Annotated in this window: 82 protein-coding genes; 33 read left to right on the top strand and 49 right to left on the bottom strand. The window is 68.7% G+C overall.

The features are described from left to right. Positions 1 to 57 precede the first annotated feature (57 nt). The 3 genes from ACEU5R_RS09380 to ACEU5R_RS09370 are packed head-to-tail and all read right to left on the bottom strand — an operon-like array spanning position 58 to position 2,986. Positions 58 to 1,098 carry a TRAP transporter substrate-binding protein gene (locus ACEU5R_RS09380; protein WP_392409944.1) on the bottom strand — a complete coding sequence of 347 codons (1,041 nt, stop codon included), beginning with the start codon at positions 1,096 to 1,098 and terminating at the stop codon, positions 58 to 60. 34 nt (positions 1,099 to 1,132) lie between these two features. Further along, positions 1,133 to 2,413 (bottom strand): TRAP transporter large permease, encoded by a 1,281-nt coding sequence (locus ACEU5R_RS09375; RefSeq protein WP_392409943.1) that lies wholly within the window; start codon positions 2,411 to 2,413, stop codon positions 1,133 to 1,135. A 30-nt stretch (positions 2,414 to 2,443) separates the two neighbouring features. Beyond that, complete coding sequence (locus tag ACEU5R_RS09370) at positions 2,444 to 2,986, bottom strand: TRAP transporter small permease (RefSeq protein ID WP_392409942.1); 543 nt, start codon at positions 2,984 to 2,986, stop codon at positions 2,444 to 2,446. A 156-nt stretch (positions 2,987 to 3,142) separates the two neighbouring features. On the opposite strand from ACEU5R_RS09370, the gene ACEU5R_RS09365 reads away from it, so the two are divergent. After that, complete coding sequence (locus tag ACEU5R_RS09365) at positions 3,143 to 4,168, top strand: LacI family DNA-binding transcriptional regulator (RefSeq protein WP_392409941.1); 1,026 nt, start codon at positions 3,143 to 3,145, stop codon at positions 4,166 to 4,168. Between the two features lie 36 nt (positions 4,169 to 4,204). On the opposite strand, the gene ACEU5R_RS09360 is transcribed toward ACEU5R_RS09365, so the two are convergent. From ACEU5R_RS09360 to ACEU5R_RS09305, 12 genes are all read right to left on the bottom strand, one after another. Beyond that, entirely contained in the window at positions 4,205 to 5,104 is a 900-nt protein-coding gene (locus ACEU5R_RS09360) for a DMT family transporter (protein WP_103275248.1), read from the bottom strand. An 8-nt stretch (positions 5,105 to 5,112) separates the two neighbouring features. Next, complete coding sequence (locus tag ACEU5R_RS09355; RefSeq protein WP_392409940.1) at positions 5,113 to 6,171, bottom strand: histone deacetylase family protein; 1,059 nt, start codon at positions 6,169 to 6,171, stop codon at positions 5,113 to 5,115. A gap of 10 nt (positions 6,172 to 6,181) precedes the next feature. Next, the gene (locus ACEU5R_RS09350) at positions 6,182 to 6,478 is read right to left on the bottom strand and encodes a cupin domain-containing protein (protein ID WP_392409939.1); all 297 of its coding nucleotides are present in this window, start codon (positions 6,476 to 6,478) and stop codon (positions 6,182 to 6,184) included. 31 nt (positions 6,479 to 6,509) lie between these two features. After that, the gene (locus tag ACEU5R_RS09345; protein ID WP_233772490.1) at positions 6,510 to 8,180 is read right to left on the bottom strand and encodes an ABC transporter ATP-binding protein; all 1,671 of its coding nucleotides are present in this window, start codon (positions 8,178 to 8,180) and stop codon (positions 6,510 to 6,512) included. A gap of 10 nt (positions 8,181 to 8,190) precedes the next feature. After that, the gene (locus tag ACEU5R_RS09340; protein ID WP_103275244.1) at positions 8,191 to 9,030 is read right to left on the bottom strand and encodes an ABC transporter permease; all 840 of its coding nucleotides are present in this window, start codon (positions 9,028 to 9,030) and stop codon (positions 8,191 to 8,193) included. Continuing rightward, entirely contained in the window at positions 9,027 to 10,034 is a 1,008-nt protein-coding gene (locus ACEU5R_RS09335; RefSeq protein ID WP_392409938.1) for an ABC transporter permease, read from the bottom strand. Before ACEU5R_RS09335 ends, ACEU5R_RS09340 begins: the two co-directional genes overlap by 4 nt. 88 nt (positions 10,035 to 10,122) lie before the next feature. After that, positions 10,123 to 11,706 (bottom strand): ABC transporter substrate-binding protein, encoded by a 1,584-nt coding sequence (locus tag ACEU5R_RS09330; RefSeq protein WP_392409937.1) that lies wholly within the window; start codon positions 11,704 to 11,706, stop codon positions 10,123 to 10,125. Positions 11,707 to 11,945: 239 nt separating this feature from the next. Next, the gene (locus tag ACEU5R_RS09325; RefSeq protein ID WP_392409936.1) at positions 11,946 to 13,265 is read right to left on the bottom strand and encodes an ArgE/DapE family deacylase; all 1,320 of its coding nucleotides are present in this window, start codon (positions 13,263 to 13,265) and stop codon (positions 11,946 to 11,948) included. 34 nt (positions 13,266 to 13,299) lie between these two features. After that, positions 13,300 to 14,799 (bottom strand): aldehyde dehydrogenase, encoded by a 1,500-nt coding sequence (locus ACEU5R_RS09320; RefSeq protein WP_103275240.1) that lies wholly within the window; start codon positions 14,797 to 14,799, stop codon positions 13,300 to 13,302. A gap of 5 nt (positions 14,800 to 14,804) precedes the next feature. Further along, on the bottom strand, positions 14,805 to 16,052 hold the full coding sequence (locus tag ACEU5R_RS09315) for a Zn-dependent hydrolase (protein WP_392409935.1): 1,248 nt from the start codon (positions 16,050 to 16,052) through the stop codon (positions 14,805 to 14,807). A 16-nt stretch (positions 16,053 to 16,068) separates the two neighbouring features. Next, complete coding sequence (locus ACEU5R_RS09310) at positions 16,069 to 17,784, bottom strand: thiamine pyrophosphate-binding protein (RefSeq protein ID WP_392409934.1); 1,716 nt, start codon at positions 17,782 to 17,784, stop codon at positions 16,069 to 16,071. 90 nt (positions 17,785 to 17,874) lie between these two features. Beyond that, positions 17,875 to 18,603, bottom strand: a complete 729-nt coding sequence (locus ACEU5R_RS09305; RefSeq protein ID WP_103275237.1) for a FadR/GntR family transcriptional regulator — start codon at positions 18,601 to 18,603, stop codon at positions 17,875 to 17,877. 323 nt (positions 18,604 to 18,926) lie between these two features. On the opposite strand from ACEU5R_RS09305, the gene ACEU5R_RS09300 reads away from it, so the two are divergent. Beyond that, on the top strand, positions 18,927 to 20,417 hold the full coding sequence (locus tag ACEU5R_RS09300) for a glycosyltransferase family 39 protein (RefSeq protein WP_233772489.1): 1,491 nt from the start codon (positions 18,927 to 18,929) through the stop codon (positions 20,415 to 20,417). A gap of 64 nt (positions 20,418 to 20,481) precedes the next feature. Here ACEU5R_RS09300 and ACEU5R_RS09295 read toward each other — a convergent pair whose 3' ends face one another. Next, positions 20,482 to 20,748 carry a hypothetical protein gene (locus ACEU5R_RS09295; protein ID WP_392409947.1) on the bottom strand — a complete coding sequence of 89 codons (267 nt, stop codon included), beginning with the start codon at positions 20,746 to 20,748 and terminating at the stop codon, positions 20,482 to 20,484. A 154-nt stretch (positions 20,749 to 20,902) separates the two neighbouring features. Here ACEU5R_RS09295 and hemN point away from each other — a divergent pair, with 154 nt between their 5' ends. Next, entirely contained in the window at positions 20,903 to 22,333 is a 1,431-nt protein-coding gene (hemN, locus tag ACEU5R_RS09290) for an oxygen-independent coproporphyrinogen III oxidase (protein ID WP_392409933.1), read from the top strand. A gap of 25 nt (positions 22,334 to 22,358) precedes the next feature. Here the strand turns inward: hemN and ACEU5R_RS09285 are convergent, their stop codons facing one another. Continuing rightward, complete coding sequence (locus ACEU5R_RS09285) at positions 22,359 to 23,102, bottom strand: response regulator transcription factor (protein ID WP_103275234.1); 744 nt, start codon at positions 23,100 to 23,102, stop codon at positions 22,359 to 22,361. Positions 23,103 to 23,392: 290 nt separating this feature from the next. Between ACEU5R_RS09285 and rfbD the strand changes: the two genes are divergently transcribed. From rfbD to ACEU5R_RS09270, 3 genes are all read left to right on the top strand, one after another. Continuing rightward, a complete protein-coding gene (gene rfbD, locus ACEU5R_RS09280) occupies positions 23,393 to 24,301 on the top strand; it encodes a dTDP-4-dehydrorhamnose reductase (protein WP_392409932.1) in 909 nt (302 codons plus the stop codon). Positions 24,302 to 24,564: 263 nt separating this feature from the next. Then, positions 24,565 to 24,900 carry a hypothetical protein gene (locus ACEU5R_RS09275; protein ID WP_103275232.1) on the top strand — a complete coding sequence of 112 codons (336 nt, stop codon included), beginning with the start codon at positions 24,565 to 24,567 and terminating at the stop codon, positions 24,898 to 24,900. A gap of 121 nt (positions 24,901 to 25,021) precedes the next feature. After that, entirely contained in the window at positions 25,022 to 26,275 is a 1,254-nt protein-coding gene (locus tag ACEU5R_RS09270) for an Hsp70 family protein (protein ID WP_392409931.1), read from the top strand. 77 nt (positions 26,276 to 26,352) lie between these two features. On the opposite strand, the gene ACEU5R_RS09265 is transcribed toward ACEU5R_RS09270, so the two are convergent. Beyond that, on the bottom strand, positions 26,353 to 27,273 hold the full coding sequence (locus ACEU5R_RS09265) for a LysR family transcriptional regulator (protein WP_103275230.1): 921 nt from the start codon (positions 27,271 to 27,273) through the stop codon (positions 26,353 to 26,355). A 142-nt stretch (positions 27,274 to 27,415) separates the two neighbouring features. On the opposite strand from ACEU5R_RS09265, the gene ACEU5R_RS09260 reads away from it, so the two are divergent. The 3 genes from ACEU5R_RS09260 (at position 27,416) to ACEU5R_RS09250 (ending at position 29,496) form a co-directional block, all read left to right on the top strand. Further along, on the top strand, positions 27,416 to 28,435 hold the full coding sequence (locus tag ACEU5R_RS09260) for an NAD(P)-dependent alcohol dehydrogenase (RefSeq protein ID WP_392409930.1): 1,020 nt from the start codon (positions 27,416 to 27,418) through the stop codon (positions 28,433 to 28,435). A gap of 116 nt (positions 28,436 to 28,551) precedes the next feature. Further along, positions 28,552 to 29,142 (top strand): NUDIX domain-containing protein, encoded by a 591-nt coding sequence (locus ACEU5R_RS09255; protein ID WP_103275228.1) that lies wholly within the window; start codon positions 28,552 to 28,554, stop codon positions 29,140 to 29,142. Positions 29,143 to 29,160: 18 nt separating this feature from the next. Next, a complete protein-coding gene (locus tag ACEU5R_RS09250) occupies positions 29,161 to 29,496 on the top strand; it encodes a 2Fe-2S iron-sulfur cluster-binding protein (protein ID WP_392409929.1) in 336 nt (111 codons plus the stop codon). An 86-nt stretch (positions 29,497 to 29,582) separates the two neighbouring features. Here ACEU5R_RS09250 and ACEU5R_RS09245 read toward each other — a convergent pair whose 3' ends face one another. The 4 genes from ACEU5R_RS09245 to ACEU5R_RS09230 all read right to left on the bottom strand — a co-directional run bounded on the left by ACEU5R_RS09245 (position 29,583) and on the right by ACEU5R_RS09230 (position 33,515). After that, on the bottom strand, positions 29,583 to 30,884 hold the full coding sequence (locus ACEU5R_RS09245) for an MFS transporter (protein WP_103275226.1): 1,302 nt from the start codon (positions 30,882 to 30,884) through the stop codon (positions 29,583 to 29,585). A 169-nt stretch (positions 30,885 to 31,053) separates the two neighbouring features. After that, on the bottom strand, positions 31,054 to 32,208 hold the full coding sequence (locus tag ACEU5R_RS09240) for a hypothetical protein (protein WP_392409928.1): 1,155 nt from the start codon (positions 32,206 to 32,208) through the stop codon (positions 31,054 to 31,056). A gap of 8 nt (positions 32,209 to 32,216) precedes the next feature. Further along, positions 32,217 to 32,945, bottom strand: a complete 729-nt coding sequence (gene fnr, locus ACEU5R_RS09235; protein ID WP_392409927.1) for a fumarate/nitrate reduction transcriptional regulator Fnr — start codon at positions 32,943 to 32,945, stop codon at positions 32,217 to 32,219. A gap of 96 nt (positions 32,946 to 33,041) precedes the next feature. Next, the gene (locus tag ACEU5R_RS09230; protein ID WP_103275224.1) at positions 33,042 to 33,515 is read right to left on the bottom strand and encodes a gamma-glutamylcyclotransferase; all 474 of its coding nucleotides are present in this window, start codon (positions 33,513 to 33,515) and stop codon (positions 33,042 to 33,044) included. 139 nt (positions 33,516 to 33,654) lie between these two features. Between ACEU5R_RS09230 and clpB the strand changes: the two genes are divergently transcribed. Beyond that, positions 33,655 to 36,261: an ATP-dependent chaperone ClpB gene (gene clpB / locus ACEU5R_RS09225; RefSeq protein ID WP_392409926.1), complete on the top strand. Its 2,607-nt coding sequence runs from the start codon at positions 33,655 to 33,657 to the stop codon at positions 36,259 to 36,261. 154 nt (positions 36,262 to 36,415) lie between these two features. On the opposite strand, the gene ACEU5R_RS09220 is transcribed toward clpB, so the two are convergent. The 8 genes from ACEU5R_RS09220 to ACEU5R_RS09185 all read right to left on the bottom strand — a co-directional run bounded on the left by ACEU5R_RS09220 (position 36,416) and on the right by ACEU5R_RS09185 (position 45,118). Continuing rightward, positions 36,416 to 36,850, bottom strand: coding sequence for a DUF1641 domain-containing protein (locus tag ACEU5R_RS09220; protein WP_103275222.1), 435 nt, complete (start codon positions 36,848 to 36,850; stop codon positions 36,416 to 36,418). Then, positions 36,847 to 38,037, bottom strand: coding sequence for an FAD/NAD(P)-binding oxidoreductase (locus ACEU5R_RS09215; RefSeq protein ID WP_392409925.1), 1,191 nt, complete (start codon positions 38,035 to 38,037; stop codon positions 36,847 to 36,849). Before ACEU5R_RS09215 ends, ACEU5R_RS09220 begins: the two co-directional genes overlap by 4 nt. 154 nt (positions 38,038 to 38,191) lie before the next feature. Next, complete coding sequence (locus ACEU5R_RS09210; RefSeq protein ID WP_392409924.1) at positions 38,192 to 39,163, bottom strand: 2-hydroxyacid dehydrogenase; 972 nt, start codon at positions 39,161 to 39,163, stop codon at positions 38,192 to 38,194. Continuing rightward, entirely contained in the window at positions 39,160 to 40,839 is a 1,680-nt protein-coding gene (locus ACEU5R_RS09205) for an ABC transporter ATP-binding protein (protein ID WP_392409923.1), read from the bottom strand. Before ACEU5R_RS09205 ends, ACEU5R_RS09210 begins: the two co-directional genes overlap by 4 nt. Next, entirely contained in the window at positions 40,836 to 41,681 is an 846-nt protein-coding gene (locus ACEU5R_RS09200) for an ABC transporter permease (protein WP_103275218.1), read from the bottom strand. The genes ACEU5R_RS09205 and ACEU5R_RS09200 overlap by 4 nt, the downstream gene beginning before the upstream one ends. After that, positions 41,678 to 42,652 (bottom strand): ABC transporter permease, encoded by a 975-nt coding sequence (locus ACEU5R_RS09195; RefSeq protein WP_103275217.1) that lies wholly within the window; start codon positions 42,650 to 42,652, stop codon positions 41,678 to 41,680. The genes ACEU5R_RS09200 and ACEU5R_RS09195 overlap by 4 nt, the downstream gene beginning before the upstream one ends. Before the next feature lie 32 nt (positions 42,653 to 42,684). Then, positions 42,685 to 44,250: an ABC transporter substrate-binding protein gene (locus tag ACEU5R_RS09190; protein ID WP_392409922.1), complete on the bottom strand. Its 1,566-nt coding sequence runs from the start codon at positions 44,248 to 44,250 to the stop codon at positions 42,685 to 42,687. Positions 44,251 to 44,305: 55 nt separating this feature from the next. Beyond that, entirely contained in the window at positions 44,306 to 45,118 is an 813-nt protein-coding gene (locus tag ACEU5R_RS09185) for a class II aldolase/adducin family protein (protein ID WP_103275215.1), read from the bottom strand. Between the two features lie 186 nt (positions 45,119 to 45,304). Between ACEU5R_RS09185 and ACEU5R_RS09180 the strand changes: the two genes are divergently transcribed. The 4 genes from ACEU5R_RS09180 to ACEU5R_RS09165 are packed head-to-tail and all read left to right on the top strand — an operon-like array spanning position 45,305 to position 49,439. Next, on the top strand, positions 45,305 to 46,030 hold the full coding sequence (locus tag ACEU5R_RS09180; protein ID WP_392409921.1) for a GntR family transcriptional regulator: 726 nt from the start codon (positions 45,305 to 45,307) through the stop codon (positions 46,028 to 46,030). Next, complete coding sequence (locus ACEU5R_RS09175) at positions 46,027 to 47,055, top strand: histone deacetylase family protein (protein WP_392409920.1); 1,029 nt, start codon at positions 46,027 to 46,029, stop codon at positions 47,053 to 47,055. The genes ACEU5R_RS09180 and ACEU5R_RS09175 overlap by 4 nt, the downstream gene beginning before the upstream one ends. Before the next feature lie 10 nt (positions 47,056 to 47,065). Further along, positions 47,066 to 48,118, top strand: a complete 1,053-nt coding sequence (locus ACEU5R_RS09170) for a phosphotransferase (RefSeq protein WP_392409919.1) — start codon at positions 47,066 to 47,068, stop codon at positions 48,116 to 48,118. 10 nt (positions 48,119 to 48,128) lie between these two features. Continuing rightward, positions 48,129 to 49,439, top strand: a complete 1,311-nt coding sequence (locus ACEU5R_RS09165; RefSeq protein WP_392409918.1) for an aspartate aminotransferase family protein — start codon at positions 48,129 to 48,131, stop codon at positions 49,437 to 49,439. A 15-nt stretch (positions 49,440 to 49,454) separates the two neighbouring features. Here the strand turns inward: ACEU5R_RS09165 and ACEU5R_RS09160 are convergent, their stop codons facing one another. Then, positions 49,455 to 51,110, bottom strand: coding sequence for an S-layer protein (locus tag ACEU5R_RS09160; protein WP_392409917.1), 1,656 nt, complete (start codon positions 51,108 to 51,110; stop codon positions 49,455 to 49,457). A gap of 158 nt (positions 51,111 to 51,268) precedes the next feature. Next, positions 51,269 to 51,970 carry a TetR/AcrR family transcriptional regulator gene (locus ACEU5R_RS09155; protein WP_392409946.1) on the bottom strand — a complete coding sequence of 234 codons (702 nt, stop codon included), beginning with the start codon at positions 51,968 to 51,970 and terminating at the stop codon, positions 51,269 to 51,271. A 155-nt stretch (positions 51,971 to 52,125) separates the two neighbouring features. Here ACEU5R_RS09155 and ACEU5R_RS09150 point away from each other — a divergent pair, with 155 nt between their 5' ends. The 3 genes from ACEU5R_RS09150 to ACEU5R_RS09140 all read left to right on the top strand — a co-directional run bounded on the left by ACEU5R_RS09150 (position 52,126) and on the right by ACEU5R_RS09140 (position 54,719). Next, positions 52,126 to 53,340 (top strand): Tm-1-like ATP-binding domain-containing protein, encoded by a 1,215-nt coding sequence (locus tag ACEU5R_RS09150; RefSeq protein ID WP_392409916.1) that lies wholly within the window; start codon positions 52,126 to 52,128, stop codon positions 53,338 to 53,340. Positions 53,341 to 53,351: 11 nt separating this feature from the next. Next, a complete protein-coding gene (locus ACEU5R_RS09145; RefSeq protein WP_392409915.1) occupies positions 53,352 to 54,182 on the top strand; it encodes a phosphoenolpyruvate hydrolase family protein in 831 nt (276 codons plus the stop codon). A 93-nt stretch (positions 54,183 to 54,275) separates the two neighbouring features. Continuing rightward, entirely contained in the window at positions 54,276 to 54,719 is a 444-nt protein-coding gene (locus ACEU5R_RS09140; RefSeq protein ID WP_392409914.1) for an SRPBCC family protein, read from the top strand. A gap of 4 nt (positions 54,720 to 54,723) precedes the next feature. Here ACEU5R_RS09140 and ACEU5R_RS09135 read toward each other — a convergent pair whose 3' ends face one another. Next, entirely contained in the window at positions 54,724 to 55,698 is a 975-nt protein-coding gene (locus tag ACEU5R_RS09135) for a LysR family transcriptional regulator (RefSeq protein ID WP_392409913.1), read from the bottom strand. A 91-nt stretch (positions 55,699 to 55,789) separates the two neighbouring features. On the opposite strand from ACEU5R_RS09135, the gene ACEU5R_RS09130 reads away from it, so the two are divergent. Both ACEU5R_RS09130 and ACEU5R_RS09125 read left to right on the top strand, forming a co-directional pair. After that, positions 55,790 to 57,241 (top strand): amidohydrolase family protein, encoded by a 1,452-nt coding sequence (locus ACEU5R_RS09130; RefSeq protein WP_392409912.1) that lies wholly within the window; start codon positions 55,790 to 55,792, stop codon positions 57,239 to 57,241. A 25-nt stretch (positions 57,242 to 57,266) separates the two neighbouring features. Next, positions 57,267 to 58,226, top strand: a complete 960-nt coding sequence (locus ACEU5R_RS09125) for a tripartite tricarboxylate transporter substrate binding protein BugE (RefSeq protein WP_392409911.1) — start codon at positions 57,267 to 57,269, stop codon at positions 58,224 to 58,226. 52 nt (positions 58,227 to 58,278) lie between these two features. On the opposite strand, the gene ACEU5R_RS09120 is transcribed toward ACEU5R_RS09125, so the two are convergent. From ACEU5R_RS09120 to ACEU5R_RS09100, 5 genes are read right to left on the bottom strand one after another with little or no spacing between them, the layout of a single operon-like run. Continuing rightward, complete coding sequence (locus ACEU5R_RS09120; RefSeq protein WP_392409945.1) at positions 58,279 to 59,658, bottom strand: sulfite reductase subunit alpha; 1,380 nt, start codon at positions 59,656 to 59,658, stop codon at positions 58,279 to 58,281. A gap of 5 nt (positions 59,659 to 59,663) precedes the next feature. Further along, positions 59,664 to 60,692, bottom strand: coding sequence for an FAD:protein FMN transferase (locus ACEU5R_RS09115; RefSeq protein WP_392409910.1), 1,029 nt, complete (start codon positions 60,690 to 60,692; stop codon positions 59,664 to 59,666). 23 nt (positions 60,693 to 60,715) lie between these two features. Next, a complete protein-coding gene (locus ACEU5R_RS09110) occupies positions 60,716 to 61,519 on the bottom strand; it encodes a DUF4198 domain-containing protein (RefSeq protein WP_103275201.1) in 804 nt (267 codons plus the stop codon). A 50-nt stretch (positions 61,520 to 61,569) separates the two neighbouring features. Then, positions 61,570 to 62,085, bottom strand: a complete 516-nt coding sequence (locus ACEU5R_RS09105) for a DUF2271 domain-containing protein (protein WP_392409909.1) — start codon at positions 62,083 to 62,085, stop codon at positions 61,570 to 61,572. 26 nt (positions 62,086 to 62,111) lie between these two features. Further along, complete coding sequence (locus ACEU5R_RS09100) at positions 62,112 to 62,738, bottom strand: PepSY-associated TM helix domain-containing protein (RefSeq protein WP_392409908.1); 627 nt, start codon at positions 62,736 to 62,738, stop codon at positions 62,112 to 62,114. Positions 62,739 to 62,968: 230 nt separating this feature from the next. Between ACEU5R_RS09100 and crcB the strand changes: the two genes are divergently transcribed. Beyond that, the gene (gene crcB / locus ACEU5R_RS09095) at positions 62,969 to 63,361 is read left to right on the top strand and encodes a fluoride efflux transporter CrcB (RefSeq protein WP_103275198.1); all 393 of its coding nucleotides are present in this window, start codon (positions 62,969 to 62,971) and stop codon (positions 63,359 to 63,361) included. Between the two features lie 96 nt (positions 63,362 to 63,457). Here crcB and hpnE read toward each other — a convergent pair whose 3' ends face one another. Genes hpnE through hpnC form a run of 3 tightly spaced genes read right to left on the bottom strand, consistent with a single transcriptional unit; the run spans position 63,458 to position 66,502 of the window. After that, positions 63,458 to 64,780, bottom strand: coding sequence for a hydroxysqualene dehydroxylase HpnE (hpnE, locus tag ACEU5R_RS09090; RefSeq protein ID WP_392409907.1), 1,323 nt, complete (start codon positions 64,778 to 64,780; stop codon positions 63,458 to 63,460). Then, entirely contained in the window at positions 64,777 to 65,640 is an 864-nt protein-coding gene (hpnD, locus tag ACEU5R_RS09085) for a presqualene diphosphate synthase HpnD (protein ID WP_103275196.1), read from the bottom strand. The genes hpnE and hpnD overlap by 4 nt, the downstream gene beginning before the upstream one ends. A gap of 31 nt (positions 65,641 to 65,671) precedes the next feature. Then, a complete protein-coding gene (gene hpnC, locus ACEU5R_RS09080) occupies positions 65,672 to 66,502 on the bottom strand; it encodes a squalene synthase HpnC (RefSeq protein WP_392409906.1) in 831 nt (276 codons plus the stop codon). Positions 66,503 to 66,838: 336 nt separating this feature from the next. Here hpnC and alr point away from each other — a divergent pair, with 336 nt between their 5' ends. Next, a complete protein-coding gene (alr, locus tag ACEU5R_RS09075) occupies positions 66,839 to 67,966 on the top strand; it encodes an alanine racemase (protein WP_103275194.1) in 1,128 nt (375 codons plus the stop codon). Between the two features lie 230 nt (positions 67,967 to 68,196). Continuing rightward, a complete protein-coding gene (locus tag ACEU5R_RS09070) occupies positions 68,197 to 68,916 on the top strand; it encodes an SDR family oxidoreductase (protein WP_103275193.1) in 720 nt (239 codons plus the stop codon). A gap of 75 nt (positions 68,917 to 68,991) precedes the next feature. Here ACEU5R_RS09070 and hpaI read toward each other — a convergent pair whose 3' ends face one another. The 4 genes from hpaI to ACEU5R_RS09050 are packed head-to-tail and all read right to left on the bottom strand — an operon-like array spanning position 68,992 to position 72,440. After that, positions 68,992 to 69,792: a 4-hydroxy-2-oxoheptanedioate aldolase gene (hpaI, locus tag ACEU5R_RS09065; RefSeq protein ID WP_392409904.1), complete on the bottom strand. Its 801-nt coding sequence runs from the start codon at positions 69,790 to 69,792 to the stop codon at positions 68,992 to 68,994. 11 nt (positions 69,793 to 69,803) lie between these two features. After that, the gene (hpaH, locus tag ACEU5R_RS09060; RefSeq protein WP_392409903.1) at positions 69,804 to 70,607 is read right to left on the bottom strand and encodes a 2-oxo-hept-4-ene-1,7-dioate hydratase; all 804 of its coding nucleotides are present in this window, start codon (positions 70,605 to 70,607) and stop codon (positions 69,804 to 69,806) included. Positions 70,608 to 70,632: 25 nt separating this feature from the next. Next, positions 70,633 to 71,382 (bottom strand): fumarylacetoacetate hydrolase family protein, encoded by a 750-nt coding sequence (locus ACEU5R_RS09055; protein ID WP_103275190.1) that lies wholly within the window; start codon positions 71,380 to 71,382, stop codon positions 70,633 to 70,635. Between the two features lie 23 nt (positions 71,383 to 71,405). Beyond that, positions 71,406 to 72,440, bottom strand: coding sequence for a fumarylacetoacetate hydrolase family protein (locus ACEU5R_RS09050; RefSeq protein WP_103275189.1), 1,035 nt, complete (start codon positions 72,438 to 72,440; stop codon positions 71,406 to 71,408). A 240-nt stretch (positions 72,441 to 72,680) separates the two neighbouring features. Between ACEU5R_RS09050 and hpaE the strand changes: the two genes are divergently transcribed. Further along, entirely contained in the window at positions 72,681 to 74,147 is a 1,467-nt protein-coding gene (gene hpaE, locus ACEU5R_RS09045; protein WP_392409902.1) for a 5-carboxymethyl-2-hydroxymuconate semialdehyde dehydrogenase, read from the top strand. Positions 74,148 to 74,198: 51 nt separating this feature from the next. Then, entirely contained in the window at positions 74,199 to 75,050 is an 852-nt protein-coding gene (gene hpaD, locus ACEU5R_RS09040) for a 3,4-dihydroxyphenylacetate 2,3-dioxygenase (protein ID WP_392409900.1), read from the top strand. A 30-nt stretch (positions 75,051 to 75,080) separates the two neighbouring features. Here hpaD and hpaR read toward each other — a convergent pair whose 3' ends face one another. From hpaR to ACEU5R_RS09025, 3 genes are all read right to left on the bottom strand, one after another. Beyond that, positions 75,081 to 75,521, bottom strand: a complete 441-nt coding sequence (gene hpaR, locus ACEU5R_RS09035) for a homoprotocatechuate degradation operon regulator HpaR (protein ID WP_103275186.1) — start codon at positions 75,519 to 75,521, stop codon at positions 75,081 to 75,083. A 140-nt stretch (positions 75,522 to 75,661) separates the two neighbouring features. Beyond that, complete coding sequence (locus ACEU5R_RS09030) at positions 75,662 to 76,291, bottom strand: hypothetical protein (protein WP_103275185.1); 630 nt, start codon at positions 76,289 to 76,291, stop codon at positions 75,662 to 75,664. 87 nt (positions 76,292 to 76,378) lie between these two features. Continuing rightward, complete coding sequence (locus ACEU5R_RS09025) at positions 76,379 to 76,624, bottom strand: hypothetical protein (protein ID WP_158658451.1); 246 nt, start codon at positions 76,622 to 76,624, stop codon at positions 76,379 to 76,381. Between the two features lie 102 nt (positions 76,625 to 76,726). Between ACEU5R_RS09025 and radA the strand changes: the two genes are divergently transcribed. From radA to ACEU5R_RS09010, 3 genes are all read left to right on the top strand, one after another. Continuing rightward, positions 76,727 to 78,088 carry a DNA repair protein RadA gene (radA, locus tag ACEU5R_RS09020; protein ID WP_392409898.1) on the top strand — a complete coding sequence of 454 codons (1,362 nt, stop codon included), beginning with the start codon at positions 76,727 to 76,729 and terminating at the stop codon, positions 78,086 to 78,088. A 9-nt stretch (positions 78,089 to 78,097) separates the two neighbouring features. Next, positions 78,098 to 78,925, top strand: a complete 828-nt coding sequence (locus ACEU5R_RS09015) for a sulfite exporter TauE/SafE family protein (protein ID WP_392409897.1) — start codon at positions 78,098 to 78,100, stop codon at positions 78,923 to 78,925. Between the two features lie 165 nt (positions 78,926 to 79,090). Next, positions 79,091 to 79,357: a hypothetical protein gene (locus ACEU5R_RS09010; protein ID WP_103275182.1), complete on the top strand. Its 267-nt coding sequence runs from the start codon at positions 79,091 to 79,093 to the stop codon at positions 79,355 to 79,357. Positions 79,358 to 79,666: 309 nt separating this feature from the next. Here the strand turns inward: ACEU5R_RS09010 and ACEU5R_RS09005 are convergent, their stop codons facing one another. Further along, positions 79,667 to 80,623 (bottom strand): 2-hydroxyacid dehydrogenase, encoded by a 957-nt coding sequence (locus tag ACEU5R_RS09005; protein WP_392409896.1) that lies wholly within the window; start codon positions 80,621 to 80,623, stop codon positions 79,667 to 79,669. A gap of 376 nt (positions 80,624 to 80,999) precedes the next feature. Between ACEU5R_RS09005 and ACEU5R_RS09000 the strand changes: the two genes are divergently transcribed. The 6 genes from ACEU5R_RS09000 (at position 81,000) to ACEU5R_RS08975 (ending at position 88,052) form a co-directional block, all read left to right on the top strand. After that, positions 81,000 to 81,773, top strand: a complete 774-nt coding sequence (locus tag ACEU5R_RS09000; RefSeq protein ID WP_392409894.1) for a GntR family transcriptional regulator — start codon at positions 81,000 to 81,002, stop codon at positions 81,771 to 81,773. A 591-nt stretch (positions 81,774 to 82,364) separates the two neighbouring features. Then, positions 82,365 to 83,834: a pyruvate carboxylase subunit B gene (locus tag ACEU5R_RS08995; RefSeq protein WP_392409893.1), complete on the top strand. Its 1,470-nt coding sequence runs from the start codon at positions 82,365 to 82,367 to the stop codon at positions 83,832 to 83,834. Between the two features lie 31 nt (positions 83,835 to 83,865). Next, a complete protein-coding gene (gene accB / locus ACEU5R_RS08990; RefSeq protein WP_392409892.1) occupies positions 83,866 to 84,399 on the top strand; it encodes an acetyl-CoA carboxylase biotin carboxyl carrier protein in 534 nt (177 codons plus the stop codon). Positions 84,400 to 84,412: 13 nt separating this feature from the next. After that, positions 84,413 to 85,792: an acetyl-CoA carboxylase biotin carboxylase subunit gene (gene accC / locus ACEU5R_RS08985; RefSeq protein ID WP_103275178.1), complete on the top strand. Its 1,380-nt coding sequence runs from the start codon at positions 84,413 to 84,415 to the stop codon at positions 85,790 to 85,792. Between the two features lie 218 nt (positions 85,793 to 86,010). Beyond that, on the top strand, positions 86,011 to 86,382 hold the full coding sequence (locus ACEU5R_RS08980) for a DUF485 domain-containing protein (protein WP_392409891.1): 372 nt from the start codon (positions 86,011 to 86,013) through the stop codon (positions 86,380 to 86,382). Further along, a complete protein-coding gene (locus tag ACEU5R_RS08975; protein ID WP_103275176.1) occupies positions 86,379 to 88,052 on the top strand; it encodes a cation/acetate symporter in 1,674 nt (557 codons plus the stop codon). Before ACEU5R_RS08980 ends, ACEU5R_RS08975 begins: the two co-directional genes overlap by 4 nt. Positions 88,053 to 88,145 lie beyond the last annotated feature (93 nt).

Below are 88,145 nucleotides of genomic sequence, written 5' to 3'. Positions count from 1 at the left end.
CCGCGCCCCCCCCCCCCCCCCCCCCCCCCCCCCCCCCCCCCCCCCCCCCCCCAGGACTCAGTTGCGGGCCTTCTGTATTTCCTCGTTCAATTGCTTGATCAGTTCGGGGCCGAGTTCCTGCGTGTACTTGTCGACGACCGGCTGCACCTTCTGGCGCATGCGCGCCACTTCATCGGCCGACACGGTGTTGATCTTCATGCCGTGCTGCTCCAGCGTGCCCATGGCCTTGAGCGAGTCGGCGCGGCTGTCCTGGCGCTCGAAGTCGCGCGACGACGCGGCGGCCTGGCGGATCAGCTGCTGCTCGTCGGCCGACAGCTTGTCCCACCATTTCTTCGAGGCCAGCACCACCCAGGGCGTGTAGACGTGGCGCGTGATGGTCAGGTAGGGCTGCACTTCATAGAACTTGCTGCTCTGGATCGTGGTGATGGGGTTTTCCTGGCCGTCCACCGTGCGCGTTTCCAACGCCGTGAACAGTTCGGAGAAGGGCATGGGCACGGCGTTGGCGCCCAGCGTATTGAACACGCCCAGCGCGATCTGGTTCTGCATGACGCGCAGCTTGATGCCTTGCAGGTCCTCGGCGCGGGCGATGGGGCGCTTGGAGTTGGTCATGTTGCGAAAGCCGTTCTCCCAATAGACCAGGCCCACCAGCCCCTTGGCCTCCAGCTTCTTGAGCAGGTCCTGGCCCAGCGGGCCGTCCAGCACCGCGTCGGCTTCCTTCTCGCTGTTGAACAGGAACGGCAGGTCGAACACGCCGAATTCCTTGACCATGCCGGCCAGCGGCGCGGTCGAGCCCACCATCATTTCCTGGGCGCCGCCGGCCAGCGCGCCCTGCATCTGTTCGTCCGAGCCCAGGTTGGCCGAGCCGAAGGTCTTCATCTTCAGCTTGCCGCCGCTGATCTTCTCCAGTTCCTGCGCCAGGTGGCGCGCGGCGCGGCCCTGCACGCTTTCCTCGTTCAGGCCGTAGCCGAAGCGGATCAGGCGCGGCTTGACGTCGGCCGCCGAGGCGGCGCCGGCCACGGCGCAGGACAGGACGGCGGCCAGGACCAGGATGCGGGTCTTGAGCGGGGTCTTGATCGGGGTATGGAACAGCTTGAACATGTCTTTCCTCCTTGGCTTTTCTCTTATGGGCGCCTTAGTGCATCCAGCGCGCGGGGACGGTGATCAGTTCGGGGAAGATCACCAGCAGGACCAGCAGCAGCGTGTAGGCGACCACGTAGCGCCACACGCCCCTGCAGATGGTTTCCATGTTGATGCGGGCCACGCCGCAGACCACGTTCAGCACGGTGCCCACCGGCGGCGTGAGCAGGCCGACGCAGCCCACCATGACGAACATCACGCCGAAATAGACCGGGTCGATGCCGGCCTTGGTGATGACCGGCATCAGCACCGGGGCCAGGATCAGGATGGTGGGCGTCAGGTCCATCACCGTGCCGACCAGCGTCAGCAGCACCAGCAGCGCGAACATCAGCAGCCTGGGCTGGTCCAGCACCGGATCGAGCAGCGCGATCAGGTCCTGCGGCATGTCGGCCAGCGTGATCATGTAGGACGACACCATGGCCGCCGCCACCAGGAACATCACCACCGCGGTGGTGCGCGCGGCGTTGACGAACAGCGGCATCAGGTCGCGCGCCTTGATCTCGCGGTAGACGAACAGGCTGACCAGTAGCGCGTACACCGCCGCCACCACGGCCGCCTCGGTCGGCGTGAAGATGCCGCCGCGCAGTCCGCCGATGATGATGACGGGCAGCATCAGCGCCCAGCCCGCCTCGCGCAGCGCCCGCAGCCTCGCGCCCCAGGGCTGGCGCGGCGAGGGCTTGATGGCGCCATGCTTGCGCGCCACCCAGGTCCACACCGCCACCAGCGTCAGGCCCATCATCAGGCCCGGCGCGATGCCGGCGAAAAAGAGCTTGGTGATCGACACATTGGTGGCGACGCCGAAGATGATGAAGGAGATCGACGGCGGAATGATGGGCGCGATGATGCCGCCGGCGGCGATCAGGCCGGAGGCCTGGCCGGCGTCGTAGCCTTTTTCGCGCAGCATGGGGATCAGCAGCGAGCCGAGCGCGGCGGCGTCGGCCACCGCCGAGCCGGACAGCGCCGCCAGCAGCACGCTGGCGAAGATGGCCACATAGCCCAGGCCACCCTGGATGTGGCCGACGAACATGCTGGCCAGGTTGACGATGCGGCGCGAGATGCCGCCGGCATTCATCAGCTCGCCGGCCAGCATGAACAGCGGCACGGCCATCAGCGTGAAGCTGTTGGCGCCGGACAGCATGTTCTGCGACAGGATCTGGGTATCGAAGAAATCCAGCTGGAACATCATGGCGATCGCGCTGAGCAGCAGCGCGAAGGCGATGGGCATGCCCAGGGCGATCAGCCCCAGCAGCACGATCAGGAAGACGGTCAGGATCATCTTTCGGGTCCGGGCGGTGTGGGGAGGGGATCAGTCCAGCGGATTCTCGGCGCTGGATTCGGCCGGCAGGGGGCCGCCCGCCAGGACGCGGACCAGGTCCACCAGCGTCAGCAGGCCCATGGCCGCCGCCGCATACAGCGCCGCGGCGTTGAACACCGCCAGCGGCAGGCCGGTGACCGGCAGGCGCGTGTCCAGGCCGATCAGGGTCTGGGTCCAGCTGCCCTCGGCCATCAGCCACAGCACCCACAGCGTCAGCAGCTGGCACAGCACGTGCGTGACGCGCCGCGCGGCCGGGCCGAAACGCTCGACCAGCATGGTCACGCCGATGTGCTGGTGTTCGCGCAGCGCCAGCACCGAGCCCAGGAAGATCATCCAGACGAAGGCCAGCCGCGACAGTTCGTCGGACACGTTGATGCCGGAGTTGAACAGGTAGCGCAGCGCGACGTTGCCGAACAGCAGCACGACCATGACCGCCAGGCAGGCGACCATGAGCAGTGTTTGCAGACGGGCACAGCAGTCGGCGGCGCGGGCCAGCGCCGACGCGCCGGGCCGCCCGGGCGGGGAAGCTCGCATGGGGGGTGTCTCCTCGTTTTTTCCGTCCGGCATCGGGTTCCGGCGGGTATTTGTGTTTCGGATGTTAGCGCTAACATTTTCCGTTTGGCAAGCCCCGCGCTTTCGTTCAGACTACGCGCTTCCCTCCGCCTTCCCGGTATGTCCTGGCCCAGGCCCATGTCGATCCGCAAACCTCGAAGCACCCGCGCCGGCCGCGTCACCATGCAGGAAGTGGCGCGGCGCGCGGGCGTGAGCGCCATCACCGTGTCGCGCGCGCTGCGCACGCCGGACAAGGTGGCCGAGCCCGTGCGCCTGCGCATTGCGCAGGTCTGCCAGGAGCTGGGCTATGTGCCCAACCACGCGGCCAGCGCGCTGGCCTCGGCCCGCTCGCAGACGGTGGTGGTGCTGATCCCGTCGCTGAGCAATGTGGTGTTCGTGGACATCCTCAGCGGCATCAAGGAGGCGCTGGACGCCCAGGGCTATCTCATGCTGATCGGCGTCACCGGCTATTCGCCCGAGGCCGAGGAAAACCTGCTGCGCACCTATCTGCGGCACGCGCCCGACGGCCTGATCCTGACCGGCATCGACCACACGCCCGGCGTCTGGGACCTGTTGCGCGCCCGGCAGATTCCCACCGTCCACACCATCGAGACGCTGGACGACGGCGCGGACATGAGCGTGGGCTTTTCGCAATTCGAATCCGGCTACGCGGCCGGGCGGCATCTGCTGGATTGTGGCTACCGGCGCATCGCCATCGTGGGCGCGCAGCTCGATCCGCGCTCGCTGCGCCGCTGCGAGGGTTGCCGCCAGTCGCTGCGCGACGCCGGCGCCTACGATCCGGCGCTGGAGATCATGACGCCGGAGAAATCCTCGATCGGCCTGGGGGCGGCGCTGATGGACCGGGTGCACCGCGAGCATCCGGATTGCGACGCCGTGTTCTTCGTCAACGACGACCTGGCCCAGGGCGCGGTGTTCCAGTGCGCGCGTTTGGGGCTGGCCGTGCCGGGCCGGATCGGGCTGGTGGGTTTTCACGATCTGGCCGGTTCGGCCTGGACCACGCCGCCGTTGTCCACCATCGCCACGCCGCGCTACGAGATCGGGCTGGCCGCCGCCGGCCTGCTGATGCGCCACCTGGCCGGCGAGGCCATCGAGCGGCGTCACGTGGACCTGGGGTTCGAGCTGGTGCGCCGGCAGACGACCTGAACCGCCGGCGGCCAGGCGCTGAATGGCGCGTCGCCGTCAGCGCCGCAGCGCCAGGAACATGCCCGCCGCCATGATCAGCAGCATGCCGGCCATGGCCAGGCTGTCGGGCGGGCGTTGCAGCCAGAAGGTGCTGAAGATCACCGCCAGCAGCAGCTGGAAGTAGTTCAGCGGCGCTAGCGTGGCCGCCGGCACGCGCTGGAAGGCGGAGATCAGCAGGATCTGCGCCAGCCCGCTGCACAGGCCCAGGCCCACGATCAGCGCCAGGTCCGGCGCCGCCGGCCAGGGATCGGGCAGGAAGAACGGCGCGGGCAGCGCGGTCGCGATCAGGCAGATGAGGGCGGTGTAGGCATACTGCACCGGCCCCGGCACCGGGCCGGCGAGCTTGCGCGTCAGCACCTGGAACACCGCGTAGCTCACCGCCGACACCGCCATCAGCAGCGTGCCCAGCCAGGGCAGGTCGGCGCCGGGCCGCACGATCAGCAGCATGCCGGCGAAGCCGACGGCGACGGCGGCCCATTGCGCCGCGCGCACCCGCTCGCCCAGCAGCCAGGGCGACAGCGCCACCATGATCAGCGGCGACGTGAAATAGATGGCGGTGGCTTCGGACAGCGGCATCCAGATCAGCGCCGTCATGAAGCAGGTGCCGACGGTGGCCAGCATCAGGCCGCGCAGCACCAGCAGCCCCTTGTGTGGCGCGTCGCGCAGGCGCGGCCGTCCCGCGCGCCACAGCAGGAACAGCGCCAGTGTCGCCACGGCGACGTAGCGCACCACGTTCAGGAAGGGCGCAGGATAGTGTTCCAGCAGCCGCTTGGCGCCGGCGTCGAAGGTGGCGAAGGCGACCAGCGCGGCGAAGAACAGCAGCACGCCTGCGCGCCGCGAGGCGGCCGCGCCGGCGGCCGGCGAGGACAGGGCCTCGGAGCGGGCGGGAGGAGGCATCGCGGCGTTCAGCTCCGGCCCAGGCCTTGCAGGAAGGCGTCCAGCGCCGGCCCGATGGCCTCGACCATGTAGCCGCCTTCCTGCACCACCACGGTGGGCAGTCCCAGGGCGCCGATGCGCGCGCCGATGTCGCGGTACGCATCGATGTCCAGGCGCAGCACGCTGATGGGATCGTCCTTGTAGGTGTCGAAGCCCAGCGCCAGCACCAGTGCCTGGGGCGCGTGGCCGGCCAGCGCCGTCAGCGCCGTGTCCAGCGCGCGCAGGAAGGGATCGTTGCCGGATCCGTGCGGCAGCGGCAGGTTCAGGTTGAATCCTTCGCCTTCGCCATGGCCGCGTTCATGGGCATAGCCGCTGTAGAACGGGTAGTAGCCGGCCGGGTCGGCGTGCAGCGACACCGTCATGACGTCGGCGCGGCGGTAGAAGATCTGCTGCGTGCCGTCGCCATGGTGCGCGTCCACGTCCAGCACCGCCACGCGGGCATGCGTGCGCCGCAGCCGGGCTGCGGCGGCCGCGCTGCTGTTCAGGTAGCAGAAGCCGCCGGCGCGGTCGCGGTGGGCGTGATGGCCGGACGGGCGGCACAGCGCATAGGCCGCGCCGCCGTGCGCCGCGACGTGGTCGGCCGCCGCGACCGCGCTGTGCGTGGAGCGCAGCGCCGAGCGCCAGGTGTGCGGGCCGATGGGGCAGGACAGGTCGCTCAGGTAATAGCCGGTCTGGGCGACGATGGACGGCGAGGGGCAGGGCGGCCGGCCGTCCGCCTCGACGCGGCCGTTCAGGTAGGGCGACAGGTTGGGCAGCACTTCCGGGCCGGGATCCGCGCCGGGCCCCTTCAAGGCCTGCCAGCGGGCGTAGGCGTGTTCCAGATAGTCCAGATAATCGGCGCTGTGCACCGCCAGCAAGGGTTCACGGCCGAAATCGGGCGGCGCCTGCACCGCGATGCCTCGGGCCGCCAGCGCGGCCTGCAGGCTGCCGGCGCGCGATGGCAGATCGGTGGGCGCGCTGATGCGGCCCAGCCGCATGAACTGGCGCGGCTCGTGCAGCAGTTGTTCGTCGGAGAAAAAGGCTTGCATGGGGTTCCCGTCAGTGCGATGCCTGTTTGATCTCGACCTCGACGAAGATGAACTCGGCTTCGCCCGGGTTGATCACATTGTGTTCCACGCCAATCGAGCGATAGTACGACACGCCGGCGGTCAGCTGGCTGGTGACCGGGCCGTCGGGCGTTTCCAGCAGCAGCGGTCCGGTGGTCTGCGGCACCACCACGTAATTCATGCCGTGGCGGTGCCAGCCGGTCTCGCCGCCCGGCGGGAAGCGCCATTCGGTGACGGTGACGAATTCGTTGTCGATCTGCACGGTGGGAACGGCCTGGGGGCGTTGCATGGATGCGTCTCCTGTGTGGTGTGGGGGGGCGTCATGCCGCCTGGGCGCGGGCCTGGGTCGGATCCCAGTGCTGGCCGGGCACGGCGGCGATCAATTGCTTCGTATAGGCGTGCTGCGGGCGGTCGAAGATCTGCGATGGCGTGCCGTGTTCCACGACCTTGCCGCGATGCATGACCAGCACGGCGTCGCAGATCTGGGCGGCCACGCGCAGGTCGTGGGTGATGAAGACCAGGGCGATGCGCAGGCGCTGCTGCAGCTCGCGCAGCAGCTCCAGCACCTGGGCCTGCACCGATACGTCCAGCGCTGATACCGACTCGTCGGCCACCAGCACCTTGGGCTCCAGCGCCAGCGCGCGCGCGATGCCCACGCGCTGGCGCTGGCCGCCGGAGAACTGATTGGGGTAGCGGTCGAAGGCGGATGGCTCCAGCCCCACCAGCGCCAGCAGTTCGCGCGCCCGCGCCTCGGCCGCCGCCTGCGGCACGCCGTTGGCGCGCGGGCCATCGCTGATGATGCGGCCCACGGTGTGGCGCGGATTGAGCGAGGCGAAGGGATCCTGGAAGATCATCTGGATGTCCTTGCGCATCGGGCGGAAGCGCGATTCGGGCATGGCGGCGATGTCCTGGCCGTTGAACAGCAGCTGGCCGCCATTGATGCCGACGAGCTTCAGCAGGCATTTGCCGATGGTGGACTTGCCCGAGCCGGACTCGCCCACGATGCCCAGCGTCTCGCCGCGCCGCACGCTGAAGCTGACGCCGTCCACCGCGTGCACCTCGCGCCGGCCGCCGAGCCAGCCATGGCCGATCACATAGGTCTTGCGCAGGTCGCGCACGTCCAGCACCGGCGGCTCGCCGCCGCCGGCCGCGCGTTCCTCGCCGCGCCGATGCGGCACGGCGGCGATCAGGCGCTGGGTGTAGGGATGGCGCGGACGATTCAGCACCTCGTCCGCCGGCCCCTGTTCGACCAGCACGCCTTTTTCCATCACGGCGACGCGGTGCGCGATCTCGGCCACCACGCCGAAATCGTGGGTGACGAACATCACGCCCATGCCTTTTTCCTTCTGGATGCGGGCAATCAGCGCCAGGATCTGCGCCTGCGTGGTCACGTCCAGCGCGGTGGTGGGCTCGTCGGCGATCAGCAGCGCCGGTTCCAGCGCCAGCGCCATGGCGATCATCACGCGCTGGCGCTGGCCGCCGGACAGGCGGAACGGATAGGCGTGGTACAGCGTGGCCGGATCGGGCAGGCCGACGAAGGCCAGCAGCTCCAGCGCGCGCGCCAGCCGCGCGGGGCCGGGATAGGCGTCGTGCACGCGCATGACTTCGCTGATCTGCTCGCCCACCGTCATCAGCGGGTTCAGCGCCGACAGCGGCTCCTGGAAGATCATCGCCATGTCCTTGCCGCGCATGGCCTGCAGGCTGGCCTCGTCCTGGCGCAGCAGGTCCGCGCCTCGGAACAGGATGCTGCCCTGCTGCGGCGTCAGGTAGTCGGGCAACAGGCCCATGATGGCGTTGGCGCTCATGGATTTGCCGGAGCCGGATTCGCCGACGATGCACAGGATCTCGCCGGCGCGGATGTCGTAGGACACGTCGCGCACCGCATAGGCGCGGTCGCCGCCGGCGGGCAGGGCGATGCTGAGGTTGCGGATGGACAGCAGCGGGGCGTCGCCCGTGGCCGGCGCGGCGGCCGGCATGCCTTGGGGTTTCATGGCTGGGCTCCTATTCGCCGCGCTTGCGCAGCTGCGGGTTGAGGGCATCGTTCAGGCCTTCGCCGATCAGGTTGATGGCCAGCACGGTCAGAAGGATGGCCACGCCCGGCCACACGCTCATCCACCAGGCTTCGCGGATCATGGTGCGGGCCGCGCCGATCATGAAGCCCCAGCTCATCTCGTTGCGGTCGCCCAGCCCCAGGAAGGACAGCGAGGACTCCGTGAGAATGGCGGTTGCCACCATGAACGAGGCCGACACGATGATGGGCGACATGGCGTTGGGCAGGATCTGGGTGCCGACGATGCGGGCCGGCGCCTGGCCGATCACGATGGCCGCCTGCACGAACTCGCGCTGCTTGAGCGTCATGAACTCCGAGCGCACCAGCCGCGCGGCCGGCGGCCACGACACCAGCGCGATGGCGCCCATGATGGAATACACCGAGGGCCCGATGATGGCCACCAGCACCACCGCCATCGCCAGCTGCGGGATGGTCTGGAAGAACTCGGTGAAGCGCATCAGCGCGTCGTCGATGCGGCCGCCACAGTAGCCGGCGATGGCGCCGACCACGATGCCGAAGCCCAGCGCCACGGCGGTGGACAGCAGCCCCACCAACAGCGACACGCGCGCGCCCCAGACCAGGCCGGCGGTGATGTCGCGCCCCAGCATGTCGGTGCCGAAGGGATAGTCGGCGTTGGTGAAGGGCGGGATCAGCGGATCGGCCACCATCATCCACGGCGATTCTTCATACAGCAGCGGCGCGGCCAGGGCCACGGCCACCACCAGCAGCACGATGACCAGGCCGGCCACCGCGCCATGATTGCGCATATAGCGGCGCGCGAAGGATTTCATGCGGCGGCTCCCTGTTGCGCTCCCGCGCCGATGCGCGGATCGATGAGCCGGTACAGCACGTCGGTGAGCAGGTTGAAGACCACCACCATGATGGAAGTGACCAGGAAAATGCCCAGCAGCAGCTGATAGTCGCGCTGCAACAGGGCGTCGAACATCAGCCGGCCGATGCCGGGCCAGGCGAACACGGTCTCGGTCAGCACCGCGCCGCCGGCCATCTGGCCCAGCTGGATGCCCGCGAAGGTGATGACCGGCAGCAGCGCGTTGCGCAGCACGTGGGCGCGGATCACGCGCCCCGGGCCGACGCCCTTGGCGCGCGCGGTCTTGACGAAGTCCATGCCGATCACCTCCAGCATCGAGGCGCGCGTCAGGCGCACGTACACGGCCATGAAGAAGCAGCCCAGCGTCACGGTGGGCAGCACCAGGTGCTGCGCGATGTCGCCGGCGCGCGCCCAGCCCGTCAGGCCCGCGCCCACGGTTTCCATGCCGAAGGCCGGCAGCCAGCCCAGCACCACCGAGAACAGCAGGATGCCCATCAGCGACAGCCAGAACAGCGGCGTGGCGTACAGCAGCAGCGCGCCCGTCATGACGCTGCTGTCGATCCAGCGTCGCTTGTTGCGGTAGCGCGCCTTGGCGGCGACCACGCCCAGCAGCACGCCCAGCACGATCGAGAACACGAAGGCGCAGGACATCAGCAGGAAGGTGGCGGGCAGCCGCTCGACGATCAGGTCCAGCACCGGCACGTGGTTGCGGTAGGAAAAGCCCAGGTCCAGCTGCGCCACGCCCTTCAGGTAGAGCATCAGCTGCGTCAGCAGCGGCTGGTCCAGGCCAAAGGCCGCGCGCAGCTGCTCGACGTAGGCGGCGTCGCCCGCTCCGGCCTGGCCGGCCAGCACCGCGGCCGGATCGCCGGGCGCGAGCCGGATCAGGAAGAAATTGATGATGACCACGCCTAGCACGACCACCAGGGCCTTGCCGATGCGCGAGACGAGGAAAGACAGGAATTTCATGCTCGGGTCCTCCGTGGGCGGACTGGCCGCCGCGCGGTCCCGGCGCCGCCGCCCCGCGCGGCGGCGCCCAAGACGCTTGCTTCTGGACTTATTTCTCGATGTAGACGTCGTCGAACGACTCGTTCAGGCCGATGGCCGTCCTGACCAGGTTCTTCACGTTGGCGCGGTACAGCGTGGGGAACTCCATGTCCACCAGGAAACCGTTGGCCACTTCCTTGACCAGCGTGGTCTGCAGCTGGCTGTACAGCGCCTGGCGCTTGGCCGGATCGATCTCCGAGGCGGCGGCTTCCCACTGCTTGTCGGTCTCGGGGTTGCTGTAGCCCTGCACGTTGGCGAAGGGCGAGCCCTTGACGATGTTCGACGAGATGTACAGCCGCTGCACGCCCAGCGCCGGATCGCCGTACTGGTAGGTGAAGTTGGTGGTCAGATCGAAGTCCCAGTTGCCGGTGCGGCTGGCCCAGCCGCCGGCGTCGGTGGACTCCAGGTTGACCTTGAAGCCCAGCTGCTCCAGCGCCTGCTTGGTGTATTCGGCCAGGCGGTCCCAGGTGGAGCCGTAGGGGAAGCTCAGCTGGCGGATGGTGTAGTCGCCCGGCTTGATGCCGGATTCCTTGATCAGCGCGCGCGCCTGCTTCATGTCGAAGGGCATGGCCGGCATGTTCTTGTCGTAGAACATCTCGGTGGTGACGAAGGGGCTGGTGGCGACCTTGCCCAGGCCGAAGAAGATGTTGTTGACCACCATGTTGCGGTTGATGGCCGCCATCACCGCCTGGCGCACCTTGAGGTTGTCGAACGGCGGCTTGCGCATGTTGAAGATCAGGTAGGCCTGGGGCGAGAACATCTCCCAGCCGGCGGTGGTGTATTCCACCTTGGGCAGGGCGCGCAGGCGCTTGATGTCGACGTTGTCCACGTCGCCGCCGCGCAGCACGTCCACGCTGCCGCGCTCGAAGGCCACGGCGCGCGAGGCCGCGTCCGGTATCACGTTGAAGACCAGCTCGTCCAGGTAGGGCTTGCCGGGTTTCCAGTAGTCGGGGTTGCGCGCCAGCTTGATGTACTCGCCGCGCTTCCATTCCTTGAACATGAACGGGCCGGTGCCGACCGGCTTCTGGTTGGCCGGGTTGGTCATGTAGTCGGTGCCGGCGTAGATGTGCTTGGGCATGATGGGCGCGAAGCCCGGCTCGAACATCAGCATGAAGGCGGGGAAGGGCGACTTCAGCTTGACGACCACGGTCTTCGGGTCCGGGGCCTGCACCGACTCGACGAATTTGTTCAGGATCACGCGCGCCCGCGCATGCGTCTTGGGCAGCATGTCGGACAGCGAGAACACCACGTCGTCGGCGCTGAAGGGCTTGCCGTCATGCCACTTGACGTTGTCCTGCAGGTGGAAGGTGTAGCTCAGCCCGTCGGGCGCGGCTTCCCAGGACTTGGCCAGGCCGGGCTGCGGCTTCAGGTCGGTGGTGTAGGTCAGCAGGCTTTCATAGATCTTGCCGGCCACGAACTGCGTCGGTCCCTGCTGGTTGATGGCGGTGACGATGACCGGCGGTTCGGGCTGGACGATCATGTTCAGCGTGCCGCCCTTGGTCTGGGCCAGGACGGACGCGGCCGGCAGCAGGGCCGCGAGGGCCAGCGCGCCCAGGACCTTGCGGGATGTCAGGCGGAACGTCGGGCGATGCATCGGGCGATTCCGTTTGTTCGTGTTCACTGCGAGCCTCCGGGCTGGAAAAAGGGGGATGAGGAGCGCACGCCCTTGCGGCGGTCGCGGTGTATTGCAAGCAAGCCTCATGCCACCTGGGTTCTCGGGGTACTGCGGGTCTGTTCGCTACAACGGTGCTGCGTGCCGGCGCCGCGTTCTGGTGCGGGACCCGGTGCATGCCGGGCGCCGCGCACCATCGCGGCGTTTTCTGGGTATGGAATTCAGCGCGGCGCTGGCGCCACGCCGCACCAGTCCACGATGAACTGCGCCATCGCCGTCGCCACGCGCTTCATGCTGGCGATCGACACGGATTCGTCGATGCCATGGATGTTGCGCGCCTCGGGGCCGTAGCAGGTCACGGGCAGGTCTGTCATCAGGCGGAAGTGGCGCGCGTCGGTGGTGGCGGTGCAGGCCAGCTTCGCCGGCGCCTGGCCGGTGGCCTTTTCATGCGCGGCGGCCAGCGCCCGCATGGCGGGCGCGTCCAGGTCGAACTCGCAGCCCGGCGCGAACTGGCCCTGCCAGCGCAGCTGCACGGTCAGCGCCGGATTCAGCCGCGCCACCGTGGCGCGCACGCGCGCGGCCACGATGTCGCGCGCGGCCTCCGGCGTCATGTCCGGATAGAAGCTGAAGCGTATGCCCAGCGTGCAGGTGCAGGGCACCGACGAATTCCATTCGCCGCCTTCGATGCGGCCCAGGTTGAAATTGATCGGATGCGGCTGGTCGGCGAAGGCGGGGTGGCGGTGCTCGGGCGCGTTCCACTGCGTCTCCAGTTCCTTCAGGTCCGCCATGATGGCGATGCCGGCCTCGATCGGATTCACGCCCGAGCCCATGTAGGCCACGTGCGCGGGCTTGCCGGTCAGGTCGACGAACATCCAGCACACGCCCACCTGCGCGCGCAGCATGGCCTCGCCGAAGGGTTCGGGAATGATCACCGCGTCGAAATCCTCCAGCCGGGCGCGCGCCGTGGCCCGGCTCAGGGCGTTGAGCGTGGCCAGCGTGCCGGCGCCGGTGTCTTCCTCGTTCAGCACCGCGTTGAAGCCGACCGTGCCGGCCGGCCGCAGGCCCATGTCGAGCAGCGCCTTGTAGGCGGCCATGGCGCAGACGATGCCGGCCTTCATGTCGCCGCTGCCACGGCCGTACAGCCAGCCGTCCACCACCGCCGGCTCGTAGGGCGGGCGCGACCACATGGCGGCGGGGCCGGTGGGCACCACGTCGATATGGCCGTTGAACAGCACCGAGCGGCCGCCCGGCGCGGCCGGGACGTGGCGCGCCAGCAGGTTGTAGCGGCCGTCGTCGGGGCCGCAGGGGCAGGCGTAGAGCGGCAACGCCTTGAGCGCGGCGTCGTCCAGCAGGATGCGTTCGGGCGCCAGCCCGAGTTCGCGCCAGGCCTGCTCGATGTAGCGGGCGGCGGGTTGTTCCGCGCCCGATGGGCTTTGGGCCGCGACGAAGTCCGACAGCGTCCGGACCATATAGGGTTCCAGGGCGTCGATGGCGGCGGCGATGCGTTGCGTGTCCGGCTGCAAGATTTTTCCCCTTTGCATGTTCTGGGACGGTGCGCGCGTGAGCGATGGGCGGCTACACGGTGAGATCGATCCAGGTGGTCTTCAGGTCGCTGTACTTGTCCAGCGCGTGCAGGGACTTGTCGCGGCCGAAGCCCGATTGCTTGACGCCGCCGAACGGCACGGTGACGTCGCCGTCGGCATAGCAGTTGACCCATACCAGCCCGGCGCGCAGGCGGCGCGACAGGCGGTGGGCGCGTCCCAGGTTGGCGGTCCACAGGCCCGCGCCCAGGCCGTAGGAGGAATCATTGGCCAGCGCGATGGCCTCGTCCTCGGTGCCGAAGCGCTGGGCGGCCAGCACCGGGCCGAAGATCTCCTCGCGCATCAGCGCGCCCTGGGGGCCGGCGCAGTCGAAGATAGTGGGCTCGATGTACCAGCCGCCGCTGTCCGCGCGCACCTGGCGGCCGCCGACGCGCAGCCGCGCGCCCTCGGCCTGGCCGGCGGCGATGCGCGCCATGACCGAGCGCGTCTGCCGTTCGTCCACCATCGCGCCCAGCGCGGTGGCCGGGTCCAGCGGATTGCCCGGCGCCATGGCGGCCGCGTGGCGCGCGACCTTGTCCATGAAGGCGTCGTAGATGCCGTCCTGCACGTACAGGCGCGAGCCGGCGATGCAGACCTCGCCCTGGTTCGAGAAGATCGCCAGCGCGGCGATCAGGGCGGCGCGGTCCAGGTCGGGGCAATCCTCGAACACGATGTGGGGCGACTTGCCGCCGCATTCCAGCCAGACGCGCTTGAGGTTCGATTCGCCGGAATACGTCATGAAGCGCTTGCCGGTGGCGGTGGAGCCGGTGAAGGCCACGCAGTCCACGTCCGGATGCAGGCCCAGCGCCCGCCCGGCCACCGGGCCGGCGCCGGGCAGCACCTGGAACGCGCCGGCCGGGATGCCGGCCTGCTCGACCAGCGCGGCCAGCCGGATCGCGCTCAGGGACGATTGCTCGGCGGGCTTGAGGATGACGCTGTTGCCGGCCGCCAGCGCCGGCGCGACCTTCCAGGCCGCCATCAGCAAGGGGTAGTTCCAGGGCACCACGGCCGCCACCACGCCCACGGGTTCGCGGGTGATGGTGGCCAGCGCATTGGCGCCGGTCGGGGCGATCTCGTCGTAGCGCTTGTCGACCGCCTCGCCGTACCAGGCGTAGGTCTGGATGGTTTCGGGCAGGTCGAACTGCAGCGCGTCGCGGATGGGCTTGCCCATGTCCAGCGTTTCCAGCAGCGCCAGTTCCTCCTTGTGGGCCTCGATCAGCGCGGCCAGGCGCAGCAGCGCGGCCTTGCGCTCGCGCGGCGCCAGCGCCGACCAGGCGCCGGCCTCGAAGGCGCGGCGGGCGGCGGCCACGGCGCGGTCGACATCGGCCTGGCCGCAGGCGGCCACGTCGGCCAGCTTGCGGCCGTCGATCGGGCTGCGGGCCTCGAATGTCGCGCCGTCGGCCGCATCGGCGTAGGCGCCGTCGATGTAGGCGCGGCCTTCCGGGCGCAGCGCGGCGGCTTGCGATTGCCAGTAATCCAGCGTGTGCAGTGTCATGTCGTTCAGCTCCCGCTGCGGCCGGCGCGCGCCACCATGGCGTCCAGCAGCACGTTGCAGCCGGCTTCCAGGTGCTGCGGTTGCGCGTCCTCGATTTCGTTGTGGCTGACGCCGTCCTTGCAGGGCACGAAGATCATGGCGGTGGGCGCGACCGAGGCCATGTACACCGCGTCGTGTCCGGCGCCGGTGACGATGTCCATGGCCGGCAGGCCACGGCTGGCGGCGCCCTGGCGCACCTTGCCGACCAGGTCGGGATCGAAGGGCGTGGGCCGGAAATACTGCACGTCCTTCAGTTCCACCTCGACATGGTGGGCCGCCGCCACGTCCTTGCAGGCCTGGCGCAGCGCCTGGTCCATGCGGGTGAGCGTGGCTTCGTCCTCGTGGCGCAGGTCGGCCGTCATGCGCACCTGTCCGGGGATGACGTTGCGCGAGCCGGGATGGGCGTGCAGCTCGCCCACCGTGCCTCGGCCATGCGGCTGGTTGGCGTTGGCGATGCCGATCACCGCCTGCACCAGGTGGCTGGCCGCCAGCAGCGCGTCGCGACGGATCGGCATGGGCGTGGGGCCGGCGTGCATTTCCATGCCGGTCACGATGATGTCGTACCAGCGCAGGCCCAGCGATCCGGTGACCACGCCCACGACCTTTTCCTCGTGCTCCAGGATCGGGCCCTGCTCGATGTGCGCCTCGAAATAGGCGTCCACCGGACGGCCGCCCACCGGGTCCGCGCCGGCGTAGCCGATGGCCTGCAATTCGTCGCGCACCGACAGGCCCTGGGCGTCGCGGGCGGACAGCGCGGTTTCCAGCGTGAATTTGCCGGCGAACACGCCCGAGCCCATCATCACCGGCACGAAGCGCGAGCCTTCCTCGTTGGTCCAGATGGCGACTTCCAGCGGCGCTTCGGTCTGTACGCCGGCGTCGTTGAGCGTACGGATCACTTCCAGGCCCGCCAGCACGCCGTAGCAGCCGTCGAACTTGCCGCCAGTGGGCTGGGTGTCGATGTGGCTGCCCGTCATGACGGGGGGCAGCGTGTCATCGCGGCCGGCGCGGCGCGCGAAGATGTTGCCCAGCTGGTCCACGCGCACGCGCATGCCGGCGTCGCGCATCCAGCCCGTGACCAGGTCGCGGCCCTGGCCGTCCAGCGCGGTCAGGGCCAGGCGGCAGTTGCCGCCCTTGGCGGTGGCGCCGATCCGGGCCAGGTCCATCAGGGACTGCCACAGCCGGTTGCCGTTGACGGACAGAGGGGAATTGCTCATGGTCGGCCTCTAGGGTTCAGGAGTGGAGGGGAGCGGCCTGGCGCGCCAGGGCGGCGTCGCGGATGGCCGACAGGGTCTGGCCGGGCGCGATGCCGTCGGCGTCGTAGCGGATGTCCAGCAGCGCGGGCAGGCGTTCGCGCTCGGCATAGGCCAGCGCGCGCTCGAAGGCGGCGGCGAAGTCCTCGGTGCGCGTCACGATTTCGCCGTAGCCACGGTAGCCGCGCGCGATCTGCGCGAAATCGGGATTCTCGAAGCCCAGCGCGATCGGACGGCCGGGAAACTCGCGTTCCTGGTGCGCGCGGATGGTGCCCCACATGCCGTTGTTGAACACCAGCACCACGACGCCCAGGCGGTACTGCTGGGCGACGCCGAGTTCCTGCATGTTCATCTGGAAGCAGCCGTCGCCGGCGTAGCAGACCACCGTGCGCTGCGGATGTTCGAGCTTGGCGGACAGGGCCGCCGGCAGGCCGTAGCCCATCGCGCCCAGCGTCGGCGCCAGGCTGGTGCCGGGGCCGGCGAACTGGCGGTAGCGGTGCGGATAGAGCGCATAGTTGCCCGCGCCCACGGTGACGCAGGCGTCGGCCGGCAGGCGTTGATTGACGCCGGCGGCCAGCGCGTCCAGGCTCAGCGGGCCGGGCGCGGGCAGCGGCGCCAGGCTGTCCAGGTATTCCTGGTGAGCCTGGCGCACGGCCTGCGCGCGGGACGCGGCATGGCCGGGGATCAGCGTCGCGGCGGCCTCGGCGAATTCGGCCGGGCCGGCCACGACGGCCTGCCAGGGCTGGTAGACGCGGCCCAGTTCTTCCGGGTCGGGATGCACGTGGATCAGCCGCTGCGCCGGCAGCGGGCAGGCCGGCAGCAGATAGCCTTCGGTGGTGGCCTCGCCCAGCCGCGTGCCCACGGCCAGGATCAGGTCGGCGGCCGCGAGGCGCGCGCGCAGCGCGTCCGTCATGCCCCAGCCGACCTGGCCGGCGGCGTTGGGATGGCGCTGGTCGAAGCATTCCAGCCGCCGCCAGGCCGTGCCGACCGGCAGCTCGAAGGCCTGGGCGAAGGCGGCGATGCGCTCGACCGCCCTGGCGGTCCAGCCGCTGCCGCCCAGCAGCAGGAAGGGATGGCGCGCGGCGTCCAGCGCGGCGCGCAGGCGTTCGAGGTCCGGCGCGCCGGGATGGTTCGGCACGCGCTGGTAGCGCGGCATGTCCGGGACGGCGGCCGTGCCCCACAGCGTGTCTTCGGGCAGCGCCAGCACCACCGGGCCGGGCCGGCCGCTGGTGGCGGTGGCGTAGGCGCGGGCGATGAACTCGGGGATGCGGTCGCAGCGGTCGATCTGGGCGACCCACTTGGCCATGGGGCCGAACATGCGGCGGTAGTCGATTTCCTGGAAGGCCTCGCGCTCCATGAAGTCGTTGCCGACCTGGCCCACGAACAGGATCATGGGCGTGGAATCCTGGAAGGCCGTGTGCACGCCGATGCTGGCGTTGGTGGCGCCCGGACCGCGCGTGACGAAGCAGATGCCCGGCTCGCCGGTGAGCTTGCCGTAGGCCTCGGCCATGTAGGCGGCGCCGCTTTCCTGGCGGCACACGACGGGTTCGATGGCGCCCGCGTGTTCGTGCAGCGCGTCGATGCAGGGCAGATAGCTTTCGCCCGGGACCAGGAACACGCGCCGCGCGCCGTGGATGCGCAGCTGCTGCATCAGTATCTGGCCGCCATTGCGCGGGACAGGAGGTACTACCGTCATGCAGGCACTCCCTGGAGTGGGCGCCGGGGGCGCCGATGGGTTTCGGAGCGACCGTCGCGGCGTCAGGCCGTCGGCGGTCGCGCGCAAGGGTCAGAGATCGGGGCGGATGCTCCCGTCGTCGTCGCCGAAGTCCTCCCGCAGGCGCGCCAGGATGCCGATCAGGTGCACATGCATGGCATGGCGCGCGCGGATCGGGTCGCGGGCGAGGATGGCGGTGAGGATGCGTTGGTGCTCGGCGTGGGCGACTTCCCACACCTTGGTGTTGACGAAGTAGTCCTGCATCCGGCTGAACACGGGGCTGCTCTGGCTCAGGTTCCACAGGTGCGCCACGCTGGCGGCCAGGGCGGCGTTGCCGCAGGCGGCGGCGATGGCGCTGTGAAAGGCGCGGTCGTGCTGGCCGGGCATGTCGGTCAGCGACATGCCCTCGTGCGCGGCGCGGATGGCGGCCAGCTGCGCGGGCGTGGCCTGTTGCGCGGCCAGCGCGGCGCATTCGGGCTCGATCAGCATGCGCGCTTCCAGCAGGTCGAAGGGGCCGATGTCCTCGGCGCCGGCGGCGGGCGCGGGCGCCGGCGGCGCCGCGCCTTCGCGGGCGGTCACGAACACGCCCGAGCCGACGCGCACTTCCACGTAGCCTTCGATTTCGAGCGCGATCAGCGCCTCGCGGATCGAGGCGCGGCTGACCTGCAGCTGTTCCGCCAGTTCGCGTTCCGACGGCAGGCGACTGCCGCGCGGGAAATCGCCCGCGCGGATCCGGCCGGCGATTTGGTCGGCGATCATGCGGTACAGGCGGGTGACGGCAACGGCTTGGAAGGTGGTCATGGCGGAAGAAGAATGCCGCGAATCTTGGTCAAGTGGTCAGGCCAGTAAATATAGACCTGAAAATCCAGATAAAAGAAAAATATATTGAATTTAAAGGGAAAACGATCTCAGGGTATGTACTGAGAACTATCTGGTGGTCAGGCCAATTTGCCTGAAATTCGGCCCCTGACGCCGCTCCGCAGAATGCTTTACAGATTCTGAACAAATGCTAAACAAAAGCCCGTCCCAGGCCCTGGGGATGCGTCTGATAATGCCGTGCCGCCCGATGCCGGGCGATCGGCGGGACCGGCGGCCGCGATGCGCGGGAAATGGGAGCAAGAGGGTTGAAGGACACGCTGCACGCCATCCGGCCGCGAGCCTGGCAGGTCGTTCTGGGCATGATCGCGTTCGCCGCGCCCTGGCTGTGGCTGCTGGAGCGCTCGACGCTGGCGCCGCCGACGGACAATATCGAGCAACTGACCTGGGTGCGCAGCCTGGAGTGGGGCTACTACAAGCATCCGCCGCTGCCGACCTGGCTGTTGTGGCCCTTCGTGCAGGCGCTGGGCTGGTCCGCGTGGACCACCTATGTGCTGGGCGCGCTCTGCACGCTGGGCGGGTTCTTCATCTATTGGCGCATGCTGCGCGGCATGCGCGGCGGCGCGTATGCGTTGGTCGCGTTGCTGGCCGGGCTGTGCGTCACGTTCTACAACGGCCGGCTGCATTTCTACAACCACGAGATCCCGCTGATCACCTTCGTGGCCGGCGCGGCGGCCGCCTGCTGGCGCGCCTGGCAGACGCGCAAGATCGTCTGGTGGGTGGCGCTGGGCCTGTGCCTGGGCCTGGGCGCGCTGTCCAAGTACCAGGCGGCCGTGGCCGCGCTGTGCGTGTTCGTGTTCTGGCTCAGCCAGCGCGGCTGGCGCGATCCGATGCAGGTGTTCGGCCTGCAGGTGGCGGCGCTCACCGCGTTGGCGGTCTTCTTCCCGCACCTGTACTGGCTCATCGAGCACAACTTCGAACCGCTGGGCTATGCGATGTCGTCCTCGCTGGGCGCGGACCTGTCCTGGGGCGCGCGTTCGCGCGAAGTGGGGCGCTGGTGGGGCGACCAGATCCTGAACCGCGCATTGCCGGCCTGGGCCTTGCTGGCCGCCCTGTGGCTGGTCACGCGCCGGTTGCGTCCGGCGGCTCCCCAGGTGGCGGCCGATGTCGCGCCCGATGCGGCGCGCGCCCTGCTGCTCGCGTTCGGGCTGGTGCCGCTGCTGTTCGTCAGCATGATGGCCCTGGTCTCCGGCGCCCACGTGCAGCTGCATTGGGGCACGCCTTATCTGTTGTTCGTGGTGCCGGCGGCGTTGGAGCTGGCGGGCGGCGGCGCCTGGACTCGGCGGGTGCCCCCGCGCGCCGCGCTGGTCGCCTTCCTCGTGGTCCAGGCCGCCCTGATGCTGCGCATGGCGCTGGTGGCGCCGACCGGCGGCGCGATCGCGCGCAAGCCGGACGATTGGCGCTATTTCGATTCGCGGGCGCTGGCCGAGGCCCTGCATGCGCCGGCCATGCGCGCCTTGGGCGGACCCGTCAGGCTCGTGTCCGGGCCGCCCGCCGAGGCCGGCGCGCTGGCCCTGCGCCTGCCGGAGCGGCCCCTGGTGCTGATCAAGGGCGAGCCGCGTTTCAGCCCCTGGGTGCCGGCCGACCTGGCCAGCCGTTGCGGCGCGCTGGAGCTGAAACGGGCGCCGGCCCGGCCCGAGGGTTTCGAGCCGGTGGCGGCCGAGTTCCGCAACCTGTACTGGCGCGTCAGGCGCCCGGACGGCAATGGCTGCGGCGCCTCGGACCCTCATGCTTCGTAGCGGCCGCCATCGGGGGCCGCTCCCGGGCCGCGCCGCGCGGCGCCCGGAGCCGGCGCGAACGGGCCTAGGCGTCGGCCGCGCCGGGCTCGGGCGTCTGCGTGAAGGCGCGCACCAGCCGGGCGATGCCGTCCAGCTCGTCCTGGGCGCCGGACACCCAGGCCGGCACCTCGAAGGGGCTGTCGGACGGCGCATCGTGCATGTGCGCCTTCAGGTCGCCCAGCAGTTCCAGCGCCATGTCGGTGGCCTGGGGATTGCTGCGGGTCGACAGCGCGATGGCGATGGCCAGCGCCTGTCTCATGGCCAGCAGGCGGCCATCCAGTTCTGTACCCATGTCTGTGTCCATGCGGGACTCCTAGTCTTGCCGGTTCGGGGGCGAGGGCGGATTTTAAGGGACGCGCCGGCGGAGCAGCCGCCAGGGCGTCGGGGCGCGCCCCGTTTGCGCGAGATCAAGGCGGCGTGCGCGCCGCGAGCGAATAATCCAAGGTATGCAAGCCGCCCTACGCCCTCAATTCTCGCAAGCCCCGGCGTCGTCCGCCGCCGAGCCCTTTTTTCCTCCCCAGCTCCTGGCGCGGCTGGACAAGAATGGTCCCCGCTATACCTCGTACCCGACCGCCGACCGTTATCACGGCGGATTTGGCGAGCCGGCGTACCGCCAGGCGCTGCGACAGCGGCGCGCGAGCAGCCCGTCCGAGCCACTGTCGCTGTATGTGCACATTCCGTTCTGCGATTCGGTTTGCTACTACTGCGCCTGCAATAAGGTCGTGACCCGGCATCATGACCGCGCCGCCCGCTATCTGGACGCCCTGGCGCGGGAAATCGCGCTGCACGTGGAGGAACTGGGAGCGGGCGTGCCCGTGTCGCAGCTGCATTTCGGCGGCGGCACGCCGACCTTCCTGTCGGATGAGGAACTGACCGGGCTGATGGGCGACCTGCGGCGCGCCTTCCGTTTCGAGCCCGATGCCGAGATATCCATCGAGGTGGATCCGCGCACGGCCACGCCCGAACGCCTGGGGCTGCTGCGCACGCTGGGTTTCAACCGGCTCAGCTTCGGCGTGCAGGATTTCGACCCGCGCGTGCAGGTCGCGGTGCACCGGGTGCAATCGTTCGAGGAGGTGCGGGCGCTGGTGCAGAGCGCGCGGGCGCTGGGCTACGCCTCGGTCAACGTGGACCTGATCTATGGCCTGCCGCTGCAGACCACGGAATCGTTCGCCTGTACGATTTCGCAGGTGATCGCGCTGCGACCCGACCGCATCGCGCTGTACGCCTATGCGCACCTGCCGGAGCGGTTCAAGCCGCAGCGCCGCATCAACGAGGCGGACCTGCCCGACCGCGCCACCCGCGTGGGCCTGCTGAGCGCGGCCATCGAGGGGTTCCTCAAGCATGGCTATGCCTACATCGGCATGGACCATTTCGCGCTGCATTCCGATTCGCTGGCGCAGGCCAAGCAGCGCGGCGAGCTGCACCGCAATTTCCAGGGCTACAGCACGCAGCCGGACCGTGACCTGGTGGCGCTGGGCGTGTCGGCCATCGGCCGCATCGGCAATACCTACAGCCAGAACGTCAAGACGCTGGACGCATACTACGAGGCCATCGAATCCGGGCGCTTCGCGACCGAGCGGGGCCTGGAGCTGAGCCCCGACGATCTGGTGCGGCGCGAGATCATCATGGACATCATGTGCCAGGGCGACGTGGACTTCGCCCAGGTCGAGGCCCGGCACGGCCTGCGCTTCGGCGACTACTTCGGCCGCGAACTGTCCCAGCTGGCGAATCTGGCCGAACTGGGCCTGGTCAACCTGCGCGCCGGCGGCGTGCAGGTGACGGGCCTGGGCTGGTACTTCGTGCGCGCCGTGGCCATGACCTTCGACGGCTATCTGCGCGCCGCCAGCAGCGGCGCCAGCTACTCGCGCATCATCTGAGGCGCGGGCGCACCCCGCGCCTGCCTCATCCGGCGAACTTCTCGCGCAGGTACAGGGCCAGGGATAGATCGTCCGAGAGCTCGAGCTTGCGCATCGCGCGGCGCTTGTGCGTGCTGATGGTCTTCTTGCTGCGCATCAGGCGGGCCGCGATCTGCGTCACCGACAGGCCCTGGCTGATATGGCGCAGGATCTCGACTTCGGAGGTCGTCAGCTGCGCGTGCGGCGGCGTCGGCCGGATGGCGCGTATCTTGCCGTCCTGCACCGACAGGAAGGCGTCCTTGCCACTGAGCACGCCACGGATCATGTCCGGCAGCAACACCATGCCCCATTGCTTGGCGAGATAGCCGCTGGCGCCGCCACGGAAGGCTGCGTATTGCGTTTCGTGCCGGTTGCCCGCGGAAAAGGTGATGAGCGCCATCGTCGGGTGATAGCGCTTGAGCCGCCGCAGGTAGTTCACGCCGTCCCAGGGTTCCTGGGGCAGGTAGAAATCGATCAGCGCCACGTCGCAAGGCGAGGCGGCCAGCTTTTCCAGCAGGCCCCGCGCCGACGTTTCCTGGTGCACGACCCGGAAGCCCTGGCGCATTTCCAGGTAAGCTCCCACTCCCAGCGCCACGACGGGATGGTCGTCCAGGATGGCGACCCGGATGGGGGCGGGCGGGCGCGACAGCAGCAGGTGTCGGCGGCCGCCCGAGCGGGCGGCGCCGGGACCCGGGCGTTCGGGACCCGAAGCGTCAGACGCCGAGAATGATGTCGTATTGACCGGTTTCATCGATGCTCCGCTGGCAGGTGGACAAGACTGGGATGGCGCGGGGCCATCGAGGGCGGCCATGGTTCGCATCCTCAATAGTCTTAAATTTGCGAAGTCAGATTACGTTTTAGTATGGCTATCCGGATGCGACTCAGGCCAAAATCGGACCATTGAACCGTCAGAATCGCGGCATGACGGACACAAGGGCATGAAGGCTGGTGCATCGGCCGGTATTTGCGCGACAGACAGGCGATCCGCGCGGAGCGGAGCGGGCCTGTGGAGAGACGCGGCGGGCGCCGCAGAGCGAGAGCATGACCAAGAAGATTCTGCTGCTGGGCCGGGATGGGCAATTGGGTTTCGAGCTGCGTCGCAGCCTGGCGCCGTTGGGCGTGGTGTCGGCGGCGGGCAGGAATGATTGCGACCTGACCTATCCTTTGCAGATAGCCCGGCTCGTGCGTCGGGAAAAGCCCGACGTGATCGTCAATGCCGCGGCCTGGACCGCCGTGGAGCGCGCCGAGGAAGACCCGGTGCGCGCCATGCGGATCAACGCCGAGGCGGTTGGCGAGCTGGCGGCGCTGGCCGCCGCGCGCGGCGCGCTGATGGTGCACTACTCGTCCGATCACGTGTTCGACGGCGCCAAGTCCGCGCCCTATGTCGAGGATGACGAGGCCGCGCCCCTGAACATGTACGGACGCAGCAAGCTGGCCGGCGAACGCGCCGTGCAGGCGGCCAATCCGGCGCACCTGATCTTCCGGGCGTCCTGGGTCTATGGCGTGTTCGGCCACAGCTTTCTCAAATCCATGCTGATGGCCTTGCGCCAGCCCGAGGCCTTGCGCGTGGTCGGCGACCAGCGCGGCGCGCCGACCGACGCGGCCTATATCGCCGACGTCACCGCGCTGGCCGTGGCGCGCTATCTGCATGGCCAAGGCGACTATCCGTTCGGCCTGTACCACCTGAGCGCCTCGGGCGATGCCAGCTGGCATGAGTACGCCTGCTTCATCGCGCGCCAGGCCCGCCGCGCCGGCCTGGCCCTGACGCTGACGCCGGCCGACATCCACGCCGTGCCGGCCAGCGAGTATCCGAACGCCGCGCAGCGTCCGGCCAATGCCACGCTGGACTGCGGCCGGCTGGCCCGGGCCTTCGGGGTGCGCGCGCCGCACTGGCATGACGGCGTGACGCATGCGCTGGCGGCCATCGCGGGCACGCGGAACCTGATCTAGCCTTCGGGGGCGTGCAGCGGGCCGGGCTGGCGCGGCGGCGACGCGTCGGGAACGACGCGATCAAGCGGCAACGAAGAGTCCAGGAAGAGCGCGGGAAGAGCCCATGAAGAAGCCACGAAGAAACCACGAAGAAACGGCGGGAAACATCTGCACGGCATTGTGTTGCGTCTTGGCGCGCGCAGGCGGACTACCATAGGCCGGCGCGCAAGCCCGCCGGACGCATGGTCGGGCGCGGCCTGCGCCTTATTTCCCGAGAGGTCGCCATGAAGAAAACCATCGTTTCCGCTTTCCTGTTCGCCGTCGCCTGCACGGCGGGTCTGGCGCAGGCGCAGACCGCCGCGCCCGCCAGCCAGGAATTCCAATACCCCAGCGTCCGCTCCAAGGACGGCAGCCTCTCGCCGCCCTCGACGCTGCGCATCACCGTCACGGGCGAGGCCGGGGCGCAGGCGCCGGCGGCGATCAGCGATACCCCGGCCAGCAGGTCCGAGTACGAACGCTGCCGCCGGGTCTCGGACCGCGCCGCAGTGTCCAACGCGCAGATGCAGACCGGCGTGGCGCAATGCCTGCGCGAGCTTGAACAGCGCCGCCAGCAGCAATAGCGGGGCGGCCAGGACGGCGGGCCGGGGCGCCCCGGCGGACGAGGGCGGGGGCGGGCAGGGAGCGATCCGGCGCGGGCAGGGTACACTTGTGCGCCGTTTTGCCCCCAAGCCTTTGAATTCCATGATTTCCTCCGCATGCGGCGTCGACTTCGGCACGTCCAATTCCACCGTGGGCTGGAGCCGCCCCGGCCAGCACGCGCTGCTGTCGCTCGAGGACGGCAAGCCCACCCTGCCGTCGGCCATCTTCTTCCATGACGAAGACAACGAGGTCAGCTATGGCCGGGGCGCCATCGCCGACTATCTGGCCGGCTACGACGGGCGCCTGATGCGCTCGATGAAGAGCCTGCTGGGCAGCTCGCTGATCGACGGCTCCACCGAGGTCCAGGGCCGTTCGATTCCGTTCCGCGTGCTGCTCACGCGCTTCATCGCCGAACTCAAGCGCCGCGCCGAGACCGCCGCCGGCCGCGATTTCCAGCGCGTGGTGCTCGGTCGCCCGGTATTCTTCGTGGACGACGATCCGGCCGCCGACCAGACCGCGCAGGACACTTTGGGCGAGATCGCCCGCCAGGTCGGCTTCACCGACATCGAGTTCCAGTTCGAACCGCTGGCCGCGGCTTTCGACTATGAATCGCAGATCGACCGCGAGGAGCTGGTGCTGGTCATCGACATCGGCGGCGGCACCTCCGACTTCTCGTTGATCCGCCTGGGCCCCGGCCGCGCCGGCAAGGCCGATCGCCGCGAGGACATCCTGGCCTACGGCGGCGTGCACATCGGCGGCGCGGACTTCGACAAGCAGCTGAGCCTGGCCCACGTCATGCCGCTGCTGGGCCTGGGCAGCCAGCTGCGCAGCGGCAAGGACGTGCCGTCCACGCAGTACGGCAATCTGGCCTGCTGGCACACCATCAACCAGGCGTATACCCGCAAGGCCGCCGAGCACTTCGCCTACATCCGCGCCGAGGCCGGCGACCGCGCCAAGATCGACCTGCTGCTGAATCTGGTCAAGGAGCGCGCCGGCCACTGGGTGGCGGTGCAGGTGGAAGAGGCCAAGATCGCGCTGTCGGAAGCGCCCGAGGCCCGCATCGACCTGTCGCGCGTCGGCGCGGGGCTGGCCGTGGACGTGACGCGGCCGTCCTTCGACGCCTGTGTCGGCCGGCTGATCGAAAAGGTGGAAACCACCGTCGGCGCGCTGCTGCGCGACGCCGGCGTGGCGGCGGCGGACGTGGACACCGTGTTCTTCACCGGCGGTTCCAGTCGCGTGCCCCGGCTGCGCGAAAGCGTGTCGGCGCTGGTGACCGGCGCGCGCAGCGTCGAGGGCGACCTGTTCGGCAGCATCGGCGCCGGCCTGGCGCTGGACGCGTTGCGCAAGTTCGGCTGAACGAGGTATTCGGCGCGCCGGTCTCGCCGGCATTCTCTACCCCCTGATCCGCGCGGGTACGCGCGAGGCCGTCCCCGCTACGGCGCCAGCATCGCAGGCACGCGCGCGGCCAGCGCGTCGATCGCGGTGCGGGTCTTGGAGGGCAGGTGGCGCGCCTGCGGCCAGACCGCGTGCACCTCATGGGCGGCCAGCTGGTCGCCGTGCATCAGCACTTCCAGCTCTCCCGTGCCGACATAGCGCGCCAGCATCCAGCAGGGCAGCCAGGCCAGGCCGGCGCCGGCGATGGCCGCGTCGGCGATGGCCTGCAGGTCGTCCAGGCGCAGGCTGGGCCGCAGGCGCAACTGTGTCGCGCGGCCATCCTCGTCCTGCATCGTCCAGGCCTTGTCCTGGCCGCCGCGCGCATAGATGATGCCGGCGTGCGCCTGCATCTCCTGCGCCGTGACGGGACGGCCATGCGCGGCGATATAGGCGGGCGACGCGCCGATGCCCATTGTCTGCAGGCCCAGCCGGCGGGCCGCGAGGCTGGAACTGTCCGGCAGGTCGCCGACGCGGATGCCCAGGTCATAGCCTTCGTCGATCAGGTCCACCACGCGGTCGCTGAACGAGATGTCGACCTCCAGCTGTGGATAGCGGCCCGCCAGCTCGCGCAGCACCGGCGCGACGCAATGCCGGCCAAACACCAGCGGCGCGGTGACGCGCAGGCGGCCCTGCGGCTCGCGGCGGCCGCTGTCCAGCTCCGCCTCGGCCGCCTGCAGTTCGGCCAGCGCGCGCACGCAGCGGTCGTAATAGGCCTGGCCGTCGTCGGTCAGGCTTTGCTGGCGCGTGGTGCGGTGGAACAGCCGCACGCCCAGCCGGGCCTCCAGCCGCGCGATGGACTTGCCGACGGCCGAGCGTGTCAGGCGCAGGCGCTCGGCCGCCAGCGCGAAGCTGCCGGCCTCGGCCGCCTGCACGAAGGCTTCGATGCCGTTGAGCCGGTCGTGGACATTGCGGGTATTCATGGCAATCCTTGATTGGTGCCTTTTGGGAATCATTGAAAGGAAAAAAATGCGCCACTAGGGATATCTATTCCCCTATATCTTAGCGATACCGGGCGACGCCGGCACGGCGCGCCTTCCATTACGTATCGCAAGGAATCTCATCATGCAGGCCTATTACGTCACCGGCGGCAAGGGCATCGAATCGCTCAAGCGCGTCACGCTGGAATCGAAAGCGCTCGGCCCGTACGACGTGCGCGTGCGCGTTCACGCCGTGTCCCTGAACTTCCGCGACCTGATGGTCGCGGACGGCATTTACCTGAAGGGCAGCGGCGCGCCCGTGATCCCCGCCTCCGACATGGCTGGCGTGGTCGCCGCCGTGGGCGAGCGCGTCACGCGTTTCCGCGTGGGCGACCGTGTCATGGGCGCCTTCATGCCGGACTGGGTCGATGGCGAGCCCACGCCGGCCAAGACCGCGCTGGCGCCGGGCGCGGCCACCGATGGCGTGCTGGCCGAGGAAGCCGTCTATGCCGAACACGGGCTGGTCGCCACGCCGGCGGGTCTGTCGGACGAAGAGGCCGCGACCTTGCCCTGCGCGGCGGTGACCGCGTGGAACGCCCTGTTCGTCGGCGGCCGCGCGCAGGCGGGCCAGACGGCGCTGCTGCTGGGCACGGGCGGCGTGTCGATCTGGGGGTTGCAGCTGGCCAAGGCCGCCGGCCTGCGGGCCATCGTCACCTCGTCCAGCAACCGCAAGCTGGAACAGGCGCGCGAACTGGGCGCGGATGTGCTGATCAATTACCGCGAGACGCCCGAATGGCAGGTCGAAGCGCTGCGCCAGACGGACGGCGACGGAGCGCACGTCGTGGTGGAAGTGGGCGGGCAGGGCACGCTGGAGCGCTCGGTGGCCGCCGTGCGCATGGGCGGCACGGTATCCATGATCGGCGGCGTCAGCGGCTTTGGCGCGACGCCGGTGGCGCCGCTGGCGCTGATCGGCGGCGCCAAGCGCCTGGAAGGCATTTTCGTGGGCAGCCGCAAGATGCTGGAGGACCTGGCCCGTTTCGTCTCGGTCGCCGGCATCAAGCCCGCGATCGACCGGGTCTTTGGCTTCGACGAGGCGCCGGCCGCCTTCGCGCACCTGGCGTCCGGCAGCCATTTCGGCAAGGTGGTGATCCGGGTAGCGCCGTAGGCGCGGGGCCGGGCGCGCGGCCCCGCGGGACCGTCGCGGCGCGATGGTAAGCTCATGCACTCCTGCCGGGCGGACGGCGCAGGCCGCCGCCCTCCCGGCCGCCATCCGCACGCGCCATGACGACCAAACCCGAATCCCATCTGCACGAAGAGCTGGTTTCCAGCGTGGCGGCCTATGACGGCCGCTTCCTGAAGATCCGCAACGACACCGTCCGCCTGCCCAACGGCAACACCTCCACGCGCGAATACGTGGTGCATCCCGGCGCCGTGGTGGTGATCCCGCTGCTCGACGACGGCCGGGTGCTGCTGGAGCGGCAGTTCCGCTATCCCATCGGCCGCGTCATGACGGAGTTTCCCGCCGGCAAGCTGGACCCGGGCGAGGATCCGCTGGCCTGCGGCAAGCGCGAGCTGCTGGAGGAAACCGGCTATACCGCCGCGCAATGGGCCCACGCCGGCGCGCTGCACCTGGCGATCGCCTATTCCACCGAGATCATCCACATCTTCTTCGCGCGCGGCCTGCGCGCCGGGCCGAGGCAGCTGGACCAGGACGAGTTCCTGGACGTGATCAGCGCCCAACCGTCGGAGCTGTACGAGGCCTGCGCCCGGGGAGAAGTGACGGACGCCAAGACCCTGACCTGCACGCTGTGGCTGCAGAACGTGCTGTCCGGCGCCTGGCAGCTGGACTGGCGCGACGACGCGGCCGGCTGAGCCCGTCCGCCTTTCGCCATGCCCTCGCATCCGGTCCTGATCCAGCCCTCGGGCCTGCGTTTCGATGCCGACGAGGACACGCCGCTGCTGCTGGCCGCGCAGGCCGGCGGCATCAAGCTGCCCAGCTCCTGCCGCAACGGCACCTGCCGCGCCTGCATGTGCCTCATGCTGGAGGGCGAGATCCGCTACCGCATCGAATGGCCGGGCCTGTCGCGCGACGAGAAGGAGGAGGGCTGGATCCTGCCCTGCGTGGCGCATGCCGTCACGGCGCTGGAGATCCAGTCCTTGCAGGCCGCGCCGCTGGAGCCGTCCGCGCCCGCGCCCGAGCGGGCGCTGACCGGAGCGCGGCGCTAGCCGGCGCATGCCGGCGTGTGGCGCGGGGCCGGCGCGGGCCTATTGCGGCGGGCCGCCCGCGTCAGGCCCGCTCGCGCCCGCTGTCGCTATTCATGTCGGTGCATGGCCGATTCGCGGCGCGTGTCGCGCATGGTCGCATACACCAGCAGCGACAGGAAGATCACGCCGGCCAGGTAGTAATAGAACCATTGCTCATGCCCCTGCTGCTTGAACCACAGGGCGATGGCGGGCGCCGTGCCGCCGAAGATCGACACGGTCACCGCATAGGGCACGGCCACGCCGGTGGCGCGGATGTTGGTCGGGAACAGCTCGGCCTTCACCACGGCGTTGATCGAGGTGTAGCCGGCCGTGAAGACCCAGGCGCCGCAGATCAGCAGGAAGGCGATGAAGGGCGAGCGCGTCTGCGCCAGCGTGTACAGGATGGGCACGGTCAGCAGCGCGCCCGCGACGCCGAAGAACACCAGCAAGGGCTTGCGCCCGATGCGGTCGGACAGCGCGCCATACAGCGGCTGCAGGATCAGCGCGAAGATCAGCGAGGCGGCGATCACATAGGTGGTGACGATGTCAGAGAACCCCGCCGTCTGCCGGACGAAGGTCTGCATGTAGGTGGTGAAGGTGTAGAAGGCCGCCGTGCCGCCCGCCGTCAGGCCCACCACGATGGCCACCTCGCGCGGGTACTTCAGCAGGCCGCGCAGCGAGCTGGTGCGCGGCTGGGTCTTGCTGGCGGCCTTGTAGGAATCGGTCTCGGGCATGTCGCGCCGCATGAAGGCGGTCACGATGGCAAGCAGCGCGCCGATCACGAAGGGGATGCGCCAGCCCCAATCCACCAACTGCTGGTGAGTCAGGAACACGTTCTGCAGCAGCAACAGCACCAGGATCGCGCTGAGCTGGCCGCCGATCAGCGTCACATACTGGAAGCTGGAATAGAAGCCGCGGTGCTCGGCGTCGGCGATCTCGGTCAGGTAGGTGGCGCTGGCGCCGTATTCCCCGCCCAGGCTCAGCCCCTCGATCACGCGCGCCAGCGCCAGCAGCGCCGGCGCGGCCAGGCCGATGGAAGCGTAGGTGGGCGTGAGTGCGATGATCAGCGAGCCCACGCACATCATGCCCACCGACACCATCAGCGACAGCCGCCGGCCGTGCCGGTCCGCGATATGCCCGAACAGCCAGCCGCCCAGCGGCCGCACGATGAAGCCGGCCGCGAACAGCGTGGCGGCATTGAGCTGCTGGACGACGGGATCGTGCGAGGGGAAGAAGGCGGGGGCGAAGTACAGCGCGAAGGCGGTGTAGGCGTAGAAGTCGTACCACTCGACCAAGTTGCCCATGGAGCCGACGAAAATGGCCTTGATGCGGCGCTTCGCGTCGGCGACATCCAGATGCGTGTGCGTCATGGCGGTCCTTGCTGCTTGCCGGAATGGGAAACGCCGGCGCGGCCGCAAGCGCGCCGCCGCCAGCATGTCCCTATATTGCTCCCGGCCGCGCGAAATTGCACGCGCCGCCGCGCCATTGTTCAGCTTGCTGTCATGATTGGAGGGCGCCCTGGACGGTGCCTGGCGGGCGCTACTTGCCGCGCGGCTTGATCGGCTCGCAGGGCGCGGCCTTGTCCGTCCCGCGCGCGCCTTCGCCCAGCAGGGCCTGGGCGCCGCATTCCGAGCCGAACATGTTCTTGCCGTCGTGGCCCACGCCGCGCACTTCGTAGCCGGCGCGGTGCAGCGTGACCGGCTTGCCGCCGCGCGACGCGAGCAGGAACTCGTATTGCAGGTAGGCGGTGCCGCGCGCCAGTCGCGTGGAGCCCTGGGCTTCGGCGCCGCAGGTCTTGTCCAGCAGCCGGTGCTCGGGGTTGTTGTCGGCGCCGCCTAGCAGGTAGGTGACGTCGCGCGCCGCGTAGCGCACGAACAGCCGGGATTCCTCCTGGCCGCGCGCGTAGGCGGGCAGCTTGTCGGTGCCGTACTTGTACTGGTTGTAGGTGGGGCAGATGCCGCGTTCGTAGGGCGCGTAGCCCTTGCCGTCCGGGCGTGGCCGCTCGTTGGTCAGGTACAGGTAGGAAGAGGGATTGGCGATCACGTAGCGCAGCGCCAGCCCATCGCGGCGCAGCGGGCCGTCGACGTTGTTCAGCACGGCGTAGCGTTGCACCAGCTGCGCGCCGCCGGAATGGCCGGCCAGCACGATGCCGGCCAGCGCGGGCAGGCGCTGGCGGTCGTCCAGGCTGCGCAGCAGGTCATCCAGAACCTGGAACGAGCTGACCGGCGCCGGCCGGCCGGCGGCCTGCACGCTGTCCTCGCCTTCTTCCCAGCTGGCCTTGCGCCACGCCGCCATGCCGGCGAAACCGGAATCGATGGAACCGGAAAAACGCGGCGCCAGCACCAGTGTGTCGCGCGCGCGCTCCGGATTGCGTTCCAGCAGGTCGGTCACGTATTCGTAATAGCGGTCGGCGTCGCGCTTGACGCCGTGGATCACCACCACCACCTGCTTGATGTCGGCCAGTTCGCCCTTGCCCAGCGGACGGTTGGCGTAGACCGGGATCTTGTAGCGATGGCCCGGCTTGCCCAGCTCGACGGTCTGCCAGCGCGCCGGCTTGGCCGGCTTGGGCGCGGGCGTGGCTTCGTCGTAGTCGTAGGGATCGGGCAGGGGCGTCTGCGCGGCGGCCGCCAGCGGGGCCATCAACGCCGCCAGCATCAGGCTGGCGGCCGGCAGGAAGGCGCGCGCGCGGCGCATGGGCGGCTTCAGCAGCTTTCTTGGCCCAGCAGCTGCTTGAGCGCAGGCTGGTCGAGGATGCGGACTTCGCGCTGGTTGATGCGGATCAGCCCATCGCGCGCGAAGCGCGAGAACAGCCGGCTCACCGTTTCCAGCGTCAGGCCCAGGTAGTTGCCGATTTCCTCGCGGCTCATGCGCAGCACGAATTCGGTGGACGAATAGCCCAGCGAGGCGTAGCGCTGCGACAGGTTCAGCAGGAAAGCCGCCAGGCGCTGCTCGGAGCGCATCGAGCCCAGCGAGGCCAGCATCTGGTGCGAACGCGTGATCTCGCGGCTCATCAGACGGCGGAACTGCTGCTGCAGCGAGGGCAGGTGGGCGGCGACGCGGTCGACTTCATTCAGGCGAATGACGCAGACTTCGGAGTCTTCCAGGGCGACGGCGGCCGACACGTGCTTGCCCTCGAGCATGCCGTCCATGCCGACGATCTCGCCGGGCAGGTGGAAACCGGTGATCTGGATCTGGCCAGTCGCGTCTTCGAGCTGCGTCTTCAGGCTGCCGAAGCGCACGCCATAGACCGCATCGAGGGGGTGATCCAGCGAGTACAGCGTCTTGCCCTTTTCAAGGCGCACGCGTTCCTTCACCAGTTCGTCCAGCTTTTCTACTTCGGCGGCTGCCATGCCCACGGGCACGCACACGTGTCCCAGCATACACGTGGAGCAATGGGCGGCATCTGGGGCTACGGGGACCCTTTTTTGCATATTGACCTCTATAGCGCCCGTCGAGCGGCGGGTAGCCGATGCGGGCATGAAGCGTGATGACAATTGGTATTGTAGTCCGTTGTTACTACGGGTGTCTTACGCGCTCGCGGCGTCCTTGGACAGGGACGCCGCGCGAGCGTTCCCCGCGTGGCGGTAAACGACCCAGTCCGTGACGTGATCGACGGCCGCGATGTCGCTGGCGGCGCCACGCCGCGCGGGATCTATCGGGTAGTACTGACAGGGCAGCTCCGCGCCGTCCGGGCCCGGCTGCGCGAGGCGCGCCAGCACGTCGCGGCGCAGGAAGCAGCCGGGCCGGCCGGGATGGTAGTCCTCGATCTCGTCCATCAATTGGATATGGGCCGGCTCGACCTGATAGATATCTCCTAGGACGCGACGCCCGTCAGCCACGGGAATCAGGCCGGGCCAGGCGCCGAAGTCGACCAGCCGGCCCGGCACGCTGGCCGCGCCGACCCGCCGTACCGCCGGCAGTCCACGGTCGGAGGCGGTCCGCTCCAGGTCGTTGATCTCGCCCGCGCGTAGCGTGCCGTAGACAAAAACGTATATGCTCATGATTCCTCAGGTTGCCGCACGTCGATAGAGTCCGCAAGGCCGGCAGGGTATTGAAATTCCCCGTCCCGGCCGCATATTCAGGTCATCGAGCCAGCCGGCGATGCATCGGTCAGGCTCCTCAACAAGCCAAACGACCACTATGCGATTCGACAAACTTACCACCAAGTTCCAACAGGCATTGGCGGACGCCCAGAGCCTGGCCGCCCGCAACGATCATCCCTACATTGAGCCCATACATGTGCTGTCCGCGCTGCTGTCCGATCCCGACAGCGGGGCCGGCAGCCTGCTGGCGCGCGCCGGCGTCGCCGTGAACCGGTTGCAGCCGGCCATCGAGCAGGCGCTCAAGTCCCTGCCTCAGGTGCAGGGCGATGACAACGTCCAGGTCGGCCGCGAGCTGCAGGGCGTGCTGACGCGCACCGACAAGGAAGCCGCGCGCCGGGGCGACACCTACATCGCCAGCGAGTTGTTCCTGCTGGCGCTGGCCGACGACAAAGCCCCGGCCGGCCGCATCCTGCAGGAAGCCGGCCTGCAGAAGAAGGCGCTGGAAGCCGCCATCGACGCCGTGCGCGGCGGCGAGTCGGTGTCCGCCGCCGAGGGCGAGTCCAACCGCGAGGCCCTGTCCAAGTACACGATGGACCTGACCGAGCGCGCCCGCCAGGGCAAGCTCGACCCGGTGATCGGTCGCGACGACGAGATCCGCCGCACCATCCAGATCCTGCAGCGCCGCACCAAGAACAATCCCGTGCTGATCGGCGAACCCGGCGTCGGCAAGACCGCCATCGTCGAAGGCCTGGCGCAGCGCATCGTCAACGACGAAGTGCCCGAGACGCTGCGCGGCAAGCGCGTGCTGTCGCTGGACCTGGCCGCGCTGCTGGCCGGCGCCAAGTTCCGCGGCGAATTCGAAGAGCGCCTGAAGGCCGTGCTGAAGGAACTGGCGCAGGACGATGGCAGCAACATCGTTTTCATCGACGAGTTGCACACCATGGTCGGCGCCGGCAAGGCCGAGGGCGCGATGGACGCCGGCAACATGCTCAAGCCCGCGCTGGCGCGCGGCGAGCTGCATTGCATCGGCGCGACCACGCTGGACGAATACCGCAAGTACATCGAGAAGGACGCCGCGCTGGAGCGCCGCTTCCAGAAGGTGCTGGTCGACGAACCCGACGTGGAATCGACCATCGCCATCCTGCGCGGCCTGCAGGAACGCTACGAGATCCACCACGGCGTCGAGATCACCGACCCGGCCATCGTGGCCGCGGCCGAGCTGTCGCACCGCTACATCACCGACCGCTTCCTGCCCGACAAGGCCATCGACCTGATCGACGAGGCCGGTGCGCGCATCCGCATGGAAATCGATTCCAAGCCGGAAGTGATGGACAAGCTCGACCGCCGCATCATCCAGCTCAAGATCGAGCGCGAGGCCGTCAAGAAGGAAACCGACGATGCCTCCAAGCGCCGCCTGGGCGTGATCGAGGACGAGCTCGAAAAGCTGCAACGCGAGTACAACGACTTCGAGGAAATCTGGAAGGCTGAAAAGGCCGCCGTGCAGGGCACGCAGGCCATCAAGGAAGAGATCGACGGCGTGCGCGCCGAGATGGCCGAGCTGCAGCGCAAGGGCCAGTTCGACAAGCTGGCCGAGCTGCAGTACGGCAAGCTGCCCGACCTGGAGGCGCGCCTGAAGGCCGCCGAGATCGGCGCGGCCGAGGCCGCCACCGAGGCCGAGGGCGATGAGGGCCGGCCGCGCCTGTTGCGCACCCGCGTCGGCGCCGAGGAAATCGCCGAGGTCGTGTCGCGCGCCACCGGCATCCCGGTGTCCAAGATGATGCAGGGCGAACGCGAGAAGCTGCTGCACATGGAGGAATACCTGCACAAGCGCGTGGTGGGCCAGGACGAGGCCGTGCGCCTGGTGTCCGACGCCATCCGGCGTTCGCGCGCCGGCCTGGCGGATCCGTCGCGGCCCTATGGCTCGTTCCTGTTCCTGGGCCCCACGGGCGTGGGCAAGACCGAGCTGACGCGCGCGCTGGCCGAGTTCCTGTTCGACTCCGAAGAGCACATGATCCGCATCGACATGAGCGAGTTCATGGAAAAGCACTCGGTGGCGCGGCTGATCGGCGCGCCTCCGGGCTACGTGGGCTATGAAGAGGGCGGCTACCTGACCGAGGCCGTGCGCCGCAAGCCCTACAGCGTGGTGCTGCTGGACGAAGTGGAAAAGGCCCATCCGGACGTCTTCAACGTGCTGCTGCAGGTGCTGGACGACGGTCGCCTGACCGATGGCCAGGGCCGCACGGTGGACTTCCGCAACACCGTCATCGTGATGACCTCGAACCTGGGCTCGCATCACATCCAGAGCCTGGCCGGCAAGCCCTACGAGGTGGTCAAGGAAGTGGTGTGGGACGAGCTCAAGCAGACGCTGCGGCCCGAGTTCCTGAACCGCATCGACGAGGTGGTGGTGTTCCACGGCCTGGAAGCGCAGCACATCGAGTCCATCGCCCGCATCCAGCTGCGCCGCCTGGGCGAGCGCCTGGAACGGCAGGAGATGCGGCTGGAAGTGACCGAGGCCGCGCTGGCCGAGCTGGCGCGTTCGGGCTTCGATCCGGTGTTCGGCGCGCGGCCGCTCAAGCGCGCGATCCAGCAGCAGATCGAGAACCCGGTGGCCAGGCTGATCCTGGAAGGCCAGTTCGGTCCGCGCGACGTGGTGCCGGTGGATTGGCGGGACGGCCAGTTCGTCTTCACCCGCACCTTGCAGTAAGCGGGGCCGTGCGCGGCAGGAGCCTGCCGCGCGCCGACACGACCCCGGCGGCTCACGTCCGAGCCGCCGGGGTTTTTTACGCGCCTCGCAGGCGAGGCGGGGGCGCCCCCGCGCGCGCGGGTTCTCGCGCGGGTTCTCGATGCGCCAGCGCGGCCTACGATGCGTCCGCGTAGTCCTGCCGCTGGGCCTTCATCTGCCGGCCCAGCGTCTGCAGCGCCCGCAGCGCCACGGCCATGCCGCGCCGCGTGTCCTCGTCACGCAGCAGGCCGATGAGGCCCGTCAGGCTGGGCGGCCGTTCTTCCCGCAGCGTGCGGGCGTGGGCGTCGCGCAATGTATTGGCGGCGATCCAGGCCGCGCTGGTGGCCTGCTCGGACAGCAGCGCCAGCTTTTCCACCATGGACTGGTCCAGCAGGTCCACCAGGTCCGAGGCCAGCGACAGCAGGTCGGCGATGTTGTCGAGCCGGCCGGCCTCGGCCAGCAGGCCCAGCCGGTCGGCCAGGGCGCGCGCGCCCGGCCCGCCGCCGAGGAAAGGGGCGGACGCGGGCGTGTCGGCGGGCAGCGCGGCGGTTCCTTCGTGTGGCGCGTTCATAGCATTCCCCTTGCGACGGCCCAGTACAGGCCGCGATTGAAGCCGTGGCGCAGCAGGCCGCCGAGCTTGGTGGGCGGCGTGGGCAGCACGTCGTGGGTGTAGTCGTACCAGAGCGGCATGCCGGCGTTCAGGCCCATCTGGGCCACCGCCTGCACCCGGCCGTCATAGGCGCTGCAGACCTGGCCCAGCCGGATCTCGCCGGCGATGTTGTTGGCGATGACCGGCGCCTGGTTGTGGCAGGAGCCGCCGGCCTTGCTGACCGGCAGGTCGACCGTGTCGCCGATCACGTAGACGTTCTCCAGCCCGTAGACCTTCAGGGTCTCGTGGTCGGTCGGCAGCCAGCCCTCGTTGTTCTCGGCCTGCGACACGCCCGACTCCTGCACTACGTCCACGGCGCGTATCGGCGGCGTGGCCATGAGGATGTCGAAGGGCTGTTCGCCGCCTTCCTCCGAGTACGCGATGCGCCGTTCCGGATCGACCCGCGACAGCGTGAAGCCACGCTGGAAGCGGATGCCCTTCTGTTCGAAGATGCCGGGCAGCACCTCGCAGGTCGGGCGCTGCAGGAACAGGCAGTTGCGCAGCAGCTGCGAGGTGGTCGGGTAGGTGTAGACGATTTCCACCTTGTCGCGCACGCCGCGACGCCGCAGGTAGTCGTCCAGCATCAGTGTGGTCTCGATGGGGGCGATGCCGCATTGGTGCGGAACGTTGGGCGTCTTGGGGAAGGTGACGCTGACGAAGACCCGCCCGCGTTCGATGCGCGACAGGCGGTCCGCCAGCTGGCGGGCGGCGGCGTACTGGTAGAAGTGGTCGCCGGCTTCTTTCAGCCCTTCGATGCGCTCAGGGGATGGCACACAGCCTGTCGCGATGACCAGATAGTCATAGCCATGGCGTTGCCCGCTCTGCGTGGACAGTTCCTGGCGGTCGAAATGAAAGCGCGTGACCTTGTCCACGCGGAATTCGATCTCGGGTCGCAGCAGGGAGCGTTCCGGCCGCTTCAGTTCTTCGCGGAAGAAGAGATTGAAGGCCACGTACATGAAGGCCGGCTTGTAGTAGTGATCCGGCGAATCCGAGAGCAGCGTGATGGAGACTTCGCCGCGCTGGATCTCGGGGTACAGCTTTCCGGCGAGCTGATTGGCCAGCATGGTGCCGCCTACGCCGCCGCCTACGACAACAATACGCTTGCTCATAAACCACCTCCAGGTAGAGAGAAGTTTCTGGGACCAAGTGCAATTGCGTCTGTTGGTGTAGCAAGCGAGGACGGCCGCGTCAACCGGTCCATGCGGCGCCAGGCGCGGCGCGGATGTCCGTTACGCGTCCGCGCCGCGCCTGGCGCTGACCGGCTCAGTATCCGAGGGCCGCGTCGGCGCAGGTGTCGGGACGACGTCCCGCCCGCAACGCCGCCAGGTTGTCCAGCGTCTGCCGCGCGATGGCGGCGGCCGGCGTGCGGGTGGCGATGTGGGGCGTGATCATCACCTTGGGATGGCGCCACAGCGGATGGTCCGGCGGCAGCGGCTCCTGCGGGGTGGCGTCCAGCGTGGCGTAGGAGAGCTGGCCGCTGTCCAGCGCCGCCAGCAGGGCGGCGGCGTCCAGGTGCTCGCCCCGGCCCGCGTTGACCACATGGGCGCCGCGCGGCAATCGGGCGAAGGTCGCGGCGCCCAGGAAGCCGCGCGTCTCGTCCGTCAGCGGCAGCAGGCAGACCAGCGTGTCGGCCTGGGCCAGCAGCGCCGGCAGGCCGTCGGCGCCGTGATAGCCCGTGATGCCCTCGGCCAGATCGGGCTTGGGCGTGCGGCTCCAGCCCGAGACGCGATAACCCAGCGCCGCCAGCGCGCGCGCGGCGGCCAGGCCCAGCCGGCCCAGCCCGGCGATTGCCACGCGGTGTTCCGATGGCGGCACGATGAGACTCTCGCGCCACACCCCCTGGGCATGGTTGCGCACGTAGTCGGGGAAATGGCGGTGATGGTTGATCACCGCCCAGGCGACGTAGCTGCTCATGCCCGCCGCCATGCCCGCCTCGGCCACGCGGCAGACCGGCACGTGGCGCGGCACGGCGGGGTCGGCGTAGATGTGGTCCACGCCGGCGCCGATGGACTGGATCAGGCGCAGGTTGGGCAGCGCGCCCAGCAGACCGGCGGGCGGCAGCCAGCATACCGCGGCGTCGATATCGGCCGGATCGCCCAGGTCGTCGGCGGTGCGCCAGGCGATGTCGGGCCGCAGCGCCTGGAACGCCGGCACCAGGTAGCGCATGTCCAGCACCCGGCTCAGCAGCGCGATACAGGGCGGCCGATCGGTGGCGTGCAGGGGCAGGGCGCTCATGCCGCGACCTCCGCCAGCCGCGCGTGGCCGCTGATGCGCGCGCGTCCGGAAACGATGCTGGCGAAGTCGGGCACGGCCCGCACCAGTTCACGCGTGTAGTCCTGGCCGGGCGCGCCGATGATCTGCGCGGCGGGCCCGCATTCGATGATGCGGCCCTGCTGCATGACGGCGATGCGGTCGCACATCTGCGCCGCCACGCGCAGGTCGTGGGTGACGAATAGCATGCTCAGCTGGAACCGCCGGCGCACGCTGGCGAACAGCTCCAGCACCTGGGCCTGCACGGATACGTCCAGCGCCGACACCGGCTCGTCCGCCACGATCAGCTCGGGCTCGCTGGCCAGCGCGCGGGCGATGCCGATGCGCTGGCGCTGGCCGCCGGAGAACTCATGCGGATAGCGTCCGGCGGCATCGGGATTCAGGCCGACCAGCTGCAATAGTTCCGCCGCCCGGGCGCGGGTGCGCTCCGGCGCCATGCCTTGCGCCAGCGGGCCGGCCATGATCGAGCGGCCCACGGTATGGCGCGGGTTGAGCGAGGCCTGCGGGTCCTGGAACACCATTTGCACACGTCCCGGCGCGGGGCGCGCATTGCCCGCCTGGCCGTTGAAGAGGATCTGGCCGCCGTCCGGCGCCAGCAGGCCGGCGATGCAGCGGCCCAGCGTGGACTTGCCCGAACCGGACTCGCCCACCAGGCCCAGCACCTCGCCGCGCTGGAGCGTGAAGCTGATGCCGCGCATGGCGGCGGTTTCGCGGCCGCGCCGGAACAGGCCGCCGCCGGACACATAGGTCTTGTGCAGGTCGCGCACGTCCATCAATACCGGCTGGCGAGCGGCCTCGCGCGCCGTGTCGGGCATGCCGTGCGGGATGGCGGCGATCAGCTTGCGGGTGTAGTCGTGACGGGGATGGCCCAGCACCTCGGCGGCCGCGCCGGCCTCGACGATCTCGCCCAGCTGCATCACGGCCACGTGGTCGGCGATCTGCGAGACCACGCCGAAGTCATGGGTGATGAACAGCACGGCGGTGCCGCGCTTGGCCTGCAGATCGCGGATCAGCTCCAGGATCTGCGCCTGGGTGGTGACGTCCAGCGCGGTGGTGGGCTCGTCGGCGATCAGCAGCGCCGGCTCCAGCATCAGCGCGCAGGCGATCATGACGCGCTGGCGCTGGCCGCCGGACAGGCGTCCGGGATAGCTGGCGGCGATGCCCTCGGGATCCGGCAGCCGCACGTCGCGCAGCGCGCCCAGGATGCGGGCGCGCTTGTCGGCGGGCGACAGGCGCAGGTGCGCGTCCAGCGCCTCTTCGAGCTGGTCGCCGATGCGCATCACCGGATTGAGCGCCGACATCGGATCCTGGAAGATCATGCCGATGCGGTTGCCGCGCAGCGCGCGCCATTGCGGCTCGGCCAGGGCCAGCAGGTCGTGGCCCTGGAACACGATGGCGCCGGCCACCGGCGCCACCATGGGCTGCGGCAGCAGGCCCATGACGGCGTTGGCGATCATGGACTTGCCGGAGCCGCTTTCACCCACGATGCACAGCGTTTCGCCGCGACCGATGCGCAGGCTGGCGTCCTTGACCGCGAGCGGGCGGTCGGCGCCGGCCGGCAGGCGGATCGACAGGCCGCGGATGTCGAGCAGGGCGTCCCCGGATGGCGGGGCGGCGGCATGGGAGGTGACGAGGTTCATGCGCGGCTCCTGGGATCCATGCGGGTGTTCAGCCCGTCGCTCAGGCCTTCGCCGATCAGGTTCAGCGCCAGCACCGTCAGCAGGATGGCCACGCCGGGGAACAGGCTGATCCACCAGGCCTGGCGCAGCGCGGTGCGGGCCGCGCCGATCATGTAGCCCCAGCTCATCACGTTGGGATCGCCCAGGCCCATGAAGCTCAGGCTCGATTCCAGCAGGATGGCCGTGGCCACCATCAGCGAGCCCATCACCACGATGGGCGCGGCCGCGTTGGGCAGGATCTGGGTGACGATGATGCGCAGGTTCGATTCGCCCGCCAGGTGCGCGGCATGGACGAAGTCGCGGTGGCGCAGCGTCAGGAATTCGCTGCGCACCAGCCGCGCCACCGGCGGCCACGAGACCAGCGCGATGGCCGTGACGATGGACGCCACCGAGGGCTGGAAGATCGCCACCAGCACGATGGCCAGCGCGAAGCTGGGAATGGCCTGGAACAGCTCGGTGAAGCGCATCAGGCTGTTGTCGATCCAGCCGCCGTAGTAGCCGGCCAGCGCGCCGACCGACACGCCGATCAGCAGGCCCGCCAGCGTTGAGACCAGCCCGATCAGCAGAGAGATGCGGGCGCCGTAGGCCAGCCCCGAGCCGATGTCGCGGCCCATGGTGTCGGTGCCGAAGGGCAGGCCGGCCAGGTCCAGCGGCGGCAGGAAGGGGCGCTGCACCATGGCCCAGGGATCGTGCGGCGCGACCAGCGGCGCGGACAGCGCCAGCAGCAGCACCACGGCCATCACGGCCAGCCCGGCCAGGGCGCCCTTGTTGCGGCGGAAACGCCGCCAGAATCCGTTGTTCATTGCAGTTCTATCCTCGGATCGGCCAGCGTGTAGAGCAGGTCGGTGATGATGTTGAACGCCACGGCCAGCGCCGCCGTGATCAGGAACGTGCCCAGCAGCAGGTTGTAGTCGCGCTGCACCAGGGCGTCGAACATCAGCCGGCCGATGCCGGGCCAGGCGAACACGGTCTCGATCAGCACCGTGCCGCCCACCATGGAGCCGGCCTGGATGCCGGCCAGCGTGATGACCGGCAGCAGTGCGTTGCGCAGGATGTGGCGGCGCTGGATGCGGCGCGGCGACAGGCCCTTGGCGCGGGCGGTCTTGATGAAATCCATCTGCGCCACTTCCAGCATGGCGGTGCGCGTCATGCGGGCATACACCGCCATGTAGAAGAGCGCCAGCGTGGCCGCCGGCAGCACCAGGTGACGGGCGATGTCGGCCGCGCGAGCCAGTCCCGCGTGGCCCGCGCCCACCGTTTCGAAGCCGAAGCCCGGCAGCCATTCCAGCTTGACCGAGAACAGCAGCACTCCCATAAGCGCCAGCCAGAATAGCGGCGTGGCGTAGAACAGCATCGACAGCGTGCTGACCAGGCTGTCGAGCCAGGTGCCGGCGCGGGCGCTGCTCCAGGCGCCCAACGCCACGCCCAGGGTCAGCGACACGACGAAGGCCGTCAGGGTCAGCAGCAGCGTCGCGGGCAGCCGTTCGCCGATCAGGCTCATGACGGGCCGTTGCTGGCGGTAGGAATCACCCAGGTCCAGCCGGGCGGCGTGTCCCAGGTAGGTCGCCAGCTGCTGGGGCAGCGGCTTGTCCAGTCCGAAGCGCTCGCGCAGCTGCGCGACGAAGGCTTCGTCCGCCGCGCCGGCCTCGCCCGCCATGACGGCGGCCGGGTCGCCGGGCGCGGCGCGGATCAGCAGGAAATTGATGACCGCGATCAGGGCCAGCACCAGCAGGCCCTGCGCGACGCGGCGCATCAGGTAAGCGAGTTTCTTCATGGCATTCCCCCTGTTGCCGGGCTGCGCGCCGTTCAGGCCAGCGTGGCGCGCGCCAGGCTATCGTTCAAACCGATGCCGGAATTGATCAGGTTCTTGATGTTGTTGCGGTAGAGCGTGGGGAATTGCAGTTCCAGCAGCCAGGCCACCGGCGCCTCGTCGACCAGGATGCGCTGCACCTCTTCGTACAGCGCGCGGCGCTTCTGCGGATCGGCTTCCTGCGCGCCGCGTTCGAACAGCTCGTCGACCTTGGGGTTGCTGTAACCCTCGACGTTGTTCCAGGGCGAGCCCTTGGCGATGGTGGACGTGAGGTAGTTGCGGCTCACGCCCAGCGCGGCGTCGCCGTATTGGTACAGGTAGCAGAAGGCGATGTCGTAGTCCCAGTTGGCGGTCTTCTCGCTCCAGCCGGCCACGTCGGTGGCGGTCATCTCCAGCTTGATGCCAACCTCGGCCAGGTTCTGGCGCGCGATCTCGGCGTAGCGCTGCCAGGTCTCGCCGTAGGGCAGCGGCAGCAGGCGCAGCGTCTGACCCTTGTAGCCGGCTTCCTTGAGCAGTTGTTTGGCGCGCGCCACGTCGCGCGGATAGCGCGTGACCTGGTCGGTGTAATAGCGCACGCTGCTGTTGAACGGCCCGGTGGCGACCTTGCCGAAGCCATACCAGGCCACGTTGCGCATGGCCTCGCGGTCCAGCGCGTACATAATGGCGCGGCGCACGCGCACGTCGGCGAGCACCGGATGGCGGTTGTTGAGCCACATGAAGGAATGCGGGCCGAAGAATTCCCAGCCCTTGGTGGTGGTCTCGACATTGGGCAGCGCCTTCAGGCGCGCGATGTCGAAGTATTCGACGGTGCCGCCGGGCAGCACGTCCAGCTTGCCGGATTCGAAGGCGGCCGCGCGCGAGGCGGCGTCGGGGATCACGTGGAAGTACAGCGTGTCGACGCTGGGCAGGCCGGCCTCGTGGTACTGCTCGTTGCGCACCAGCTGGATGTACGAACCGCGCCGCCATTCCTTGAACTTGTACGGGCCGGTGCCGATGGGCGTGTTGTTGGCCGGGTTGTTCAGGTAGTCGGTGCCTTCGTAGATATGGCGCGGCACCATCGGCATGGTGCCGACCTCGAACAGCCCCAGGAACGGGCCGAACGGCCGGGGCAGGCGGAATTCGACCGTGTGCTCGTCCAGCGCCTTGATGCTGTCCACGAAGGCCAGCCCGGCGCGCAGGCGCGCGTGGGTCTTGCGCAGGAACTGGTCGACGCTGAACACCACGTCGTGCGCGTTGAAGGGCTTGCCGTCGTGCCACTGCACACCCTGCTTGAGCGTGAAGGTGTAGACGGTGGCCGCGTCGTTCACCGTCCAGGACGCGGCCAGGCCGGGCATGGGCTCAAGCTTGTCGTCGTAGCGCAGCAGGCTTTCGTAGATCTGGCCGCCGATCATCTGCGTGGGGCCGTTCTGCACGATGCCCAGCATCAGGCCCGGCGGCTCGGGTTGCACGGCGATGTTGAGCACGCCGTTGCGCGCGGCCGCGGCCCAGGCGGGCAGGGCGGTCGCGCCGCTCAGCCAGCCGGCCGTGACGGCGCTCGAGATCAGAAAGTCGCGTCGGTTCATGAGGTTCTCCTGGTGACGGGGCCGGGGCGGCGGGAAAGAAAGCGACGCGCGCCGTTCAGGCGCGCAGCGCGGAGCCATCGAGGGCATCCGCGAGCCGGGGGGCGGGCGGCGGAGGTTCCACCAGCTTGAGCAGCGCGCGCCATTCGCGTTCGCTGGGGTCGGGCGAGCCGGGCAGGCGGTTGGTGTCGCCGCTGGCGTACTGGCGCGCGGTCTTCTCGCTGACCTGCGCGCTGACCGGGTAGGTCGCCTGGCCGGTGGACTGGATCGCCAGCTGCACGCGGCAGGCGCGGTCCAGATTGAGCATCAGGATGAAGGCCTCGGCCACGGTGGCGCCGACGGTCAGCAGGCCGTGGTTGCGCAGGATCATGGCGTTCTGTTGGCCCAGGTCGGCCACCAGCCGCTCGCGTTCGTCCAGGTCCAGCGCGATGCCTTCGTAGTCGTGATAGGCGACGCGGTTGTAGAACTGCAGCGCCCATTGGTTCACCGGTTGCAGGCCGCAGGCCAGCGAGGACACGGCCACGCCGGCGACGGTGTGGGTGTGCAGCACGCAACCCGCGTCGGGGCGTCCCATGTGCACGGCGCTGTGGATGGTGAAGCCCGCCGGATTGACGTCATGGGGCGTGGGCGCGACCGGATGGCCGTCCATGCCGACCTTGACCAGCGATTCGGGCGTGATGTCGCGGAACAGGTGGCCGTAGGGATTGATCAGGAAGGCACCTTCCTCGCCGGGCACGCGCGCCGAGATGTGGGTGTAGATGCTGTCGTCCATGCCGAAATGGGCGACCAGCCGGTAGCAGGCCGCCAGGTCGCGGCGGGTCTGTTGTTCGGCCGCGCTGCTTGGCTGCGCGGATTCCTGGGAGAGGGCCATCGATGCGTCCTGGTTGGGTGGCTGCGGCGCGGGGCCGGGTGCTGGGCATTATGCGTCGATCGTCAACTGTCGACAGTTAGCAGTAGTACTGATATGCTTGAAAAAAACGGGGTGCTATATAGCTGTCGCGCCGGGTTTTCTTGTGCAGGAAAGCCGGCGCATTTCCGCCCCAGACAGAGACTTTCCATGCCCGATACCCAGGCCGCCCTCAACGCTTTCGAATCCGTCAATGTTCCCGACCTGGTCGGCGTCGTCGAAGAACGGCTGACCCAGGCCATCGTGCAGGGGCGCCTGCCGCCGGGCAGCCGCGTGGTCGAGGCCGAGATCGCCCGCCAGATGGCGATCAGCCGGGCGCCGGTGCGCGAAGCCTCGCGCCGCCTGGAACGCCAGGGCATCCTGGTGTCCAGGCCGCGTCGCGGATTCTTCGTGCGCGAGATGTCGGTGCGCGAGATCGACGACCTGTTCCAGGTGCGCCTGAGCCTGGAGATGACCGCCGTGGCGGCCGCCTGCGAGCATGCCGACGCCGCCGGCCTGGCGCGTCTGCGCGGCTTGCTGGAGCTGATGATCGCCGAGGCCGCCGACGCGCCGCAGCATCGCCGCATCGAGCTGGACCTGAGCTTCCATACCCTGATCTGCGAGCTGTCGGGCAACGCCTACCTGCTGCGCCTGTTCTCCAGCACGCAGACCGAGATGCGCATGATCATCTCGCTGATCGACAACGTCTACCAGGATCCGGAAATGGTCGCGGCCACGCATCAGCCCATCCTGGACGCGCTGGCGCGCCGCGATGTACAGGCCGCGCAGGCCTGCATGAAGGTACATCTGGACGATGCCTGGGAGCACGTCCGCAACCTGTTCGTCTCGCAGCATGGCGCGGCGGGCGAAAAACCAAGGGGCAGCAGGAAAACATGAAAGTCGTCTACAGCGATAAGCACCAGCTTCATGATCCGCAGTTCTTCATCGTGCGCGGCAAGGTCCGGCGCAGCAACGAGCAGCCCGAGCGCGGCGCGCGCCTGCTGGCGGCGGTGCAGCGCGACGGGCACCGGATCGTCGCGCCGGCCGATCACGGCGCCGCGCCGCGCGCCGCGGTGCACACGCCGCAATACCTGCGTTTCCTGGAAACCGCCTACGCGCGCTGGCGCGAATTGCCCGACGCATCCGAGGAAGTGGTGGCCAATGTGCACCCGTTTCCCGGCCAGCCCTGCACCTATCCCGAACACATCGTCGGCCTGGCCGGCTATCACATGGGCGATACCGCGTGTCCGATCGGCGCGGGCACCTGGGAAGCGGCGGCCTGGTCGGCGCATTGCGCCACCCACGCGGCCCAGCTGGTGCTGGACGGCGAGCGCGCGGCCTACGCGTTGTGCCGTCCGCCGGGCCACCACGCCTATGTCGACCGCGCCAACGGCTTCTGCTACCTGAACAACGCCGCCATCGCGGCCCAGCATCTGCGCGCCGCGCACGCGCGGGTCGCCATCCTGGACCTGGACGTGCATCACGGCAATGGCACCCAGGGCATCTTCTACCGCCGCGCCGACGTGCTGACCGTGTCGATGCACGCCGACGCGCACAACACCACGCCGTTCTTCGTCGGCCACGCGCACGAGACCGGCGAGGGCGACGGGCTGGGCTACAACATCAACCGCCCGCTGCCGGTGGGCACTGGCGACGCCGGCTACCTGGAGGCGCTGCGCCGCGTGTTCCTGGACATCCGCGCCTACGCGCCCGGCGCGCTGGTGGTGGCGCTGGGCCTGGACGCCCACGAGCGCGATCCGTACAAGGGGCTGGCCGTCACCACCGGGGGCTTCGGCCTGATCCTGGCCGAGGTCGCGCGGCTGGGCCTGCCCACGGTGCTGGTGCAGGAAGGCGGCTACCTGTCCGACGACCTGGGGCCCAACCTGGCCAGCGCGCTGCGCGGCTTCGACTCCGCCGCCTGAGGAGGCCGCCATGAAGGATCAGGACGACGCCCAGGACGTGCTGGCCGTGGCCTCGCCGGACATCGGCGAGGACGAGGCCGCGCAGGCCGCGTGGCGCCATTTCGGCATAGCTGCCGAGGCGCGCCGCCTCGCCGGCGAGCGCGACCGCAATTTTCGGCTGCGTGCGCGCGACGGCCATGAATACGTGTTGAAGTTCTCGCACCCGGCCGAGGATCCGCGCGTGGCCGATTTCCAGGCCCGCGCGCTGCTGCACGTGGAACGCGCGGACCCGGCGCTGCCGGTGCAGCGCGTGGCGCTGGCCGTCGACGGCCAGCCCTGCGCCTGGCATCGCGCGCCGGACGCGCCGCCGCGCGTGCTGCGGCTGTTCAGCTACCTGCCGGGCCTGCCGCTGCCGGACGCTGCGCGTTCGGCGGAACAGCGCGACAACCTGGCGCGGACCCTGGCGCGGCTGGGGCTGGCGCTGCGCGGCTTCGAACACGAGGCCGGCGCGCTGGCGCTGCCCTGGGACATCCAGCGCGCCGACGAGGTCGCGCCGCTGCTGGCGCACGTGGCCGACCCGGCGCGTCGGGCGCTGGCCGAGCGCGCCATGGCGCGCTTCACCGAGCATGCCCGGCCGGCGCTGCCCGGCTTGCGGGCGCAGGCCATCCACAATGACCTGAATCTGTACAACGTGCTGGTCGATCCTCGGGATCACGACGTCATCGCCGGCATCCTGGATTTCGGCGACATGGTGCGCGCTCCGCTGGTCAACGACCTGGCCGTGGCGGCTTCTTACCAACTGGAGCCGGGCGCCGATCCGCTGGCGCCAGCCATTCGCTTCGCCGCCGCCTATCACGCGGTCAGCCCGCTCCAGGAAGCCGAGCTGGACGTGCTATTCGATCTGATGATGGCGCGGCTGGCGATGGTGGTGGCCATTGGCGGCTGGCGCGCGGCGCGCTATCCGGACAATGCCGACTACATCCTGCGCAACAACGCGCTGTCCTGGGCCCGCCTGCAGGCCTGCGACGGCATCGCCCGCGACGCCGCGCGGCAGCGGTTGCGCGCGGCCTGCGGTTTTCAATAGGATCACAGCCATGACCATGACCCATTCCGGCGACGGCGCGGCGCAGGCCGCGGCAAATACCGAGGCGCTGATCGCGCGGCGGCGGCAACTGCTGGGCCCGGCCTATCGCCTGTTCTACGACCAGCCGCTGCACTTGGTGCGCGGCGAGGGCGTGTGGCTGTACGACGCCCAGGGCAAGCCCTATCTGGACGCCTATAACAACGTGGTGCCGCTGGGCCACTGCCATCCCGCCGTGGTCGAGGCGATCGCGCGGCAGGCCTCGACCCTGAACACGCACACGCGCTACGTGCACGAAACGGTGCTCGACTACGCCGAGGCGCTGCTGGCGACCTACGCGCCGGGGCCGGGCCATGTGATGTTCACCTGCACCGGCAGCGAGGCCAATGACCTGGCGCTGCGCATCGCGCAGGCGCACACCGGCGCCGCCGGCCTGATCGTCACGCGCCACGCCTATCACGGCGTGACGCTGTCGATCGCGCAGGCCTCGCCGTCGCTGGGCCGCTATGTGACGCTGGGGCCGGCCGTGCGTACCGTGGCCGCGCCGGACAGCTACCGCCAGGCGCCCGGTGAAACCGGCCCGGCCCTGGCGCGCGCGGTGCGCGAGGCGATCGCGGACCTGGCTCGCCACGGACTGCGTCCGGCGGCGCTGATGGTGGACACCATCTTCTCCAGCGACGGCGTGCAGGCCGGACCGGCGGGCTTTCTGCGCGAAGCCGTGGACGCGATCCACGAAGCCGGCGGCCTGTTCATCGCCGACGAGGTGCAGGCCGGCATGGGGCGCACCGGCGAGACGCTGTGGGGCTATATGCGGCATGGCGTGGCGCCGGACCTGATCACCATGGGCAAGCCGCTGGGCAATGGCCATCCCGTGGCCGGCGTGGCGGCCAGGCCGCAAGTGCTGGAGGCTTTCGGCCGCAACAGCCGCTACTTCAACACCTTTGGCGGCAATCCGGTATCGGCGGCGGCCGGCCTGGCCGTGTTGCGCACGGTGCAGCAGGAAGGGCTGATGCAGAACGCGGGGCGCGTCGGCGCCTATCTGCGCGAGCGCCTGCAAGGATTGGCCGCGCGTCATGATCTCATCGGCGATGTGCGCGGCGCGGGCCTGTTCATCGGCGTGGAACTGGTGCGCGACCGCGCCACGCGCGAGCCGGCCACCGAGCAGGCGGCGCGCGTGGTCAACGGCTTGCGCGACCGGCAGGTGCTGATCAGCAGCGCCGGCGAGCATGCCAACACCTTGAAGATCCGTCCGCCGCTGCCGTTTTCCACGGCCGACGCGGACCGCCTGGTGGCGGCGCTGGACGAGACGCTGGCCGCGCTGTAGCGCGGCCGGCAGCGTCTACGGCTTGACCGTCACGAACACCGGGTTCGAGTAGAACCACAGGTCGTTGTAATTGCGCGCGTTGATGGCGTTGAAGCGCGCCGCGTTGTCGGTCAGGTCGATCTTGGCGTCCGGCAGCGGCTCGCCATTGGCGGTTTCGCCGGCCACGTCCGGCGCCAGGTTGGTGCCGCGCAGGCGCAGGTACTGGCTCTTGTCGGCGCTGAGCTTGACCTTGATGACGTTGTAGCCTTCCTTGTCCACGGTCCAGTCGGCGCGCGTGTAGCGACCCAGCACGCGGGTGCTGGGATTGGTGGCCTGGTCATACGCCGGCGTGCCGGGCGCGGCGCGGGGACCGACGTCGCCCACGATAAGGTCCACGTGATGCACGGTGGGCTTGACGTAGGTGGGGTTGCCGCTTTCGATCGGGTACTCGTAGTGGTTGCTGTCGGGGCTGCGGAAGCGGATGGTCACTTCCACCTGCTCGCCCTTGGCCGCGATCAGCTCTGCGCCCATGTGCGCCGTGCCCGAGGCGCCTTGCGCCTGGAATTCCAGCGCGTCGATCAGGTCGCCGAACACGCCGTACATGCGGCCGCTCTTCAGGCCCGCGACCACCGCCGCCATGTCCTTGCCGTCCTTCCAGACGTAGGTGCGGGCGTACTCGCCGGGGGCGTAGCCGCTGCTGTACTGGCCGGTGGCGTTGACGCGGAAGTGGAAATCCGAATCGGCCACGGTCCAGATGCGGCGTCCCTCGCCGAGCAGCGCGTCCCAGGTGCCGCCCAGCTGCGCGACCAGATAGTCGACGCCGCCGTAGGTGCGGTTGGGCAGCTTGGCGGGCGTGTAGGCCTCGGCGTAGCCGCCGCGATCCGGTTCCATCTGGTTGCCCACCATGCCTTCGATGGCGAAGAAGATGGACGGCGCCAGGTCGTGCATTTCGCGCAGCTGGCCGATGGTGTATTTGCCGGCGTAGCGCGACGGGTGGTTCAGCAGCATGTAGCTGTCGGGGTGCTTGTCGCGCAGCCATTTCAGCGCGGCCAGCGAGTCGGCGTGCGTGCTGTAGGCGCGCGGCTGGCCGGCCAGGTCCGCCACCAGCTGCGGATCGAACAGGTTGGCGGCCTTGTTGGTGTACAGGTATTCGAACTCGGCCACCGCCCGCAGCGACTTGGCCGACATCGGCTCGTTCACGCCGATGCCGATGTTGACGTGGTCATGCGTGGGCATGTCCCACTCGAACGACGAGAAGATGATCTTGCCGGCGTAGGGGCCCGCCGCCTGCGCCTGTTGGATGAACGGCGCTTCGTAGCGCGCCATGCCGGTCGAGAACGGGACCGGGCCGCCGGGAATGTCCAGGCCGGTATGGTCGCGCTTGGACATGCGCAGGTGATTCGACAGCGCGGCCCAGTCCAGCTTGTAGCGGTTGAAGGCCTGGTCCAGCACGGTTTCCAGCGTGGTCTGGGCATCGTCGGACTGGATGGTGTGCACGTGCAGGTCGCCGGCGCTCCACGCGCCCGTGATCACGGGGGGCTTGGGGGGCTCGGGGGTGGGCTCGGTCACGACCGGCGGCTTGGCGGGCGCGTCGTCATCGTCGTCGCTGCCGCCACAGGCGCTCAACAGGGTTACGCAAGCCAGCGACAAGGGCATCAGGGCCCGCCGCAGGCGGGTTACTTCGAACTGCATTCATAGCTCCAGCGTCAGGGCGGCCCGCAACTCGCGGCGCCGCGCAGGGCGGGACTATGCCGGCTGCCGGTGACGTGGGAATGACAGCCTGGCGCCGGCGCGCGCCGCTAGCGGGGACGTGGCGCCGGCGCGCGGCCGGCGGCGCGACCCGGGGCGGCCTAGCCGCCGCGCCTGTCGCTGTTCTTGCCGCCTTTCGTGGGCTTGTCCTTCTTGCCCGGCGTCGCAGCCCCGGCGTCCGCCAATGCCTGCCTGATGATGGCCTGAGCGGTCCAGCGCGCCACCTCGGTCACTTCGGGCAGATCCAGCCGCCAGATGTCCTTGAGCACGAGGAACACCTCGGTGCCGTAGACCAGCGACAGGGCCTGCGCCACGCGTTCCTGCTGCGCCGGCGTCAGCGCGCCGGCCAGCGGCGCGATGGCGCGCTTCAGGATGTCGACACGGTGGCCGCGCACCAGGCGCGGCTCGTTGCCGGCGCGGCCGGCGCTGGCCTCGGCGTGCTGTTGCAGCGAGACCTGGATGGCGGCGCGCAGCGGCGCCTCGTGCGCCTCCAGGCGCGGGTAGGCGAAGCGCAGCAGCTCGTCGACGCGCGCGCCGGCGTCGTCGGCGCTCGATTCCCAGGCCAGGATCGGACCCAGGCTTTCGTCGACCACGGCGGCGATCAGCGCGCTCTGGCTGGGGAAATAGCGATAGGCGGTGGCGCGCGACACCTGGGCGTGCTCGGCCAGCTCGGCCACCGATGGCGTGATGCCCTGGCCCATGAGCTGCTGCGCGGCGTCCAGCAGGATCTTGCGCATGCGCGCGCGCGGCCCGTGCGGCGGCTCGCCGCTGGCCTCGGCCTGGCGGCTGGCGGGGGCGATCAGGGCGCGCGCGGACGCCGCTTGCGGGGCGGTTCGGGTTTGACGTGAGACAGGCGTCTCAGTATGATTCTTTCGTCTCATTTACGAATTCTACAAGCCGGGCTCGCCCCGGCACATATCGAGGCGCGCATCGAGTGTAGCCGCCCGCGGGAGGAGTCATGACGAATACCAAGCGGCGGGTCTACGTGGCCGCCACCTACGACACCAAGGGCCATGAGGCCGAATACGTGGCCGGCCTGCTGGCGCGCGACGGTCTGGACGTGGTGACGGTGGACGTGTCCACCACCGGCGCGTCCAGCGCCGCCCGCGTGCAGGCCCGCGAGGTGGCCGCCCGTCATCCGGGCGGCGCGCAGGCGGTGTTCACTGGCGACCGTGGCACGGCCATCGCCGCCATGGCGCTGGCCTTCGAGCGCTACGCCGCCGCCGACGCCGGCATCGGCGCGCTGCTGGGCCTGGGCGGCTCGGGCGGCACGGCGCTGATCACGCCGGCCATGCGCGCGCTGCCCATCGGCGTGCCCAAGTTGATGGTATCGACCATGGCTTCGGGCAACGTCGCGCCCTATGTCGGGCCGTCCGACATCGCCATGATGTACTCCGTCACCGACGTGGCCGGGCTGAACCGCATCTCGCGCCGCGTGCTGGCCAATGCCGCCGGCGCCATTGGCGGCGCGTTCCGCCAGGCCGACAGCGCGGCCCAGGACAACGACAGCCGTCCCGCCGTCGGCATCAGCATGTTCGGCGTGACCACGGCCTGCGTGCAGCAGGTGGTGCCGCTGCTGGAGCCGGACTACGACTGCCTGGTGTTCCACGCCACCGGCACCGGGGGCCAGTCCATGGAAAAACTGCTGGACAGCCATCTGCTGTCCGGCGTGCTGGACCTGACCACCACCGAGGTCTGCGACTTCCTGTTCGGCGGCGTGCTGGCCTGCACCGAGGACCGCTTCGGCGCCGTGGCGCGCACGCGCGCGCCCTATGTGGGCGCCTGCGGCGCGCTGGACATGGTGAACTTCGGCGGCATGGAGACCGTGCCGGAACGCTACCAGGGCCGCCTGTTCTATCCCCACAATCCGCAGGTGACGCTGATGCGCACCACGCCCGCCGAGAACGCCCGCCAGGGCGAGTGGATCGCCAGCCGGCTGAACCGCTGCGACGGGCCGGTGCGCTTCCTGATCCCCGAGGGCGGGGTGTCGGCGCTGGACGCGCCGGGCCAGGCCTTCTGGGATCCGGAGGCCGACGCCGCGTTGTTCACCGCGCTGGAAACGCACCTGGTGCAGACCGCCGACCGCCGCCTGGTGCGGGTGCCCTGCCACATCAACGACCCGCTGTTCGCCCGCACGGCGGTCGAGCAGTACCTTGAAATCGCCCAACACTGAGGACCGCCGCCATGCCGCGCTTTGACCGCAACCAACTCATGGACAAGTTCCGCGCCATGGTGCGCGACCGCCAGCCCATCGTGGGCGGCGGCGCGGGCACGGGGCTGTCGGCCAAGTGCGAGGAAGCCGGCGGCATCGACCTGATCGTGATCTACAACTCGGGCCGCTACCGCATGGCCGGCCGGGGCTCGCTGGCGGGCCTGCTGGCTTACGGCAACGCCAACGAGATCGTGGTCGACATGGGCCGCGAGGTGTTGCCCGTGGTCAAGCGCACGCCGGTGCTGGCGGGCGTGAACGGCACCGATCCGTTCTGCGACTTCGACGTGTTCCTGGACGACCTCAAGCGCCAGGGCTTCGCCGGCGTGCAGAACTTTCCCACCGTGGGCCTGATCGACGGCACCTTCCGCGCCAACCTGGAAGAAACCGGCATGGGCTACGGGCTGGAAGTGGACATGATCCGCCTGGCGCACGAGAAGGGCATGCTGACCACGCCCTATGTGTTCAACGAGGCCGACGCCGTGGCCATGACCCGCGCCGGCGCCGACATCATCGTGGCGCACATGGGCCTGACCACCGGCGGCTCCATCGGCGCCGAAACCGCGCTGACGCTGGACGACTGCGTGGCCGCGATCGACCGCATCGCGGCGGCCGCGCTGGCGGTGCGCGATGACGTGATCGTGCTGTGCCATGGCGGCCCCATCGCCACGCCCAAGGACGCCGCCCACGTGCTGCGCGCCTGCAAGCATTGCCATGGCTTCTACGGCGCCAGCTCGATGGAGCGCCTGCCCACCGAACAGGCGCTGACCGCGGCCACGCGGGAATTCAAGGGACTGACCTTCTAAGCTGTTTACCAGGCGCCGTGCACGGCGCCTTTTTCTTGTCTATCGCCGCACTCCATCCTTCCTTCACCGCATCCGCTTCGACAGGAGCCCCGCATGTCGCACACCGTGTATATCAGCGCCATCATCCATGCGCCGCTTGAGCAGGTCTGGCCCATGTTCCGCGATTTCAACGGCCTGGCCGGCTGGCATCCCGGCGTGGCCGTCAGCCGCCTTGAGGACGGCGGCCGCGCGGACGCACTGGGTTCGGTGCGGCACCTGACGCTCCAGCCGTCCGGCTTCGTGCGCGAACAGCTGCTGATGCTGGACGATCCGGGCACGGCGCTGCGCTATTCCATCATCGAGACCGACCTGCCCATGCGCGACTACGTCGCCGGCGTGCAGCTGCGCCGCGTCACCGAAGGCGGGCTGACGCTGGTCGAATGGTGGGCCGACTTCCGCGTCGAGGCCGGCGCCGATCTGGCGGCCGTGGCCGGCGCCGTGGGGCAGGGCGTGTTCGCGGCGGGGCTGAAGGCGCTGGACGAGAAGCTGCGCCGCTAGGTCCCTAGGTCCTGCCCGCGCGCTTGCGCGCGGCGCGGGCGCGCGCGCAGCCGGGCGGCAGCTCGGCCGTTTTCAAATAATCGCGGATCGCGCCGATCAGCGCATCGGCCGCCGGACTCAAGGGATAGTCCAGGTGGCGGATCAGGCAGACCGTGCGCACCATGGTGGGCCGGGCCAGCAGCGCGTAGGCCAGTCCCGGCTCGCGCACGCGCTCGGCGGCCAGCGCCGGCAGCAGCGCCACGCCCAGTCCCGCCTTGACCAGCGCCGCCTGCGAGGTGGTGCTGGACGCCTCATGGAAGGGCGCGGCGGCCTCGATCGGCAGGTCGGCGCGGGCGCGCAGCAGCGCGATGATGCCGGTCTCGTCCACCACGCCCACCAATTGGCGGCCGGCCAGGTCCGCCCAGCGCACCGTGCCGTCCCGGCCCGGGCGCAGCCCGGCGTCGTCCTCGCGGTACAGCACGCCGAAGCGGTCTTCCAGGAGCGGCTCGAAATCCAGCCCGGGCGCGTCCGCCCAACGGCTGGTCAGGCCGAAATCGACCTCGCGCGCGGCCACCTTGCGCTGGATGCGGCCGGAGTTGTCGTCGCTCAGGTACAGGCGCACGGCGGGATGGCGCGCGGCGAAGGCGGCGGCCGCCGGCGCGATGATCTGGGTGATGGCCGACGGCGCCGCCGCCACGCCCACGCGTCCGCGCTCCAGCGCGCCGAAGCGCACCACGTCGCCGATGGCGCCGTCGAAGTCGGCCAGCAGGCGCATGACGCGCGGCAGGAATTCCTCGCCCGCCGCCGTCAGCAGCACGCGCCGGCTGGTGCGCGCGAACAGCAGGGTGGACAGCGCTTCCTCCAGCTGGCGCACCAGGCTGGTGACGGACGACTGGGTCTGGAACAGGCGCTCGGCGGCGCGCGTGAAGCTGGACTCCTGGGCCACCGCCACGAAGGCGTTCAGGTGCTTGAGCGTGACGTGCTTGGGCAGGCGATTCATTTCAAATCACGATGGATGGATCGATAAAAACAATTTTTCCAGATTGATTGGCCGGCCGATACTAGGGCCTTCATCAAGCCGGGACACGCGCATGCGGCAGGACAAGCTGGATCTGATCATCGAAGGCGGCTGGGTCATCGACGGCCTGGGCGGGCCGCGCGTGCGCGCCGACGTGGGCGTGGCGGATGGCCGCATCGCGGCGCTGGGCGACCTGTCCGGCTATATCGCCGACAGGCGGCTGGACGCGGCGGGACGCATCGTGGCGCCCGGCTTCATCGACGTGCACGGTCACGACGACCTGATGTTCGTGGAAAAACCGGACCTGGCCTGGAAGACCAGTCAGGGCATCACCTCGGTGGTGGTGGGCAACTGCGGCATCAGCGGCGCGCCCGCGCCGCTGCCGGGCAATCACGCGGCGGCGCTGGCCCTGCTGGGCGAGTCGCCGCTGTACGCCGACATGGATGCGTACTTCGCCACGTTGCAGGCGCAGCGGCCGATGATCAACGTGGCGGCGCTGGTCGGCCACGCCAACCTGCGGCTGGCGGCCATGCGCGATCCGTCGGCCCAGCCCACGGCCGATGAACAGCGCGCCATGGAGCGCATGCTGGACGCCTCGCTGGCGGCCGGCGCGGTCGGCTTCAGCACCGGGCTGGCCTACCAGCCGGGCGGCATGGCGCGGGCGGCCGAGCTGGAAGGACTGGCCCGCGTGGCGGCCGCGCGCGGCGCGCTGCACACCAGCCACATTCGCAACGAGGGTGACACGGTCGAGGAATCGGTGGACGAGGTGCTGTCCATCGGCCGCCAGAGCGGCTGCGCCACGGTGCTGTCGCATCACAAGTGCATGATGCCGCGCAACTGGGGCAAGAGCCGCGCCACGCTGGCCAATATCGACCGCGCCCGCGCCGAGGGCGTGGACGTGGCGCTGGACATCTATCCCTATCCCGGCAGCTCCACCATACTGATCCCGGAGCGCGCCGAGCAGATCGACGACATCCGCGTCACCTGGTCGACGCCGCATCCCGAGTGCGCGGGCCGCTACCTGGCCGATATCGCCGCCGACTGGGGGTGCGACAGGACCGAGGCCGCGCGCCGGCTCTGTCCGGCCGGCGCGATCTACTTCGCCATGGACGAGAACGAGGTGCGCCGCATCTTCCAGCATGACTGCTGCATGGTCGGCTCGGACGGCCTGCCCAACGACGCGCATCCGCATCCGCGCCTGTGGGGTAGCTTCACGCGCGTGCTGGGCCGCTATGTGCGCGAAGCCGAGTTGCTGACGCTGGAGGCGGCGGTGGCCAAGATGAGCGCTCTGCCGGCGCGCGTGTTCGGCCTGGCCGGACGCGGCCGCATCGCCGTGGGCGCCTGGGCCGACATCGTGGTGTTCGACGCCGACACGGTGGCCGATCTGGCCACCTGGGAAGCGCCGACGCTGCCCTCGGCCGGCGTCGAGCGCGTGCTGGTCAACGGCGTACAGGTGCATCCGCCCTTGCCGGACACGCCGCGTCCCGGGCAGATCCTGCGCCGCTCGATCGCGGCGCAAGCATAACGATTCCATCCACAGGAGACTCCCCATGTTCCGCAAGACCTGCGCCGCGCTGGCGCTGGCCGCCGCATTGCCGGCCGCCCATGCCGCCTTCCCCGAACGCCCCATTACGCTGATCGTGCCGTTTCCGGCCGGCGGCCCCACCGACATCGTGGGCCGCCTGGCGGCGGCCAAGGCCGGCGAGATCCTGGGCCAGCAGATCGTGGTGGAAAACCGCACCGGCGCGTCCGGCACCATCGGCATGGCCGCGACCGCGCGCGCCAAGCCCGACGGCTACACCGTCGGCCTGGCCACCGTCAGCACGCACGGCACCGCGCCGCACCTGTTTCCCAACCTGGCCTATGACCCGGTCAAGGATTTCACGCCGGTCAGCAATCTGGTGACCAGCCCCAACATCCTCAGCGTCAATCCGCAGTATCCGGCCAAGAGCCTGGCCGGGTTCGTCGAGCATGTGCGCGCCAATCCGGGCCGGGACGGTTACGCCAACGCCGGCGCGGGCGGCGTCAACGACCTGGGCATGATCTGGTTCCTGCAGATCATCGGTGGCAAGATGAACAGCATCTCGTATCGTGGCTCGGCGCCGGCGCTGACCGACACGGTGGGCGGCGTCGTGCCGGTGATCTTCGACAATTTCCCGTCGTCGCTGCCGTATCTGAAGAGCAATCATCTGCGCGCGCTGGCCATCACCGGCCCGGCGCGCAACCCGCGCCTGCCGGACGTGCCGACCTTCGCCGAGCAGGGCTACAAGGACTATGACGTGACCGCCTGGTACGGCGTGGTGGCGCCGGCGGGCCTGCCCGACGACGTGCGCGACAAGCTGGCGCAAGCCTTCGCGCAGGCCGTGCGCGACCCGGCCACGGCGGCGAAAATGGAGGAAACCGGCGCCTTCCCGCTGGGCAACACGCCGGCCGAGTTCGGTGCGCAGATTCAGGCCGAGCGCGACCGCTGGAAGAGCGTGATCGACAAGGCCCAGATCAAGCTGCAATAGGGAAGTGGCGCGGCGGCGAGGCGCGTGGCCGGCAGGCCCCGCGCGCGCCGTCTCAGTACACGTCGCGGCGGTAGCGGCCGTCGTGCTGTATCTGCTGCAGCCGGGCGTCGCCCAGGATGTCGCGCAGCGCGTCATCCACGCCGCCCGCCATGCCTTGCAGGCTGCCGCAGACGTAGACCGCCGCGCCCGCGTCGGTCCAGGCGCGAACCGTGTCGGCCTGTTCGCGCAACAGGTGCTGCACGTAGCGCCGTTCTTCCTGGTCGCGCGAGAACACGGCGTCCAGTCGTTCGATCTGGCCGGCGTCGCGCCAGCCTTGGATCTCGGCGCGGCAGAACCAGTCATGCGCGGCCTGGCGCTCGCCGAACACCAGCCAGTTGCGATGGCGGCCCGCCGCCAGGCGCGCCTTGAGCAGCGCGCGCAGGCCGGCCAGGCCGGTGCCGTTGCCGATCAGGATCATCGGCCGGTCGTCGTCGGGCGCGTGGAAATTGCGGTTGGACCGCAGCCGGAGATCGATCTCGTCGCCCAGCCGCGCCACGTGGGTCAGCCAGCCGCTGCCCTGGCCCAGGTCGCCATCGGGTCCGCGCATCTGGCGCACCAGCAATTGCAGCGCGCCGTCGGCGGGCAGCGAGGCGATCGAGTATTCGCGGTGCGGCAGCAGTTCCCCGCCGCGCTCGCGGCGCGGGCCGATCTCGGCGATGTCGCCGGCCTGCCAGGCCGGCGCGGCGCCGGGCGGCGGCGCCAGCGTCAGCAGGTAGCAGGGGCCGCCCTGGCTGTCCGGGTTGAGTCGTTCGCGGCTTTGCAGACGCCAGGGTTCGTAGGCCGGCGTTTCCCAGTCGGGCAGGTCGCCGCGGCCGGCCAGCATGCCCAGATGATGTTGCCAGTGGCGCAGCGCGGCGGCGTCGCCGTTGTCCACGTCGACGCGGTCGAACAGCGGCTGCGCGCCCTGTGCGCGCAGCCATTCATCCAGCGCGCGGCCGAAGCCGCAGAACTGCGCGTATTCGCTGTCGCCCAGCGCCAGCACGGCGTAGCGCAGGCCCGGAAGTTGCGGCGCCGCGCCGGCGGCGGCCGGCTGCATCAGGCTGGCGAAGGCGGCGGCGGCGTCGGGCGGATCGCCTTCGCCGTAGGTGCTGGCCACGAACAGCACGCGTTCATAGCCGCGCAGCCGCGCCAGGTCGAGCTGGCCCAGGGCCGCGACGCGCACGTCCAGGCCGCCGGCGCGCAACGAGTCGGCCGTCTGGCCGGCCAGCGTCTCGGCGTAGCCGGTCTGGCTGGCGTGCGCTACGAGCACGGCGGCGCGCGGCGGCGGCTGGTCCAGCGCCTGGCGGGCTCGCGTCTCGCGCGCGCGTTCGCGGCGCGCGCGGCGCCAGGCCCAGGCGCACAGCAGCAGCCAGCACAGCACCACGCCGGCCGTGGCGGTCAGGCGCAGGGTCATGGCGTTCAAGATTGCGCGGCCAGCGCCTGGAACGCCGGGGTGGCGGCGAGCCGGAAGCCGCCGGTTTCGCGCAGGATGAACAGCGCCGCCAGTCCGTGGCGGCCGGCCAGGTCCAGGCCCTCGGTTTCGCCCAGCACGGTCAGCGCCGTGGCCAGCGCGTCGGCCTGCATGCAGTCGGCGTGCAGCACGGTGACCGAGGCCAGGCCGTTGCGCACGGGCTGGCCGTCGCGCGGGTCGATGGTGTGGGCGTAGCGCGCGTCGCCGCTGCCGGCGTGGCGGCGGTAGTCGCCCGAGGTGGCGATGCTCAGGTCGCGCAGTGGCAGCGCCAGCGCGTGGGCGTCGCTGGCGTCGGGCACTTCCACGGCCACGCGCCAGGGCTGGCCGTCGGGCCGCAGGCCGCGCGCGCGCAGCTCGCCGCCGACTTCCACCAGATAGCCGGTCGCGCCCAGCGCGTCCAGCGCTTGCGCGGCGCGGTCCACGCCATGGCCCTTCGCGATCGAGGACAGGTCCAGGTAGGTGCCGCCTTCCTGCCAGGCGGCGCGGCGTTCGGGGTCCAGCTTCACGCGTCGCCAGCCGCAGCGCGCGCGGGCCGCTTCGACGGCGGCGGGCGAGGGCGGTTCGAAGGCGCGCTGGTGCGGGCCGAAGCCCCAGGCGTTGACCAGCGGGCCGACGGTGGGGTCATAGGCGCCGCCGCTTTCTTCGGCCAGCGCCAGCGCGTGCGTCAGCACGTGCCAGAAGCCGGCGGGCAGCGCGCGCCAGCCGGGGCCGGCGCGGTTGTAGCGGGTGATGTCGCTGTGGTCTTCCCAGGTGCTCATCTCGGCCACCACCTCGTCCAGCGCGGCCTGGATGGCCTGGCGCGCGGAGGTTTCGGCGCAGCCCTCGGGCAGCGCCAGCCGGGCCGACCAGGTGGTGCCCATGGTGGCGCCCGCCAGCGCGGCGGCCCTGGTGGCTGGCCGCGAGGGCAGGGCAGCGTAGGCCACGCGCACCACGGGCGTGGGCGCGCCCCGGGGCGCGTAGGACGCGGGCGCGGACATGGCGGCCTGGGCCTTCAACCGGATCAGGGCTTGAGCACTTCGAAGGTGCCGGCGTAGGACAGGCGGCGCTTCTTGGCCTGCGGCACGCTGACCTTGGCGTCTTCCATGCCGGCCTCGACCCAGTACAGGCCCGGCTGCGGCCACTTGACCGAGAACTTGCCGTCCTTGTCGGTCTTGGCCTTGATCTCGCCGACCTGGTCGCGATAGCGGATGCCGCCGGCCACGATGGTCATTTCCAGGTCCGGGGCGGGCTGGCCGTCCAGCAGCATCTGGAAGGTGGTGGTCTCGCCCGCGTACAGGTCGTTCGGGTGCGTGACGGGCGCCAGTTCCAGGCCTCGGCCCACGGGCTTGACGGCGCTGGGCTTGCCGGCGGTGACGAAGGTCTCGACGCGGCCCAGGCTTTGCGAGACTTCCAGCTCGTCGGCCTTGGCAGGCACGGCCTGGGCCATGCCCTCGGGCTTGCCGAAATAGCGCTTGGGCTTGCCGTCTTCCTTCCAGCGCGCGAACACGCCGTCGTTGACCACGGCCACGCGGTAGGTGCCGCTCTGCTTGAGCTGCAGGTCGAAGGTGCTGCGCAGCTTGCCTCGATTGAGGTTCTCGGCCTCGGCGGCCGAGCCGTCCGGCGCGGTCACGGCCAGTCCGTCCAGGCGCAGCGGCGCGTGGTTGAAGTGGAACTTGTCGTTGCCGACGGCGGCGTCCACGGTGATCCAGCTGTCGGCGCCCGACAGCACGGTGGAGGACGGCACGACCCAGACGTCGTGCGCGCCGGCGGCGAAGGGCAGGCACAGCGCCAGGGCGGCGGCCAGGTGTTTCATGGATTGCTTCATGGTTGCGCTCCTCGTGGTCGATTGGGCGTAGACGTTCGTATTGCGGTTCATCACGGCTTCAGGTCCAGCGCGATGGCGCCCAGCTCATGCTCGCCGCGCGCGCTCAGTTGTTCGGCCTTCTGCGGCGGCCATTGGAAGGGGATGCGCAGCAGCTCGCGCCCGCCAACCTCGCGTGCCGCTTCCACCACCACGGCGTACTGGCCGGGCTTGAGCTGGGCCAGCGGCTTGGCGGCGCCATTGAAGGCCAGCGCGTGCTTGCCGGCGGGCTTGGTCGCGCCGCTCACGCCGTCCACCGGAAACTGCTGGTTGCGGCCGCTGCGGCGCCACCACTGGCGCATGTCCTTGAGCCATTCGGCGCCTTCGTTGTTCTTCTTGGCCACGTCGTACCAGACAGCCAGGTCGGCGGCCACGCTCTGGTCGGGGTTCTCGATCCAGATCGCCACGTAGGGGCGGTGGTATTCGGCCACGTCCAGGCGCGGCACCTCGATGGACAGGCCCAGGTCGGCCGCGTTGGCGGTCCGGGCGATCAGTCCGGCCACTAGGGCCGGCAGCAATAGCTTGCGCATGGATGTCTCCAGGGCGGATCGTTGAATCAATGGATGAAGAGCAGGGCCAGCACCACGGGGATCACGATCCCCAGGCCGACCATGGGCCAGGTCGCGGCGCGGTTGCCGGCGTGCAGTTTCAGCAGCACCAGCCCGGTCAGCGAAAAGACCAGACAGGCCACGGCGAACACGTCCAGGAACCAGCTCCAGGCCAGGCCGGTGTTGCGGCCCTTGTGCAGGTCGTTCAGGTACGAGATCCAGCCCCGGTCGGTGCGTTCGTATTCGATGTCGCCGCTGGCCAGATCGATCGACAGCCAGGCGTCGCCGCCGGCGCGCGGCAGCGACAGGTAGATTTCATCGGCGGACCATTCGGCCGGCTTGCCAGTGGTGGATGTGTCCAGTTCGCGGTCCAGCCAGCGCGACACGGCGTCGGGCAGCGGCGCCTTCTTCCGGCCGGGCGCGGGCGCGAGCTGGCCCAGCGCGTCTTGCGGCAGCGTGGCATGGCGCGTGGTGACCACGGCCTTCGATTCGATATGGGAAGCGTTGTTCAGCGTCAGCCCCGTGACCGCGAACAGCAACATGCCCAGCAGGCAGATCGCCGAACTGATCCAGTGCCATTGGTGCAGCGTCTTGAGCCAGTAGGCCCGGCGCCGGGAGGGGAGATGACTGTCCATGTGATCGTGGGAAGCGCAGCGCCGGATTCTAGCACTTAATGAGAATGAATCTTATAAGTGAAGGAAGAAAGATCACGCTGCCATTTCAACCGGTTTCGCGGCGTGCCGCGAAGGCGACGGCGGAATCATGGCGCGCGCCGGAACGGGGCGATTGGCGCGGGATCGGAGTTTTTCGGCATACTGCTACGGGTGCAATCCATCCAGCCCGAACCGCGCGGCTTTTCGATCCCATGTCCGCATACCAGACCCTGATTCCCCTGAACTTCCTGGCCGTCGGCCTAGGCGCCGCGCTGGGCGCGTGGGCCCGCTGGCTGGCCGGACTATGGCTGAACATCGAGTCCTGGCCCTGGGGCACGCTGGCCGTGAACCTCGTCGGCGGCTATCTGATCGGCCTGCTGCTCGCGCTGGTGACGGCGCATCCGGAATGGCCGGCCTGGGTGCGTTTGGGCGCCATCACCGGCTTCCTGGGCGGCCTGACCACGTTCTCGACCTTTTCCGCCGAGACCGTGGCCATGCTGGAACGCGGCGCCTATGGCAGCGCGCTGGGCTATGCCGGCATCAGCCTGGCAGGTTCGCTGCTGCTGACGGGGGCAGGGCTGGCGACGGCGGCGTTGTTCCGCTGAATTCGTCGGCGCAGGCGTTTCGCGCTCGCCTTCGGAGTGGACCGCCGCCGGATCCGGCGGCATGCAAGCCACCGATGCGCAATCAACCCGCGCGCCTCATGCGGCGCGCGGGTTGAGCGTCCTGGCGGCGGCCAGCCCGCTCATCACCGCGCCTTCCAGCACGCCGGGATAGCCGGTGTCGGTCCAGTCGCCGGCCAGCGCCAGCGCGCGCCAGGGCGTGGTGTTCAGCGGCCGGGTCAGGCCCGGCACGGCGGCGAAGGTGGCGCGTTTTTCGATGAACAGTTCGGCCGCCCGGATCTCGGGCAGCGGCGGCAGCCGCGCGGGGTGGCGGGCCGCCTGCTCGGCCACCTGGTCGATCAGGGCCTCGATCACCGGCTGGCGGTTGCGCTCGGCCACGCCGACGGCGGCGCTGGCCACGACGGCCAGCTCGCCTGTCTTGTCGTCACCGACCAGGCGCGCGCGGTCGAACAGCCATTGGCCCAGATGGCCGCGCGCGGGATCCTCGCGCAGCATCATCATGGGTTCGGGCAGGCGCCAGGGGCCGGCCAGCCGGAGATTCAGCGTGGCGATCGGCAGGTAGTCGAAGGACTTGAGCGCGTCCAGCAGGCCGCCGGCGCCGGCCTCGCGCAGCGGCGCGTCCAGCAGGCGCGCGGCGAAGGCGGGCGGCACGGCCAGCACGGCGGCGTCGAAGCGCTCCTGGTTGACGACCACGCCGTCTTGCGAGGGCTGCAGCTGGCGCACCGTGCTGCCGTAGCGCATGGTCAGGTGCCGCGCGGCGGCGTCCGGCCACAACGCCGACAGGTCGGTGCAGGGCAGCAGCAGGTCGCTGGCTTCGCGCCTGCCGCCCAGGCTGTCGCGCAGCACGCGCGCATAGAGCCCGGCGCTGGCCTGGGCGGTGGGCGTGTTCAGCGCGGCCAGGCAGAGCGGATCCCATAGCTGGCGGATCAGGGTGTCGGATTGCGCGTAGTGGCGCAGCAGCTGCAGCACGGTCCATTCGCGCGGCGGCGCCCAGGACATGGCCTTGAGTCCGCGCATCAGGCGCAGCATGCCCAGGCGGTCGGACCAGGACAGGCCGCGCGCGCCCAGCACGGCCACGGCCAGGTGCAAGGGCGCCGGCAGGCGCGGGGCCGACAGGCGGAAGCGGCCGTCCAGGCTGGCCAGCCGCAGCGGGCGGCGCATCAGCAGGGCGTCGGGGTTGCGGCCGACGCGCCGCATCAGCGCCAGCGTGTGGCGGTAGGCGCCGGACAGCAGGTGCTGGCCGTTGTCCAGCGGCGTGTCGAATTCGCCGTGGAAGACGCGCCGCGCGCGTCCGCCGGGCGTGTGGCCGGCTTCGAAGACAGTGACCTTGGCGCCGGCCTCGCGCAGCGCCACGGCGGCGGCCAGGCCGGCCCAGCCCGCGCCGATGACCGCGGCCTTCACCGCGCCAGCCGGCGGACCAGCCCGCGGCCGCCGCCCACCCAGGTTTTCCAGGCCAGCCAGAGCTTGCGCAGGGGCGTCAGCGAAATGCGCTGGTGCAGCACCTGCCAGTTGTCGCGCTCGATCTCGTCGAGCAGCGCGTGATAGATGGCCGCCATCATCAGGCCCGGCCGCTGCGCGCGCCGGTCGGCCTCGGGCAGGCTGCGCATGGCCTCGCGGTACAGCTCGCGGGCGCGGTCGGCCTGGAACTTCATCAGCGCCGAGAAGCGCTCGGAGTATTCGCCATTGAGGATGTCCGAGGCCTTGACCTCGAACTGCTGCATGTCGTTGACCGGGATGTAGATGCGGCCGCGGCGGGCGTCGTCGCCCACGTCGCGGATGATGTTGGTCATCTGGAACGCCAGGCCCAGCTTCTCGGCGTAGACCAGGGTCCGCGGGTCGCTGTAGCCGAACACGCCGGCCGACAGCTCGCCCACCACGCCGGCGGCGTGCCAGCAGTATTTGCGCAGGCCCGGCCAGTCCAGGTAGCGGGTCTGGTCCAGGTCCATTTCCATGCCGTCGACCACCGCCAGCAGCCGCTCGCGCGTGATCGAACAGCTCTGCAGGTGCGGCCGCAGCGCGAGCGTCACCGGGTGCTCGGGCTTGCCTTCGAACATCTGGTCGATCTGGGTGCGCCACCAGGCCAGCTTGACGCGGGCCAGCGAGGGGTCGGTGCACTCGTCGACCACGTCGTCGACCTCGCGGCAGAAAGCGTACAGCGCGGTGATCGCGCGGCGGCGCTCGGGCGGCAGGAACAGGAACGAGTAGTAGAAGCTGGAGCCGCTCTTGGCGGCCTTGTCCTGGCAGTATTCGTCAGGGGTCATATTCGGCGGGGCCTGTTGCTTGTCTTGTTGCTTACTTGATGGAGCGCCACAGCATGATGGCCCAGTCCTTGGCGCCCAGTTCGGGGCGGTTCATGAATACATCGTAGCCGCCGGCCTCGATGCGTTCGAGCACGCGCAGCCCGCCCTGCACCACCATGCGCAGCTCCAGGCCGATGCGGCCCGGCAGCCGGCGCGCCAGCGGAGCGCCGAAGTGTAGCAGCGCGCGCGTGCGCTCCACCTGGAAGGCCATCAGTTCGCGCCAGGCGGGCGTCAGCCGGGCGGCGGCCAGGTCTTCCTCGGAGACGCCATGCCGGTGCAGGTCTTCCTGGGGCAGGTAGACGCGGTGCTTGTGCCAGTCGAGGCGCACGTCCTGCCAGAAATTGACCAGTTGCAGGCCGGTGCAGATGGCGTCGGATTGTTCCAGGTTCTGCGGGCTGGCGGCGTGGAACAGATGCAGCATCAGCCGGCCGACCGGATTGGCCGAGCGCGTGCAGTAGTCCAGCAGCGAGGCGTAATCCTGGTAGCGCGTGACGGCGATGTCCTGTTCGAAGGCCGACAGCAGGTCGTAGAACGGCGTGATCGGCAGCTGGTGGCGCGCGATGGTGGCCGCCAGCGGCCCGAAGATCCGCGCCAGCGCCGGATCGCCGGGGGCGGGCGTGGCGCCCGGCTCGGCGCCGATGCGGTGCAGCTCGGCGCGAAAGGCCGCCAGCTGCTGTTGCCGTTCGGCGTCGCTGGCAGGTCCTTCGTCGGCGATATCGTCCGCGGCGCGGGCGAACCGGTAGATATCGGTCACGGCGCCGCGCAGCCTGCGCGGCAGCAGCAGCGAGGCGACGGGGAAGTTCTCGTAGTGATCGATGGGCATGGTCCTGTGTTGCGGTCTGGCGGCGCCGGCCCGTCGGGGGCCGTGCCGGGGTTGTGTCCAGCCAAATATATGCCGGACCTCATGTCCTGGCCCTCATTGTAGTAATCCCTTGCGCATTCGCCGGTGGGGACGATCGGCTACATCTCGCCAAGGTGCGCCGGCATGTGCATGGGCGCTGACGGAAGGGGGCGCAAGGGGCCGGTCTTCGCCAGCCGCCGGCCCGATCGGGGCTGCCGCGGATCCGGCTCCGCCGGTCCGCGCGCAGCGCCCCCTGGGGGGAAGCGCCGCAGGCGCCTCGGGGGGGATATACTCCCCTCTGCTCAGGATTTCGCCATCATGCCGCGTCCCATATCCGCCACCATTTCCGTTTCCGCGCTTACCCACAACCTGGCCACGGTGCGCCGCCACCTGGATCAGACGGCCGCGGCGGCCCAGGGCCTGCCGCCGTCCATCTGGGCCGTCATCAAGGCCAATGCCTACGGCCACGGCATCGAACAGGCGGTGGCGGGGTTCTCCTCGGCGCAGGGGCTGGCGATGCTGGACCTGGACGAGGCGGTGCGCTGCCGCGAGGCCGGCTGGGGCGGTCCGATCCTGCTGCTGGAGGGTTTCTTCGAACCCGCCGACCTGGACATCGTCGACCGCTATCACCTGAGCACCAGCGTGCATCACCGCGAGCAGCTCGACATGCTGGCGCGGGCGCGCCTGTCGCGCAAGGTGGACATCATGCTCAAGCTGAACAGCGGCATGAACCGGCTGGGTTTCAGCCCGGCGGCCTATCCGGCGGCCTTCGAGCGCGCCCAGCTTCTGCAGCAGCAGGGCGTGCTGGGCTCGGTCGGCAAGATGACCCATTTCGCCTGCGCCGATGGTCCGCAGGGCGTCAACGAGCAACTGGGCCTGTTCAATTCGGTGACGCACAGATTCCCGGGCGCGGTCAGCGTCTGCAATTCCGCCGCCACGCTGCGCTTCGCGGAAATCGCCGTCGGTTCCGAGACGCAGGCGCACTGGGTGCGGCCGGGCGTCTGCCTGTACGGCGCCTCGCCCTTCGCCGACGCGGACGCGGCCTCCTTCGGCCTGCGGCCTGCCCAGTCGCTGCGTTCCGAGATCATCGCGGTGCAGGAACTCAAGGCCGGCGATTCGGTCGGCTACGGCGCCATTTTCCGCGCCGAGCGCGCCATGCGCATCGGCGTCGTGGCCTGCGGCTACGCCGACGGCTATCCCCGGCACGCCTCCACCGGCACGCCCGTCATGGTGGCAGGCGTGCGCACCCAGCTGGTTGGGCGGGTGTCCATGGACATGCTGATGGTCGATCTGGACCCGGTGCCCGCCGCCGGCGTGGGCTCGCCGGTCTCGCTCTGGGGCGAGGACGGCCCGTCGGTGGACGAGGTGGCGCAGGCCGCCGGCACCATCGGCTACGAGTTGCTGTGCGCGGTGGCGCCGCGCGTGCCGGTCATCCGCGAACCCTGAAGCGGCCACGGCCCGGAGTCGGTCCGTTTTTCGTTCCGCGCGCGCTGGCGCGAGGCGCCCCGTGGCGGGCGCGGGCTCCGCTTTGGCGCGGGGTGTACGCCGGGCAAGAATTGCTACGCAATTTACAAGACAGCCGGCCCCGGATGGTGTCTACTTGAATTTGTAAATTGAAAACCGGGCGCTCATGCGCCCGTTTTCACCCCAGAAAACAGACTGCGAGGTTTCGATCCATGAAGGACAAATGCGTGCTCATCACGGGAGCCACCAAGGGCATAGGCTGGGCGCTGACCCAGCGGCTGTCCGATCTGGGCTGCCACGTGGTCGGTATCGCGCGCAACACCACCGACGTGGATTTCCCCGGCTACCTGTATGCCTGTGATCTGTCCGACGCCGGCCGCACCGAGGAAGTGCTGCGCGAGATCCGCGACAAATTCCCCGTGGACGCGGTGGTCAACAACGTTGGCCTGGTGACGCCGCAGCCGTTGGGCGAGATCGACCTGGCCTCGCTGTACAGCGTGCTGGACCTGAACGTGCGCGTCGCGGTGCAGGTGACACAGGCCTTCGTCGAATCGATGAAGGTGCGCCGCGCGGGCCGTATCGTCAACGTGTGCAGCCGCGCCATCCACGGCGGCCTGGAGCGCACCGCCTATTCGGCGGCCAAGAGCGCGCTGGTCGGCTGTACCCGCACCTGGGCGCTGGAACTGGCCGAGTACGGCATCACCGTCAACGCGGTGGCGCCGGGCCCGATCGAGACCGAGATGTTCCGCGCCACTCGTCCCGCCGGCAGCGACGCCGAGAAGCGCGCATTGGCCTCCGTGCCGATGAAGCGCCTGGGCGCGCCGGCCGAAGTGGCGGCCGCCATCGCCTTCCTGCTGTCCGACGACGCCGGCTTCATCACCGGCCAGGTGCTGGGCGTGGATGGGGGCGGCAGCCTGGGCGGACGCACCTGAGCCCGTGTCGGCCCTGGCATGAAAAACGCGCACCGTGGGTGCGCGTTTTTCATGGGCGGTCCGCAGACGATGGCGCTAGTACGGTCCCTTGGCGGGCGCTGGCGCCGCGACGTTCTTGAACTCGCCGGCCAGCCGTTCGGCGGCGCGCGCCAGCAGCACCGCGTCCACGCCCACCGCCACGAAGCTGGCGCCCAGCGACAGGTAGTGCCTGGCCCGCTCGACATTGCTGTGCAGGATGCCGGCGGCCTTGCCGCTCTGCACGATGCGGCGGATGGCCTCGTCGATGGCCTGCGTGACCTCGGGATGGTCGGGCTGGCCCAGGTAGCCCATGTTGGCGGACAGGTCGGCGGGGCCGATGAAGGCGCCATCCACGCCGTCCACCGCCAGGATGTCATCCAGCGCGTCGACGGCGCGCGGGGTTTCGATCTGCACCAGCACGCACATTTGATCGTTGGCGCGCGTCAGGTAGTCGGGGATGCGGTTCCAGCGCGAGGAGCGGGCCAGCGCGCTGCCCACGCCGCGGATGCCGGCGGGCGGATAGCGCACCGCGGCGACGGCGGCGGCGGCTTCCTCGGCCGACTGCACCATGGGCACCAGCAGCGTCTGCGCGCCGGTGTCCAGGATCTGCTTGATCTGCACGGGGTCGTTCCAGGCCGGGCGCACCACCGGCGCGACCGGATAGGCGGCCACCGACTGCAGTTGCGCCAGCGTGGTCTGCAGCGTGTTGGGGGCGTGCTCGCCGTCGATCAGCAGCCAGTCGAAGCCGGCGCCGGCGCAGATCTCGGACGTATAGGCGCTTGCCAGGCCGGCCCACAGGCCGATCTGGGGCTTGCCGGCGCGCAGCGCCTGCTTGAAGGGATTGGTCAGGATGTCCATGTACGACGGGCTCAGATGAATTGGCAGTTGACGGAGCCGAGCACGCCGTAGTCGACGTTGAAGGTGTCGCCGGCGCGGGCCGCGACCGGCCGGGTGAAGGAACCCGACAGGATGATCTCGCCCGCTTCCAGCGCCACGTCATGGGCGGCCAGCTTGTTCGCCAGCCATACTACGCCATTGGCCGGATGATTCAAGACGCCGGCGGCCACGCCGGTCTCCTCGATGACGGCGTTGCGCGACAGGATGGCGCCGATCCAGCGCAGGTCCAGCTCGCCGATTTTCACTGGTCGCCCGCCCAGCACCACGCCGGCGTTGGCGGCATTGTCGGCGATGGTGTCGAAGACCTTGCGCGGCCGCTTGCTGTCGGGATCGATGCCGTGCGAGCGCGCGTCGATGATCTCCAGCGCAGGGATCACGTAGTCCACCGCGTCGTAGACCTGGAACAGCGTGACGTTCGGGCCTTGCAGGCGCCTGCCCAGCACGAAGGCCAGCTCGACCTCCAGGCGCGGCAGGATGAAGCGGCCGGCGGGAATCTCGGCGCCGTCCTGGAAGAACATGTCGTCCAGCAGCATGCCGAAATCGGGTTCGTCGATCTGCGAGGCCTGCTGCATGGCGCGCGAGGTCAGGCCGATCTTGTGGCCGCGCTTGACGCGCCCCTCGGCCAGCTTGATTTCCATCCAGGCCTTCTGGATGGCGTAGGCGTCGGGGATGCCGATGTCGGGATGGTCGAGCGAGATCTGGCGGATCTGCGTCCGGGTGCGTTCGGCTTCGTGCAGGCGCGCCGCGAGGGCGCGCACGGTGGCGGTGTCCAGCATGGAGAGGTTCCAGGAGTGGGGGATGTCAGGCGGGCAGGGGGACCAGGGTGTTGACCAGTCTTCCCACCCCTTCGATTTCGGTCACGACCTCGTCGCCGGGCTTCACGTTGACGATGCCGTCGGGCGTGCCGGTCAGGATCAGGTCGCCGGGCGAGAGCGTCATGAAGCTGCTGAAGTACTCGATCAGCGCGGGCACGTCGAACACCATGTCGCGCGTGTTGCCGAGCTGGGTGCGCACGCCGTTGACGTGGGTGGACAGCGTCAGGTTCATGGGGTCCGGGATGTCGTCGCGGTCCACCAGCCAGGGGCCCAGCGGCGTGCAGGTGTCGCGACTCTTGACGCGCAGGTTGGGGCGGTACCAGTTCTCCAGGTAGTCGCGCAGTGCGTAGTCGTTGGCCACGGTGTAGCCGGCCACATGGTCGTAGGCCTGATCTCGGCGCACATTGCGGGCGGTCTTGCCGATAACCACGGCCAGCTCGCACTCGTAATGCATGAACGCCACGTCGGCTGGACGGAAAGTGCGGGCGCGGTGGCCGACGAAGGTGTTGGCGGCCTTCAGGAAGCCCAGCGGTTCGGCAGGGGCCTTGAAGGCCAGTTCCTTGGCATGGTCGGCGTAGTTGATGGCCAGGGTGAAGGTGGTGCGCGGCTCGATGGGCGGCAGCCACTGGACCTGGTCCTCGGCCAGGACGCGGCCGTCCGGCAGGCGCACCAGGCCGGGGCCGGCTTCGGTGGCGGCGTGGACGATTCCGTCCAGGACGATGCGGGCGTGTTTCATGGCGGGTCCGATAGGGGAAGGATTCAGGCCGCCTGCAGGCGGTTGGCCAGCGAGCCGACGCCGGCGATGCGGATCTCGTAGCGCTGGCCGGCCCGCAGGCGCGGCGCGCCGGCGGGTACGCCCGCGAGCAGGATGTCGCCCGGCTCGAAGCTCATGAAGGCGGTCACATCGGCGATCAGCCGCGCCACCGGGCGGACCAGGTCGGCGGTGGTGGCGCGCTGCGCGGTCTGGCCGTCAACCAGCACCTCGATGTCCAGCGCGTCGGGATTGGCGACCGATGCGGCGGGCGTCAGGTCCCGGCCGATGGGGCAGAAGCCGTCGCGGCACTGCTGCTTGAGCGCGGGCCGGAAGTAGCTGGCGTGCGGCTCGGACAGGTCGGCCACCACCCGGTAGCCCGCCACGTAGTCGAGCGCCTGTGCCGCGCTGACGCGCGTGGCCGTCCGGCCGAACACGATGCCCAGGCAGGCGCCCACCTGCACCTCGGCCACGTCGGCCGGCACCAGGATGGCGTCGCCGTCCTGCGCGTGGGTGTTGGCGGGTTTGATATACAGCACGGGGGCTTGCGGCGGCCGCTGGTAGGGCGGGGCGTGCGCGGCTTCGCCCAGCGCCTCCAGCTGCTGCCGGTAGTTGAGCGCCGCGCCGACCACGGTGCGCGGCGGCCGCAGCGCGGCCTCGGCGCGCGCCTTCAGGTAGTCGCGGTAGTTGTTGAGCTTGTAGTTCAGCACCGGATCCGCTTCCTCGATCTGCAGCGACAGGCCTAGCGGCCGCGCCGCCATCTGCGCCGCCATGGCGTCGGTCAGCGCCCGGAACACGCGTTCCCCCAGCGCGGACTTCTGCGCGTCGCTGCGGCCGTGGCCGATGCGCAGCAGCACGTGGACGAAGGCATTGTCGGGATGGCCGTCGACGATCAGGCAGTCGTCGATCCTGACGGCGCGGGTGCGCGCGCCGGCCAGCGGAAACAGCGACCCGTCGCCGATGGCGGCATCCTGCACGGTGCGCATCAGCGCGCGCGTGTCCAGGTCCAGGTTGCCTGAATACTCGATCCAGATATGCGGCATGGCGGTTGCGGGAACGGGGTTCCCCTCCGTGCTAAGTAGTTATCATGTTAATTAATGATAGTGAAAAAGCCCGCCAGCGGCAATGCGCCCGCGTCACGAACGGCCTTGGGGATTTCCCGCTGCGGGCCGCTGGCTGTTGACAGGCCTGGGTCTTCGAGAATAATGTTAACTAGTTAACTAATAGGATATGTCCGACCGCGTGGCGCCACCCGCGCGCCGGTCCGCAGCCAGGAGTCGAGCGTGAGCATCAAGCATTGGATCAACGGCAGGCAGGTCGACAGCAAGGATCGATTTGTTACCTATAACCCGGCCACGGGCGAGGCCATCGCCGAGGTCGCCGCCGGCGGCCAGGCCGAGATCGACGCGGCCGTGGCGGCCGCCGCCGAGGCCTTTCCCAAGTGGGCCAACACGCCCGCCAAGGAGCGCGCCCGCCTGATGCGCCGGCTGGGCGAGCTGATCGATCAGAACGTGCCCATGCTGGCCGAGCTGGAAACGCGCGACACCGGCCTGCCGATCTCGCAGACGCGCAAGCAGCTGATTCCGCGCGCCTCGGAGAACTTCAATTTCTTCGCCGAAGTCTGCACCCGCATGAACGGCCACACCTATCCGGTCGACGACCAGATGCTGAACTACACGCTGTACCAGCCGGTGGGCGTGTGCGCGTTGGTCTCGCCGTGGAACGTGCCCTTCATGACCGCCACCTGGAAGACGGCGCCGTGCCTGGCGCTGGGCAACACGGCGGTGCTGAAGATGTCGGAGCTGTCGCCGCTGACCGCCGACCAGCTCGGCATGCTGGCGTTGGAGGCAGGCATTCCGCCCGGCGTGCTGAATGTGGTGCAGGGCTATGGCGCCGATGCGGGCGATGCGCTGGTGCGTCACCCGGGCGTGCGCGCCATCTCGTTCACCGGCGGCACCGTCACCGGCAAGAAGATCCTGGCCAGCGCCGGCGGCGTCAAGAAATACTCGATGGAGCTGGGCGGCAAGTCGCCGGTGCTGGTGTTCGACGACGCCGACGTCGAGCGCGCGCTGGACGCGGCGCTGTTCACCATCTTCTCGCTCAACGGCGAGCGCTGCACCGCGGGCTCGCGCATCTTCGTGCAGGAAACCATTTACGACGATTTCGTGCGCCGCTTCGCCGAGCGCGCGAACCGGCTGGTGGTGGGCGACCCGACCGACGAGCATACCCATGTCGGTTCGATGATCACGCGCCAGCATTGGGAAAAGGTCACTGGCTACATCCGTCTGGCCGAGGAAGAGGGCGCCCGCGTGCTGGCGGGCGGTCCGGAACTGCCCGCCGGCCTGCCGGCGCGGCTGGCTGGCGGCAATTTCGTGCGTCCCACGGTGCTGGCCGACGTGGACAACCGCATGCGCTGCGCCCAGGAAGAGATCTTCGGCCCGGTCGCCTGCCTGCTGCCCTTCAAGGACGAGGTCGACGGCCTGATGCTGGCCAACGATGTGAAGTACGGACTGGCGTCCTACATCTGGACCCGCGATATCGGCCGCGCGCATCGGCTGGCGCGCGGCATCGAGGCCGGCATGGTGTTCATCAACAGCCAGAACGTGCGCGACCTGCGCCAGCCTTTCGGCGGCACCAAGGAATCGGGCACGGGCAGGGAAGGCGGCGAATACAGCTACGAGGTATTCGCCGAGGTCAAGAACGTCTGCGTTTCCATGGGCAGCCATCACATCCCGCGCTGGGGCGTGTAGGCCGTCCTTCATATCCCCACAACACAAGACCAGAACCAGGAGACAAACACCATGGGCAAGCTCGCGCTGGCGGCCAAGGTGACGCATGTGCCGTCGATGTATCTGTCGGAAATGCCCGGCAAGCATCAGGGTTGCCGAGAGGCGGCGATCCAGGGGCATCGGGAGATCGGCCGGCGTTGCCGCGAACTCGATGTGGACACGATGGTGGTGCTGGACGTGCACTGGCTGGTCAACGCCGGCTATCACATCAATTGCAACGATCGCTTCGAGGGCTGCTACACCAGCAACGAGCTGCCGCATTTCATCAAGGACATGCGCTACGCCTACCGTGGCGATCCCGAACTGGGCCGCCACATCGCCGAATGCGCCAACGCGGCGGGCGTGGGTACGCGCGCGCACGAAATCGGCAGCCTGGAACTGGAATACGGCACGTTGGTGCCGATGCGCTACATGAACGGCGACGACCGTTTCAAGGTGGTGTCGGTGGCTGCCTGGTGCGCCTGGCACACGCTGGAGGACAGCCGACGCTTCGGCGCCGCGCTGCGCCAGGCGATCGAGCAGAGCGACAGCCGTGTGGCGGTGCTGGCCAGCGGCTCGCTGTCGCATCGCTTCAACGACAACGGCAGCGGCGAAGCCACCATGCACGAGATCAGCCGGGAGTTCTTCCGGCAGGTGGACTTGCGCGTGGTGGATCTGTGGCGCCAGGGCGACTGGAAGACCTTTTGCGCCATGCTGCCGGAATACGCGGACCTGTGCGTGGGCGAGGGCGGCATGCACGATACCGCCATGCTGTTGGGCCTGCTGGGCTGGGATGCCTACGACCAGCCGGCGGAGATCGTCACCGAGTACTTCGCCAGCTCCGGCACGGGCCAGCTGAACGCGGTCTTTCCGGTGCCGGCCTGAGCGCGCGGCGCGGACCGGCGCCCGCCGGCCTTACTCCGCGTCGCGGCGGACCTGCTCGACCATGGCGTCCACATCGCGGTAGAGCCGGTCCAGCAGTTCCTTGCCGATGCGGGCTTCGAGTTCTTCGTACTTGGCGTCGACCTGCGGTCGCATGCGGTCGATCAGCTTGTTGCTCTTGGACGTCAGCGAGATTTCCTGGCGGCGCTGGTCCTGGCTGGAACGCGCGCGCTTGATCAGGCCTTGCTCTTCCATGCCGGCCAGCATGCGGGTCAGGCTGGGGCTGAGGATCTGGCAGCTGCGCGCGATCTGATTGGGCTCCATCGAGCCGACTTCGCTCAGCGTGCGCAGGACCCGCCATTGCTGTTCGGTGACGCCGGCCGCATGCAGCAAGGGCCGGAAATGTGCCATCAGGGTTTCGCGCGCGTACAGCAGCAGATGGGGGAGATTGCGGTGGTGGAAGCTCGGACTCATGGCGGCTATGTTAGCAAGAAGCCGCCGGTTCTTACCCGCAATTTCTCGCCGGACCCGCATGAAACAGGGGTCCGGCGTAAGGAGGATGACAGGTATGGTCAGGCGGCCTTGCGCCGCCCGTGCCTGGACCGGGACGACGGTCAGGCGGGATGCTGCTGGGCCAGTTCCTGCAGGTCGTCCGGCACGGTCAGGTCGGGAACGGCCTGGCGCAGTTCCTGCAGCGCGTGCGCGGCATCTTCCTGTTGATCGTCCTGCATCAGGCTGCGGATATGAGCCAGCCGCGACTCGATCTCTTCGTCGCTCAGGGCCGCCTGCGCCTGGGCGGGTTCCTGCGCGGCCGCCTCGGGCTGGGCGGCGCCAGGCGCTGACGCTTCGGCCGCGGGGGCGGCCTGTTGTGGCGGCAATGCGGACTCCGGCGCGGGCAGCGCGGCGCGCTGCACGGCCGGCGCTTCCTGGGGCTGAGCGACGGCGGACTCGGCGGCGGCGGGGCGATCTTTATCCGTCCCTGATTCGCTGGGCGCCATCAGTTGCGCGATCGGATTGCTGTCCGGCGCGTCGGCGTTCTCGCGCATGTTGGTCCAGGTGAACAGGCCGGCGACCAGGAAGGCGCAGGCGGCGGCGGCCCAGCCTGGGTGCCAGCTATGTCCGGGATGCCAGCTGCGTCGTACCGCCGCGTCCAGTTCCGGACTGCCGGATCTGGTCTTACGGTACAGGGCGCGCAGGTCCAGCTCGTCGTCTTCGTCGAATGGGGGGCGATACGTAGTGCTCATGCGCGTACTCCTCGCGGATGCGCCCGGTGGCAAGGCGCATGCACGTTTGACCTTCGCGTTCGCCGCGCCGGTGGTCCGGCGGTCTCGTCAGGCTTGGGTCGTGTTCCGGTTTAGTGCGGCGTCCTGGAAAGCCGCCCAGCGATCACGCGGCGATTTCGCCATTGCGCCCGGACCAGGACCGGGCGCCGGCACCGCCTTAAAGGCCGGCGGATTGTCGTTGCGTGTGATCGCCTGATTATGCGCGATTTGCAAAAATCCGGCAGTTAATTTCTTGTATCTGGCCCCCAGTTTCTCGAATTCTTGTGGTTTTCGAAAGTCTGTTGAAAGATCCATGCACCAAGCCGGAGCATCCGTGCTGGTTGGTGACGCGAAATCGTCCACATGCCGTGGCCGCGAGCGCCAAGCAGGGGAAGGGATATCGGTAAACTCTGGGGGATGGCAAAGAATCGAACCGTCTACGTTTGCGCCGAATGCGGCGGCACAACCCCGAAGTGGCAGGGCAAATGCCCGCACTGCAATGCCTGGAACACGCTGGAGGAAACCGTGGAGTCGTCCGCCCCGTCGGCGGCGGCCCACCGGTATGCGCCGCTGGCCAGCAGCAGTCCGGTGCGCAGCCTGTCCGAGATCGAGGCCCGCGAGACGCCGCGCCAGCCTACTGGCCTCGATGAATTCGACCGTGTGCTGGGCGGCGGCCTGGTAGCCGGCGCCGTGGTGCTGATCGGCGGCGACCCCGGCATCGGCAAGTCCACGCTGCTGCTGCAGGCGCTGGCGTCCCTGTCCGAGACCACCTCGGTGCTGTACGTTACCGGCGAGGAATCGGCCGAGCAGGTCGCGCTGCGCGCCCGCCGGCTGGGCCTGGCCACCGGCAACGTCAACCTGTTGGCCGAGATCCGGCTGGAGGCGATCCAGGCCGCCGTGTCCGAGCAGAAGCCGACGGTGGCCGTGATCGACTCGATCCAGACGCTGTACAGCGGCGAGCTGACCGCCGCGCCCGGTTCGGTGTCGCAGGTGCGCGAATGCGCCGCGCAGCTGACGCGGCTGGCCAAGCAGACCGGCATCGCCATCGTCATGATCGGCCACGTCACCAAGGACGGCGCGCTGGCCGGGCCGCGCGTGCTGGAGCACATCGTCGACACGGTGCTGTACTTCGAGGGCGACACGCATTCCTCGTACCGGCTGGTGCGCGCGTTCAAGAACCGCTTCGGCGCGGTCAACGAGCTGGGCGTGTTCGCCATGACCGACCGTGGCCTGCGCGGCGTGGCCAATCCGTCCGCGCTGTTCCTGTCGCAGCACGAGCAGCAGGTCGCCGGCTCCTGCGTGATGGCCACGCAGGAAGGCACGCGGCCGCTGCTGGTCGAGATCCAGGCGCTGGTGGATAGCTCGCACGCGCCCAATCCGCGGCGCCTGACCGTGGGCCTGGAAGGCAACCGCCTGGCCATGCTGCTGGCGGTGCTGCACCGGCACGCGGGCGTGTCCACCTTCGACCAGGACGTGTTCGTCAACGCCGTCGGCGGCGTGCGCATCACCGAGCCGGCGGCCGACCTTCCGGTGCTGCTCGCCATCATGTCGTCGCTGCGCGACCGGCCGCTGCCGCGCGGACTGATCGCGTTCGGCGAAGTCGGCCTGGCCGGCGAAATCCGGCCCGCGCCGCGCGGACAAGAGCGTTTGCGCGAGGCCGCCAAACTGGGCTTCAGCGTGGCGCTGATCCCCAAGGCCAACGCGCCGCGCCAGCCCATCGAGGGCCTGGAGATCTGGGCGGTCGACCGGCTCGACGCCGCGCTGGACAAGTTGCGCTGAGGATCGCTTGTGAATCTGTTCGTCATCGTGCTGTGCCTGGCCGCGGGCGGCCTCATCGGTTTCATGGGCGGCGTGCTGGGCATCGGCGGCGGGCTGATCGCGATTCCGGCGCTGGTGCTGCTGATGGACATGCCGCAGCAGCTGGCGCAGGGCACGGCGCTGATCATGGTGCTGCCCACCATCATGATGGCCGTGCGCAAGTACAACCAGCAGGTGCGGATCGACAAGCGCGTGGCCGCGGCCGGCGCGGCGGGCGCGGTCGTGTTCACCTGGTTCGGCGCGCGGTTGGCGCTGGGCATCGACTCAAGCAGCCTGCGCCTGAGCTTCGCGGTGTTCCTGTTCTTCATCGCGCTGTTCTATGTATGGCAGACCTGGCGCGCCTCGCGGCCGACGGCGGCGCGCGATGCCGGCAAGGGCGTGCACAAGGATCGGAACAAGAACGCAAGCAAGCAGGCTTCGCCGCAGACCGCCGCGCCTGTCTTCACGCCGCGCCGCGCCAGCGCGCTGGGCATGCTGTGCGGCACGCTCGGTGGATTCTTCGGCGTCGGCGGCGCGGTGCTGGCCGTGCCCATCATCACCTCGGTGTTCCGCCTGCCGCAGACCACCGCGCAGGCGCTGGCCCTGAGCATGGTGATACCCGGCTCCACCATCGCGCTCATCACGTACACCTGGGCCGGGCAGGCCAACTGGATGGTGGGCGCGCCGCTGGCCGTGGGCAGCCTCGCCTTCGTGCCGGTGGGCGTGCGCCTGGCCTATCGTCTGCCTGAACGCCGGCTGAGAGCCTGCTTCGCGCTCATGCTGTTCGCCACGGTTGCGCTGCTGGCATTCGAAGCATGATTGTCACGATCTCATGACCAAGCGTTAGCGCGGGAAAATTTCTGGTTCCGCGCAGAACCTTCGCGCCGGTCTGCATTCCAACGAAGTACGGGGCTTGCGGTGAACACCTCGCCGCACCTTGCTGGAAGAAGGCCCTGGGCCTTTGATCATTCAGGAGTACATGACATGACGACCCACTCCCGTATTGCCGCGTTCCTTTCCACCTCGGCGCTGTGCCTGGGTCTCGCGGCGGCGCCGGCGGCCTTCGCCGCGGACGCGACCGCCAAGCCGGGCGAAACCAAGAGTCAGATGGAACACACGGGCAAACACCACAAGGCCGATAAGACCTCGGCCAAGCCGGCAGCCGCCAAGCCCGCCGCCGCCAAGTCCGACAAGATGGACAAGACCGACAAGGCCGGCGCGATGACGCCGGCGACCACGCCGGCCAAGTAAGCCGGCGCGGGCCACACCCGCAGTTCCTTTGCAAAAGAGATTCCGACGCGGCGCCGTCGCCGCCCGGAAACTCAAAAGCCTCCCGGTATGGGCGCCGGGAGGCTTTTTTCATTCCGGTGTCCCGGCACAACCGCTACGCATCAACTTCGCTTGCAAGAACCAGGTGCCCCCAAGCGGGGCCGCGCGGAGCCGGCTTCGCCGGGCCGCAGCGGCGCCCCTTGAGGGGAAAGCGCGTAGCGCTTTGGGGTGGGCTCACCCTCCGGTCCGCTGCTGCGCCCCTGGGGGGAGCGCGCAGCGCTCGGGGGGGACCTACTCCACCGGCGTCACCACGCGGCCCGTCTCGAAGAACGCGCGCAGATTCTCCAGCATCAGGTCTTCCATGTCCTGGCGCGTTTCCAGCGTGGCGCTGCCGATATGCGGCAGCAGCACGGCCTGGTCGCTGCCCAGCAGCGCCTGCGGCACCTTGGGCTCGTGCTCGAACACGTCCAGGGCGGCCCAGCCGAGCTTGCCCGCTTCCAGCGCGGCGACCAGCGCGGTTTCGTCGATGACCGGGCCGCGCGCGATGTTCACGACGATGCCCTTGGGCCCCAGCGCTTCCAGCACTTCCTGGTTCACCAGATGGCGCGTGCCCGCGCCGCCCACCGTGGCCACGATCAGGAAATCGGCCCAGCGCGCCAGTTCGACCAGCGAGGCTTCGTAGCCGTATGCCACGTCGTCGCGCTTCCTGCGGTTGTGATAGCGCACCTGCATGTCGAAGCCCGCGCCGCGCTTGGCGATGGCGTCGCCGATGCGGCCCAGGCCGACGATGCCCAGCTTCTTGCCGCTGACGCGCATGCCCAGCGGAATGCTGCCGTGAATCTGGCCCCACTGCCCGCTGCGCACGAAGCGTTCGCCCTGGCCCATGCGGCGCGCCGCCGCGATCAACAGGCCCCAGGCCAGGTCCGCCACGCAGTCGGTCAGCACGTCGGGCGTATTGCTGACCTGCACGCCGCGCGCCTGCGCCGCCGCCACGTCGATGGTTTCATAGCCCACGCCCCAGCTGCAGATGGCCTTCAGGTCCGGCAGGGCGTTGATCAGCTCGGCATTGGCGCCGAAGTTGGCCGAGGTGACGATGGCCGTGATGCCCTTGCCGTGTTCGGCCAGGGCGGCCTTGCGGTCGGGGAATTTCCAGAGTTCGACGACGTCGTAGCGGTCGGCCAAGGTCTGGTTGGCGGAGGGGGAACCGGCCAGCGAACCGACCTGGATGATGCGAGGCTTGGTGGTCATGTTGTCGTACAAGTGGGTGGCGAAAGGTCCATGCTACTTGATTCGGGCGCAGTGGCCGGGGGCGGCCTCAGGAGGCTGCTGGCTCCTTGTCCATCTTGGACTGTCGCGCGTCCCATGGCGTGGCGCCCGCGCTGTGTCCGGCCTTGCGAACGACGGGCGCGGCGTCGATGCTTTTCATCGGTTGTTCGGCCCTGCGGGCTATTGAATGCGCCGGGCCCATCGGTCTGGGTTATTGTTCGGGGGGAGGGGAGTCCAGCCATATGGATTCCCGGATATTCAGAATATTTTTGATCTTGGTTTTCCAAAATGAATGCGGCTCCGCAGGGGCGGACAGGCCAATCGGCCTGGTCTGAGTGAGTCGCGTCGCAAGCCGGATATGAAAGATGCGTTGTCTAATATGAAATCCAATAATTTCTTCGAGTTGTATCAGGTTCAGGTATCAGACAACCCCGTAAAGCACGAGTATCTCAAAGAAGTTTTCATCGCCGCGATCGAGGACGGTTACTGGCGCGATGGGGAGAAGTTCCCCACCGAGCAGGAGATGGCGGCGCTGGTTCCGTTCAGTCTCGGAACGATTCAAAAGGCCGTCGGCTCGTTGGTCAGCAGCGGGTACGTCCAGAGAAAAAGAGGGGCTGGGACGTTCATTATTCCCAGAGAGAAGCGCTTGGGGGAGCCATGGATTTATCGAGTGCTCTCGGTTGACGGGACCCGATTCGTTCCCATGACGAGCACGGTGTTGCGGCGGATTCAGGTCGAGTCCGATGCGCTGTGGGCGCATTGGTTGCGTGGTGATGCCAACGATTGCGAGATCGTTCGCCTTGATAGAAAGATCGTCGCCGAAGACTATGCATTCATCAGTCAGTACTTTGCGGACGTAAACAGATTTCCGTATTTCATGGAGGCCGACCTGGACAGCATGAAAGGAGAGAATTTCGTGCAATTGACCAAGAAAATATATAAGGTTTCGGCATCCAATGTCATCAAGTCGGTTCGCACCGTGGCGCTTCCAAAGAGCATCGTCGGCGAGCTCGATATGTCTGGAAAGGTCTATGGCACCCATGTGGAAATAATGGGGAGCACCTCCGCCGGGCAGCCGGTTTTCTACCAGCAGCTGTTCTTGCCCGCGGGCGGGCTGCGTCTGTGCATCTGAATTCCAGCGCCGACGTTTTCTGAGGGGGGCGGCCACCCGGACGGCTGCCCTGGCGCCGGGTCGGATGCGCTGAGGGGGTATTGGCTCGATATCCGCCCAAGGCGATGCCCGCGCTGTCTTCGAGCGCACGGCCCTCGACTCCGGCCTCCGGGTCTCTCCGCGCGAATGCGCCGCGCACCATGCTCTGTTTGATGCCTTCCATTATTAGAAAAAGCATCAACAGCAGCCGATCAGTCCATCGCGATATCCCATCTGACGCTCACCATGGTGGCCACCGCGCGCGGCGCCAACTGATCCATGCATCCCGCGGCCTTGCGCGGAATCGTCCCATGGGGCGGCTGTCCGCCATCGCTGGCCGCGCGGTGGGTCGACCTCCCATGCCATGAGGTTCCGGCTCTGACGTCCGTCAAGTTGGAGGTTCCTTGATACACCATAGTATTGGATTCTTGCTATGACTGTCCGGATGGCCCGCTTCTCTATGGATCTCCTATTTTTTCGAAAGATCTGCCGAAAGAATCAGGGAAAACACTGATCTGAAGTCTGACTTTTCCTCTATTACTATATAGTAAATGAACATTAGAGGAGACATCCATGGACGTGCAACGCAAGAAGATCGGCATCGTTGACACCACGCTGCGCGATGCCCATCAGTGCCTTTGGGCGACACGCATGAAGACGGCGCACATGCTGCCCGTGGCGGAAGCCATGGACAAGGCAGGCTTTGCGCAGATAGACCTGGTCGCGCCGATTCAATTCGACGTCAGCGTCCGCTACCTGAAGGAGGACCCCTGGGAGCGGGTGAGGTTGATGCGCAGCAAGGTGCAGAACACGCCGTTGCGCTTTCTTGTCCGAAGCAAGAACCTGATGACGTTCGACACCTTGCCCGACGACATTCTGGAGTTGTGGGTCGAGCGGGCCGTGGCGAATGGCTTTCGCATCGTCGGCGCCTTCGACGGCCTGAATGACGTTGAGAACATTCTGGCGTCCACGCGCGTTGCCAAGCGCTTGGGGGTCACGACGTTCGGCGCCTTGTCGTACTCGCTCAGCCCTGTCCATACGGACGAGTTGTACGTCAAGACCGCGCGCGAACTGGTACAGAGCAAGGCCATCGACGGGATCATGCTCAAGGATGCCGCTGGCCTGCTGACGATCGATCGGATCCGGACGCTTGTCCCCGCGATCAAGCGGGTGATCGGCGACATGCCGCTGGAGATTCACAGCCACTGTCTGACCGGACTCGCGCCGCTGATGTACCTGGAGGCGGTGAAGTGCGGCGCGGATATCCTGCATACGTCCATCGCGCCGCTGGCGAACGGCGCGGCTCAACCCGCCACGCAAAGCGTCGCCCGAAACCTCAGGCTGATGGGTTACGACGTGCCGATCGACGACCTGACGGTCGATCATGTGGGCGAGCATTTCAGGCGTATCGCCGAGGCGGAGGGAAAGCCTGTAGGCGAGGTGCTGGAGTATGACGCGTTTCATTACCAGCACCAGATGCCGGGCGGCATGCTGAGCAATTTCAAATCGCAATTGGCCGAGGCTGGTCTTTCCGACCGGTTCGATCAGCTGCTCGAGGAAGTGGCCAGGGTGCGCGAGGAGTTGGGCTACCCGATCATGATCACGCCCTTTGCGCAATTGGTCGGGACCCAGGCGGTACTCAACGTGGTTCACGGCGAGCGATATCGCGTCGTGCCGAATGAGATCAAGAAATATGCGTTGGGATACTACGGGAAGCTCCTGGCGCCTGTCGCCCCCGACGTGCTCGATCGCATCGTCGAGAATGGCTCGAAGCAGATCGCATTGAAGCCGGTCGCACCCGAGCCCGCGGTCGCCGCGCTTCGCAAGAAATATCCGTCGGCGTCGGACGATGAGCGACTGCTGCGATACATGTTCGCGGGTTCTCAGGTCGACGACATGCTGCGCGAGAAAGGGTCGACCACGTATGAGTATCAGCACGAGCATTCCATCGTCGCCTTGCTCAAGCATCTCTCGCAGCGTCCCAAGATCGGTCGCGTGCATATTTCGCACGGCGATTTCCAATTGAACATCGTGGGATCCTGAAATACCCAAATCCACTCCAGGAGAAAATTGAATGACCGACAAGACACTCACCTACCAGGACGTCAGGGAAATCATCAAGCTCGTCGAGGAAGCCGACAAGTTCGGCGAGTTTCGATTGCGCTACAACGACATCGAGATTTCGCTGAGCAAGCATGCGCCGCTTTCCGATGTCGCAACCCAGGCGCAGCGTTCAGCCCCCGCTCCCGAGCTTGCCGTTGCGCGCGCGGAACCAGCGCCGCAAGCGGCGATCAGTGCTCCCGCGGCAGCATCGAACGTGGCGGCGGCAAGCGCCGCCAATGCCCGCAAGGAATGGCCCGCCCATTTCGTGACGGTCCGCGCGCCCATGGTCGGAACGTTCTACTGCGCGCCGGAACCGGGCGCGAAACCCTTTGTCGGCGTCGGAGACACGATTGCCGCGCACGAAACGGTGTGCATCATTGAAGTCATGAAGTTGATGAACGCACTTTCCGCGGAGTCCGGTGGCGTTGTCCGGGACATCCTGGTCTCTGATGGGGACACGGTGGAATACGGACAGCCTCTCATCGTGATCGAGCCTGCCAACTGAGAGGGGTGTGTAGATGGGGTCGAAGATCAAGCGGCTGCTGGTTGCGAACCGTGGCGAAATCGCCGTTCGCATTCTGCGCGCATGTCGCGAGTTGGGCATTGAAACGGTTCAGGTCTTCTCCGAGGCCGACAGGGATTCGCTCGCCGTTCGCATGGCGGACCGTTCGGTGTGCATTGGCGGTCCCAAGCCGCAAGAGAGTTACCTGGACGCACGGCGGATACTCGCGGCGGCGTCGGCGCTGGGCGTGGACGCGATTCATCCGGGTTATGGATTTCTCTCGGAGAACGCCGATTTCGCCGATCTCGTCGAAGCGGAGGGCTTCATTTTCGTGGGGCCGACCGGCGCTTCGATACGAGCGATGGGAGACAAGGCCACGGCGAGGAAGCTGGCCGAAGAGGCCGGCGTGCCGACCACTCCCGGTTCCAAAGGCGTGGTGGCCTCGGCCGCGGAAGCGGCAGCGATTGCCGAGCGCATCGGCTATCCCGTGCTGTTGAAGGCGTCGGCGGGCGGCGGCGGGCGAGGAATGCGGGTTGTCAACGATCCGTCGATGATCGAGAAGGCGTTTCTCGAAGCCTCGCGCGAAGCCACCATTGCGTTCGGCAATGGCGCCATGTATCTGGAAAAATTCCTGACCGATATCCGGCACATCGAGATCCAGGTGCTGGGCGATGGGCACAATATCCTGCATCTGGGCGAGCGGGACTGTTCCTCTCAACGTCGGAATCAGAAGCTTGTCGAGGAGAGTCCGTCGCCGGTATTGAGCGCGTCGCTGCGCGCGCAGATCGGCGAGGCGGCGGTCCGCCTGTGCAAGCACGTGAACTATCGAAGCGCCGGCACGATCGAGTGCATTCTCGATCCCGCATCGCAGCGCTTCTACTTCATGGAAATGAACACGCGGATCCAGGTCGAGCATCCTGTCACCGAAATGGTCTGCGGCATTGACTTGGTCAAGGCGCAGATCCGCATTGCGTCGGGGGAGCGCATCGAGCTGCTTCAGGCTGACGTCCGGCTGCACGGTCACGCGATCGAGTGCCGCATCAATGCCGAAGACCCGGAACAGGATTTCCAGCCCAAGCCCGGCAAGGTGCAGCGGTATTCCCCGCCTGGCGGCATCGGCGTGCGCATGGATAGCCATATTTTCTCCGGCTATGTCGTGCCGCCCTTCTATGACTCGCTCCTGGGCAAAGTAATTTGCTGGGGGGAGTCGCGGGCCGAAGCGATCGCGCGGATGCAGCGTGCGCTTCAGGAGCTTGAAATCGACGGCGTGCAAACGACCCGTGAATTCCATCTTCAGCTGATCGGCAGTCCTGACTTCGCGCAGGCCAAGATCCATACCCGGTATATCCAGGATACCTATCTGAAGCAACTGGCCGAAGCGCGAAAAGCCAGTTAGCGCGCAAAGCGATGCCGCAGGAATGCGGCATCGCTTCCCGAATCAATGGTTCATGCGCCAGCCGCGATGCGGAAAGGAGGCCGTCGGAGGTGCGGCCGAAGTGCGATTTCCATGGGGCGCCGGAAGTCGAGCATTCATATACAAAAAATAAATTCCAGTGCAGGCAATGACGGACGCCGCGAGCGCCCGCGATTGTCTGAAATCCAAAGGAGACAGTTTTGTCTGATAGCCATTCCGTGCCTATTCAGGTAAACAAGGCCGCCGCGGAAGTCTCGCTGCAAATTGAGAAGATATATGCCAACAAGAATTTCTCGAAACTGGTTTCCGGCAGGAATCGTCTTGTTTGCTCGCTGTTGTCCATTATTTTCATTGGGTATTTCGGATTTCTGGGCGTGGTCTGCCTCATGCCGGGATTCGCTGCCAAGCCGTTTTTTGCCGGCAGCGGGCTGACGGTGGGCATTGCCGCCGAGTTGGCCTTGTTCCTGCTGTTCCTGATCATCTCCACGATTTATGTGTCGTTTGCGAACGGCAAGTTCGACCCGATGCTCCGCCACCTCGTGGAGAAGGCTGGTGATGGGAGGGCGCAATGAGCCGCGCCGGAAAGTTCTCGGTTCTTTTCATGGGGATGGCGTTGGCGTCTCCCTTGGCCTGGGCGGATGTCGCGATCGGGGAAACGTCGCGCCAGCCCGTCAACCTGCACGCCATCGCGCTGTTCTTTTGCTTTGTGCTGTTCACGCTGGGAATCACCGTATGGGCGGCGAAGCGGAGCCGTTCCGCTTCGGATTTCTACAGCGCGGGTGGCGGCATAAGCAGCATGCAGAATGGGCTGGCCCTGGCGGGAGACTATATGTCCGCCTCGACGCTGCTGGGGATCACCGCGATCATCTACACGGATGGCATCGACGGCTATATCTATCTGATCGCGTTCTTTACCGGTTGGCCGGTGCTGCTGCTTCTGATGACCGATCGGTTGAGGAACCTGGGTAAATTCACCTTCGCGGATGTCACGTCGTACCGCCTGGCGCAGCGTCCGATCCGCGCCATGTCGGCGCTGGGCTCCCTGGTCGTGGTCTGCTTCTATCTGATCGCCCAGATGGTTGGCGCGGGTCAGTTGATCAAGCTCCTGTTCGGGCTTGAATACAACTGGGCGCTGATCATTGTCGGCTTTCTGATGATGGCATACGTCATTTTCGGGGGGATGGTGGCCACCACGTGGGTGCAGATCACCAAGGCGTTTCTGTTGTTGATCGGTGGCACGATCGTGGCCTTGCTCGCGTTCTCGAAATTCGACTTCGATTTCGAGACGCTGGTTTCCAAGGCCATGGAGATTCACCGGAGCGGGGCAGCGTTGCTGATGCCGGGCAAGCTTCTGGGAGATCCCGTCGCCGCGATTTCGTTGAGCCTTGGTCTCATCTTCGGCACGGCGGGGATGCCTCATATCCTGATGCGATTCTTCACGGTTAAGGATGCAAAGGAAGCTAGGAAATCCGTGCTGTACGCCAGTGGCTTCATCGGATATTTCTTCAATGTGCTGCTGATTCTGGGGCTGGCGTCCATTGTCATTGTCAGCCAGGACTTGAGGTTCTTCGAGGCTGGCGACATCAATGGCAAGTTGCTGGGCGGCGGAAACATGGTGGCGATGCACCTTGCACATGCCGTGGGCGGTGACTTGATGTTCGGTTTCCTCGCGGCGATCACGTTTGCCACCATTCTGGCCGTCGTGTCGGGTCTGGCGCTTGCCGGGGCATCGGCGATCGCGCGCGACTTCTATGTTCACGTCATCTGTCGAGGCGTGGCGGACGAAGCCAAGGAACTGCGGCTCACGAAGTTCGCGACGCTGGCACTGGGTGTCGTGGCCATCCTGCTGGGCATCGTCTTCCAGAAAGTGAATGTCGCTTTCATGGTGGCCATCGCATTCGGCGTGGCGGCTTCGGCCAATTTTCCCGTCCTCTTCCTGTCGATGTTCTGGCGAGGCCTCACAACAAGGGGAGCGCTGGCTGGCGGATACACCGGTCTGGTGTCCGCCGTCGCCCTGGTCTGCGCCTCGAAATCCGTGTGGGTCAACGTTCTGGGCTACGCGGACGCGCTCTTTCCGTATGAACAGCCGGCGCTGTTCTCGATGCCCCTGGCATTCGCTGTCGCCATCGTCGTTTCGTTGTTGGATCGTAGCGAAGCGGCGGCATCGGAGCGCGCACGATTCTTCGATCTGTATGTGCGCAGCCAGACCGGGGTGGGCGTGAGCGCTCCCGCTTCGCACTAGCGCGGGCAGTCGATCGCCTTCGCCGACGTTGGCCAGAGCCGGCGGCAGCGAAGGCGATCGTTTCGACAGAAGCCGCGGTGTTTCGATCGCGTG

It is taken from the genome of Achromobacter sp. 413638, from assembly GCF_043119405.1.
Lineage (GTDB): Bacteria > Pseudomonadota > Gammaproteobacteria > Burkholderiales > Burkholderiaceae_B > Achromobacter.
Note: the sequence above shows the minus strand (reverse complement) of the source record. Positions and strands in the feature narration are given on the sequence as shown.

What these genes read in the sequence shown, in the direction of transcription:
- ACEU5R_RS09380 (WP_392409944.1), bottom strand. Translation starts at nt 1,098, where the DNA reads ATGTTCAAGCTGTTCCATACCCCGATCAAGACCCCGCTCAAGACCCGC.
- ACEU5R_RS09375 (WP_392409943.1), bottom strand. Translation starts at nt 2,413, where the DNA reads ATGATCCTGACCGTCTTCCTGATCGTGCTGCTGGGGCTGATCGCCCTG.
- ACEU5R_RS09370 (WP_392409942.1), bottom strand. Translation starts at nt 2,986, where the DNA reads ATGCGAGCTTCCCCGCCCGGGCGGCCCGGCGCGTCGGCGCTGGCCCGC.
- ACEU5R_RS09365 (WP_392409941.1), top strand. Translation starts at nt 3,143, where the DNA reads ATGTCGATCCGCAAACCTCGAAGCACCCGCGCCGGCCGCGTCACCATG.
- ACEU5R_RS09360 (WP_103275248.1), bottom strand. Translation starts at nt 5,104, where the DNA reads ATGCCTCCTCCCGCCCGCTCCGAGGCCCTGTCCTCGCCGGCCGCCGGC.
- ACEU5R_RS09355 (WP_392409940.1), bottom strand. Translation starts at nt 6,171, where the DNA reads ATGCAAGCCTTTTTCTCCGACGAACAACTGCTGCACGAGCCGCGCCAG.
- ACEU5R_RS09350 (WP_392409939.1), bottom strand. Translation starts at nt 6,478, where the DNA reads ATGCAACGCCCCCAGGCCGTTCCCACCGTGCAGATCGACAACGAATTC.
- ACEU5R_RS09345 (WP_233772490.1), bottom strand. Translation starts at nt 8,180, where the DNA reads ATGAAACCCCAAGGCATGCCGGCCGCCGCGCCGGCCACGGGCGACGCC.
- ACEU5R_RS09340 (WP_103275244.1), bottom strand. Translation starts at nt 9,030, where the DNA reads ATGAAATCCTTCGCGCGCCGCTATATGCGCAATCATGGCGCGGTGGCC.
- ACEU5R_RS09335 (WP_392409938.1), bottom strand. Translation starts at nt 10,034, where the DNA reads ATGAAATTCCTGTCTTTCCTCGTCTCGCGCATCGGCAAGGCCCTGGTG.
- ACEU5R_RS09330 (WP_392409937.1), bottom strand. Translation starts at nt 11,706, where the DNA reads ATGCATCGCCCGACGTTCCGCCTGACATCCCGCAAGGTCCTGGGCGCG.
- ACEU5R_RS09325 (WP_392409936.1), bottom strand. Translation starts at nt 13,265, where the DNA reads ATGCAAAGGGGAAAAATCTTGCAGCCGGACACGCAACGCATCGCCGCC.
- ACEU5R_RS09320 (WP_103275240.1), bottom strand. Translation starts at nt 14,799, where the DNA reads ATGACACTGCACACGCTGGATTACTGGCAATCGCAAGCCGCCGCGCTG.
- ACEU5R_RS09315 (WP_392409935.1), bottom strand. Translation starts at nt 16,052, where the DNA reads ATGAGCAATTCCCCTCTGTCCGTCAACGGCAACCGGCTGTGGCAGTCC.
- ACEU5R_RS09310 (WP_392409934.1), bottom strand. Translation starts at nt 17,784, where the DNA reads ATGACGGTAGTACCTCCTGTCCCGCGCAATGGCGGCCAGATACTGATG.
- ACEU5R_RS09305 (WP_103275237.1), bottom strand. Translation starts at nt 18,603, where the DNA reads ATGACCACCTTCCAAGCCGTTGCCGTCACCCGCCTGTACCGCATGATC.
- ACEU5R_RS09295 (WP_392409947.1), bottom strand. Translation starts at nt 20,748, where the DNA reads ATGGGTACAGAACTGGATGGCCGCCTGCTGGCCATGAGACAGGCGCTG.
- hemN (WP_392409933.1), top strand. Translation starts at nt 20,903, where the DNA reads ATGCAAGCCGCCCTACGCCCTCAATTCTCGCAAGCCCCGGCGTCGTCC.
- ACEU5R_RS09285 (WP_103275234.1), bottom strand. Translation starts at nt 23,102, where the DNA reads ATGAAACCGGTCAATACGACATCATTCTCGGCGTCTGACGCTTCGGGT.
- rfbD (WP_392409932.1), top strand. Translation starts at nt 23,393, where the DNA reads ATGACCAAGAAGATTCTGCTGCTGGGCCGGGATGGGCAATTGGGTTTC.
- ACEU5R_RS09275 (WP_103275232.1), top strand. Translation starts at nt 24,565, where the DNA reads ATGAAGAAAACCATCGTTTCCGCTTTCCTGTTCGCCGTCGCCTGCACG.
- ACEU5R_RS09270 (WP_392409931.1), top strand. Translation starts at nt 25,022, where the DNA reads ATGATTTCCTCCGCATGCGGCGTCGACTTCGGCACGTCCAATTCCACC.
- ACEU5R_RS09265 (WP_103275230.1), bottom strand. Translation starts at nt 27,273, where the DNA reads ATGAATACCCGCAATGTCCACGACCGGCTCAACGGCATCGAAGCCTTC.
- ACEU5R_RS09260 (WP_392409930.1), top strand. Translation starts at nt 27,416, where the DNA reads ATGCAGGCCTATTACGTCACCGGCGGCAAGGGCATCGAATCGCTCAAG.
- ACEU5R_RS09255 (WP_103275228.1), top strand. Translation starts at nt 28,552, where the DNA reads ATGACGACCAAACCCGAATCCCATCTGCACGAAGAGCTGGTTTCCAGC.
- ACEU5R_RS09250 (WP_392409929.1), top strand. Translation starts at nt 29,161, where the DNA reads ATGCCCTCGCATCCGGTCCTGATCCAGCCCTCGGGCCTGCGTTTCGAT.
- ACEU5R_RS09245 (WP_103275226.1), bottom strand. Translation starts at nt 30,884, where the DNA reads ATGACGCACACGCATCTGGATGTCGCCGACGCGAAGCGCCGCATCAAG.
- ACEU5R_RS09240 (WP_392409928.1), bottom strand. Translation starts at nt 32,208, where the DNA reads ATGCGCCGCGCGCGCGCCTTCCTGCCGGCCGCCAGCCTGATGCTGGCG.
- fnr (WP_392409927.1), bottom strand. Translation starts at nt 32,945, where the DNA reads ATGCAAAAAAGGGTCCCCGTAGCCCCAGATGCCGCCCATTGCTCCACG.
- ACEU5R_RS09230 (WP_103275224.1), bottom strand. Translation starts at nt 33,515, where the DNA reads ATGAGCATATACGTTTTTGTCTACGGCACGCTACGCGCGGGCGAGATC.
- clpB (WP_392409926.1), top strand. Translation starts at nt 33,655, where the DNA reads ATGCGATTCGACAAACTTACCACCAAGTTCCAACAGGCATTGGCGGAC.
- ACEU5R_RS09220 (WP_103275222.1), bottom strand. Translation starts at nt 36,850, where the DNA reads ATGAACGCGCCACACGAAGGAACCGCCGCGCTGCCCGCCGACACGCCC.
- ACEU5R_RS09215 (WP_392409925.1), bottom strand. Translation starts at nt 38,037, where the DNA reads ATGAGCAAGCGTATTGTTGTCGTAGGCGGCGGCGTAGGCGGCACCATG.
- ACEU5R_RS09210 (WP_392409924.1), bottom strand. Translation starts at nt 39,163, where the DNA reads ATGAGCGCCCTGCCCCTGCACGCCACCGATCGGCCGCCCTGTATCGCG.
- ACEU5R_RS09205 (WP_392409923.1), bottom strand. Translation starts at nt 40,839, where the DNA reads ATGAACCTCGTCACCTCCCATGCCGCCGCCCCGCCATCCGGGGACGCC.
- ACEU5R_RS09200 (WP_103275218.1), bottom strand. Translation starts at nt 41,681, where the DNA reads ATGAACAACGGATTCTGGCGGCGTTTCCGCCGCAACAAGGGCGCCCTG.
- ACEU5R_RS09195 (WP_103275217.1), bottom strand. Translation starts at nt 42,652, where the DNA reads ATGAAGAAACTCGCTTACCTGATGCGCCGCGTCGCGCAGGGCCTGCTG.
- ACEU5R_RS09190 (WP_392409922.1), bottom strand. Translation starts at nt 44,250, where the DNA reads ATGAACCGACGCGACTTTCTGATCTCGAGCGCCGTCACGGCCGGCTGG.
- ACEU5R_RS09185 (WP_103275215.1), bottom strand. Translation starts at nt 45,118, where the DNA reads ATGGCCCTCTCCCAGGAATCCGCGCAGCCAAGCAGCGCGGCCGAACAA.
- ACEU5R_RS09180 (WP_392409921.1), top strand. Translation starts at nt 45,305, where the DNA reads ATGCCCGATACCCAGGCCGCCCTCAACGCTTTCGAATCCGTCAATGTT.
- ACEU5R_RS09175 (WP_392409920.1), top strand. Translation starts at nt 46,027, where the DNA reads ATGAAAGTCGTCTACAGCGATAAGCACCAGCTTCATGATCCGCAGTTC.
- ACEU5R_RS09170 (WP_392409919.1), top strand. Translation starts at nt 47,066, where the DNA reads ATGAAGGATCAGGACGACGCCCAGGACGTGCTGGCCGTGGCCTCGCCG.
- ACEU5R_RS09165 (WP_392409918.1), top strand. Translation starts at nt 48,129, where the DNA reads ATGACCATGACCCATTCCGGCGACGGCGCGGCGCAGGCCGCGGCAAAT.
- ACEU5R_RS09160 (WP_392409917.1), bottom strand. Translation starts at nt 51,110, where the DNA reads ATGCAGTTCGAAGTAACCCGCCTGCGGCGGGCCCTGATGCCCTTGTCG.
- ACEU5R_RS09150 (WP_392409916.1), top strand. Translation starts at nt 52,126, where the DNA reads ATGACGAATACCAAGCGGCGGGTCTACGTGGCCGCCACCTACGACACC.
- ACEU5R_RS09145 (WP_392409915.1), top strand. Translation starts at nt 53,352, where the DNA reads ATGCCGCGCTTTGACCGCAACCAACTCATGGACAAGTTCCGCGCCATG.
- ACEU5R_RS09140 (WP_392409914.1), top strand. Translation starts at nt 54,276, where the DNA reads ATGTCGCACACCGTGTATATCAGCGCCATCATCCATGCGCCGCTTGAG.
- ACEU5R_RS09135 (WP_392409913.1), bottom strand. Translation starts at nt 55,698, where the DNA reads ATGAATCGCCTGCCCAAGCACGTCACGCTCAAGCACCTGAACGCCTTC.
- ACEU5R_RS09130 (WP_392409912.1), top strand. Translation starts at nt 55,790, where the DNA reads ATGCGGCAGGACAAGCTGGATCTGATCATCGAAGGCGGCTGGGTCATC.
- ACEU5R_RS09125 (WP_392409911.1), top strand. Translation starts at nt 57,267, where the DNA reads ATGTTCCGCAAGACCTGCGCCGCGCTGGCGCTGGCCGCCGCATTGCCG.
- ACEU5R_RS09120 (WP_392409945.1), bottom strand. Translation starts at nt 59,658, where the DNA reads ATGACCCTGCGCCTGACCGCCACGGCCGGCGTGGTGCTGTGCTGGCTG.
- ACEU5R_RS09115 (WP_392409910.1), bottom strand. Translation starts at nt 60,692, where the DNA reads ATGTCCGCGCCCGCGTCCTACGCGCCCCGGGGCGCGCCCACGCCCGTG.
- ACEU5R_RS09110 (WP_103275201.1), bottom strand. Translation starts at nt 61,519, where the DNA reads ATGAAGCAATCCATGAAACACCTGGCCGCCGCCCTGGCGCTGTGCCTG.
- ACEU5R_RS09105 (WP_392409909.1), bottom strand. Translation starts at nt 62,085, where the DNA reads ATGCGCAAGCTATTGCTGCCGGCCCTAGTGGCCGGACTGATCGCCCGG.
- ACEU5R_RS09100 (WP_392409908.1), bottom strand. Translation starts at nt 62,738, where the DNA reads ATGGACAGTCATCTCCCCTCCCGGCGCCGGGCCTACTGGCTCAAGACG.
- crcB (WP_103275198.1), top strand. Translation starts at nt 62,969, where the DNA reads ATGTCCGCATACCAGACCCTGATTCCCCTGAACTTCCTGGCCGTCGGC.
- hpnD (WP_103275196.1), bottom strand. Translation starts at nt 65,640, where the DNA reads ATGACCCCTGACGAATACTGCCAGGACAAGGCCGCCAAGAGCGGCTCC.
- hpnC (WP_392409906.1), bottom strand. Translation starts at nt 66,502, where the DNA reads ATGCCCATCGATCACTACGAGAACTTCCCCGTCGCCTCGCTGCTGCTG.
- alr (WP_103275194.1), top strand. Translation starts at nt 66,839, where the DNA reads ATGCCGCGTCCCATATCCGCCACCATTTCCGTTTCCGCGCTTACCCAC.
- ACEU5R_RS09070 (WP_103275193.1), top strand. Translation starts at nt 68,197, where the DNA reads ATGAAGGACAAATGCGTGCTCATCACGGGAGCCACCAAGGGCATAGGC.
- hpaI (WP_392409904.1), bottom strand. Translation starts at nt 69,792, where the DNA reads ATGGACATCCTGACCAATCCCTTCAAGCAGGCGCTGCGCGCCGGCAAG.
- hpaH (WP_392409903.1), bottom strand. Translation starts at nt 70,607, where the DNA reads ATGCTGGACACCGCCACCGTGCGCGCCCTCGCGGCGCGCCTGCACGAA.
- ACEU5R_RS09055 (WP_103275190.1), bottom strand. Translation starts at nt 71,382, where the DNA reads ATGAAACACGCCCGCATCGTCCTGGACGGAATCGTCCACGCCGCCACC.
- ACEU5R_RS09050 (WP_103275189.1), bottom strand. Translation starts at nt 72,440, where the DNA reads ATGCCGCATATCTGGATCGAGTATTCAGGCAACCTGGACCTGGACACG.
- hpaD (WP_392409900.1), top strand. Translation starts at nt 74,199, where the DNA reads ATGGGCAAGCTCGCGCTGGCGGCCAAGGTGACGCATGTGCCGTCGATG.
- hpaR (WP_103275186.1), bottom strand. Translation starts at nt 75,521, where the DNA reads ATGAGTCCGAGCTTCCACCACCGCAATCTCCCCCATCTGCTGCTGTAC.
- ACEU5R_RS09030 (WP_103275185.1), bottom strand. Translation starts at nt 76,291, where the DNA reads ATGAGCACTACGTATCGCCCCCCATTCGACGAAGACGACGAGCTGGAC.
- ACEU5R_RS09025 (WP_158658451.1), bottom strand. Translation starts at nt 76,624, where the DNA reads ATGGATCTTTCAACAGACTTTCGAAAACCACAAGAATTCGAGAAACTG.
- radA (WP_392409898.1), top strand. Translation starts at nt 76,727, where the DNA reads ATGGCAAAGAATCGAACCGTCTACGTTTGCGCCGAATGCGGCGGCACA.
- ACEU5R_RS09010 (WP_103275182.1), top strand. Translation starts at nt 79,091, where the DNA reads ATGACGACCCACTCCCGTATTGCCGCGTTCCTTTCCACCTCGGCGCTG.
- ACEU5R_RS09005 (WP_392409896.1), bottom strand. Translation starts at nt 80,623, where the DNA reads ATGACCACCAAGCCTCGCATCATCCAGGTCGGTTCGCTGGCCGGTTCC.
- ACEU5R_RS09000 (WP_392409894.1), top strand. Translation starts at nt 81,000, where the DNA reads ATGAAAGATGCGTTGTCTAATATGAAATCCAATAATTTCTTCGAGTTG.
- ACEU5R_RS08995 (WP_392409893.1), top strand. Translation starts at nt 82,365, where the DNA reads ATGGACGTGCAACGCAAGAAGATCGGCATCGTTGACACCACGCTGCGC.
- accB (WP_392409892.1), top strand. Translation starts at nt 83,866, where the DNA reads ATGACCGACAAGACACTCACCTACCAGGACGTCAGGGAAATCATCAAG.
- accC (WP_103275178.1), top strand. Translation starts at nt 84,413, where the DNA reads ATGGGGTCGAAGATCAAGCGGCTGCTGGTTGCGAACCGTGGCGAAATC.
- ACEU5R_RS08975 (WP_103275176.1), top strand. Translation starts at nt 86,379, where the DNA reads ATGAGCCGCGCCGGAAAGTTCTCGGTTCTTTTCATGGGGATGGCGTTG.